The organism is Stenotrophomonas maltophilia, from assembly GCF_013464915.1.
GTDB lineage: Bacteria > Pseudomonadota > Gammaproteobacteria > Xanthomonadales > Xanthomonadaceae > Stenotrophomonas > Stenotrophomonas maltophilia_AT.
The window spans coordinates 1-88113 of record NZ_RAVT01000029.1; the positions used below are offsets into that span (position 1 = coordinate 1).

At 67.7% G+C, this 88113-nt stretch carries 73 protein-coding genes and 1 pseudogene; 41 read left to right on the plus strand and 33 right to left on the minus strand.

Features of this window, described 5'->3' with window-relative positions:
* Positions 1-190: 190 nt before the first annotated feature.
* Positions 191-1909: a gamma-glutamyltransferase gene (gene ggt / locus D7T59_RS10815; protein ID WP_180852361.1), complete on the minus strand. Its 1719-nt coding sequence runs from the start codon at positions 1907-1909 to the stop codon at positions 191-193.
* A 670-nt stretch (positions 1910-2579) separates the two neighbouring features.
* On the opposite strand from ggt, the gene ilvC reads away from it, so the two are divergent.
* The 9 genes and pseudogenes from ilvC to leuB all read left to right on the plus strand — a co-directional run bounded on the left by ilvC (position 2580) and on the right by leuB (position 12232).
* Positions 2580-3554 carry a ketol-acid reductoisomerase gene (gene ilvC, locus D7T59_RS10820; RefSeq protein ID WP_164137859.1) on the plus strand — a complete coding sequence of 325 codons (975 nt, stop codon included), beginning with the start codon at positions 2580-2582 and terminating at the stop codon, positions 3552-3554.
* A 37-nt stretch (positions 3555-3591) separates the two neighbouring features.
* Complete coding sequence (ilvG, locus tag D7T59_RS10825; RefSeq protein WP_180852362.1) at positions 3592-5328, plus strand: acetolactate synthase 2 catalytic subunit; 1737 nt, start codon at positions 3592-3594, stop codon at positions 5326-5328.
* Complete coding sequence (locus D7T59_RS10830) at positions 5312-5563, plus strand: ACT domain-containing protein (protein WP_049428486.1); 252 nt, start codon at positions 5312-5314, stop codon at positions 5561-5563. The genes ilvG and D7T59_RS10830 overlap by 17 nt, the downstream gene beginning before the upstream one ends.
* Before the next feature lie 96 nt (positions 5564-5659).
* On the plus strand, positions 5660-6751 hold the full coding sequence (locus D7T59_RS10835; RefSeq protein WP_164137857.1) for a threonine dehydratase: 1092 nt from the start codon (positions 5660-5662) through the stop codon (positions 6749-6751).
* A pseudogene (locus D7T59_RS10840) lies at positions 6748-8292 on the plus strand (2-isopropylmalate synthase); the annotation flags it as partial. The gene D7T59_RS10835 and the pseudogene D7T59_RS10840, both read left to right, overlap by 4 nt.
* 52 nt (positions 8293-8344) lie before the next feature.
* A complete protein-coding gene (locus D7T59_RS10845) occupies positions 8345-9124 on the plus strand; it encodes a class I SAM-dependent methyltransferase (RefSeq protein WP_180882684.1) in 780 nt (259 codons plus the stop codon).
* Between the two features lie 60 nt (positions 9125-9184).
* Complete coding sequence (leuC, locus tag D7T59_RS10850; RefSeq protein ID WP_180852365.1) at positions 9185-10603, plus strand: 3-isopropylmalate dehydratase large subunit; 1419 nt, start codon at positions 9185-9187, stop codon at positions 10601-10603.
* A complete protein-coding gene (gene leuD / locus D7T59_RS10855; protein WP_046985269.1) occupies positions 10603-11181 on the plus strand; it encodes a 3-isopropylmalate dehydratase small subunit in 579 nt (192 codons plus the stop codon). The genes leuC and leuD overlap by 1 nt, the downstream gene beginning before the upstream one ends.
* Positions 11171-12232: a 3-isopropylmalate dehydrogenase gene (leuB, locus tag D7T59_RS10860; RefSeq protein ID WP_180852366.1), complete on the plus strand. Its 1062-nt coding sequence runs from the start codon at positions 11171-11173 to the stop codon at positions 12230-12232. The genes leuD and leuB overlap by 11 nt, the downstream gene beginning before the upstream one ends.
* Positions 12233-12437: 205 nt before the next feature.
* Here leuB and D7T59_RS10865 read toward each other — a convergent pair whose 3' ends face one another.
* Positions 12438-13211, minus strand: a complete 774-nt coding sequence (locus D7T59_RS10865) for an SDR family oxidoreductase (protein WP_180852367.1) — start codon at positions 13209-13211, stop codon at positions 12438-12440.
* Positions 13212-13328: 117 nt separating this feature from the next.
* Between D7T59_RS10865 and D7T59_RS10870 the strand changes: the two genes are divergently transcribed.
* Complete coding sequence (locus D7T59_RS10870; RefSeq protein ID WP_164137851.1) at positions 13329-14234, plus strand: LysR family transcriptional regulator; 906 nt, start codon at positions 13329-13331, stop codon at positions 14232-14234.
* A 164-nt stretch (positions 14235-14398) separates the two neighbouring features.
* On the opposite strand, the gene D7T59_RS10875 is transcribed toward D7T59_RS10870, so the two are convergent.
* Together D7T59_RS10875 and D7T59_RS10880 are read right to left on the minus strand one after the other, a co-directional pair.
* The gene (locus D7T59_RS10875) at positions 14399-17560 is read right to left on the minus strand and encodes an efflux RND transporter permease subunit (RefSeq protein WP_180852368.1); all 3162 of its coding nucleotides are present in this window, start codon (positions 17558-17560) and stop codon (positions 14399-14401) included.
* Positions 17561-17563: 3 nt separating this feature from the next.
* Positions 17564-18691 (minus strand): efflux RND transporter periplasmic adaptor subunit, encoded by a 1128-nt coding sequence (locus D7T59_RS10880; protein WP_164137849.1) that lies wholly within the window; start codon positions 18689-18691, stop codon positions 17564-17566.
* Between the two features lie 123 nt (positions 18692-18814).
* Between D7T59_RS10880 and D7T59_RS10885 the strand changes: the two genes are divergently transcribed.
* The 3 genes from D7T59_RS10885 to D7T59_RS10895 all read left to right on the plus strand — a co-directional run bounded on the left by D7T59_RS10885 (position 18815) and on the right by D7T59_RS10895 (position 21654).
* Entirely contained in the window at positions 18815-19495 is a 681-nt protein-coding gene (locus D7T59_RS10885; RefSeq protein WP_164137848.1) for a TetR/AcrR family transcriptional regulator, read from the plus strand.
* 136 nt (positions 19496-19631) lie between these two features.
* A complete protein-coding gene (locus tag D7T59_RS10890; RefSeq protein WP_049398378.1) occupies positions 19632-20279 on the plus strand; it encodes a protein-L-isoaspartate O-methyltransferase family protein in 648 nt (215 codons plus the stop codon).
* Positions 20280-20295: 16 nt separating this feature from the next.
* Positions 20296-21654, plus strand: coding sequence for a TolC family outer membrane protein (locus tag D7T59_RS10895; protein WP_164137847.1), 1359 nt, complete (start codon positions 20296-20298; stop codon positions 21652-21654).
* 68 nt (positions 21655-21722) lie between these two features.
* On the opposite strand, the gene D7T59_RS10900 is transcribed toward D7T59_RS10895, so the two are convergent.
* Together D7T59_RS10900 and waaA are read right to left on the minus strand one after the other, a co-directional pair.
* Positions 21723-22928: an amino acid transporter gene (locus tag D7T59_RS10900; protein ID WP_180852369.1), complete on the minus strand. Its 1206-nt coding sequence runs from the start codon at positions 22926-22928 to the stop codon at positions 21723-21725.
* 215 nt (positions 22929-23143) lie between these two features.
* A complete protein-coding gene (gene waaA, locus D7T59_RS10905) occupies positions 23144-24442 on the minus strand; it encodes a lipid IV(A) 3-deoxy-D-manno-octulosonic acid transferase (protein ID WP_180852370.1) in 1299 nt (432 codons plus the stop codon).
* 60 nt (positions 24443-24502) lie between these two features.
* Between waaA and D7T59_RS10910 the strand changes: the two genes are divergently transcribed.
* On the plus strand, positions 24503-25420 hold the full coding sequence (locus tag D7T59_RS10910; RefSeq protein WP_049429074.1) for an LpxL/LpxP family Kdo(2)-lipid IV(A) lauroyl/palmitoleoyl acyltransferase: 918 nt from the start codon (positions 24503-24505) through the stop codon (positions 25418-25420).
* A gap of 145 nt (positions 25421-25565) precedes the next feature.
* On the opposite strand, the gene D7T59_RS10915 is transcribed toward D7T59_RS10910, so the two are convergent.
* From D7T59_RS10915 to D7T59_RS10930, 4 genes are all read right to left on the minus strand, one after another.
* A complete protein-coding gene (locus D7T59_RS10915; protein ID WP_180852371.1) occupies positions 25566-26015 on the minus strand; it encodes an REP-associated tyrosine transposase in 450 nt (149 codons plus the stop codon).
* Positions 26016-26156: 141 nt separating this feature from the next.
* Complete coding sequence (locus D7T59_RS10920; protein ID WP_180852372.1) at positions 26157-27488, minus strand: O-antigen ligase family protein; 1332 nt, start codon at positions 27486-27488, stop codon at positions 26157-26159.
* Positions 27469-28584 carry a glycosyltransferase gene (locus D7T59_RS10925; RefSeq protein WP_164137842.1) on the minus strand — a complete coding sequence of 372 codons (1116 nt, stop codon included), beginning with the start codon at positions 28582-28584 and terminating at the stop codon, positions 27469-27471. Before D7T59_RS10925 ends, D7T59_RS10920 begins: the two co-directional genes overlap by 20 nt.
* A gap of 15 nt (positions 28585-28599) precedes the next feature.
* Positions 28600-28797: a zinc-finger domain-containing protein gene (locus D7T59_RS10930; RefSeq protein WP_005410967.1), complete on the minus strand. Its 198-nt coding sequence runs from the start codon at positions 28795-28797 to the stop codon at positions 28600-28602.
* A gap of 419 nt (positions 28798-29216) precedes the next feature.
* On the opposite strand from D7T59_RS10930, the gene D7T59_RS10935 reads away from it, so the two are divergent.
* Together D7T59_RS10935 and D7T59_RS10940 are read left to right on the plus strand one after the other, a co-directional pair.
* Positions 29217-32561: a GH92 family glycosyl hydrolase gene (locus D7T59_RS10935; protein WP_180852373.1), complete on the plus strand. Its 3345-nt coding sequence runs from the start codon at positions 29217-29219 to the stop codon at positions 32559-32561.
* A complete protein-coding gene (locus D7T59_RS10940) occupies positions 32558-33301 on the plus strand; it encodes a basic secretory protein-like protein (RefSeq protein ID WP_180852374.1) in 744 nt (247 codons plus the stop codon). Before D7T59_RS10935 ends, D7T59_RS10940 begins: the two co-directional genes overlap by 4 nt.
* 593 nt (positions 33302-33894) lie before the next feature.
* Here D7T59_RS10940 and D7T59_RS10945 read toward each other — a convergent pair.
* Positions 33895-36186, minus strand: coding sequence for an NADP-dependent malic enzyme (locus tag D7T59_RS10945; RefSeq protein ID WP_180852375.1), 2292 nt, complete (start codon positions 36184-36186; stop codon positions 33895-33897).
* Positions 36187-36416: 230 nt separating this feature from the next.
* Positions 36417-37760, minus strand: a complete 1344-nt coding sequence (locus D7T59_RS10950; protein WP_111204121.1) for a dicarboxylate/amino acid:cation symporter — start codon at positions 37758-37760, stop codon at positions 36417-36419.
* Positions 37761-38092: 332 nt separating this feature from the next.
* On the opposite strand from D7T59_RS10950, the gene D7T59_RS10955 reads away from it, so the two are divergent.
* Positions 38093-39259: an OprO/OprP family phosphate-selective porin gene (locus D7T59_RS10955; protein WP_164137837.1), complete on the plus strand. Its 1167-nt coding sequence runs from the start codon at positions 38093-38095 to the stop codon at positions 39257-39259.
* 66 nt (positions 39260-39325) lie between these two features.
* Positions 39326-41968 (plus strand): hybrid sensor histidine kinase/response regulator, encoded by a 2643-nt coding sequence (locus D7T59_RS10960; protein WP_180852376.1) that lies wholly within the window; start codon positions 39326-39328, stop codon positions 41966-41968.
* A gap of 434 nt (positions 41969-42402) precedes the next feature.
* Here the strand turns inward: D7T59_RS10960 and D7T59_RS10965 are convergent, their stop codons facing one another.
* The 4 genes from D7T59_RS10965 to D7T59_RS10980 are packed head-to-tail and all read right to left on the minus strand — an operon-like array spanning position 42403 to position 46207.
* A complete protein-coding gene (locus D7T59_RS10965) occupies positions 42403-43053 on the minus strand; it encodes a response regulator (protein ID WP_180852377.1) in 651 nt (216 codons plus the stop codon).
* 28 nt (positions 43054-43081) lie between these two features.
* The gene (locus D7T59_RS10970; RefSeq protein WP_180852378.1) at positions 43082-44137 is read right to left on the minus strand and encodes an ABC transporter substrate-binding protein; all 1056 of its coding nucleotides are present in this window, start codon (positions 44135-44137) and stop codon (positions 43082-43084) included.
* The gene (locus tag D7T59_RS10975; RefSeq protein WP_164137803.1) at positions 44134-45525 is read right to left on the minus strand and encodes a sensor histidine kinase; all 1392 of its coding nucleotides are present in this window, start codon (positions 45523-45525) and stop codon (positions 44134-44136) included. The genes D7T59_RS10970 and D7T59_RS10975 overlap by 4 nt, the downstream gene beginning before the upstream one ends.
* Complete coding sequence (locus tag D7T59_RS10980; RefSeq protein ID WP_164137800.1) at positions 45518-46207, minus strand: response regulator transcription factor; 690 nt, start codon at positions 46205-46207, stop codon at positions 45518-45520. The genes D7T59_RS10975 and D7T59_RS10980 overlap by 8 nt, the downstream gene beginning before the upstream one ends.
* A gap of 275 nt (positions 46208-46482) precedes the next feature.
* Here D7T59_RS10980 and D7T59_RS10985 point away from each other — a divergent pair, with 275 nt between their 5' ends.
* From D7T59_RS10985 to D7T59_RS11000, 4 genes are all read left to right on the plus strand, one after another.
* Positions 46483-47622 (plus strand): OprO/OprP family phosphate-selective porin, encoded by a 1140-nt coding sequence (locus D7T59_RS10985; protein WP_180852379.1) that lies wholly within the window; start codon positions 46483-46485, stop codon positions 47620-47622.
* Between the two features lie 75 nt (positions 47623-47697).
* Entirely contained in the window at positions 47698-49026 is a 1329-nt protein-coding gene (locus D7T59_RS10990) for a CitMHS family transporter (RefSeq protein WP_164137802.1), read from the plus strand.
* A 24-nt stretch (positions 49027-49050) separates the two neighbouring features.
* Positions 49051-49791, plus strand: coding sequence for an acetoacetyl-CoA reductase (gene phbB / locus D7T59_RS10995; RefSeq protein WP_005414435.1), 741 nt, complete (start codon positions 49051-49053; stop codon positions 49789-49791).
* 227 nt (positions 49792-50018) lie between these two features.
* Positions 50019-52322 carry a TonB-dependent receptor gene (locus tag D7T59_RS11000; protein WP_164137798.1) on the plus strand — a complete coding sequence of 768 codons (2304 nt, stop codon included), beginning with the start codon at positions 50019-50021 and terminating at the stop codon, positions 52320-52322.
* Between the two features lie 437 nt (positions 52323-52759).
* On the opposite strand, the gene D7T59_RS11005 is transcribed toward D7T59_RS11000, so the two are convergent.
* Positions 52760-54013, minus strand: a complete 1254-nt coding sequence (locus tag D7T59_RS11005) for a flavohemoglobin expression-modulating QEGLA motif protein (protein ID WP_164137797.1) — start codon at positions 54011-54013, stop codon at positions 52760-52762.
* 126 nt (positions 54014-54139) lie between these two features.
* Positions 54140-55249: a ribosome small subunit-dependent GTPase A gene (gene rsgA / locus D7T59_RS11010; RefSeq protein WP_032129866.1), complete on the minus strand. Its 1110-nt coding sequence runs from the start codon at positions 55247-55249 to the stop codon at positions 54140-54142.
* 114 nt (positions 55250-55363) lie between these two features.
* On the opposite strand from rsgA, the gene D7T59_RS11015 reads away from it, so the two are divergent.
* From D7T59_RS11015 to D7T59_RS11025, 3 genes are read left to right on the plus strand one after another with little or no spacing between them, the layout of a single operon-like run.
* The gene (locus D7T59_RS11015; protein ID WP_180852380.1) at positions 55364-56638 is read left to right on the plus strand and encodes a pyridoxal phosphate-dependent aminotransferase; all 1275 of its coding nucleotides are present in this window, start codon (positions 55364-55366) and stop codon (positions 56636-56638) included.
* 3 nt (positions 56639-56641) lie between these two features.
* Positions 56642-57259: an SGNH/GDSL hydrolase family protein gene (locus tag D7T59_RS11020; RefSeq protein WP_164137795.1), complete on the plus strand. Its 618-nt coding sequence runs from the start codon at positions 56642-56644 to the stop codon at positions 57257-57259.
* 4 nt (positions 57260-57263) lie between these two features.
* Entirely contained in the window at positions 57264-57983 is a 720-nt protein-coding gene (locus D7T59_RS11025; RefSeq protein ID WP_180852381.1) for a class I SAM-dependent methyltransferase, read from the plus strand.
* Between the two features lie 44 nt (positions 57984-58027).
* Here the strand turns inward: D7T59_RS11025 and D7T59_RS11030 are convergent, their stop codons facing one another.
* The gene (locus D7T59_RS11030; RefSeq protein ID WP_180852382.1) at positions 58028-58807 is read right to left on the minus strand and encodes a polysaccharide deacetylase family protein; all 780 of its coding nucleotides are present in this window, start codon (positions 58805-58807) and stop codon (positions 58028-58030) included.
* A 59-nt stretch (positions 58808-58866) separates the two neighbouring features.
* On the opposite strand from D7T59_RS11030, the gene grxD reads away from it, so the two are divergent.
* Positions 58867-59793, plus strand: coding sequence for a Grx4 family monothiol glutaredoxin (grxD, locus tag D7T59_RS11035; protein WP_164137792.1), 927 nt, complete (start codon positions 58867-58869; stop codon positions 59791-59793).
* A 107-nt stretch (positions 59794-59900) separates the two neighbouring features.
* Here the strand turns inward: grxD and D7T59_RS11040 are convergent, their stop codons facing one another.
* Both D7T59_RS11040 and D7T59_RS11045 read right to left on the minus strand, forming a co-directional pair.
* Entirely contained in the window at positions 59901-60440 is a 540-nt protein-coding gene (locus D7T59_RS11040) for a DUF924 family protein (RefSeq protein ID WP_024956045.1), read from the minus strand.
* 43 nt (positions 60441-60483) lie between these two features.
* Positions 60484-61260: an AMP nucleosidase gene (locus D7T59_RS11045; RefSeq protein WP_005414446.1), complete on the minus strand. Its 777-nt coding sequence runs from the start codon at positions 61258-61260 to the stop codon at positions 60484-60486.
* Between the two features lie 152 nt (positions 61261-61412).
* Here D7T59_RS11045 and D7T59_RS11050 point away from each other — a divergent pair, with 152 nt between their 5' ends.
* The 5 genes from D7T59_RS11050 (at position 61413) to D7T59_RS11070 (ending at position 66190) form a co-directional block, all read left to right on the plus strand.
* Positions 61413-62822 carry an amidohydrolase gene (locus D7T59_RS11050; RefSeq protein ID WP_180852383.1) on the plus strand — a complete coding sequence of 470 codons (1410 nt, stop codon included), beginning with the start codon at positions 61413-61415 and terminating at the stop codon, positions 62820-62822.
* On the plus strand, positions 62822-64084 hold the full coding sequence (locus D7T59_RS11055; protein WP_180852384.1) for an amidohydrolase family protein: 1263 nt from the start codon (positions 62822-62824) through the stop codon (positions 64082-64084). The genes D7T59_RS11050 and D7T59_RS11055 overlap by 1 nt, the downstream gene beginning before the upstream one ends.
* Positions 64085-64104: 20 nt before the next feature.
* Positions 64105-64737, plus strand: a complete 633-nt coding sequence (locus D7T59_RS11060; RefSeq protein WP_180852385.1) for a 2-hydroxychromene-2-carboxylate isomerase — start codon at positions 64105-64107, stop codon at positions 64735-64737.
* Between the two features lie 95 nt (positions 64738-64832).
* Positions 64833-65774, plus strand: a complete 942-nt coding sequence (locus D7T59_RS11065; protein ID WP_180852386.1) for a DegV family protein — start codon at positions 64833-64835, stop codon at positions 65772-65774.
* A 77-nt stretch (positions 65775-65851) separates the two neighbouring features.
* Complete coding sequence (locus D7T59_RS11070) at positions 65852-66190, plus strand: hypothetical protein (protein WP_106550751.1); 339 nt, start codon at positions 65852-65854, stop codon at positions 66188-66190.
* Between the two features lie 216 nt (positions 66191-66406).
* On the opposite strand, the gene D7T59_RS11075 is transcribed toward D7T59_RS11070, so the two are convergent.
* The 4 genes from D7T59_RS11075 to D7T59_RS11090 form a co-directional block, all read right to left on the minus strand.
* Positions 66407-67819: an efflux transporter outer membrane subunit gene (locus tag D7T59_RS11075; RefSeq protein ID WP_180852387.1), complete on the minus strand. Its 1413-nt coding sequence runs from the start codon at positions 67817-67819 to the stop codon at positions 66407-66409.
* Entirely contained in the window at positions 67816-68898 is a 1083-nt protein-coding gene (locus tag D7T59_RS11080) for an HlyD family secretion protein (protein ID WP_164137784.1), read from the minus strand. The genes D7T59_RS11075 and D7T59_RS11080 overlap by 4 nt, the downstream gene beginning before the upstream one ends.
* A gap of 20 nt (positions 68899-68918) precedes the next feature.
* Positions 68919-70448 carry an MFS transporter gene (locus tag D7T59_RS11085; protein ID WP_180852388.1) on the minus strand — a complete coding sequence of 510 codons (1530 nt, stop codon included), beginning with the start codon at positions 70446-70448 and terminating at the stop codon, positions 68919-68921.
* A gap of 154 nt (positions 70449-70602) precedes the next feature.
* Positions 70603-71520 (minus strand): LysR family transcriptional regulator, encoded by a 918-nt coding sequence (locus D7T59_RS11090; protein WP_180852389.1) that lies wholly within the window; start codon positions 71518-71520, stop codon positions 70603-70605.
* A 141-nt stretch (positions 71521-71661) separates the two neighbouring features.
* Here D7T59_RS11090 and D7T59_RS11095 point away from each other — a divergent pair, with 141 nt between their 5' ends.
* Together D7T59_RS11095 and D7T59_RS11100 are read left to right on the plus strand one after the other, a co-directional pair.
* Positions 71662-72108 (plus strand): universal stress protein, encoded by a 447-nt coding sequence (locus D7T59_RS11095; protein ID WP_043400104.1) that lies wholly within the window; start codon positions 71662-71664, stop codon positions 72106-72108.
* Positions 72109-72113: 5 nt separating this feature from the next.
* A complete protein-coding gene (locus D7T59_RS11100; RefSeq protein WP_180852390.1) occupies positions 72114-72584 on the plus strand; it encodes a hypothetical protein in 471 nt (156 codons plus the stop codon).
* Positions 72585-72638: 54 nt separating this feature from the next.
* On the opposite strand, the gene D7T59_RS11105 is transcribed toward D7T59_RS11100, so the two are convergent.
* The 4 genes from D7T59_RS11105 to frmR form a co-directional block, all read right to left on the minus strand.
* Positions 72639-74084, minus strand: coding sequence for a GGDEF domain-containing protein (locus D7T59_RS11105; protein WP_180852391.1), 1446 nt, complete (start codon positions 74082-74084; stop codon positions 72639-72641).
* 160 nt (positions 74085-74244) lie between these two features.
* A complete protein-coding gene (fghA, locus tag D7T59_RS11110) occupies positions 74245-75075 on the minus strand; it encodes an S-formylglutathione hydrolase (RefSeq protein ID WP_180852392.1) in 831 nt (276 codons plus the stop codon).
* 49 nt (positions 75076-75124) lie between these two features.
* On the minus strand, positions 75125-76234 hold the full coding sequence (locus D7T59_RS11115; protein WP_164137777.1) for an S-(hydroxymethyl)glutathione dehydrogenase/class III alcohol dehydrogenase: 1110 nt from the start codon (positions 76232-76234) through the stop codon (positions 75125-75127).
* Between the two features lie 59 nt (positions 76235-76293).
* Positions 76294-76569: a formaldehyde-responsive transcriptional repressor FrmR gene (frmR, locus tag D7T59_RS11120; protein ID WP_005411009.1), complete on the minus strand. Its 276-nt coding sequence runs from the start codon at positions 76567-76569 to the stop codon at positions 76294-76296.
* 187 nt (positions 76570-76756) lie between these two features.
* Here frmR and D7T59_RS11125 point away from each other — a divergent pair, with 187 nt between their 5' ends.
* Positions 76757-77176, plus strand: a complete 420-nt coding sequence (locus D7T59_RS11125) for an Imm70 family immunity protein (protein WP_180852393.1) — start codon at positions 76757-76759, stop codon at positions 77174-77176.
* Between the two features lie 10 nt (positions 77177-77186).
* Here D7T59_RS11125 and D7T59_RS11130 read toward each other — a convergent pair whose 3' ends face one another.
* Entirely contained in the window at positions 77187-78092 is a 906-nt protein-coding gene (locus D7T59_RS11130; protein WP_180852394.1) for a LysR family transcriptional regulator, read from the minus strand.
* A gap of 128 nt (positions 78093-78220) precedes the next feature.
* Between D7T59_RS11130 and D7T59_RS11135 the strand changes: the two genes are divergently transcribed.
* On the plus strand, positions 78221-79324 hold the full coding sequence (locus D7T59_RS11135; protein WP_164137775.1) for an alkene reductase: 1104 nt from the start codon (positions 78221-78223) through the stop codon (positions 79322-79324).
* 59 nt (positions 79325-79383) lie between these two features.
* On the plus strand, positions 79384-79800 hold the full coding sequence (locus D7T59_RS11140) for a VOC family protein (RefSeq protein ID WP_164137774.1): 417 nt from the start codon (positions 79384-79386) through the stop codon (positions 79798-79800).
* A gap of 12 nt (positions 79801-79812) precedes the next feature.
* Here the strand turns inward: D7T59_RS11140 and D7T59_RS11145 are convergent, their stop codons facing one another.
* Positions 79813-80508: a DAPG hydrolase family protein gene (locus D7T59_RS11145; RefSeq protein ID WP_180852395.1), complete on the minus strand. Its 696-nt coding sequence runs from the start codon at positions 80506-80508 to the stop codon at positions 79813-79815.
* A gap of 77 nt (positions 80509-80585) precedes the next feature.
* Here D7T59_RS11145 and D7T59_RS11150 point away from each other — a divergent pair, with 77 nt between their 5' ends.
* Positions 80586-81248 carry a TetR/AcrR family transcriptional regulator gene (locus D7T59_RS11150; protein WP_180852396.1) on the plus strand — a complete coding sequence of 221 codons (663 nt, stop codon included), beginning with the start codon at positions 80586-80588 and terminating at the stop codon, positions 81246-81248.
* Between the two features lie 120 nt (positions 81249-81368).
* Here the strand turns inward: D7T59_RS11150 and D7T59_RS11155 are convergent, their stop codons facing one another.
* A complete protein-coding gene (locus tag D7T59_RS11155; RefSeq protein WP_180852397.1) occupies positions 81369-82253 on the minus strand; it encodes a LysR family transcriptional regulator in 885 nt (294 codons plus the stop codon).
* A 107-nt stretch (positions 82254-82360) separates the two neighbouring features.
* Here D7T59_RS11155 and D7T59_RS11160 point away from each other — a divergent pair, with 107 nt between their 5' ends.
* Both D7T59_RS11160 and D7T59_RS11165 read left to right on the plus strand, forming a co-directional pair.
* Positions 82361-83419 carry an NAD(P)-dependent alcohol dehydrogenase gene (locus D7T59_RS11160; protein WP_005419275.1) on the plus strand — a complete coding sequence of 353 codons (1059 nt, stop codon included), beginning with the start codon at positions 82361-82363 and terminating at the stop codon, positions 83417-83419.
* Between the two features lie 66 nt (positions 83420-83485).
* Positions 83486-84742 carry an NnrS family protein gene (locus D7T59_RS11165; RefSeq protein ID WP_180852398.1) on the plus strand — a complete coding sequence of 419 codons (1257 nt, stop codon included), beginning with the start codon at positions 83486-83488 and terminating at the stop codon, positions 84740-84742.
* A gap of 77 nt (positions 84743-84819) precedes the next feature.
* Here the strand turns inward: D7T59_RS11165 and D7T59_RS11170 are convergent, their stop codons facing one another.
* Positions 84820-86184 carry a glutamate--cysteine ligase gene (locus D7T59_RS11170; protein WP_106550748.1) on the minus strand — a complete coding sequence of 455 codons (1365 nt, stop codon included), beginning with the start codon at positions 86182-86184 and terminating at the stop codon, positions 84820-84822.
* 152 nt (positions 86185-86336) lie between these two features.
* Here D7T59_RS11170 and D7T59_RS11175 point away from each other — a divergent pair, with 152 nt between their 5' ends.
* Positions 86337-87041, plus strand: coding sequence for a VIT1/CCC1 transporter family protein (locus D7T59_RS11175; protein ID WP_180852399.1), 705 nt, complete (start codon positions 86337-86339; stop codon positions 87039-87041).
* Positions 87038-87862 carry a helix-turn-helix transcriptional regulator gene (locus D7T59_RS11180; RefSeq protein ID WP_180852400.1) on the plus strand — a complete coding sequence of 275 codons (825 nt, stop codon included), beginning with the start codon at positions 87038-87040 and terminating at the stop codon, positions 87860-87862. The genes D7T59_RS11175 and D7T59_RS11180 overlap by 4 nt, the downstream gene beginning before the upstream one ends.
* Positions 87863-88113 lie beyond the last annotated feature (251 nt).

An 88113-nucleotide genomic window follows, 5' to 3' on the forward strand; every position in this document is an offset into this window, starting at 1 on the left:
CSCCCCCMCGCCCCACCCCCCCCCCCCCCCCCCCCCCCCCCCCCCCCCCCCCCCCCCCCCCCCCCCCCCCCCCCCCCGCCCGCCCCCCCCCCCCCCCCCCCCCCCCCCCCCCCCCCCCCCCGGCCCAATCACGCAATCCAGCTTCTGAACCGACACCGCAGAGGGGGCTCAGCCCGGTGGCCGGGAAACCTCAATACCCCGCCGCCTGCCCATCCTTGCGACTCTCCGAAGCACCGTAATAAACCCCGGTCTCAGGATCACGCATGATTGCCTGGTAGCCGCCATACGGGCCGTCGGCAAACACAATGCGATGCCCCTTGCGCATCAGCGCACGCACCGTCTCGTACGGAAAGCCGGTTTCCAGATTCACTTCGCCGCCATCGGTCATCGCCGTCGCCTGCCCGGTCGGCTCGGTGGAACCTTCATGCTGGATGCGCGGCGCATCGCCGGCTTCCTGCAGATTCATGCCGAAGTCCACCAGGTTCATCACGATCTGCGCATGGCCCTGCGGCTGCATCGCGCCGCCCATCACGCCGAAGCTGGCGTAGGGTTTGCCACCCTTGGTGATGAACGCCGGGATGATGGTCTGGAACGGGCGCTTGCCCGGCGCATAGCCATTGGGGTGGTTCTTCTGCAGCACGAACATCTCGCCACGGTCCTGCAGGATGAAGCCCAGCCCCGGCGGCGCCATGCCACTGCCCATGCCACGGTAGTTGGACTGGATCAGCGAGACCATCATGCCGTCGGCGTCGGCCACGGTCATGTAGATCGTGTCGCCCTCCTCCAGCTGCTTCGGCGTGCCCGGCTGCACTTCCTTCAACGCCTTGTCCATCGAGATCAGCGCGCGACGCTGCGCCGCGTACTCCTTGGAGATCAGCTTCTGCACCGGCGCCGGCTGGAACGCCATGTCGGCGTAGAAGCGCGCCCGGTCGGCGAAGGCCAGCTTCTTCGCTTCAACGAACAGATGCAAATGTTCCGGGGAGCCGAACGGGATCTTCGAGAAATCGTAGCCTTCCAGCACGTTGAGGATCTGCAGCGCGGCGATGCCCTGGCTGTTCGGTGGCAGCTCCCAGACGTCGTAGCCACGATAGTTGCTGCTGACCGGCTCGACCCATTCACCGTGGTGGTCGGCCATGTCCTGATAGCTCAGGTAGCCGCCGTTGGCCTTGAAGTAGTCGCCGATGGTGTGAGCGATCTCACCCTTGTAGAAGGCATCACGGCCGCCGTCGGCGATCTTCTGCAGGGTGCTGGCCAGGTTCGGGTTCTTCCACATCTCGCCCTTGCGCGGGGCGTGGCCGTTGATCGTGAACTGTTCCTTGAAGCCCGGGTACTGCGACAGCTTCGGCACCGAGCGGTCCCAGTAGTAGGCGATCACTTCTGCCACCGGGTGGCCTTCGCGGGCGTAACGGATGGCGGGGGCCAGGTTGTCGGCCATCGGCTTGCGGCCAAAGCGGTCGTGCAGGGCGAACCAGCCATCGACCGCGCCGGGTACCGACACCGGCAGCGGTCCGGTGGCCGGGATGTCCTTCAGGCCACGGCGCTGGAACTCGGCCAGGGTCAGCGATTTCGGCGAGCGGCCCGAGCCGTTGTAGCCATGGAGCTTCTGCGTCTTCGGGTCCCAGACGATGGCGAACAGGTCGCCGCCGATGCCGTTGCCGGTCGGTTCCATCAGGCCGAGCGCGGCGTTGGCGGCGATCGCCGCGTCCACTGCCGAACCGCCGCCCTTCATCACGTCCAGCGCGATCTGGGTGGCCAGCGGCTGCGAGGTCGCGGCCATCGCGTGCGGGGCGATCACCTCCGAGCGGGTGGCGAAGGTCTGGCCGGTGATGCGGTCGGCGGCGAAGGACAGTGCAGGCACGGCGGCGAGCACGGCGGCGGCAAGCAGGGAACGGGCAAGGCGTCGGGACACGGTCGGGTTCCGATGGAAGGGTGGTTCCCCGATCTTCGCCGCTGTGGCCTTCACGCGGTATCGGGCAGAGGTCATGGGCGCCTTGAGATCCCGGCGGGAGCGGACACAACAGCCCCTCATTCCCGCGCAAAAAACCCGCCGAAAAGAGTGAATTCGGGTTCACCGAAACACTTTCAGCGGCAACCATCCTTGTGCCGCAAGCGATTGCGCCGGATGCGCCGGAAACCAAAAAAATATCCGCCACCAGGGTTGACACTGCCGAATCACCCATGTTTCTCTCGATCACATGTTGCACCACACCACGCCACCGCGAACCCACATCGAAGCCGCCGACACCGGCGCCGCCTCGCTGCGTTCGATTCTTGTGCTCGTACTTATTACCCAACCAACAGGTGCGGGACGAGCCAGCGTGTAAGCAACAAATACACCGGAACTCATCAAAACCCGCACCCGCCCCGGTGCGGGTTTTTTCATTTCAGGACCTGGTTTCAGACGCAACCACCATGCACACCGCCAACTTCAAAACCCGGACCCACACCACCACGACGTCTCGTGGCGGGTGTTCGCGTGCGATGCATGGCGCCTCCCCCATCGCTTTCCCCTGACCGGCCGGCACGTCACATCGACGACCGGCCGTTCTTTTTTCTTCCCACCGCAAGGAACCTCCCCCATGAGCACCAACGACCTGCCCCAGACCAAGATCGCCGTCATCGGCTACGGCAGCCAGGGCCGCGCCCACGCACTGAACCTGCGCGAATCCGGCTTCGACGTGGTGGTAGGCCTGCGGCCGGGCGGCCCGACCGAGGTCAAGGCGCAGGCCGATGGCTTCACCGTCAAGGCCCCGGCCGATGCAGTGAAGGACGCCGACCTGGTCGCCGTGCTGACCCCGGACATGGTGCAGAAGAAGCTGTACGACGACGTGCTGGCGCCGAACATGAAGCAGGGTGCGGTGCTGTTGTTCGCGCACGGCCTGAACGTGCACTTCGACATGATCAAGCCGCGCGAAGACCTCGACGTGGTGCTGGTCGCACCGAAGGGCCCGGGCGCGCTGGTGCGCCGCGAGTATGAAATCGGCCGCGGCGTGCCATGCATCTGGGCGGTCTACCAGGACAAGAGCGGCAAGGCGGCCGACTACGCCCTGGCCTATGCCGGTGGCCTCGGCGGTGCCCGCGCCAACCTGATCCAGACCACCTTCAAGGAAGAAACCGAGACCGATCTGTTCGGCGAGCAGGCGGTGCTGTGCGGCGGTGCCTCGGCGCTGGTGCAGGCCGGCTTCGAGACCCTGGTCGAAGCCGGCTACCAGCCGGAGATCGCCTACTACGAAGTACTGCACGAACTGAAGCTGATCGTGGACCTGTTCTACGAAGGCGGCATCTCGCGCATGCTGGAATTCATCTCCGAGACCGCGCAGTACGGCGACTACGTCAGCGGACCACGCGTGATCGATGCCGGCACCAAGGCGCGCATGAAGGAAGTGCTGAAGGACATCCAGGACGGCACTTTCACCAAAAACTGGGTGGCCGAGTACGAAGCAGGCCTGCCGAACTACAACAGGTTCAAGCAGGCCGACCTGGAACACCCGATCGAGAAGGTAGGCAAGGAACTGCGCGCCAAGATGGTCTGGTTGCAAGGTCAAGCCGCGTAACAACGCGGCACCCCCACCCGCTCTGCAAGGTTCCCCCATGAACTCTCCCACACACCGCAGCACGCCGCCCAACGGTGCGCGCTGGCTGACCCAGGCGCTGGAGGCCGAGGGTGTCCGCACGCTGTTCGGCTATCCCGGCGGCACCATCATGCCGTTCTACGACGCGCTGGTGGATTCGTCGCTGAAGCACATCCTGGTACGCCATGAGCAGGGTGCAGCGCTGGCGGCCAATGGCTTCGCCCGCGCCAGCGGCCAGGTCGGCGTCTGCGTGGCCACCTCCGGCCCGGGCGCGTCGAACCTCGTCACCGGCATCGCCGACGCGATGCTGGATTCGGTGCCGATGGTCTGCATCACCGGCCAGGTCGGCACGCCGCTGCTGGGCACCGATGCCTTCCAGGAGCTGGATGTGTTCGGCCTGACGATGCCGATCGTCAAGCACAGCTGGCTGGTGCGCAGCGTCGATGACCTGCCACGCGTGGTGGCCGATGCGTTCCGGATCGCCCGCGAGGGCCGCCCAGGCCCGGTGCTGATCGACCTGCCCAAGGACGTGCAGCTGGCCGATGCCAGCCATCTGCCGGTGCATGTGCCGAGCAGCATCGAACCGCCGCCGGCGCCGGCCGACGCGGCCATCGCCGAGGCCATTGCCGCGCTGGCGGCAGCCGAGAAGCCGGTGGTCTACGCGGGTGGCGGCATCGCGCTGGGTGACGCCGTGCAGGACCTGCGCGACTTCGTCGAAGCCAGCGCCATCCCCACCGTGATGACCCTGCGTGGACTGGGTGCACTGCCGGCCAACCACCCACAGTCGCTGGGCATGCTGGGCATGCATGGCACCCGCGCGGCCAACATGGCGGTGCAGGAAAGTGACCTGCTGCTGGTGCTGGGTGCGCGTTTCGATGACCGTGCCACCGGCAAGCTGGCCGAGTTCGCACCGTTCGCCCGCGTCGTCCACATCGATGCGGACGCGTACGAGATCTCCAAGCTGCGCAGTGCCGATGTCGCCGTGCCCGGCAATGTCGGTCACGCCATCCGCGCCCTGCGTGCGGCCTTCCCCTCCCCCAAGGCCCACCAGGACGCATGGCGCAAGCGCTGTGCGCAGCACCGCGATCGCTTCGCCGCCCGCTACGACGCACCAGGCCAGCACATCTACGCACCGGCGCTGCTGAAGCGCCTGAGCGAGCTGGCCCCGGCCGATGCGGTGATCGCCTGCGATGTCGGCCAGCACCAGATGTGGGTGGCCCAGCACTGCCGCTTCAACCACCCGCGCAACCACCTGACCAGTGGCGCGCTGGGCACCATGGGCTTCGGCCTGCCGGCGGCGATGGGCGCGCAGTTCGCCTGCCCCGACCGCACCGTGGTGCTGGTGTCCGGCGACGGCAGCTTCATGATGAACGTGCAGGAGCTGGCCACCATCGCGCGCTGCCGCCTGCCGGTGAAGATCGTGCTGCTGGACAACAGTTCGCTGGGCATGGTGCGGCAATGGCAGGAGCTGTTCTTCGCCGAGCGTTACAGCGAGATCGACCTGTCCGACAACCCGGACTTCGTGGCATTGGCGCAGGTGTTCGGCATCGCCGCCACCCGCATCGACGCGCGCGACGACGTGGAGGGCGGCCTGGCCGCGCTGCTGGCCGAGCCGGGCCCGGCGCTGCTGCACGTGGCCATCGACGCACGCGCCAACGTGTGGCCGCTGGTGCCGCCGAACACCGCCAACAGCACGATGCTGGAAAGCAACCCCGCCCATGCCCGCCAGGAGACCCCCAATGCACTACCGGCTTGACCTGGTGCTGCACCCGGCCGAAGGCGCGCTGCTGCGCGTGATCGGCATGGCCGAACGCCGTGGCTTCGCGCCGCGCGCGATCAGCGGTGCGCCGGTGGCCGCCGACGACGGCCGCTGGCACCTGCAGCTGGTCGTCGATGGCCAGCGCCCGGCGGAAACGCTGTGCCGGCAGATCGAGAAAATCTACGACTGCGTGTCCGTGCAGGTCACCGCCGTGGAAGGAGTATCGCCATGAACACCCGTACCGTAGCGACCACGGTGCCGGTACGGAGGCGTCTTCTTCGTCGCCCGTGCCCGCATGCGGCGGTCGACCGCAGCCCGCTGGTGGCCCATGCCGGCCGCTGATGCCAGCCAGGAAAGCGATGTCGGCGACGTAAGCGTCGCCGACGTGCTGGCCGCGCAGGCCCGCCTGCGCCGCTTCCTGCCGCCCACCCCGCTGCACCATGCCGAGCGCTTCGGCACCTGGCTGAAGCTGGAGAACCTGCAGCGCACCGGTTCCTACAAGGTGCGCGGCGCACTGAATGCACTGCTGGCCGGCCGCGAACGCGGCGACACCCGGCCGGTGATCTGCGCCTCGGCCGGCAACCACGCCCAGGGCGTGGCCTGGGCCGCCTACCGTCTGGACGTACCGGCCATCACGGTGATGCCGCATGGCGCGCCCGCCACCAAGATCGCCGGCGTCGCCCATTGGGGCGCGACCGTGCGCCAGCACGGCAACAGCTACGACGAGGCCTACGCCTTCGCGGTCGAACTGGCGCAGCGCCACGGCTACCGCTTCCTGTCCGCGTTCGATGATGCCGACGTGATCGCCGGCCAGGGCACGGTCGGCATCGAGCTGGCCGCACACGCACCGGACGTGGTGATCGTGCCGATCGGTGGTGGTGGACTGGCCTCTGGCGTTGCCCTGGCTCTGAAGTCGCAGGGCGTGCGCGTGGTTGGTGCCCAGGTGGAAGGCGTTGACTCGATGGCGCGCGCGATCCGCGGTGATGTCCGCGAGATCGCACCTGTCGCCTCGCTGGCCGATGGCGTGCGGGTGAAGATCCCCGGCTTCCTGACCCGCCGCCTGTGCACGTCGCTGCTGGACGATGTGGTGATCGTGCGCGAAGCCGAACTGCGCGAAACCCTGGTCCGGCTGGCACTGGAAGAACACATCATCGCCGAGGGCGCCGGCGCGCTGGCGCTGGCCGCCGGCCGCCGCGTCGCGGGCCGCCGCAAGTGCGCGGTGGTCTCCGGCGGAAACATCGATGCCGGCGTGCTGGCCGGCCTGCTGACCGACATCCGACCGCGCCCGCCGCGCAAGCCACGGCGAAGGCGCAGCGAAACACCCCGCTCGCCCGCCAAGGCCAGCGCGCCGCCCTCCCCCACCTCTTCCCCTTCCCACCTGCAAGCCGCAACGCCCGCTGTCGAGGAGATTTCCCTGTGACCACCATCGAACGAATTACCACCCCGCGCATCCGCATCTTCGACACCACCCTGCGTGACGGCGAGCAGTCCCCCGGCTGCAGCATGAGCCCGCCGCAGAAACTGGTGATGGCGCGTGCGCTGGACGAACTGGGCGTGGACATCATCGAGACCGGCTTCCCGGCCAGCTCGCAGTCCGATCGCGAGGCGATGGCACTGATCGGCCGCGAACTGCGCCGCCCGAGCCTGAGCCTGGCGGTGCTGTCACGCTGCCTGCAGGCCGACATCGAAACTTCCGCACGGGCCCTGGAAGCAGCTGCCAATCCGCGCCTGCACGTGTTCCTGTCGACCAGCCCGCTGCACCGTGAGCACAAGCTGCGCATGACCCGCGAGCAGGTACTGGAGTCGGTACGCAAGCACGTAGCGCTGGCGCGTTCCTACATCGACGATGTCGAATTCTCGGCCGAGGATGCCACCCGTACCGAGCTGGATTACCTGATCGAGGTCGCGCGCGTGGCGATCGCCGCCGGTGCCACCACCATCAACCTGCCCGACACCGTCGGCTTCACCACGCCGGAAGAAATCCGCGCGATGTTCCAGCAGGTCATCGCCGGCGTCGCCGACGTGCCCAATGCCGCCAACGTGATCTTCAGCGCGCACTGCCACAACGACCTGGGCCTGGCCGTGGCCAACTCGCTGGCCGCCATCGAAGGTGGCGCGCGCCAGGTCGAGTGCACCATCAACGGCATCGGTGAGCGCGCCGGCAACTGCTCGCTGGAAGAAATCGCGATGGTGCTGAAGGTGCGCCAGGCCTTCTACGAGCAGGACACCGCGATCAACACTCCTCGCATCGTCGGCACCTCTCAGCTGCTGCAGCGCCTGGTCGGCATGCCGGTACAGCGCAACAAGGCGATCGTCGGCGCCAATGCCTTCGCCCATGAATCGGGCATCCACCAGCACGGCATGCTGCGCCATCGCGGCACCTACGAAATCATGCGTCCGGAAGACGTGGGCTGGGAAGACTCGCAGATGGTGCTGGGCCGCCACAGTGGCCGCGCCGCTGTTGAAGCGCGCCTGCGTGCGCTGGGCTTCTGGCTGGACGAAGACGAACTGAAGCTGGTGTTCGAGCAGTTCAAGGGCCTGTGCGAACAGCAGCGCGTGGTCACCGACGCCGACCTGCAGACGCTGATGCAGGGCGGTTCCAACGCACAGGGCTACCGCCTGGCCTCGATGACCATCAGCGATGTCGGCAGCCGTGCCAACGCGCTGGTCGAACTGTCCGACCCGGATGGCAACCGCGTGGCCGAAACCGCACAGGGTGACGGCCCGGTCGATGCCCTGTTCGGCGCGCTGTCGGCCGCCACCGGCGTGCAGCTGATGCTGGACAGCTACCACGTGCACAGCGTCGGCATCGGCGCCGATGCGCGCGGCGAAGCCAACCTGAGCGTGCGCCACGAGGGCGTGGAGTACGACGGCACCGGTACCAGCAAGGACATCATCGAAGCGTCCGCGCTGGCCTGGCTGGATGTCGCCAACCGCCTGCTGCGCCAGCGCCAGGCCGCCGCCCACAGCAGCACCGACGTTCCCACCCCCGCCACCGCCWGAGGAACCCGAGATGAGCGCCWTCGACACCCCCACCCCGACCAGCGCCGCTGGCCAGCAGTGGAACGCCCAGGACTATGCGATCGACGCCGGCTTCGTGCCGCTGCTCGGCGGCGCGGTAGCGCGCCTGCTCGACCCGCGCGCCGGTGAACGCATCCTCGACCTGGGGTGTGGCGATGGCGTACTCAGCACCGAGCTGGCGCTGAGCGGCGCACGCATCCACGGCGTGGATGCGTCGCCGGAACTGGTGATCGCCGCCCGCGCGCGCGGTGTCGACGCGCAGGTGATGGACGGCCACGCGCTGTCGTTCGACAGCGAATTCGATGCGGTATTCAGCAATGCCGCACTGCATTGGATGGGCAACCCCGACCAGGTGCTGGAAGGCGTGCGCCGCGCCCTGCGCCCCGGTGGCCGTTTCGTCGCCGAGTTCGGCGGCCATGGCAACGTGGCCACGATCATCGCTGCGGTGCAGGCCACACGCGCGGCCCATGGCCACGGCGCCAGCACGTTCCAGTGGTACTTCCCGACCGCGGATGCCTACGCCGACCGCCTGCGCCAGCATGGTTTCCAGGTGCAGCTGATCGAATGCACGCCGCGCCCGACCGCGCTGCCGACCGGCGTGGCCGGCTGGCTGCGTGTATTCGCTGCGCCGCTGCTGGATGACCTGCCCAGCGAGGCCCGCGCCACCGTGCGCGATGCCGCCGCTGCACTGCTGGACGATCTGCCGCGCAACGCCGCCGGCCAGCCGCTGGCCGACTACGTGCGGCTGCGGGTACTTGCCCGTCGCCGCTGACTTGACCGTTCCGTTTTCTTTACTGATGTTCGCTATTTCGTACTTCTGCCAGGCATACGCATGACTTCCGCACCCCGCACCCTGTACGACAAACTGTGGGACGCCCACGTGGTGGTTCCCGAATCCGACAGCGCGCCCGCCGTGCTGTACATCGACCTGCACCTGATCCACGAGGTCACCTCGCCGCAGGCGTTCACCGAGCTGCGCGAACGCGGCCTGTCGCCACGTCGCCCGGACCGCACCAAGGCGACGATGGACCACTCCACGCCGACCCTGCCGGCCGCAGCCGATGGCACGCTGCCCTACGCCAGTGCCGCCTCCGAGGCACAGGTCGCCACGCTGGCACGCAACTGCGCCGAGCACGGCATCGAGCTGTTCGACATGGCTTCGGACAACCGCGGCATCGTCCACGTGATCGCGCCGGAACAGGGCTTCACCCAGCCGGGCATGACCATCGTCTGCGGCGACAGCCATACCTCCACCCACGGTGCCTTCGGTTCGCTGGCGTTCGGCATCGGCACCAGCGAAGTCGGCCACGTGCTGGCCACGCAGTGCCTGCTGCAGCGCAAGGCGAAGACCTTTGCGATCACCGTCGAAGGCCCGCTGGCGCCGGGCGTCGGCGCCAAGGACGTGGTCCTGCACATCATCGGCGTGATCGGCGTCAACGGTGGCACCGGCCACGTCATCGAGTTCCGTGGCAGCACCATCGAAGCGATGGACATGGAACAGCGCATGACCCTGTGCAACATGTCGATCGAGGCCGGCGCACGCGCTGGCATGGTGGCGCCGGACCAGGTCACCTTCGACTTCGTGGCCAGCACCCCGCGTGGCCCCAAGGGCGCCGACTTCGATGCCGCCGTCGCACGTTGGCAGCAGCTGCGCAGCGATGAAGGCGCGCGCTTCGACAGCGAAGTGCGCATCGACGCCGCCGACATCCGCCCGACCCTGACCTGGGGCACGCATCCGGGTACCGCCATCGCGGTGGATGCGCCGATTCCCGCAGCCAACGATGCGGCCGCACAGAAGGGCCTGGACTACATGCATTTCCAGGCCGGCAAGGCGCTGGCCGGCACCCCGGTGGACGTGGTGTTCGTCGGTTCGTGCACCAACGGTCGCCTGAGCGACATGCGCGAAGTGGCGCAGGTGCTGCGTGGCCGTCGCGTCGCCGAACGGGTACGCATGCTGGTGGTGCCGGGCTCGGAGATCGTCAAGCGCGAGGCCGAAGCCGAGGGCATCCACGAGATCGTGCGCGCGGCCGGAGCGGAGTGGCGCGAGCCGGGCTGCTCGATGTGCATCGCCATGAACGGCGATCTGGTCGCGCCCGGCCAGCTGGCCGTGAGCACCAGCAACCGCAACTTCGAAGGCCGCCAGGGCCCCGGTTCGCGCACGCTGCTGGCCTCGCCGATGAGCGCGGCCTGGGCTGCCGTAAACGGGCACGTTGCCGATACCCGCGAACTGTTCGCACAGGAGGTGGCGTGATGGCCGGTTTCCGTACCCTGACCTCGTCCAGCGTGGTACTGGCGCAGACCAACATCGACACCGACCAGATCATCCCGGCGCGGTTCCTGTCCACCACCGAGCGCGCCGGCCTGGGCCGCAACGCGTTCAATGACTGGCGCTGGCAGGCCGATGGTTCGCCGGTGGCGGACTTTGCCTTCAACCAACCGCACAACGCCGGCCGCAGCATCCTGCTGGCCGGCCGCAACTTCGGCTGCGGCTCCTCGCGGGAACATGCGCCGTGGGCGCTGACCGACCTCGGCCTGCGCGCCATCGTCAGCAGCGAGATCGCCGACATCTTCCGCGGCAACTCGTTGAAGAACGGCTTGTTGCCGATCGTGCTGGACGAGGCCGACGTACAGGCGCTGATGCAGCGCCCGGACGATGAACTGACCATCGACGTGGCCAGCCGCGAACTGCGCACGCCGGACGGTCGCGTCTATTCCTTCCCGCTGGATGGCTTCTCGCAGACCTGCCTGCTGGAAGGCGTCGACCAGCTGGGGTATCTGTTGGGCCGTGTCCCTGAAATCGAACGTTACGAGAGTGAGCATGCACGCTGAGATCGTTGTACTCCCCGGTGATGGCATCGGCCCGGAAGTGGCCGCCGCGGCAGTGGCCGTCCTGAAGTCCGTCGCCGAACGCTTCAACCACACCTTCACTTTCAGCGAGCACGACATCGGTGGCGTCGCCATCGACCGTCACGGCGAGCCACTGCCGGCGTCGACGTTGGCGGCCDGCCMGGCCGCCAACGCGGTGCTGCTGGGCGCGGTCGGTGGCCCCAAGTGGTCCGACCCGAACGCCAAGGTGCGTCCGGAACAGGGCCTGCTGGCGATCCGCAAGGCGCTGGGCCTGTACGCCAACCTGCGCCCGGTGCGTACCCATGAAGCCGCCCTGCACGCCTCGCCGATCAAGGCCGAGCTGCTGCAGGGCGTGGACTTCGTGGTGGTGCGCGAGCTGACCGGCGGCATTTACTTCGGCGACAAGACCCGCGACGCCGACAGTGCCAGCGACCTGTGCCGCTACACCGTAGCCGAGATCGAGCGCGTGCTGCGCAGTGCTTTCCGCCTGGCCCGGCAGCGCCGCGGCAAGGTCACCTCGGTGGACAAGGCCAACGTGCTGGAAACCTCGCGCCTGTGGCGTGACGTGGCCGCGCGCATCGGCCGCGAAGAGTTCCCGGATGTGGCGCTGGAGCACCAGCTGGTTGATTCGATGGCGATGCACCTGTTGGCCAAGCCGCGCGAATACGATGTGATCGTGACCGAGAACATGTTCGGCGACATCCTCACCGACGAGGCCTCGATGCTGGCCGGTTCGCTGGGCCTGCTGCCGTCGGCGTCGCTGGGGGAGCCCGGCGCGGTGGGCATCTACGAACCCATCCATGGTTCGGCCCCGGACATCGCCGGCAAGGGCATCGCCAACCCGTACGCGACGATCTTCAGCGCCGCGATGCTGCTGCGCCATTCGCTGGGGTTGGAAGCCGAAGCAGCCGCGGTGGAAGCCGCCGTGCATGCGGTGCTGGATGACGGGGTGTTCACCGCCGACCTGGCGGCCAAGGGCCAGGCCGTCAGCACCGCTGCCGCCACCGACGCGGTGCTGGCCAGACTCAACTGATCCGATAGCGCCATGCCATGCGTGGCGTCTCTCCCTTTGGACATTGTGCGCAGCCACCCATGGGGTGGCTCTACTGTAGATCCACGCCATGCGTGGATGGTTCGAACCCCGTGCAGTAGATCCACGCCATGCGTGGATGCAGCCATCCGTACCAGCCAAGGTCGGCACCCACCACCGCAGTAAGGCCACGCCATGCGTGGCGGCTTTACTTGGTGGTGTACCCACCATTGACCAGGATCGTCTGCCCGGTCATCCACCAGCCATCGGTCACCAGGAAGCGGATCCACGGCACGATGTCGGCGATGTCGGTCAGGCCAGTGCGGGTGAACGCCGACAGCGCCGCGGCGGTCTTGTGGTACGCCTGCGCATCGGCGCTCTCGGCCGGGTAGAAGAACGGCGTGTCCATCGGACCCGGCCCGATCGCGGTCACCGAGATGCCACGCTCACCGAACTCCTTCGACGCCGCACGGGTGAAGTGCTCGACCGGCGCCTTGGTGCCGGCGTAGCTGGAATAGAACGGCGTGTAGGCACCCAGCAGCGAGGTCACCAAGGTGCAGATGCGACCACCGTCGTTGACGTGACGTCCAGCCTCCTTGAGAAAGAAGAACGCGGCCTTGGCGTTGACCGCGCTCATCTCGTCGTACTCTGCTTCGCTGATGTCCAGCAGCGGCTTCTTCAACACCTTGCCGACCGTGTTGATGGCGATGTCGGGACGACCAACTGCGGCCACGGCGTCTGCGAACAAGCGCTCCATCGCTGCGGCCGACGTCAGGTCACCCTGCAGGGCCACCGCCTTGCTGCCGGCGGCCTGCACCGCGGCGACGGTCGCCTCTGCGTCGGCCTGGGTGGCGGCGCTGTTGTAGTGGATGACGATGGCTTTGGCGCCCTGGCCGGCGAAGTCGCGGGCGATCAGACCGCCCAGGTTCTTGGCGCCACCGGCGATCAGCACGGTCTTGCTCTTGAGGGAATGGTCGGTCATGGCTTCGGTCTCGGAAGGGGGCTGCCCGGGGTGGCAACCCTGCCCTGACGACGATATCGTGCAGGAAATGCGGATAAAGCCCGCCACATTGACTTAACTTTCCAGAGCCAGCGAACAATGGACCGGATCGATCGCTTCCGCATCTTCACCCGGGTGGTGGAGTGCGCCAGCTTCACCCGCGCCGCCGACCAGCTCGGCCTGCCCCGCTCCACCGTCTCGGCGGCCATTGCGGAGCTGGAGCAGCGGCTCGGCACCCGCCTGCTTCAGCGCTCCACCCGTCGCGTTTCCACCACCCACGATGGCGACGTGTTCCATGCGCGCTGCCTGCGCCTGATCGCCGAAGTCGAAGACGCCGAAAGTCTGTTCCGCCAGGACGACGCGCAGCCGATGGGCCTGCTGAAGATCGATGTGCCCAGCCGCATCGGCCGCCGCATCATCGCCCCTGCTCTTCCGGATTTCTTCGCGCGCCATCCGCAGGTGGAAGTGGACCTGGGCATGACCGACCGCGCGGTGAACCTGATCGAGGACGGTTGCGATGCCGTGCTGCGGGTCGGCCAGCTGGGCGATTCCAGCCTCGTGGCGCGCACGCTGGGCCAGCTCGACTTCGTCAACGTCGCCGCGCCGGCGTACCTGCGTGAACACGGCATTCCGCAGCAGCCTGCCGACCTGCAGCAGCACCGCGCAGTGAACTACGCGTCGCCGACCACGGCGCGGGTGGAACCGTGGGAGTGGCGGGAGGGCGCGCAGCTGCGCACGCTGCCGATGTCCGGCTGGGTGCGGGTGAACAGTGCCGAGGCCTCGATCGCGTGCTGCGTGGCCGGGCTGGGGTTGCTGCAGATTCCGCGTTACGACGTGCAGGCGGAACTGCACTCCGGCGAACTGGTGGAAGTGATGCCGCAGTACGTGGCGCAGCCGTTGCCGGTGACCCTGTTGCAGCCGCATCGGCAACATCGCGCGCAGCGTGTGCAGGTATTTCTGGAGTGGCTGCTGCCAGTGCTGCGAACCGGCCTGCAGCTGCAGTAGATCCACGCCATGCGTGGATGCATGCATCAGTGCCAACCAAGGTTGGCACCCACCAGGCCCACCGCGGTAGATCCACGCCATGCGTGGATGTGCACAACCTGGGTGGGGTCAGAGCCCTTTCCCGGAGGGAAAGGGATCCGACCCCGGCCGTAGAACCCGGGGCGCTACGCCCCGGATTCGTCCGGCTTGACCCGGAACCACGCCGCGTACAGCGCCGGCAGGAACACCAGGGTCAGCACCGTGCCGACGATCAGCCCACCCATGATCGAGATCGCCATCGAGCCATAGAACGCACTGCGCGACAGCGGAATCATCGCCAGCACGGCCGCCAGCGCGGTCAGCACGATCGGGCGGAAACGGCGCACCGTCGCGTCGATGATCGAATGCCAGCGGTCATGCCCGGCATCGATATCCTGCTGGATCTGGTCGATCAGGATCACCGAGTTGCGCATGATCATGCCGGCCAGTGCGATCGTGCCCAGCAGCGCAACGAATCCGAACGGGGCGCGGAACAGCAGCAGGAACAACGTGGCGCCAATGATGCCCAGCGGTGCGGTCACCAGCACCATCGCCGCGCGCGAGAAACTGCGCAGCTGCAGCATCAGCAGCGTGGCCACCACGATCAGGAACAACGGCATGCCCGCCTTGATCGAGTTCTGCCCACGTGCCGAATCCTCCACCGAGCCACCGGTTTCCAGCAGGTAGCCACTGGGTAGTCCGGCACGGATGCCGTCCAGCGTCGGCACGATCTGCTGCACCACGTCCAGCGCCTGCATACCGTCGCTGATGTCGGCACGCACGGTCACCGTCGGCAGGCGGTTGCGGTGCCAGATGATGCCGTCCTCGAACGCGTATTCCAGCCGCGCGACCTGCGACAGCGTCACCGCCGTGCCACTGCTGGTGGGCATTGCCAGGCTGCCGATCAGGTCCAGCTGCGCGCGCTCGTTGTCCGGCCCACGCAGCAGCATCTCGATCTGGCGGTTGCCTTCGCGGTAGGTGCTGACGCTCATGCCCGACAGCGAACTGCTGAGGAACTGGCTGACCTGCGCGCTGCTGACGCCCAGCGCGCGCGCACGGTCCTGGTCGATCACCAGCCGCACCACTTTGCTCGGCTCGCTCCAGTCCAGATTGACGTTCATCACGTGCGGGTTCTCCCGCACCTTGGCCTCGACCTGGCGCGCGATCGCCTGCACCTGCGCGATGTGCTCGCCGGAGACGCGCATCTGCACCGGATAGCCGACCGGCGGGCCATTCTCAAGCCGGGTCACGCGCATCTGTACGTCCGGGAACTGCTTGATCACGTCCTTCAGCATCCAGTCGCGGGTCGCTTCGCGGGCCTTGGCGTCTTCGGTGAGCACCACGAACTGGGCGAAGTTGGTCGCCGGCAGCTGCTGGTCCAGCGGCAGGTAGAAGCGCGGCGAACCGGTGCCGACGTAGGCCACGTAGTTGCTGATGCCCTCGCGCTGCTTCAGCAGCTTTTCCAGCTTGCTGGCCTGCGCCTGGGTTGCGGCCAGCGATGCGCCTTCGGCCAGTTCGATGTCCACCATCAGCTCGGGCCGGGTGGAATCGGGGAAGAACTGCTGCGGCACGAAGCGGAACAGCATCAGCGAGCCGATGAACAGCGCGATGGTCGCACCGATCACCCACCAGCGATGGCGGAGGCAGGTATCCAGGAAGCCCCTGAAACGGGTGTAGAACGGCCGCTGGTACGGATCATGGTCGTGCGCATGTTCCTTCGGCGCGATCCAGCGCGCGAGCGCCGGATGGCGGTCGGCCCACTGCAGGCGCCTGGCGCGCCAGCGACCGGCCAGGCTGTCCGGCTTGGGCAGCTGCGGATTGAACAGGTCCGGCAGCATCTTGTCGCCCAGGTACGGGATGAACAGCACCGCGGCGATCCAGGACACCACCAGTGCGATGGTCACCACCTGGAACAGCGAACGGGTGTACTCGCCGGTGCTCGAGGCCGCCGTTGCAATGGGCAGGAAGCCGGCCGCGGTGATCAGCGTACCGGTCAGCATCGGGAACGCGGTCGATTCCCAGGCGAAGCTGGCCGCACGCAGGCGGTCGTAGCCCTGCTCCATCTTGGTGGCCATCATTTCCACCGCGATGATCGCATCGTCCACCAGCAGGCCCAGCGCCAGCACCAGCGCGCCCAGCGAAATCTTGTGCAGGCCGATGTCGAAGTAGTGCATGACGAAGAAGGTCATCGCCAGCACCAGCGGAATGGTCACGCCCACCACCAGGCCGGTGCGCAGGCCCAATGAGAAGAAGCTGACCAGCAGCACGATCACCACCGCTTCGGTCAGCACCTGCACGAACTCGCCCACCGACTCTTCCACCGCATGCGGCTGGTCGGACACCTTGCGCAGCTGCATGCCGGCCGGCAGGGTCTTCTGCAGGCGCTCGAACTCGGCATCCAGGGTGGCACCCAGTTTCAGGATGTCGCCGCCATCTTTCATCGCTACCGCCAGGCCGATCGCATCCTGGCCCATGAAGCGCATCTTCGGCGACGCCGGATCGGCAAAGCCACGCTTCACCTCGGCGATGTCACCCAGGTGCAGGGTCCGCTCGCCGGCCTGGATCGGGAATTTGCGGATGTCCTCGATCGAATCGAACTGGCCGGTCACGCGCAGCTGCACGCGGTCGGTCGGGGTTTCGAAGAAGCTCGTGGCAGTCACCGCGTTCTGGTCGGCCAACGCCTGCTGCACCTGCTGCAGCGACACGCCCAGCGTGGCCAGCTTGGTGTTGGACAGTTCGATCCAGACCTTCTCATCCTGCAGGCCGACCAGGTCGATCTTGCCGACGTCGGGCACGCGCTGCAGTTCCAGCTGGATGCGGTCGGCGTAATCGCGCATCACCGCGTAGTCGAAGCCTTCGCCGGTCAGCGCATAGATGTTGCCGAAGGTATCGCCGAACTCATCGTTGTAGAACGGCCCGACGATCTCGCGCGGCAGCGTCGCCTTGATGTCACCCACGCGCTTTCGCACCTGGTACCAGAGGTCGGGAATCTGCTTGGAACGCAGGCTGTCGCGGGCCATGAAGATCACCTGCGATTCGCCCGGGCGGGAGTACGAGCGGATGAACTCGTACTCGCCGGTGTTCATCAGCGCCTTCTCGATCGGCTCGGTCACCTGCCGCGAGACCTGCTCGGCGGTGGCGCCAGGCCACATCGTGCGCACCACCATTGCCTTGAAGGTGAACGGCGGATCTTCGGACTGGCCCAGGTGCTTGTAGGACCAGGCGCCGATGACGGCGAAGGCCAGCATCGCAAACAGCACCAGCGGGCGATTGCCCAGCGCCCATTCGGAGAGATTGAAGCGGCGCACGGGTCAGTGCCCCTTGCCTGCGGCCGGCGCAGCCGCCGGTGCCAGCACCGGACGATTCTGGCGGTCGACCGGCGTCACCACCTGGCCTTCGCGCAGCAGATGGCCGCCGGCAGCCACCACCCAGTCACCCGCGGCCACGCCGGACAGCACCGGCACCGCCTGCGCACCATAGGCACCGACCGTTACCGCGGTTGCCTTCAACGCACCATTGGACGGATTGACCACCCAAACGCTGGCCTTGCCATCGCTACCGCGCAGCACCGAGCCGAGCGGCAGCTGCAGGGTGCCACTGCGGCCAGCGGCGGCGAACACCCGCGCGCTCTGGCCCAGCTCCACTTCGCTCAAGGCTTCCGGCGCCAGGCTGACCCGCGTGGCATAGGTGCGCGCCTGCGCATCGGCGGCCGGCGCGATCTCACGCAGGGTGCCCGGCAGCAACTGGCCCGGGCGGTTCCACAGTTCCACCTGCACCGGCTGCCCGACCTTGTAATCACGGATGCTGCTTTCCGGCAGTGCGATCAGCACTTCACGGCCACCATCTGCGGCCAGGGTGAACACCGTCTGCCCGGCACTGACCACCTGCCCGGCTTCGGCCTGGCGGCTGGCGATCACGCCGTCGGCCGGGGCGCGCAGCTGCGCGTACTCGGCCTGGTTGCGGGCCACCGCCAGGTTGGCGCGGGCGGCATTGGCCTGGCCCTGCGCGGCCTTGAACGCGGCGGTCTGCTGGTCCAGCGCCGAGCGGCTGACCAGTTGGTCCTCGGCCAGCTTGGCGTAGCGCTTCTGGTCATCGCGGGCGCGCACCAGGTCGGCTTCCGCCGCCGCCAGCTGCGCCTGCGAGGCGGCTGCCTGCGAGGCGTAGTCGGCCACGTCCAGCTCGGCCAGCAGCTGGCCCTTCTTCACGCGTTGCCCGGCGTCGACATGACGCTTGATCAGGTTGCCGCCGACCCGGAACGACAGCGGGCTCTCCTGGCGGGCGCGTACCTCACCAGGGTAGGCCGCCGGCGCCTGTCCGTCCTGCGTGGTGGGATGCACCACCAGCACCGGAATGGCCGCCACCGGTTCGGCGGCCTGCCTGCCACAGGCTGCCACCACCATCGCCAGCACGCCAACACCCAACCAACGCATGTTCTTCATGAGGTACAAGACCTGAAAAGGGGATCCGGGGGAACGCGTCGGCAACATACTGTTGCGACACGGACATTAGTGAACCAGTCGGTATAGTATAAATATCGAACCGCTTGGTCTAGTATTGTTGCGATGAGTTCTCCCACTTCCCGCAAGCCGTCGGCCAAGCCTGCTGCCAAGGCCGCCGGACCCGGGCGCCCCAAGGATCTGGGCAAGCGCGCGGCGATCCTTGAAGCAGCCAAGGTACTGTTCATCGAACAGGGCTATACCGGCGTGAGCATGGACGCCATTGCCGCCCAGGCCGGCGTCTCGAAGCTGACCGTGTACAGCCACTTCGGCGACAAGGAAACCCTGTTTTCCCAGGCCGTGCAGTCCAAGTGCATTGAAATGCTGCCCGATGCCCTGTTCGTGGCCGACGCGGACGGCCCGCTGCGCGACCAGCTGATCGGCATCGGCCTGGCCTTCTTCGAGCTGATCACCTCCGATGCGGCGATCTCGATCCAGCGCATGATGATGGCGCCGGAGACCGATGAACGCCTGCGCGAGCTGTTCTGGCAGGCCGGTCCGGAACGCACCTGCGAGGCCCTGGCCGACTTCCTGCGCGCCCGCGGCGAACGCGGTGAGCTGGCGATCCCCGACTACTACCTGGCCGGGCAGCAGTTCCTGACCCTGGTGAAGGGCGAAGTGCACATGCATATGATGTGCGGCATGCCACTGTCACCGGTGGAGTGCGACCCTCTTGCCCATGTGACCGCCAGCATCGACTTCTTCCTGCGCGCCTATGCGCCGCGAGGGGCCGGGACGGCTGAATAACCAAAACTGAACGAACCGGAGGTCGCGATGACTTCCGGCACTGCGACCCCGGCCACCCGGCAGCTGATGCTCTGGGCGCGCCGCCGGCCTCCGGCACCGGTAAAATGGCCGGCCCACTGCGCTGGATTTGAACCTCATGACGATTGATTACGCCCACGCCCGCGAACTGATGGTGGAACAGCAGATCCGTCCCTGGGACGTGCTGGACATCAAGGTGCTCGACGTCCTCGCCCGCCTGCCGCGCGAGGCCTTTGTCGCCGACGCACACCGGGCGCTGGCCTATGCCGACGTTGAACTGCCGATCGGCCATGGCCAGAAGATGATGAAGCCGGTCATCGAGGGCCGTACCCTGCAGGCACTGGATCTGCAGCCGGGTGACGAAGTGCTGGAAATCGGCACCGGCAGCGGCTTCCTGGCAGCCTGCATCGGCGCGCTGGCGCGCGACGTGCTGAGCCTGGAGATCGACCCGGAGCTGGCCGCCGCCGCGCGTGCCCGCCTGGACGCTTCCGGCCTGGGCACCAACGTCCGCGTGGAAGTGGCTGACGCCCTGTCCTGGCAGACCGAACGCCGCTTTGACGTGATCTGTGTCACTGGTGCGGTCGACGTGGTGCCGTCACAGTTCGCCTCGTGGCTGCGTCCGGGTGGCCGCCTGTTCGTGATCCACGGCCGCTCGCCGGCGATGGAGGCCCTGCTGGTCAAGGCCGACGGCAGCACCGAGTCCCTGTTCGAGACCGATATCGATTACCTGCGCGGTGCCGCCCCGGCACCCCAGTTCCACCTCTGAGTCCAAGGAAGCCGCAATGATCCGCCGATCCCTCGCTGTTGCGCTGGCCACTGCCCTGCTGCCGTTGTCCGCCCATGCCGCCGACCTGCTGCAGGTCTACGAAATGGCGCGCAACGGCGATCCGCAGCTGTCCGCCGCCGAATCGACCCGGCTGGTCGACAAGGAAGGTGCCGTGCAGGCGCGCGCCGCCCTGCTGCCGCAGATCAACGGCCAGGCCACGCTGAACCGTACGCGCAGCGAGCCCAACGCCGATGCCAATTCGGGCTCGTTCAGCAGCAAGCGCCGCACCTACACGATCGATGGCAGCCAGACGCTGTTCAACTGGACCCAGATCAACAACCTGCGCTCGCAGCGTGAGCTGAGCAAGGCGGCGGATTTCACCCTCGATTCGGCCAACGACAGCCTGATCGTGCGCACCTCGGCGGCCTACTTCAACGTGCTGGTGGCGATCGAATCGCTGAACGCCGCACAGACCAACGAAGCGGCCGCGAAGAAGCAGTTCGACTTCGCCGACAAGCGCCTGGAAGTGGGCCTGGCGCCGATCACCGACGTGCACGAAGCCCGCGCCCAGTACGACCAGGCGCGTGCCAACACCATCGTTGCGCAGAACACCCTGGCCGATAACTACCAGGCCCTGACCGAACTGACCGGCCAGCCGGTGGTGAACCTGCGTGGCCTGCCGGCCGACTTCCGTCCGGAAGTGCCGGCCAACCGCGGCAACATCGATGAGCTGGTGCACCAGGCCACCAACCAGAATCCGGCGCTGAAGGCGCAGGAACTCAAGGTCAGTGCCGCCGAAGCCGGCGTGCAGGCCGCCCGTGGTGGTCACTACCCCACCCTGTCGCTGGGCGGCAGCTGGGGCAAGAGCGCGACCTGGGGTGACAGCACCGGCGCCGGTTCGCTGTCGCCGGATGCACGCACCAACAGCATCGGGCTGACCCTGAGCGTGCCGATCTTCGCCGGTGGCGCCACCCAGTCCGGCGTGCGCCAGGCGCTGGCCCAGCGTGACATCGCCCAGGACGGCTACGAGCAGCAGAAGCGCGCCCTGGACCGCAACACCCGCAATGCCTACCAGACCCTGGTGCAGGGCATCAGCGAAGTGGAGGCCCGTCGCCTGGCGGTGGTTTCGGCACAGAGCGCCTACGACGCGTCGCAGGTTGGCCTGGAAGTCGGTACCCGTACCGTGCTGGACGTGATCCAGAACCAGCGCATCCTGTTCTCGGCGCAGCTGGATTACGCCAACGCTCGCTACACCTTCCTGCAGAACCGCCTGCTGCTGAGCCAGTCGCTGGGTGCGCTGGATGTGGCCGAGCTGCAGGACGTGAACCGCCTGCTGACCCAGGACGCGGGCAACCCGGCAACGACCACGCACTGAGTCGTCAGCCTGCCGGCCACGAAGAAGCCACCCGCGAGGGTGGCTTTTTTGTGGGCGTTGCACGCCGATCAGCCGGGCCAGGCGCGCATCCGCTCCACTGCGGCCAACACGCACAGTACCGCAGCCACGGGCACAAGCACCGGCAAGAAGCGTGAGGGTGACGCCTGCACGCGAAGCACAGCCAGGCACAAGGCCGCCATCACCAGCAGGGTTGCCGGACCAGGCAGCACCGGCAGCGCGCCGACGGGCAGCACCAGCGCCAGCATCGCCGCCGACAACACCACCGCGCCCCACGCCCGTAGCGCCGCCGCATGGCTGGCCGCAGGCCACAGTTGCGTCGCCATGCGTGCGGCCACCCTCATCAGTACCAGCAGCAGGGCCGCCAACCCTGCCGCGCCGGCCAGTGGCAGCAACGGCATCATCCAATGCAGCTGCGGGTGCTGCTGCAGCGCCACCGACAACGGTCGCGTACTGGCCAATGCCGGGAACTCCACCAGGCCAGCCTGCAACGCGGCCAGTACGATCAGCAGCAGCATGGCCAGCAGCAGCATCCCCGCCAGCAGCTGCGGCTGTCGTTCCCTCTTCTGCCGGCCCATGCCGGGAAATCCCAGTGCAAGGCCAACACTGGCGAACACACCGAGCAGCGGTACGCTCGCCGCCAGCACCCCACCCAGCCCGAAACGATAGGGCGCCGTGGCTTCCGGCAACCATGGGATCCAATGTGCGTAGTGCACGTAACGCGCCGCCAGGGCCAGCAGGAGCAGACCGATGCCGATCTTCACCGTCAGCAGCGCACAGCCAACCAATGCCACGCGACGTGGCGGCAGCAACCCGACCACGCCAAGCAGAAGCAGGCCGAGGACCGCCACCAGCCGATCCGGCATCGCGTTGCCTGCATCGATGCCGCAGCGGAGCAGGAACACGCGCAGGTGACTGGCCATGGATTGCGCCGCGCCGGCACTGGTCGCCACCAGCTCCAGCAGCAACATGCCCCCCAGCAGGGCGGCGGATACCCTGCCCCATCCCGCGCGCAGCAGACCCTGCAGGTCTTCGGCAGGCAGTTGCTGGTTCAGGACGTGCAGACAGCACAGCAGGGGCACGGTGCCCAGCGCGGCCAACAGCAGGCTCAGCACGATGGCTGGTCCCGCCTGCGCGGCGGTGTGCTGACCGACCAGAGCGATCACGCTGCCACCCAGCAGCAGCGTCAGTGCCACCGTCGCAACGTGATCCCTGCCGAGGCAGGCATCCCGGTCGCGGCTGTTGTCGCTGTCCATCGCAAGTCCCCTTGATATCCGCCCAGATGCGGTCGGCAGCAGGCTGGCAGCCTGCGCCAAGGGGCGGTATCAGAATCTGTCCCGGGGGCTCCGCGATGTGATCGCACACACGATGGAAGGCCCGTAACCGGTCCTGCTGCGACAGCATTCCGGTCGCTAAGCAGAATTGACGCAGTCGATCGCGTCAGTCGACCGGCCTGCTGCCGGTCTCCGTCTCAGCTCCGCGGTGGCGGCAGGTGAGGTCCGACCAGCGCCAGCGTACGCTGCAGGGCACCGCGTCCATTGCTGATCAGCGTGCAGCCTGCCCGCGCCATGTCCTCGCGTGCCTGCGGATCTTCGAGCAGAAGCTGCAGCAGTTCGCCGACCGCCTGCACGTCTTCGCCGATCAACAGCGCGCCGGCCTCGCGCATGCGCCGGGAAATTTCCGAGAAGTTGTGCAGGTGCGGGCCTGTCACCGCAGCAGTGCCCATCGCCGCCGGTTCCAGCAGGTTGTGGCCACCGATCGGCTGCAGGCTGCCACCGACAAAGGCCACCTGCGCGCAGGCATAGAACGGCATCAGCTCGCCCAGGGTATCGATGACGAACACATCGGTTTCAACCTCCGGCCACTGCTTCGCGCGCCGGGTTGCCACGTTCCAGCCCTGCTCCCGCGCCAGTGCCTCCACCTTCGGGAAGCGCTCGGGATGCCGCGGTGCCCACAGCAGCAGCAGGTCGGGGTGCTGCTGGCGCAGGCGCCGGTGCAGATCGATCACCGCCTGTTCTTCACCATCATGGGTACTGGCGGCGATCCACACCGGCCGCCGGGCCGGCACGCGGGCATGGAACTGCTCGACGAAGCCCTGCACGTCCGGCGTGGTGATGTCGAACTTCAGGTTGCCCAGCGCCTGCACCTGCTCCGGCGCAGCGCCCAGCTGCACGAAACGGTCGGCATCGTCCTGCGACTGCGCGGCCACGCAGGTGACCGTGCGCAGCGCGCGGCGGATCAACGCCGCCAGCAGCCGGTAGCCCCGCAGCGAACGTGCCGACAGGCGCGCGTTGAGGATGTAGACAGGAATGCCACGGTCACGGCAGCCGAACAGCATGTTCGGCCACAGTTCGGTTTCCAGGATCAGCGCCAGGCTGGGCTGGAAGTGACCAAGGAAGCGGTTGACGCTGCCGGGCACGTCGTACGGCAGGTAGACATGGTCCAGTGCATCGCCCCACAGCGCACGCACGCGCTCTGAGCCGGTCGGGGTGATGGTGGTGATGACCCAGCGGATGTCCGGGCGCTCCTTGCGCAGCGCGTTCACCAGCGGCGCAGCGGCATTGACTTCGCCCACCGAGACCGCGTGCAGCCAGACCCGCGGTTGGCCGGTGGGCTGCGGATAGGAGGCATAGCGCTCGTCCCAGCGCCGGAAGTATTCACGGACCCGGAAGCCGCGCCAGACCAGGTGGTACACGGTGATCGGCAGCAGGATGTAGAGCACGACCGAGTACAGGCCGCGCAGGATCCATTCGACAGGGTCTTTACGCATGCGGCAAGGATACGGGAGCCCCCCGGGAAAGACACGCGGCCGCCTTGGTAGAATGGGCCAATGTCCGATGCCACCACCGCCGTCCGCCCGTCGCTGCGCGATCCCCGCAACTGGCCGATGTTCGCCGCCATGCTGGGCGCCTTCGCCATCGCCCGCCTGCCGTGGATGCTGCAGCGTGCGCTGGGCCGCGGCGTCGGCTGGATCACCTGGCGCCTGCTGGGCAGCCGTCGCCGCGCCGCCGAGGTCAACCTGCAGCTGTGCTTCCCCGAGAAGGACGAGGCCTGGCGCCAGCGACTGGTGCGCGACAGCTTCGATGCCCTGGGCGTGGGTGTGTTCGAGTGCATCCGCGCCTGGTGGGGCAGCATCGACAGCATCCGCCCGCAGGTGCAGATCGAAGGACTGGAACATCTGCGGCAGATGCAGGCCGAAGGTCGTGGCGTGCTGCTGGTGTCCGGCCACTTCATGACCCTGGAAATGTGCGGGCGCCTGCTGTGCGACTACGTTGATCTTTCAGGCATGTACCGCAAGCACAAGAACCCGGTGTACGAGTGGGCGGTGAAGTTCGGCCGCCTGCGCTATGCCAAGGCAATGTTCGCCAATGAGGACATCCGCGCTACCGTGCGCCACCTGAAAAAGGGGGGCTTCCTCTGGTATGCGCCGGACCAGGACATGCGCGGCAAGGACACCGTGTTCGTACCGTTCTTCGGCCATACCGCCTCGACCATCACCGCTACCCACCAGCTGGCGCGGATGACCGGCTGCGCGGTGATCCCGTATTTCCATCGCCGCGAAGGCGGGAAGTACTTCCTGAAGATCGGCGCGCCGCTGGAGAATTTCCCCAGCGAGGATGTGGAAGCCGATACCACGCGGGTCAACCAGGCCATCGAAGAGATGGTGCGCGAGGCGCCCGACCAGTACCTGTGGATCCACCGCCGCTTCAAGCGCCAGCCCGGTGGTCGGAGCGATTTCTACAAGTAAGGATGGGACGGCAGAGCTCCATCCACGCATGGCGTGGATCTACTGATTCGTGCTGGCGGCTCCATCCACGCATGGCGTGGTTCTACTGGACATCCTGAAGTAGATCCACGCCATGCGTGGATGCTTTTCGATCCCGCGCCGGAAATCACAACGGCCAGCGGCACCAGGCATACGGGTACTCCCCCACCACGCACGCCAATCCCGCGCGGACCGGATTGGCCAGGATGTACATCGCCTTCTCGTGAAGGGATTCATCGCTGCGTACGGCGTGATCGTGGTAACCGTGCTGCCACAGCGCGCCTTGCCGCTCCAACTTCCGGTTCAGCAGCCTGCTGCTGCGTGACTTCAGAAGGGACATGCACTCGGCCAGGGTTCCACCGCGCAGTTCCATCAGCCAATGCAGATGGTCGGGCATCACCACCCACGCCAGGCTGTGGCTGATGCCCCTGCGCTCGACGAAGCGCAGGGTGTCGACCAGGATCGCAACGTTCGCTGCATCAGCGAACAACGGTTCGCGGCCGAGAGTTGCCGTGGTCAACGAGTACACGGTGCCGGATCGGGAACATCGACCGTAGCGGAGTCTGGGACTGGCCATGCCTGCAGCGTGCGATACCCATGGAAACACCGGTAGTGGTGTTCTACCTGTGTTTGCGTGGGGAAAGCTCCATCCACGCGTGGATGTCGTGCCCACAAACACCGCAATGCCGGTAGATCCACGCCATGCGTGGATGGACGATCACACCACGGACGGCGTGTCGTCTGCGTCCCGCGCCAGCAGGCTGCCGGCGAACAACGCGGCCAACAGCACGGTCAGGCCACCCCAGAAGGCCGAATAGAACGCCAGATGGGTGTTCAGCGGGAACACGGTCACCGCCAGCGCCAGCATCGCCGGACGCGCGCGTTCGCGGGCGGTCGCCGGCGCGTAGCGCCATGCACGCCAGGCCTGGGCCACCGCCGCCAGCCACAGCAACAGACCAATCACTCCGGTCTCTGCAAGGATTTCCAGCACGATCTGGTGGGCATGCAGCGCCGGGGCATTGCCCCACACCGCCGGTCCTCCCCCCGCCACGCAAGCGGGATAGGCATCGCGGAAACCACGTGCACCCACGCCATTGATCGGGTGTTCTTCAATCATGCAGGCAGCGGCTTCCCAGATCCGCGCGCGCCCTGACAGGGCCTCGTCGACGCCACGCTCGCCCCCATCCAGGGCCATGGCCGTACGCGCGAAGCGCTCGCGCAGCTGCGGCACGCTGGCGGTCAGCGCGCCCGCGCCGAGCAGCGCCACGAGCGCCAGCGCGGCCAGCCGTTTCCAGCCGAACTGGCGCACGCCGCTATAGGCCAGCACCAGCGCGAAGGTGATCCACGAGGCGCGCGAACCGGCCAGCAGCAGCACGCTGCCCAGGGCTGCCGCAGCCAGCAGCCAGCCCGCATTGCCAAAGCGACGGGCGACGGGCAGCAGCAGGAACGGCGACAGGCTGGCCAGCACCTGGCCGAACTTCAGGTTGCACGGTCCCAGTGCGCCGCTGAGGCGATCGGCCAGCGCGGCCTCATCGGCCGGGCACAGTGCGTGGCCACTGACCGCAAGCTTCAGGTGTTCCAGTGACCAGAACCAAGGGCTGGTGCCGGCCACGGCCTGCACCAGCGCATCCAGCGTCCATGCGCCGGTGATCAGCGCCAGACCCGCGAAGGTCAGCCGCCGCCGCTCCGGCGTGGCCACCGCGATCGCCACCAGCCACATGAAGGGCAGATAGCGCAGGCCCGCAGCAGCTTTGGTCCACGAGGCCGCCGGATCGATCGCATCGAATGCGGAAAACGCCTGCGGCAGCCAGTAGCCGAGGAACAGGATCGACGTCAGTGCCCAGGCCGCCGTGCTCAACAGATGCGGGCGGCGTTGCAGGCGGCGCATCACCATGCGCGCGGCGGCGTACAGGGCGCCCAGGCCCAACACGGTTTCGGCGATGCCCGGCAACGGCCACATCGCCACGTACGCCAGCACCCACCAGGGCGCCCAGCGGCCGGCGCGGTCGTCGCGCACGATGACGGCAGGGTCAGCCGGCGAGGTCGGCATAGAGGCGGAGGGTATCGCGCTGCATGGCCTGCAGGGTAAACGGGATGCGGGTCGGCAAGGACGGCGGCTGCGCCAACAGGGCCAGCGCACGTTCACCCAATGCGTGCGCATCGCCGAGCGGCACGGCACCTGCGGGCTGCAGCTGCCGAAGCAGCTCACCGACGCCACCATGGTCCCAGCCCAGCACCGGGCGGCCCACCGACAGCGCCTCGACCACGGTGCGGCCGAATGCTTCGGGCTTGTCCGACAGCTGCAGCACCAGGTCGCTGGCCGCGTAGGCCTGGGCGATGCGCGCGGTCGGCGTACTGATCTGCACTGCGCTGGCCACACCCAATGCCGCCGCCTGCCGGCGCAGGTCGGCCACGTAGGCTTCACGGCCGGGTTCATCGGTGCCCAGCATCCACAGCTGTGCGGGCACGCCAGCGGCGCGCACATCGGCAAGCAGCTGCAATGCGTGGGCATGGCCCTTCAGGCGGGTGCCCCGCCCCGGCAACAGCAGCAATGGGCCTTCAACCTGGGCCAGCCATGGGTAATCTGCCGCAAGCGCCATCCGCGGACGGCGATCGGCACGCGCCACGCGCGGGAACTGGGCCACATCGACGCCTCGCGGAATCACCTGCAGCGACTGTTCGGGCACGGTCGGGTAGTGCCGCTGCACGTAATCGCGCACGGTGTTGGACACGCAGATCACGCGTTCGCCGCTGGTCATCACTGCGCTGTAGCGGCTGGGCGAATTCAGCCCGTGCACGGTGGTCACCCAGTGCGGACGCTGCGCGGCGGGCATGGCGCGGATCGCGTACAGGCCCAGCCAGGCCGGCAGGCGCGAGCGGGCATGCACGATGTCCGCGCCAACCTCGGCGAACAGGCGGCGCAGGGTCGGCAGATGGCGCAGGGTCAGCAGCGACTTGCGGCCGATGTCCAGGGTGAGGTGTTCGGCACCGCTATCGAGCAGCGGCTGCACCAGGCGGCCACCGGCGGAAACCACCAGCGCGCGATGGCCGGCGGCGACCAGGGCCGCAGCGATTTCCAGGGTCGAGCGCTCGACACCACCGGAGTGCAGCGCCGGCAGCAACTGCACCACGGTCAATCGGCGCATCGAGGGGGCAGCCGCTTAGTCGGCCAGCACGAACACGGAACCGCAGTACGGGCACTGCGCTTCGCCGTTGGGCTCGTCTTCGATCGGCAGGTACACGCGCGGATGCGAGTTCCACAGCGCCATTTCCGGGGTCGGGCAGCTCAGCGGAAGATCGCTGCGGTGCACGGTGTAGCGCTTCTCGGCGTTGGCGGGCGCGGTGGCGGTATGGCTCATGGCGGATGTCGATGAACGGATTGCGAGGCCTGTGATTCTAGCATCCGGGCCGCCCCGACATGGCGCCGCAACGGGTCTTTGGGCGCCGCGGGCCGATTCCGCGTGGCGTTGCACGGCACCCGGGGCGGCCTGCCTGCGTGGAATCCCCGGTCTCCCGTGCGGGTTTGTGCTGAATCCTGCCGGCCACGATTTTTCCCGCATTTGGATCGAACTAAATGGCACTTGTCAGGTCGCGGCGGCTGTTGCAGGATCGGGCCCGGGTCGTGAATCGACCCGCCCAATCGACCCGATCGCATGGCCCGCCCCCACCGGACCGGCATCGCCTCTTCCACTGCCATCCCGGCGGGCGGAGCGATGCTGCCCGTGGTGTCCGCCGATGCGGGTTCTGCCCGCCGCCTGCCCTTCCGGGAGACTCCTGCATGACCCTGTCCGATCCACGCCGCGCCCTGCTTCCGCTTGCCCTGGCCCTGGCCTGTGCGACCACTGCGATGCCGGTGCTGGCACAGGGACTGCAGACCTCGTTCGAACCCGGCGAACCCACACCGGCGCAGGCCGCTGGCGCACTGCAGGCAACGATCGGCAACGGCCCTGCCGCGCCCTACACCGCCAAGCGCAGCGCTGGCTACAGCGGGCTGCATGCCCTCCGTTACAGCAGCGCAGGGGGCAACGCGCGGCGCGAACTGTTCAAGACCGACCTGCCGATCGAGGCCGATACCACCCTGTCGTGGCTGGTGCTGCCGGAAATCGTCGGCAAGGACAGCGTGGCCTCGACCTATGTCTCGCTGGATCTGCGGCTGGACGATGGCAGCCGCGTTTCGACCGGTACGGCACGCGACCAGCACGGCGTAGCCCTTGGCGCACACGCACAGGGCGAGTCGAAGACGCTGTATCCGCAGCAGTGGGCACGCAAGGCGGTGCGACTGGGCGACGTGCCCGCGCTGAAGGGCCGCCGCGTGGTCGCGATCGAACTGGAGGTGGCCAGTGCCGACGGTGCGCCGGTGTCCGGCTGGATCGACGACGTTCGCCTGGATGTTCAGCCGCGACAACAGCCGCAGCGCGTCTCCGACTGGGTGCTGACCACCCGTGGCACCCAGGCCAACGGCACCTTCTCGCGCGGCAACAATTTCCCGGCCACGGCGGTGCCGCACGGCTTCAATTTCTGGACCCCGGTGACCGATGCCGGCGCGCTGAACTGGCTGTACCGCTGGAACGAGCAGAACGACGCACAGAACCGCCCGCAGCTGCAGGCGCTTGCGTTGAGCCACCAGCCCAGCCCATGGATGGGCGACCGCCAGACCTTCCAGGTGATGCCCTCGGCCAGCCGTGGCGTGCCGGAGGCTGATCGACGCAAACGTGCCTTGTCGTTCGACCGCAGCCACGAGAGCGCCCGCCCTTACCGCTACGACGTGCGCTTCGACAACGGCGTCGCGGCATCGATCGCGCCGACCGACCATGCCGCGCTGTTCCGCTTCGACTTCCCGGAGGGCGGCGACGCCAACCTGCTGTTCGACAACGTCGATGCACGTGGCGGCCTGAGCCTGGATGCCGCCACGCAGACGCTGTCCGGCTACACCGACACGCGCAGCGGCCTGTCCAACGGTGCCAGCCGCATGTACGTGGTCGCCAGCTTTGACAAACCCTGGCGCAGCAGTGGTCGCCTCGACACCGGCCGCCCGACCGGCTACATCAAGTTCGATGCCGGCAGCGAGCGACGGGTGACCATGCGCATCGCCACTTCGCTGATCTCGGTGGAGCAGGCACGACACAACCTGGCGCTGGAAATCGCCGCCACCGACACGCTGGAGAGCGTGGCCGGCCGCGCGCAGGATGCGTGGGATGCACGCCTGGCCCGCTTCGACATCGGCGCGGCCAGCGACGACCAGAAGACCACGCTGTACTCCAGCCTGTACCGGCTGTACCTCTACCCCAACTCCGGCCACGAAAACGTGGGCAGCGCGGCCGCACCCGACTGGCGCTACGCCAACCAGGCCAGCGCCAGCGATGACAACACCGATGGCAGCGCGACCCGCAGTTTTGCCGCCGTGCGCGACGGCAAGGTGTTCGTCAACAATGGCTTCTGGGACACCTTCCGCACCACCTGGCCGGCCTATGCGCTGTTCACGCCCGACGATGCCGGGCAGATGGTGCAGGGCTTCATCGAGCAGTACCGCGCTGGCGGCTGGATCGCGCGCTGGTCGTCGCCGGGCTACGCCGACCTGATGGTCGGCACCAGCTCCGACGTGGCCTTCGCCGACGCGTGGCTGAAGGGCATCGGCGGCTTCGATCCGGCCGAGGCCTATGCCGCCGCGTTGAAGAACGCGACCGTGGTGCCGCCGGACCGCCATGTCGGCCGCAAGGGCATGGACCGCTCGACCTTCCGTGGCTACGCCAGCGCCGACGTGCATGAGGGCATGTCGTGGACGATGGAAGGTGCGCTCAATGACTTCGGCATCGCCAACATGGCCGACGCCCTGGCCAAGCGTGCGACCACACCGGCCGCACGTGAACGCTACAGCACCGAGGCCGACTACTTCCGCCACCGCGCCGCCAGCTACGCGACGATGTTCGATCCGGCCGCCGGCTTCTTCCAGGGCCGCACGGCCGATGGCCGTTGGCGCGTGGACGCCAAGGACTACGACCCGCGCGTATGGGGCCACGACTACACCGAATCCAATGGCTGGACCTTCGCCTTCACCGCCGCCCACGACGGCGAAGGCCTGGCCGCACTGTACGGCGGCCGCGACAAGCTGGCCGCCAAGCTGGATACCTTCTTCGCCACGCCGGAAACCGCCGACGCGGCGTTCGCCGGCTCCTACGGCGGCACCATCCATGAAATGACCGAAGCACGCGATGTGCGCATGGGCATGTACGCGCACAGCAACCAGCCGGCGCACCACATCCCGTGGATGTACCTGTACGCCGGGCAGCCGTGGAAGACCCAGCAGCACGTGCGCGAGATCCTGTCGCGGCTGTATGTGGGCAGCGAGATCGGCCAGGGCTACCCGGGCGATGAGGACAACGGCGAGACCTCGGCTTGGTACGTGCTGGCCTCGCTGGGCCTGTACCCGCTGCGCATGGGCGCGCCGGAGTACGTGATTGGCTCGCCGGCCTTCGAGCATGCGCGGGTGGAACTGCAGGGCGGCGCCGTGCTGACCGTGAACGCGGCCAACAACTCGCGCGAGAACGTCTATGTGCAGTCGCTGAAGATCAACGGCGCACCGTGGACGAAGACCTGGGTGCCGCACGAGCTGATCGCCAAGGGCGCGACCCTGGACTTCGTGATGGGCCCGCAGCCGTCGCGCTGGGGCAGTGGTGTGGACGACGTGCCGCGCTCGTTGACCGCGCGTGGCCAGCGCCCGCAGCTGCTGCACGACCTGCTGGGCAGCGGCGCGAGAGCAGCGCTGGCCGATGGCCGAGCCCTGCCCGCGCTGGTCGATGACGATGCCGGCACGACGGTGGGCCTGGGCGGCGGCGCAACCATCGCGCTGACCGGCCTGGCTGACGGCACCGCGACGATGTACACGCTGACCAGTGGTGACGGCCGCATCCATGGCGGCGAATGGACGCTGGAGGCGCGCAATGGCAGCGGCAGCTGGACCGTGCTCGACCAGCGCCGTGGCGAAGACTTCGAATCTGCCCGCCAGACCCGTCCGTTCCGCATCGCAAAACCCGGCCGCTACAGCGAGTACCGCCTGCGCCTGGCGGCACCGGGGCGATTGCCACTGGCGGAGATCGAACTGCTGGCGGCCGGCACCGTACAATGAGCCGCATGCGCTACCGTCTTCTGCCCCTGGCCCTTGTTGCCCTGTCCTTCTCCAGCTTCGGCCAGACCCAGGCGTTCGATACGCAGCTGACCCGCGACGGCGTGACGCTGAACTACCAGGACGCCCGTGGCGCCCTGGCGGCGCCGCAGCGCAAGCGGGTGATCGATACGTTCTTCTTCGCCTATCTGCGCGAGCGGGCTGATTTCCACCCCGCCGCGCCGTCGAGGGTGCGCATCGTGATCGATCCGGCCTACACCGGCATCGCCTTCGTCGGCGACAAGGATCAGGCGGCGACCATCACCATCAATCCCGGCTGGCTGGCGCAACACCCTAACGACATCGACCTGGTTACCCATGAGGCGATGCACATCGTGCAGGGCTATCCCGGCTACGGCGATGCACGGGTGCCGGGCTGGCTGGTGGAAGGCATCGCCGACTACGCGCGCGACCGCTACGGCATGGACAACACCGCCGCTGGCTGGGCGTTGCCGGTCAAGGTCGAGAAGGGCCAGAACGTCGACAGCGGCTACCGGGTGACCGGTGCGTTCCTGAAGTGGGCCGAGGCCGAGCATCCCGGCCTGGTGTTGGCCCTGGACAAGGCCCTGCGCGAGGGCCGCTATACGCCGGCGCTGTGGCAGAAGCACACCGGCAAGGCACTGCCGGCGCTGTGGACGCAGTACGCCAAGCCACGTTCGGATGCACCGCCGCCGGCCCCTGCGCGGCGCGGCAAGCGGCACTGACTGGGTGGTCGACTGGATATCGGGGCGACTGGGTAGAGTCGACTGCGTATCGGGGCGACTGCGTATCGGGGCGACTGGGTAGAGTCGACTGTTAGTCGACTGCCCTTGATTCAGCCACCGAAAACCCCGCGCTTCGCGCGATAGTCGACCAACGGTCGACTCTACTTCGCTGCCTTCTACGCCTCAGCGCGACCGCACGAAACCGGCGTACAGCGCGAACAGTTGCTGGAAGTAACGCCGCGTCACTCGATTGCGCATGACACCCTCGCCGATGAAAAGTTGGTCGGGCCCAGGGTGGGAAGGCCGGTCCGGTCCCTTCCCACGGCCGGGCCGCGTGGGCGTATTGGGCCGTAGCGGCGTTGCAGGGTAATGACCGCGTTGCGTAGCGCGTGTGGCAGCGATGGGACCGGCATCGGGACCAGGACCAGGACCGGTAGAGTCGACCGTTGGTCGACTATCGCGCGATAGCGCGGGGTTTTCAGCGTCCGAATCAAGGGCAGTCGACCAACAGTCGACTCTACCCGTTTCCGCTGCGCGGAAACGGAAACGCGCCCCGGAGGGCGCGTTTCTGCAGCTGTCGCGGGAACGAAGGCTTACGCCTTCTTTTCCGCTTCCAGCTGCTTGCGGATCTGCGCATCCACCGCGGCGATCGCGGTCATGTTCAGGATCCGGCGCGAGGTCGCGCTGGTGGTCAGGATGTGCACCGGCTTGTTCACGCCCATCAGGATCGGGCCGATCGCCACGCCGTCGGTGAACACACGCACCAGGTTGTAGGCGATGTTGGCCGCTTCCAGGTTCGGCAGCACGAACAGGTTGGCGCGGCCCTGCAGGGTCGAGCCCGGCAGCAGCTTCTGGCGCAGCGCTTCGTCCCACGCGGTGTCGCCCTGCATTTCACCGTCCACGTTCAGGCGCGGGTTGCGCTTGAGCAGCAGCTCGCGCACCTGGCGCATCTTCAGCGCATCCTTCGAGTCGTGGCTACCGAAGTTGGAGTGCGACAGCAGCGCCACCTTCGGCTCGATGCCGAACAGCTTCATGCGGTAGGCGGCCTGCAGGGTCGCTTCGCACAGCTGCTCGGCGGTCGGGTCTTCCTGCACGTGGGTGTCCACGAAGAAGAACACACCCTGCTGGTTGATCACGCCGGTCATCGCCGAGGTCGAGGTGACCTTCGGCTCCAGCGGCAACACGCTGCGCACGTAGCCCAGCTTCTTGTGGAAGCGGCCGACGATGCCGGTCAGCATCGCATCGGCTTCGCCACGGGCGACCATCACCGCCGCGATCAGGGTCGGGCGCGAACGCATCAGGTTCTTCGCCGCGGCCACGGTCACGCCACGGCGGCCGGTCAGGCCGTGGTAGTACTGCCAGTATTCGTTGAAGCGCGGGTCGTCGTTGATGTTGGTGACTTCAACGTTCTCGCCGATCTTCAGGCGCAGGCCCAGGCGCTCGATGCGCGACTCGATCACTTCCGGGCGGCCGATCAGGATCGGGTGCGCCAGGCCGTCATCGACCACGTTCTGCACCGCCTGCAGCACCACTTCCTCTTCGCCTTCGGCGTACACCACGCGCTGCTTGTCGCTGCGCGCACGGTCGTAGACCGGCTTCATCATCAGGCTGGTGCGGTAGACGAACTGGGCCAGCTTGTCGCGGTAGGCGCCCATGTCCTCGATCGGGCGCGACGCCACGCCCGAGTCCATCGCGGCCTGGGCCACGGCGGCCGACAGCTCCACCAGCAGGCGGCGGTCGAACGGGCGCGGGATCAGGTATTCACGGCCGAAGCTCGGGGTCTCACCGCCGTAGGCCGAGCCCATGTCGGTGGCGGCACGGCGCGCCAGCGCGGCGATGGCGCGCACGCAGGCGATCTTCATTTCTTCGTTGATCGCGGTCGCGCCCACGTCCAGCGCACCGCGGAACAGGTACGGGAAGCACAGCACGTTGTTGACCTGGTTCGGGTAGTCCGAACGGCCGGTGCCGATGATCGCGTCCGGACGCGCGGCGCGCGCCACCTCCGGCATGATTTCCGGGGTCGGGTTGGCCAGCGCGAAGATCACCGGATCCGGCGCCATGGTCTTGACCATCTCGGCGGTCAGGATGCCCGGCGCCGACAGGCCCAGGAAGATGTCCGCGCCGTCGACGATCTCGGCCAGGGTGCGCTTGTCGGTATCGCGCGCATAGCGCTGCTTTTCCGGATCCAGGTCGGTACGACCGGTATGGATCACGCCCTCGCGGTCGAAGGCCAGGATGTTTTCCGGCTTCAGGCCCAGCTGCACCAGCATGTTCACGCAGGAAATACCGGCCGCGCCCATGCCCGTGGTCGCCAGCTTCACCTCTTCGATCTTCTTGCCGGTGATCGCCATGGCGTTGAGCACCGCTGCGCCGACGATGATCGCCGTGCCGTGCTGGTCGTCATGGAACACCGGGATCTTCATGCGCTCGCGCAGCTTGCGCTCGACCACGAAGCATTCCGGGGCCTTGATGTCTTCCAGGTTGATGCCGCCGAAGGTCGGCTCCAGCGAGGCGATGATGTCGACCAGCTTGTCCGGGTCGGTCTCGTCCACTTCGATGTCGAACACATCGATGCCGGCGAACTTCTGGAACAGAACGCCCTTGCCTTCCATCACCGGCTTGCCGGCCAGCGCGCCGATGTTGCCCAGGCCCAGCACCGCGGTGCCGTTGGAGATCACCGCCACCAGGTTGCCGCGCGCGGTCAGCTCGCTGGCCTGCTGCGGGTCGGCCTTGATCGCTTCACAGGCGTACGCCACGCCCGGCGAATACGCCAGCGACAGGTCGCGCTGGGTCAGCATGGGCTTGGTAGCGGAAACCTTGATCTTGCCGGGCGGAGACATCCGGTGGTAATCGAGGGCGGCCTGTTTGAAATCTTCGTTGGACATCGATGTGGGTTACATGAATGGGCAGAAGGGACAGGGGATGATACCCCCGTTGGAGCGTCTGGACCTGTCGCTATCCTGTCGCAGGCATGCTGCGACCGCACAATTCCGTGCCGTATGCGACGGTACCGGGAGACCAGCATCGGCGCCCCCGATGACAGCCATGGGACGCCCTGAAACGCCGCGGGGCCGTACCACTGTCGTGATCGGCCCCGCGGTACCACACACCTGGATCAGCCCTTGGCCGGCAGCGCCTCGGGCAGCGCGTCCACCGGCGGCGGCAGCTCGCTTTCGCGGCCGTCCAGCGCCAGCTGCAGGCGGTTGCGATCCAGCGCGCCTTCCCAGCGCGAGACCACAACGGTGGCCACGGCATTGCCGATGAAGTTGGTCAACGAGCGGCATTCGCTCATGAAGCGGTCCACGCCCAGGATCAGCGCCATGCCGGCCACCGGCACTTCCGGCACCACGGCCAGGGTGGCGGCCAGGGTGATGAAGCCGGCGCCGGTGACGCCGGCCGCGCCCTTGGAGCTGAGCATGGCGACCAGCAGCAGAGCGATCTGGTGGCCCAGGGTCAGTTCGGTGTTGGTGGCCTGGGCAATGAAAAGTGCTGCCAGGGTCATGTAGATGTTGGTGCCGTCCAGGTTGAACGAGTAGCCGGTCGGGACCACCAGGCCCACCACCGACTTGCTGCAGCCGGCGCGTTCCATCTTCTCCATCAGCGACGGCAGCGCCGACTCCGACGAGGACGTGCCCAGCACCAGCAGCAGCTCGGCCTTCAGGTAGCGCGCCAGCTTGAACACCGAGAAGCCACACAGTCGGCAGACCAGGCCCAGGATCACCGCCACGAACAGGAACGCGGTGAGGTAGAACGAACCCACCAGCCACGCCAGGTTGACCAGCGAACCGACGCCATACTTGCCGATGGTGAAGGCGATCGCGCCGAAGGCACCGATCGGGGCGGCCTTCATCAGGATGTGCACCAGCTTGAACACCGGGGCGACCAGCGCCTCCAGGAAGTTCAGGATCGGCTTGCCCTTCTCGCCCACCGATGCCAGCGCGATGCCGAACAGCACCGCGATGAACAGCACCTGCAGGATGTTGCCGTCGACGAAGGCGCTCACCAGCGTCTTCGGAATGATGTCCATCAGGAAGCCGACCAGGGTCAGGTCATGCGACTTCTCGACGTAGCTGTGCACCGCGGTCTGGTCCAGCTCGGCCGGGTTGATGTTCATGCCGGCGCCGGGCTGCACCACGTGCGCCACGATCATGCCGACGATCAGCGCCAGCGTGGAGAAGAACAGGAAGTACGCCATCGCCTTGGCAAACACGCGGCCCACCGTGCGCAGATGGGTCATGCTGGCGATGCCGGTGACGATGGTGAGGAAGATCACCGGCGCGATGATCATCTTCACCAGGTTGATGAAGGCATCGCCGAGCGGCTTCATCTTCTCGCCGATCAGCGGTTCGTAGTGGCCGAGGATGGCGCCCAGGACGATCGCCACGATCACCTGGAAATACAGCTGGCGATAGATCGGCAACGGCTTTGCAGGCGCCGGGGCTGCGGTCGGGATGTGCATGGCGGACTCCGGAAGGGGCGTTTTCAGGCACGTACGGCCCCGGGACAGCGCGGGAACCGTTACCGTGGAAACTGCTCGCAGGCCCTGTGCTGCACGCGCAGGGGGTGCGACCAATGGACGCCTTTGTACGCGCCGGGCACGCCGGCGCAGATAACCTATTGGTACTAGCCCCCCGGTTCAGGTGGCCGTGGTGCCTACACTGGCGCCGCACCGCCCGATCACGGGGAGGCCGGTGGCCCGGGCTGAACGGCTGGGCGCGTCATTGCGAAAGTTTCGGCCCCTGCGGCCGTTGTTGTCCTGTCCACACGCAATCTGAGAGAGCCGCACCCAACATGCGCCCGATTCCCACCTTGCTGGCCCTGTCACTGGCCGCCCTTCCCGCCTTCGCCTCGGCTGCCGATTTCGACAACTGGCCGACCAAGTACGCCTTCGGCGACGGCACCGAGTTGGCCGCGACCGCCAACATCGCCTACGACTACAACGACTTTTCCTCGGGCAGCGGCCTTGAGGACGATGACGCCGTGCGCCGCAAGGAGTTCGGCGCGACGCTGAAGAAGAAGGGCGTCTACGACGCGATGGTCTACTACGACTTCCAGTCCGATACCTGGCTGGACGTGTTCGTGCGCTTGGAAAGCAAGGCCTTCTTCGGCCGCGACATCGGCCGCTTCCGCTTCGGCTACATGAAGACCCCGGTCGGCCTGGACGCGAACACGTCTTCGCGCGCCGGCAGCTTCCTGGAAACCGCACTGCCCGTGCAGGCCTTCTACGCGGGCCGCCGCACGGGCGTGGAATGGGTGCTGGAGCGCCCGCAGTACCTGCTGCAGGCGGGCGCCTATGGCGGCAAGGACCTGCAGGGCGACAACCCCGGCACCACCCAGGCAGTCCGTGCCGTCTGGACCCCGGTGAAGGCACCGGGTGACGTGATCCACCTGGGCCTGGCCTACTCGCAGGAGAATCCGCGCGGTTACAGCGATGGCCGCGACGTGCACCACGAGGCCAGCGCGCGCCTGCGCGCACGCCCGGAAGCCGGCCTGACCGACATCCGCTATGTCGATTCCGGCGCCCTGGTCACCGCCGACCAGATCCGCCGCACCGGCCTGGAAGGCATCTGGATCCGCGGCCCGTTCTCGCTGCAGGCCGAAGCCCTGCAGGCCACCGTCACCCGCAAGGGCCTGCCGGACTACACCGGCAGCGGCCAGTACGCGATGGCCAGCTGGGTGCTGACCGGCGAATCGCGGCCGTACAACGCCGGTGCGGTGGCCAACATCAAGCCCGCGCACGACTACGGCGCGGTGGAACTGGTGGCCCGTTACAGCCGCATGGACCTGGACGATGGCAGCATCCTGGGGGGCCGCCAGCACGACCTGACCCTGGGCGCGAACTGGTACCTGACCAGCCACTTCAAGTTCCAGGCCAACTACGTGAAGGTCGACGCCAGCCGTCGTGGCGTGCACAGCACGCCGGAGATCTTCGAACTGCGCGCGCAGATGCACTTCTGACCCCTTCCACGTCAGACCCCGGCGGGCGTGCATGCCACGCCCGCCGGCCCTGCGTAGACTGCCGCCATGTACTGGCTCAGCCGCCACCGGATGCTGTTGCTGACCATCGCGGTGATGGTCGGTGGCACCGTGCTGTGCGCGGTTGCCGCCGGCCACTATGCCTGGCGGCGCGCCCTGGGCGAGGAAAGCAGCCAGGTGCAACGCCAGCTGCAGTTGTACGGCCAGGGCCTGCAGCAGCGCATCGACCGCTTCGGCACGTTGCCGCAGGTGCTGGCATTGGATCCGGACCTGCTGCACGCGCTGCGCGTGCCGCCCTCGCCCACCGAACGGCAGCGGCTGAACCTCAAGCTGCAACGCGCCAATGAAGTCACCCGCGCCTCGACCCTGACCCTGGTCGGCCACGACGGTGTGGCGGTCGCGGCCAGCAACTGGGACCAGCCGACCACCAATGTCGGCGAGAACTACAGCTACCGTCCCTATTACCGGCAGGCACTGGCCAAGGGCCGGGGCCGCTTCTACGGCATCGGCATGACCACCGGCGTGCCCGGCTATTACCTCTCGCAGGCCATCGAGGAAGGTGGCCAGCGGCTGGGCGTGGTGGTGATCAAGGTCGAGCTGTCCGCACTGGAACAGGAATGGTTGAGCAGCCCTGACGTGGTGCTGGCCAGTGACGACCACGACGTGGTGTTCCTGGCCAACCGTGACAGCTGGCGCTACCGCCTGCTGCGCCCGTTGGGCGCCGACGAGCGCCGCGAGATGCTCGATGCCCGCCAGTACGCCGACCGCGCGCTGCAGCCACTGCGTGCGCGCACCGAGGACGTGCTGTCCGACGGCGGCCGCATGGTGCGCCTGCTGGACCCGGCATTGCCGCAGCCGATGCTGTGGCAGAGCCTGGCGCTGCCTGCCGAAGACTGGAACCTGCATCTGTTGCACGATGCCAGTGCGGCCACTTCTGCGGGTCGCGCTGCCGCACTCACCGGCGGTGCTGCGTGGCTTGCACTGGGCTTCCTGGTGCTGTTCGTACAGCAGCGCCGGCGCCTGGCCAAGCATCGCCTGCGCAGCCGCCGCGAGCTGGAAACCCTGCTCAAGCAGCATGCACAGGAACTGCGCACCGCACAGGATGGCCTGCTGCAGGCCGCCACCGATGCCGACAGCGGCCTCAGCCGCAGCCTCGAACACCTGCCGCAGGGCGTGGTGGTCATCGACCGCGAACTGCGGCTGGTGGCGTGGAATTCGCGTTACCTGGAACTGTTCCGCTTCCCGGTGGACCTGGTGCGCGTGGGCCGGCCGATCGAGGAACTGTTCCGCTTCAACGCACGCCGTGGCCTGCTCGGTCCCGGCCCGGTGGACGAGGCCATCGAGCGTCGCCTGAACCACCTGCGCAGCGGCCGCCCGCACATGCGCGAGAGCGAGAAGGACGACGGCACGGTGCTGGAGATCCGTGGCAATCCCCTGCCCGACGGCGGCTTTGTCACCAGCTACGCCGACATCACCAGCTACAAGAATGCCGCGCGCGAACTGCGCTCGCTGGCCGATGCACTGGAGCATCGCATTGCCGAACGCACCCGCGACCTGGACGAAGCGCGCCGCGAGGCCGAGCAGGCCAACCGCTACAAGACCCGTTTCGTCGCCTCGGCCGTGCACGACCTGCTGCAGCCCCTCAATGCGGCGCGCATGTTCGTCTCGGTGCTGCGCGGCAAGCTGAGCGACCCGGCGCAGCAGCAGACCAGCGACCACATCGACGCAGCACTGGCCGCGCAGGACGCGATCCTCAACAGCCTGCTGGATATCGCGCGCCTGGAGTCGGGCAGCCTGCCGACCCGAGTGCAGGCGTTCCGGCTGGGCCCGCTGCTGCAGACGCTGGCGCGCGAGTTCGGCATCGCCGCACAGTCACGCGGGCTGGTGGTCGACTGGGTCGATACCGCTGCGGTGGTGGTCAGCGATGAAGCCCTGCTGCGCCGCATCCTGCAGAACTTCCTGTCCAACGCACTGCGCTACAGCGAACGCGGCCGCGTGCTGCTCGGCTGCCGCCGCCGCGAGGGCCTGCTGTGGATCGAAGTGCACGACCAGGGCCCCGGCATTCCCGATGCGCTGCAGGGCGAAATCTTCGAGGAATTCCGCCGCCTGCACGACGGCCAGCAGCGCGGCGCCGGCCTTGGCCTGGCGATCGTCGACCGCATCGGCCGCCTGCTCGGCCACCCGATCCGCCTGCGCTCGCATCTGGGCCAGGGCAGCGTGTTCGCGGTGGGTGTACCGTTCGGCGAAGCCAGCGCGATTCCCGCTACTGCTCCTGTGCCGGTGCTGGTGCAGGAACCGGCGGCGGACAACCCGCTGCGCGGGCGCCGGGTGTGGGTGATCGACGACGATCCGCACGTCTGCGCGGCCAGCCGCGCGCTGCTGGAACGCTGGGGCTGCGAGGTGATGCTGGCCGATGGCCCGCAGGCCGCACTGCAGCTGGCAAGTATCGCAACCGTGCCAGAGCTGGTGCTGCTGGATGTGCGCATGGGCGATCACCACGGCCCGGTGCTGTACGAGACGTTGGCGCAGCTGTGGCAGGCACGTCCGCCGGTGGTGCTGGTCACCGCCGAGCGCGATGCGGGATTGCGCGAGATGGCCGCCGAACGCGGCTGGGGAATGATGGCCAAGCCGGTGAGACCGCCGGCGCTGCGGGCGTTGATGAGTCAGTTGCTGATCCGGCATCGCGGGTGATTCCCAGCCAACGGCGCAGCCCCTCTACCCGGCCACGGACACGTTCCGTGCGCGTCCACCCACGGAAAAGAAAATGAAGATCAAAAGCGGGTCGCGGCGCTGCGCTTGCTCGTGTAGAGCCGAGCCCATGCTCGGCTTGCGGACTGATCGGAAAGCAGCCGAGCGTGGGCTCGGCTCTACAAAAGGCGGCCTGCCAGGCTGCCTTTGCTTTTGATCTTCTTTTTCTTCTCCGTGGGTGGCAGGCCACCGAAATCTGTCAGAGGCCGATCGGGTTGGGTGCGCGGGGGTGTCAGCCGCATGGATGCGGCTGCCAAGCCTCCAGGGACGGATTCACGGCGTCCCCCGCGCACCCAACCCGACCGGCCCACTCACGGCTTCTGCTTTCAGCGACCAACCCAAACCCACCCACGAGGGGCTGCGCCGTTGGCTGGAAACTACAACCCGATGCCGGCGTCGCCTTCCGGCTCCAGCGCCTTCACCAGCACCGCCGCCTGCGTTCGGCTATGGCATTCGAGCTTTTTCAGGATCGCGGTGACATGCACCTTCACCGTGTTCTCGGCCAACCCCAGCGTGTAGGCGTTCTGCTTGTTGAGCAGGCCATCGGCCAGGCACAGCAGCACGCGGAACTGCTGCGGGGTCAGCTGGGCCAGGCGGCTGGCCAGCAGTGCGTCGGCCTCGGAGCGTTCGGCGGCCATCGCCGGGAACCACAGGCCACCATCCAGAACCGCCTGCACCGCCTCGCCGATGGTCTCGGCCGGGGCAGACTTCGGGATGAAGCCGGCGGCGCCGAACTGCTGGGCGCGGCGGATCACCCGCGGATGGTCGTTGGAGGAGAGAATCACCACCGGGATATCCGGATGCGAGCCGCGCACGTGCAGCAGCGCGGAGAAACCGTGCGCGCCAGGCATGGTCAGGTCGAGCAGCACCAGGTCCACATCCGGATGCGCGTCGAGCGCGGCGGCAAGCGCATCGGCGCTGGCGACCTCGCGCACCTGCGCCAGCGGCAGGCTCTGCCGCAAGGACTGCACCACCGCCGAACGCAGCAGCGGATGGTCGTCGGCGATCAGGATGGTGTATTCGCTCATGCGGCCATTGTACGTGCAGGCCGGAGGCTCAGCGCCCCGCCGGCTCCACGCTGCTGCGCCAGGCATCCAGGAACTGGCGGCGCTTGAGCGCATCGAGGTAGACCAGCAGGCCCGGGCCCAGCTGGATCGGACGACGGCTGCGACCCGGTGCGTCTTCGCCCCGTGCGTTGCCGGTCACGATCGGCATCAGCCGCGCCTCGCGCGACAGCACCTGCTGGCCGCGCGGCGACAGCAGGTAGTCGAGGAAACGCCGGGCTTCTTCCGGGTGCGGGCCGGTGCGCGGAATCACCGCGGTGCGCAGCACCACCAGCGTGTAATCCTCGGGCTCGACAATGGCCAGCGGCGCGCCGGCATCGACACGGGCCTGCGCGTAGGAGCCGAGCACGTTGTAGACCAGCGACAGCTGGCCACTGGCCACCTGGTCCAGCAGCACGCCGGTGCGTTCCTCGCGCACCACGTCGTTGTCACCGAGCGCACCCAGCAACGCACCGGCGATGCTGCCACGCTGTGCGTCCTGGGTGGCAAGCAGATAGCCGACGCTGCTGCGTTCGATGTCATAGGTGCCGACCCTGCCGCGCAGCGGCGCGCCTTCGGCACGCAAGCGATCGAGCAGCTGGCGGCGCGTGTGCGGCACCTTCGCTGCGGTCATCGCGCGGGTGTTGTAGACCATCACCACCGGCTCGTAGCTGATGCCGAAGGCCTCGTTGCGCCACTGCGCCCAGGCCGGCAGCGCGGAGGTCTGGGCCGAACGATGCGGCAGCGCGTGGCCATCGTTGACCAGCTTGGTCTGCAGGTCCATGCCACTGGAGATCAGCAGGTCCGGCGACGCCGGCCCGGCGCGGTCGTGCAGGTAACGCGCGTACAGATCCTGGGTGATGATGTCCTCGTACACCACTTCGGTGCCGGCATGCAGGCGCTGGTAATCGGCGATCACCACCGCGAACACCTCAATGTCGGTGGTGCCATGGATGCGCAGCTGCGCGGTGGGCTTTCCCTGTGCCGGGAAACGGCGCACATCGCCGGGTGCAGCCAGCACCGGCAGCGCCAGCAGCAGGGCAACGGCAGCGGCGAACAGGCGGATCATGGCGTACTCCGGGGCAGGCGGATGGTGGCGATCAACCCGCCCTGCGGGCGGTTGCTGAGATCGATACGGCCGCCGTGGCTGTCGACCACGCGCTTGACGATGGCCAGCCCCAGCCCGGCGCCTCCAGACGGTGCTCCGTCGCCACGTGCAAAGCGCTCGAAGACGCGCTCGGCATCGGCCGCCGCGATGCCCGCACCGTGGTCGGCGATGGTCAGCACCGCCTGCCCGCCGTCGACCGTCAACGCGATCTGCAACGGACCGTCGCCGCCGTACTTCAGTGCGTTGTCGACCAGGTTCTTGATCGCCTCGCGCAGCAGCAGCGCGTCGCCGTGCACCTGCACCGGCTCGGCGGTCATCGCAAGTTGCACGCGCGGTGCCGGTCCGGCCTGCGGCAGGGCTTCATGCAGGGCCTGGTGCACGGTTTCGGCCAGGTCCACCGCCGCAAAACGCTGCAGGTGCGAACGGTGGATCACGCTGGCATCACTGAGCAGCTGGTTGAGCAGGCGGCTCATATGGGTGGCATTGCGCTCGATCGCCTGCAGACTGCGCCGCATGTCCTCCGGGTCGTCGTCGTCCAGCGCCAGCTGTGCCTGCGCACGCAACGCCGCCAGCGGCGTGCGCATCTGGTGCGCGGCCTCAGCCATGAACGCGCGCAGCGTCTCGTTGCTGCTGGACAGGCGTTCCATGAAACGGTTCAGCGCCGCCACCATCTGGTCCATCTCGCGCGGCACGCGCGCGTCCAGCGGCTTCAGGTCGGACGGTTCGCGGCGCGAAAGCTCGCGCTCCACCCGCACCAGCGGCCGGAACGCACGGTGCACCCCGAAGGCCACCAGCGCCAGCAGCAGACCGGACAGCACGCCGATCGCCAACAGTGCGCGATTGACCATGTCCTGCGCGACGGCTTCCCGTGCACGCCGGGTCTGGCCGACCTGCACCTGCACCTCGCCCTGCGCCGAGGCTGCGGCGAAGCTGCGGCCGACCACCACGAAGCGCACGGTCTCGCCGCTGTACGCCGCATCAAACAGCTGCGGCTGCGTGCTGGGCCGACGCGGCGGCGACGGCAGATCGCCATAACCGGTGATCAGCTTGCCGCGGCTGTCGGCCACCCGGTAGAACACGCGGTCTTCCGGGGCCATCGCCAGAAGGTCCAGCGCGGCATAGGGCAGATCAACCTGCCACTGGCCATCGACCAGGGCCACCGAATCGGCGATGGACAGCGCCGAAGACACCAGCAGGTGATCGTAGGAACGGTTCGCCGCACGCTGGCCATAATCGCGCGCGGCAAACAGCAGCGCCACCGCGAACACCGCCAGCAACGCACCGAGGTAGAGCAGCAGCGTGCGCCGCAGCGAGCCCGGCGCAGCATTCGCAGCGCGCGCGTCAGCCATCGGTGTCGGCGCTGCCATCGCTGGCTTCCAGCAGGTAGCCGACGCCGCGTACCGTGGTGATGCGTAGCGGTGCGCCGGCCAGCTTCTTCCGCAGGCGACCAATGTACAGCTCGATGGCATTCGGGCCGGCTTCGTCGTCGAAGCCGAACAGGCCATTGCCGATCTCGTCCTTGCCCACCACCTGGCCCATACGGCCGACCAGGATCTCCAGCAGACGGTATTCACGGTTGGGCAGTTCGATCGGCTCGCCGTCGAGGCTGACCCGGTGCGCGGCGTTGTCGAACTGGAAGCCGCCGATCTGCACCACTTCGCTGGCCTGGCCTCGTGCACGCCGCAGCAGCACGCGGCAGCGCGCTTCGAACTCGCGGAAATCGAACGGCTTGCCCAGGTAGTCGTCGGCGCCCACGTCCAGCGCCTGCACGCGATCTTCGATGCCATCACGCGCGGTCAGCATCAGCACCGGCGTGCTGTCGCCGCGTTCGCGCATGCCGGCCAGCACGCGCAGGCCATCGAGCTTGGGCAGGCCGATATCCAGCACTACCAGATCGAAGCTCTGGTAGCGCAGCACGCTGGCGGCCGCCAGGCCATCGGCCTGCCAGTCCACGGCGTGCCCGCTGCGGCGCATGCGGCGGATGATCGCATCGGCCAGATCCGGGTTGTCTTCGACCAGCAACAGGCGCATGGGCACGACGGTGGGAAGGGAAGCGAATGCTACCGCATGGCGCAGCGTCCGCCCGCCGGGCGTGGCCCTGCGCTACCAGGCAGCGCGCWGGGGTAGCGCWGGGCCATGCCCGACGACCATTTACGCTGCACCGCACAAATCGCTGACAGGACGATGACAGCTACGGCAACCCAGACTGCGGCCGCGCACCGTCCGGTGCCCACGATTGCCGCGCGCCTGGCGCGCACCTGGGAGGGTTTGTGGAATTCACGTTTGCCTGGCGGCGTCCTGCCGCCATGATGGCTCTGGCTGCCCTGTCGGCGCCGGCCTTCGCCGCCGAAGACGACCGTCCGGTCACCGCCACCCTCGGTGGCCGCCTGCACCTGGACTTCGCCACCTTCGACAACGACAACCGCGGCACGCCGAACAAGGACGACACCGAGATCCGCCGTGCCTGGGTCGACGTGTCCGGCAAGTTCTTCGTGGTCGACTACAAGCTGGAAGCCGATTTCTCCGGCGACCGCGTCGAGGCCAAGGATGTGTACCTGGCACGCAGCTTCGGCAAGGCCGGCAAGCTCACCGTCGGCCAGTTCAAGCAGTACTTCTCACTGGATGACCGCACCAGCTCCAACTACGGCAGCTTCCTGGAGCGCGGCAACGCCGGCACCACGCTGGCGCCGCTGTACCGCCTGGGTGCGTCATGGCAGGCCAACCCGGGGGACTTCACCTGGGCTGCCAGTGTCTACAGCCTGGAAAGCATCGACGCCTGGCAGGTGAAGGGCCGCGCCGCCGGTGGCCGCGTCACCTGGGCACCCTCGCCCAGCGATGGCGACGTGCTGCACCTGGGCCTGTCGCTGGCCCGCGAGGCCTATGACAACCCGGGCGCCAATGGCGTCCCCGGCCTGAAGATCCGTCCGCGCCCGGCCGGCCACCTGTCCGACGAGAGCCGCCTGACCCTGGTCGACTTCTCGGCCGGCCGCGATACCGACGTCAACAAGTGGTCGCTGGAATACGCGCAGGTGCGCGGCCCGCTGTCGTGGCAGGGCGAGTTCAGTGGCGCCACCTTCGATGACGGTGCGCAGCGCGGCGATGTGATGGCCGCCTACGGCATGCTCAGCTGGTTCGTCACCGGCGAAAGCCGCGCGTACGACCGCAAGACTGGCCGCTTCGCGCGGGTGAAGGACATCCGCCACAAGGCCGGTGCCTTCGAAGTGGCGCTGCGCTATGACCAGATGTGGGGCGCACAGCACCTCGACGGTGCACCCGACCTGCGCCGCGGCAGCACCGAAGCATGGACGCTGGGTGGCAACTGGTACCTGCGCGACAACCTGCGCTTCATGCTCAACGTGATCGAAAGCCGCAACCGCGACCGCCTGGCCGGGGTCACGGTGGACCGCACGCGCGCGGTCACCGGCCGCCTGCAGTACGACTTCTAAGCCCGGCATCCCGGGCACGCCGCCCGGGCCCCTTCCACTCCCCCACGTCCTGTTCTCGCAAGGAGTCCGCAGATGATGCTGAGCATCCTCGGCTTTGGCATGGTCATTACGTTCATGTACTTGATCATGAGCAAACGCCTGTCGCCGCTCGTCGCCCTGATCACCATCCCCATCCTGTTCGCGCTGATCGGCGGCTTCGGCGCCGGTATCGACGAGATGATGCTGGAGGGCATCAAGAAGATCGCGCCGACCGGCGTGATGCTGATGTTCGCCATCCTCTACTTCGGCGTGATGATCGACGCCGGCCTGTTCGATCCGCTGGTGCGGGTGATCCTGCGCTTCGTCAAGGGCGATCCGATGAAGATCGTGCTCGGCACCGCGGTGCTGGCGATGCTGATCTCGCTGGACGGCGATGGCTCGACCACCTACATGATCACCGTCTCGGCGATGCTGCCGCTGTACCAGCGCCTCGGCATGAACGCGTTGAACATGACCTGCGTGACCATCCTGGCGGGCGGCGTGATGAACCTGACCCCGTGGGGCGGCCCGACCGCACGCGCGGCCACCGCGCTGCACGTGGACCCGGCCGATGTGTTCGTGCCGCTGATCCCGTCGATGGTGATCGCCTGTGCCGGCGTGCTGCTGCTGGCCTGGTACCTGGGCCTCAAGGAGCGCCGCCGCCTCGGCGTGGTGACCCTGCCCAAGGGCGGCAGCTGGATGGACAACAGTGTGTCCGACGACAGCAACGCGCTGCCGACCGTGGAAGACGCCGAAGACATCAAGCGCCCGAAGCTGCTGTGGGTGAACCTGGCCCTGACCGTGGCGCTGATGACCGCGCTGATCATCGGCGTGCTTCCGATGCCGGTGCTGTTCATGGTCGGCTTCGCCATCGCCCTGGTGATCAACTACCCGAACCTGGCCGAGCAGCGCCGCCGCGTGGTCAACCACGCCGGCAACGTGCTGTCGGTGGTGTCGCTGATCTTCGCCGCAGGCATCTTCACCGGCATCCTCAACAACACCGGCATGGTCGAAGCGATGTCGCACAGCTTCCTGGCCGTCATTCCGGAATCGTGGGGCCCGTACCTGGCGGTGATCACCGCCGTGGCATCGATGCCGTTCACCTTCTTCATGTCCAACGACGCCTTCTACTTCGGCGTGCTGCCGATCCTGTCCGAGGCGGCCAGCAACTACGGCATCACGCCGGTGGAAATGGCGCGCGCCTCGCTGGCCGGGCAGCCGGTGCACCTGCTCAGCCCGCTGGTGCCGTCCACCTACCTGCTGGTGGGCCTGGCCAAGGTCGAATTCGCCGACCACCAGAAGTTCACCCTGAAGTGGGCCATCGCCATCTCGATGCTGCTGATGGTCGGCAGCCTGCTGTTCGGCCTGTACCCGCTCGCTGCCTGACCCTCTACCAAGGAGCCTTCTGCAATGACGCTTCGAATCGCTTACGTCACCAGCGGCATGGGCAGTGTCGGTACTGCCATCTGCCAGAGCCTGGCCCGCAGCGGCCACACCGTGGTTGCCGGCTGCGCGCCGAACTCGCCGCGCAAGGCCAACTGGCTGCGCGAGCAGCGCGAACAGGGCTTCGACTTCATCGCCTCCGAAGGCAACGCGACCGACTGGGCCTCGACCAGCGCCGCGTTTGCCAAGGTGCGCGCCGAAGTCGGTGAAGTGGACGTGCTGGTCAACAACTCCGGTGGCAGCCGCGACCTGCTGTTCCGGCAGATGACGGTGGAGGACTGGAACGCGGTGATCGCCTCCAACCTCAATGCGCTGTTCAACCTGACCAAGCAGGTGGTCGACGGCATGGCCACGCGGGGCTGGGGCCGCATCATCAACATCGGTTCGGTCAGCGCCCACAAGGGCCAGATCGGCCAGGTGAACTACGCCACCGCCAAGGCCGCGATGCATGGCTTCAGCCGTGCGCTGGCCGCGGAAGTGGCCTCGCGCGGGGTCACCGTCAACACGCTGTCGCCGGGCTACATCGCCAGCCAGGCGATCAGCAGCTTCCCGCCGGACGTGCTGGACCGGCTGGCCGCCTCGGTACCGGTGCGCCGCCTGGGTCGTCCCGAGGAAGTGGCCGGCCTGTGCGCATGGCTGGCGTCGGATGAAGCCTCGTATGTGACCGGTGCCGACTACGCCGTCAACGGTGGCCTGTACATGGGTTGAGCCCGTCTCCACGCAACGCGTGGACCGCCTCCCCCACGGAGTGCGCGGGGCCGGTGAACCTTCGCTCGCGAGGGTGATCCGGCCCCTTTTTCATCTGGCTGCAGGACACGCGCGGCCGCCCTGCATCGTTCGTTGGTTTTTCGTAAAGAAGGTTTCATGTTCCGTTCGCATAGTGGCCATGCACCGCGCACGCGTGCCGGTGACCACCCCCAATGCAACGGACCACCATGCAGACCCGACACCTGACGATCGCCGTGGCGATCGCGCTCTCCGCCGCCGCCAGCGCACATGCCGCCACCGCCGCCGATACCGGCGCCACCGCCAGCACCGATGCCGCGCTGAGCGCGCAGACGCTGGATACCGTCTCCGTGATCGGCCAGGGCGAGACCCGCCAGGTGCAGCGCATCACCGCCGTCGACAAGCAGGTGCTGCCGCCGGGCACCAGCGGCCAGAAGATCCTCGACCGCCTGCCGGGCGTGTCGGTGCAGTCCAACGACGCCTTCGGTGCCAACGAGGAATCGCAGACCATCAGCCTGCGCGGCTTCGACAAGAGCCGCCTCGGCTATACGCTGGACGGCATCCCGCTGGGCGACAACAGCTACGGCAACTACAACGGCCTGAGCATCGCCCGCGCGATCATCGCCGAGAACCTGGCCGGTGCCGAGCTGTCGCAGGGCATCGGTTCGCTGGGCGTGGCCTCGACCAGCAACCTGGGCGGCACCATCCAGTACTTCTCGATGGACCCGTCCACCGAATTCGGTGGCCGCGCCAGCGTCACCGTTGGCGACGACAGCCAGCGCCGTGGCTACCTGCGCGTGGATACCGGCGACATCAATGGCTTCTCGGCCTATGTGTCCGGCGTGCACCAGGACCAGGACATGTGGGCCGCGCCGTACCAGAACCAGACCACCCGCCAGTTCAACGCCAAGGCGGTGTGGAACGTCGGCGACCACCGCTTCGGTGCGTTCGTGGCCACCTCGCGTGCCAGCCAGGCCAACTACGCCTACCTGTCCAAGGACATGCTGGCACGTGGCCTGGGCTACGACTGGAACATCTATGCGCCGGACTGGGATCGTGCCGTCGCTGCCGCGTACTGCGCACCGGGCACCTACAACAAGGCACGCTGCACGTTCAGCGGCGGCGTCAACAGCATCGACGATGCCTACTACCAGAGCCGCGCACTGCGTGACGACAACCTGTACTCGGTCGATGCCGACCTGCGCCTCGGTGAGCAGGGCCGCCTGAAGTTGCTGGCCTACCATCATGACAACCGTGGCCAGGGCCACTGGTGGGCGCCGGGCCAGCCGTCCTACCCGGGCACCGACAGGATGCTGCCGATCTCGATCCGCAGCACCAACTACACGATCAACCGCGATGGCCTGACCGCCGCACTGTCGTGGACGGTCGGTATCCACGAGCTGGAAGCCGGCCTGTGGTACGAGCAGAACGACCACAACGTGTCGCGCAACTTCTACTACATCAGCGGCCCGTTCCTGGACGACCTGTATCTGAAGAACCCGGACCGCCTGCTGTTCAACCAGGACTTCGACATCCGCACGCGCCAGTTCTACGTGCAGGACCGCATGCGCTTCCTGGACCAGCGCCTGACCGTGGACGTGGGCATCAAGAGCCCCAACACCCGCATGCGCGCCACCGCCCAGCCGGGCGTGGAAACCAGCATTGCCTCGGGCACGCTGACCGCCAAGAAGTCGGTGCTGCCGCAGGTGGGCCTGGGCTTCAAGCTCAACGCCAACAACGAGTTGTTCGCCTCGTACGCCGAGAACATCGCCGCCTTCGTCGGCGGTGGCAGCGGTGGCCCGCTGCAGGTGTCGCCGGAATCGTTCGCGGCCAGCGCCGGCCTGGAGCCGGAGAAGTCCAAGAGCCTGGAGGCCGGCTTCCGTACCTTCGGCGAGAAGTACCAGGCCTCGATCGCGGCCTACAACGTGAAGTTCGACAACCGCCTGCTGTCGCTGAACCCATGTTCCAGCATCGAAGTCGGCACGCGTCCGGAGTGCGTGACGCGCTTCATCAACGTCGGTTCGGTGAAGAGCCACGGTGCGGAGCTGACCTTCATCCTCAAGCCGATCGACGGCCTGCAGTGGTACAACGCGCTGTCCTGGAACAAGACCACCTACGAGGATGACTACACCTCGGGCGGCGCCATCGTTCCGGTGGCCGGCAAGATCACGGTGGATACGCCGCAGCGCATGGCCTCCAGCGAGATCAGCTGGAACCGCGACGGCTTCTTCGCCAGCCTGCGTGCTAAGTACACCGGCAAGCGCTACTACACCTACACCAACGACCAGTCGGTGCCGGGCGTGACCACCTTCGATGCCGGTGCGGGCTACGACTTCGGCCCGGGCCTGGGCCTGCGCAACGTGCGGGTGTCGTTGAATGCAACCAACCTGACCAACAAGCGCTATGCGGGCCAGCTGAGCTCGTTCGCACCGACCGATCCGAAGGGCACGCGGTATGCGATCCATGCGAGCGCGCCGCGGCAGCTGTTCATGACGGTGGCGGCGGAGTTCTAAGTCAGAAGCGTTGCCCCGCGGCGTCTTGATTGTCGTCGGGGGGCAGGGCCGGATGGGCCGGCGCAGGACACGCCGTGAACCCATCCATGGGGGCTCGATGGCGCCATCCATGGCGCCAACGGTCCTGCGCCGGCCCATCCAACCCTGCTCGACGGTTTCCCGCGCCACGGTGCGGAGGGCAAAGAAGAGCAAAAGCAAAGAGCCGGGCAATGCCCGGCTCTTTGCTTTTCAAGCTTTTCAAACGCAATCCCTCTGGTGGATTGCTGGCCGTCTCGCAGGAAATTGTCTGGAGCGGGGGGCTTGCGCTGGCCAGGACCGTCCACGGCATGGATGCCGTGGCCGAGCCTACAGGGACGTACTTGCGGCGTGTCCTGGCCAGCGCAAGCCCCCCCGCTCTCTCCGATATCAATCAAGACGCCACAAGCCGCCAACGCATTTCATTCCGGCGCCAGCTGGTCCATCCGTATCCGGTTGGCGAACAGCGAGAACGCCAGCATGCCGGCCAGGCCGTTCGCCCGGCTCACCCAGTGCGGCAGCCAACGCGGCGGCTTCAATACACCGGCCTCGAACAACGGCGCGAACGCGATCGCATCGGTCAGGCTCATCTTGCCGGCGAACAACCAGCGGCAGACCTGAAGCCGATCCTCGGCCAGCATGTGGCGGAAGAAGGTGTGCACCGACACCAGGCCGCGCAGGTACACCGTGTCCTTGGTGAAGGCCAGGCCGCCACTCGGCGGAACCCCACGGAACACGCGCTGCGCCGAAGCGAAGCTCTCTTCGGCGTTCTGCCCGGCATCGCAGAAGTAGCGGAACACCTCGATGAAATCGGCGCCTTCGCGGGCCATCGCGATCGCTTCGGTGCGCAGGCTGATGCGCTTCAGGCGCTCGATGTCGATGCTGCCGGTGATCTGCTCGGCAAACGTCGCCAACCCTTCCTGGGTAGCGGTCACACGCGGCGACGACAATGCCAGGCTGGGCAGCACCGGCTGTTCGCGGCCATTCAATGCGGTCAGCGAATGCACCAGTGCTTCATGGTGGAACAGCTGCGCGCGGTCGTAGGCGCTGAAGCGCGCACTGGTGCGCAGGCGGATGCGGGTCGGGCCGGCAGCGGCCTTGGACACCAGCTCCGGATCAAGCTGCACCTGGATGATGCGCGATTCGAAGAACGCATCGAGGTCATTCTGCAGCTGCAGCTGCAGGGCAATGGCCGAGACCGGCACCTGCTCTTCCGGCGCCAGCAGTTCGTGATCGAGTTCGGCAGCAATCTGGATGAAGTGACGCGCCGCTTCGCGCGTGCTTGGGCCATTGCCCGGCAGCGGCTGCTCGGGGGCGCCGAACAGCTGCACCGAACAGGTATCGACCGCAGCCGTGCCCAACCCTTCCAGCAGCTGTGCGGCCAGGTCCCAGCTCTGCGCCGACTGCCGCACGTAGTGGCCCAGCGGATGAGTGTCATCGCAGTCGGCGGCGATCGCGGCCAGTGCGCGGCGCTCTTCGCTGAAATCCAGCCTCGGGTAATCCACCTTGGGCAACACCGGCTGCCCACGTGCCACGCTGTCCAGGAACGGTGCCTGCAGCGTTGCCGGCCAGCTGGTCAGGCCCAGCAGGCGGATGCCTCCCACGGCCTCGACCAGGCGCGCGTCGAGCGCTGCATGGTGGGCCACGTCACGGTCCAGCGTCGCGGTCGGTTCCATGGGCGGACTATAGCGCCCTGCCCGCGCGTTGGTAGGTGCCGACCATGGTTGGCATCTACCAGGAGCGGGCAGAAGCGGGCTCGGGATGCATCCATTGTAGAGCCGAGCCCATGCTCGGCTGCCTTGTTACCGCCGGCGCGGCTTTCCGGCCGGGCGGAACTGCTGGCCCTTGCCCTTCTTGCCACCACGCTCCTGCGCGGTCTCGGCCTGGCGGACCGCCAGCTTGGCAGCGGCGGCGGCCACTTCTTCCTTCAGCTTGAAGTAGTTCAGCAGCCGGCTCTCCTCGATCTCGCCGGCCTCGATCGCGGCACGCACGGCACAGCCCGGTTCCTGCTGGTGCTTGCAGTCGTTGAAGCGGCACTGTGCGGCCAGCGCTTCGATATCGGCGAAGCCACCTTCGGACAGCGTCTCTTCACCGGTCGGCTTCAGCTCGCGCATGCCGGGGGTGTCGATCAGGCAGGCGCCGGTCGGCAGCGGCATCAGCGCGCGATGGGTGGTGGTGTGTCGTCCGCGCGAATCGTTGGCACGCACCGCGTTGGTCTTCATCCGCTGCTCGCCGAGCAGCGTGTTGGTCAACGTGGACTTGCCGGCACCGGAGGAACCGACCAGCACCACGGTGCGGCCCGGGCCCAGCCACGGCTGCAGCACGGCAACGCTGTCGGCATCCAGGCCGTTGATCGCATGCAGGGCGATGCCCTGCATCTCCAGCTCTTCCAGCACCGCCAGTGCGTCTTCGCTGTACTCGGTCTGGTCGGCCTTGGTCAGCACCACGACCGGCTCGGCACCGCCACCGCCGACCAGCAGCAGGTAGCGCTCGATGCGGCGCGGGTTGAAGTCGGCATCCAGGCCACAGACGATGAACACCGTATCGATGTTGGCCGCGATCACCTGCTGGTGGTAATGCTCGCCTGCCGCACCGCGCTTGATCGCGGTACGCCGCGGCAGCAGGGCGACGATGCGGATGCCGTCGAGCAGCACCCAGTCGCCCACCGCCGGCCGTTCATGGCTGGGGAAGCGCGGGCGCTGCCATTCCGGCAGCGACTCGGCCTTGATCGAGGCGTCCGGGCCATCGGCCACCACGTAGTGGGTGCGGTGCTGTTCGATCACCCGTGCCGGACGGGCCTGCGGGTGCGCGGCCATCGCGGCCTGCCAGTCGGCCTGCTGCGCCGGGCCCGGCCAGGGCCAGCCGATGGTCTGCAGGGCGATGAAATCGGGGGTCTGGGTCATCGCCGCCATTCTACCTGTGACGGCGCCCTGCCCGCCCAGCAGTGACGGGCCCGGAGCCCTTGCCATGCATTGCAGCAATTCCGGTAGGATGGAAGCCCCATGCCTTTTGACGGCCCAGCTCCCATGTCCACCCACTCGCCCAAGCCCCTGGCCATCCGCGAGCGCCTTTCCGAAGTGCGCTACGAAATCCGCGGAGAACTGGCGCGGCGAGCCCGGGAGCTGGAGGCGCAGGGCCGCAAGCTGATCAAGCTCAACATCGGCAATCCGGGCGCTTTCGGTTTCCGCGCGCCCGAGCACCTGCAGCGCGCGATCGCCGACGACATGGGCCGCACCGACCCGTACACCCACCAGCAGGGCCTGCCGGTGGCGCGCGAAGCCATCGCCAGCTACTACGCCCGCCGTGGCGCGCCCGATGCACATCCGGACCGCGTCTTCCTCGGCAACGGCGTCAGCGAGCTGATCGACCTGTCGCTGCGTGCGCTGCTCAACCCGGGCGATGAAGTGCTGGTGCCCTCGCCCGACTACCCGCTGTGGTCGGCTTCGACCATCCTCAACGATGGCCGCCCGGTGTACTACCGCTGCGCGCCGGAGAACGGCTTCCAGCCGGACCCGAGCGAGATCGAGACGCTGGTCTCTTCGCGCACCCGCGCCATCGTGCTGATCAATCCGAACAATCCCAGCGGCGCCAGCTACCCGCGCGAACTGCTGGAGCACGTGGTAGAGATCGCGCGCCGCCACAACCTGCTGCTGCTGGTCGATGAGATCTACGACCAGATCCTGTACGACGACGCAGTGTTCCAGCCGGTCGCGCCGCTGGCCGGAGACCATCCGTGCCTGACCTTCAGCGGCCTGAGCAAGGTGCACCGCGCCTGCGGCTGGCGCGTGGGCTGGGCCCACCTCAGCGGCGACGATGCCCGCCTGGGTGACTTCCGCGCCGCGCTGGACCTGTTGGGCGCGCTGCGCCTGTGCGCCAACGTGCCGGGCCAGTACGCCATCGAGGCGGCGGTGAACGGCCCGGACACCATCTCCGAGCTGTGCACGCCGGGCGGTCGCCTGTATGAAACCCGCCGCGCGGTGATCGAGGCCTGCGAAGCCAGCGAGCACCTGTCGCTGGTCGCGCCGGCCGGCGCGCTGTACGCGTTCCCGGCCGTGGTCGGCGCCGCTGCCAAGGGCTTCGACGACCACAATTTCGCGCTGGACCTGATGAACAACGAAGGCGTGCTGGTGGTGCCGGGCTCGAGCTTCAACGTGCCCTACCGCCATCATTTCCGCGTGACCCTGATGCCGGAAGCCTCGGTGATGCGCGACGTGTTCGCCCGCATCGACCGCGTGCTGGCGCGGCGGGCCGAGGATGCGACCAAGGTCGTGCCGCTGAAGCCGCGCCGCTCGGTGGCCTGACCTGTGGCGCTGTCCTACCTGGCGCTGGGCGATTCGTACACCATCGGTGAAGCGGTTGCCGTCGAAGGCCGCTGGCCGCACCAGCTGGCCGCCGCACTGCGTGCGCAGGGCATCGACCTGTCCGACCCGCAGACCATTGCGACCACCGGCTGGACTACCGACGAGCTCGATGCGGGTATCGACGTAGCTGTACCGCAGGGTCCGTTCGATTTCGTCAGCCTGCTGATCGGCGTCAACAACCAGTACCGCGGGCGTCCGCTGGACGAGTACCGCAGCCAGTTCCAGACGCTGCTGCAGCGGGCGATCGGCTTCGCCGGCGGCAATGCCGGCCGCGTGCTGGTGCTGTCCTTCCCCGATTGGGGCGCCACCCCATTCGGGGCCGGCAGTGGCCGCGACCTGGCCGCGATCGAGATCGAGACCGACGAGTTCAATGCCGCCGCCGAGGTGATCAGTACCCGGCACGGTGTGGCCTTCGTCGACATCACCGACATCAGCCGCGCGCAGGGCGAAGACCCGACGATGATCGCCGAGGACGGCCTGCATCCTTCAGCGCGGATGTACGCGCTGTGGAGCGCGCGCGCGCTGCCGGTTGCCACGCATCTGCTTGGCGGCACGGACTGAGACGATGGACGGCACGCCACGGAACGGCCCGCCCCTGCCCTGTGCTCCCCTGACGACCCCGCAGGCCCGCTTGATCGCCGAAGCGTTCCGCCCGGCGCAGGCCTGGGGCAGCCGCCGCGACTACTACTACACCCGCGGCAAGCTCGGCAGCGATCCGCTGTACGACGGCGTGCTGCAGCATCTGCCTGACGACGGGCAGCCGGTGCTGGACCTCGGCTGCGGGCTGGGCCTGTTCGCCCATGTACTGCGCCAGCGCGGCGGCACCCAGCGCTACCTGGGCGTGGACGTGGATGCGGGCAAGATCGCCCGCGCGCAACGTGCCGCCGTTGAGCTGCATGACGTGCGCTTCGACTGCGTGGACGTGCAGGCGCCACTGCCGGCGCAGGCCGGGCACGTCCTGCTGCTGGACGTGCTGCAGTACCTGGACGCGGGCCCACAGCAGGCACTGCTGCGCGCGGCCAGTGCGCGGGTGGCCCCCGGCGGCTGCCTGCTGCTGCGCACGCCGCTGGCCACCGGCGATGGCCGCGACCGCACCACGCGGGTGGCGGACCGGCTGGCCTGGCTGGTCGGCTGGATGGGCACGCGGCCGCGCCACTACCCCGATCCACTGGTACTGCAGACGACGCTTGCCGAAGCGGGATTGCAGGTGACCGCCCCCCGGCCGCTGCATGGGCGTACGCCGTTCAACAGCTGGCTGCTGGTGGCCAAACGCCCAGAAGCGTAGCGCCGAGCCCACGCTCGGCTGCTCCCAGCGACCAGAACCCTGGGTTACAGGGCCGGCAACTCGGCCTTCAAGCCGCGCTCGTCCAGTGCCTGCAGCACGCGCTCGATGATCACCAGGTTGTGCCCGTGGGCGGCACCCTCGTGCAGCAGCACGATGGCGCCCGGGCGCAGGTCCGGCAACAGCCGCGCCAGCACGCCCTCCGGCGTGCAGCCGACGCCGTCGTAACCGCGGGCACTCCAGCCCACGCGCACCAGGCCCAGCGCCTTCAACACCGGCGCCACGAACGGATTGGTCATGCCCACCACCGAGCGGTACCAGCGCACCGGATGCCCGCTCAGGGCCTGCAGCGCATGCTGGCAGCCCTCGATCTCGGCGCGCATCGTCGCCGGGCCCAGGCGCCAGAAGCGGGCCTGCGGGTGGCTGAGACTGTGATTGCCCAGGTCGTGGCCACGGCGCAGGATTTCGGCCACCAGTTCCGGCTGCGCCAGCGCACGGTCCCCCACCAGGAAGAAGGTCGCACGCGCGTGGTAGCGGTCCAGCAGGTCGAGCACGGCGCGGGTTTCCGGGCCGGGGCCGTCATCGATGGTCAGCCAGACACTGTTGCCGGCCCCCGGCATCCGGCTCAACACCGGCGCGTAGAAGCGGCTGTTGGGCAGGAACACCGGCACCATGAACAGTGCGTGGCTGGCCACCATCAACGGCAGCCCCCAGTGCCAGCCGGCCAGGGCCCAGACCAGGATCACGGCCAGCTGCGACGCCACCAGCCAGGGCAGCCAGCGCCACGGCCGGGTCGGGATGCGATGCAATGTTCCTGCGTTGCTCATCCCCCATGATGCCATGGGGGTTAGAATCGATGATTCGAATTCCCGGAACCCCGACGTCCATGTCCCTCGATCCCGCCCTGCGTTCGCGCATCGAATCCATCCTCAACGCCAACCGCGTCGTGCTGTTCATGAAGGGCCAGCCGTCGATGCCGCAGTGTGGTTTCTCGGCCAAGGCCGTGGGCGCGCTGCAGGACCTCGGCGTCGAGTTCGCCCACGTCAACGTGCTGGCCGACCAGGAAATCCGTGAAGGCATCAAGGCCTATGGCGACTGGCCGACCATCCCGCAGCTGTACATCGACGGCGAACTGGTCGGCGGCAGCGACATCGTGCTGCAGATGGCTGCCAGCGGCGAGCTGAGCAGCGTGCTGGGCCTGGCCGCACCGGACCGCACCCCGCCGAGCATCACCGTCACCCCGGCGGCCGTGGAAATGCTCAAGGGCGCGCTGGCCGACGCTCCGGGCGCTGCCCTGCAGCTGAGCATCGACGCCGGCTTCCAGCCGAACTTCCAGCTGGCCCCGCATGACGAAGGCGCGATCGCTGCCGAATCCAATGGCCTGCGCGTGCAGTTCGACCTGTCCAGCGCCCGTCGCGCCAACGGCATCACCATCGACTGGGTGGACGACATCCGCGGCAAGGGCCTGGCCATCGACAACCCGAACGCGCCGAAGCCGGTACAGGAAATCAGCGTGCGCGATGCCGACGACCTGGTGCGTGCCGGCAACATCACCCTGGTGGACGTGCGCCCGGCCGACGAGCGCGCCATCGCAGCCGTCGGCGTGCCGTTCAAGAGCTTCGACGGCAACGGCCGTGCGGAGCTGGAAGCCCTGCCGAAGGACACCGCACTGGCCTTCATGTGCCACCACGGCGGCCGCAGCGCACAGGCTGCCGAGCAGTTCCGTGCACTGGGCTTCACCAAGGTGTTCAACGTCACCGGCGGCATCAATGCCTGGTCCGAAGACGTCGACAACGGCGTGCCGAAGTACTGATCGGCCAGCCCACGGAGTCAGAGCCCTTTCCTGCGGAAAGGGATCTGACCCAGCACGAAAAACGCCGACGAACGCCGGCGTTTTCTGCATCCACGCACGGCGTGGATCTAGCCCGCGAACCCGCCTTCGGCCAGGTAATCCAGCTCTTCGGCCGTGGGGAGGCGACCGAGCACGGCATTGCGATGCGGGAAACGACCGAAGCGGCGGATGATGTCGCGGTGCAGTTCGGCGTACTGCAGGTACTCCTTGTCACCCAGCACGTCGAACATCGCCACCGAACGGTCCTGGTCCATCGGATCCTCGGAGTGCTCGAACGGCAGGTAGATGAAGGCGCGCAGCTTCGGTACCAGCTGCAGGTCCAGGCCTTCCTCGATGGCGCGCATGGCGTAGTGCCGGGCCAGGCCATCGGTGGCGTAGGAATGGGCGGTCCCACGGAAGCAGTTGCGCGGGAACTGGTCCAGCAGCAGCATCAGCGCCAGCGCCCCTTCGGCGCTGCCCAGCCAATGCTCGCGCGCGCGCGAAGCCGCGGCGAAATGCTCGTCCAGGAACAACTGGCGGAACTGCGCGTCGAACGCATCGTCGCGGGCGAACCACTTCGCAGGGCCCGCTTCTTTCCAGAATTCCACCACTTGCGCGGCAACGTCCATCACCTACTCCCCAGGGCCGGCGCGCCGCGCCAGGCCATCATCATCATTCGTCGAAGCGCAGGTGGCGGACCGACTTGCCGTTGCGCCGGATAAGCTTAAGCGCCTCGATACCGATCTGGATATGGTTTTCCACGAACTGGGAGCTGACCTTGGCATCGGAGGCCTCGGTCTTGACCCCATCGGGGATCATCGGCTGGTCCGAGACCAGCAGCAGCGCGCCACTGGGGATGTGGTTGGCGAAGCCGGCGGCGAACACCGTGGCCGTTTCCATGTCGATGGCCATGCAGCGCATCGCCCGCAGCCGCTCCTTGAAGGCCTCGTCGTGTTCCCATACCCGGCGGTTGGTGGTGTAGACGGTGCCGGTCCAGTAGTCGTGGCCGAGGTCACGGATCATGGTCGAGACCGCACGCTGCAGCGCGAATGCCGGCAACGCCGGTACTTCCGGCGGCAGGTAATCGCCCGAGGTACCCTCGCCCCGGATCGCAGCGATCGGCAGCACCAGGTCGCCCAGCTGGTTCTTGCGCTTGAGGCCACCGCACTTGCCCAGGAACAGCACCGCCTTGGGCATCACCGCCGACAGCAGATCCATGATGATCGCGGCATTGGGGCTTCCCATGCCGAAGTTGATCATGGTGATGCCGTCGATCGTGGCGCTGGCCATCGGCCGGTCCAGGCCGATGACGGGCGCACCGGTCAGCTCGGAAAAGGTGTGCAGGTAGCCGCCGAAGTTGGTCAGCAGGATGTGCTGGCCGAACTGGTCCAGGGGCACGCCGGTATACCGGGGCAGCCAGTTGTCGACGATTTCCTGCTTGCTCTTCATGGGCGGTCCGGTACGGCGGGGGACCGGGTATTTTCAGCCACCCGGCCGGTGCAGTCGAGCCGCCGTCGAGCGCCCTGTGAAGAAGGTCACTTGGCAAGCCCGCCGCCACCGGGCTAGCGTCGGCGGTTGGACCAGGCTGCAAGGGGAACTGCATGGCATCGACGTTGTTGCGCGCCGGGGTGGCCCTGGCACTGCTTTCATCAAGTACGGCTCCGGCGGTGGGTGCCTCGCGCTTCGTCGCCGACCCCTACCCCAGCACCTACCAGGCCCATCCCGATGCGCCGGTGCTGATCCAGAACGCCACGGTGCTGACCGGTACCGGCCAGCGCCTGGACAACGCCGACGTGCTGCTGCGCGACGGCCGCATCGTCGCCGTTGGCCGCCAGCTGCAGGCCGATGCGGGCGTCACCCGCATTGATGCACAGGGCAAGTGGGTCACCCCCGGCCTGATCGACGTGCATTCGCATCTGGGTGTCTACCCCAGCCCGGGCGTGGGCGCGCACAGCGACGGCAACGAGGTCACCGCACCGGTCACCGCCAACGTCTGGGCCGAGCACTCGGTGTGGCCACAGGACCCGGGCTTCGCAACGGCGCTGGCCGGCGGCGTGACCAGCATGCAGGTGCTGCCCGGCTCGGCCAACCTGGTCGGCGGCCGCGGCGTGACCCTGAAGAACGTCCCGGCCATCACCTACCAGGCGATGAAGTTCCCCGGCGCACCGTGGGGCCTGAAGATGGCCTGCGGCGAGAACCCCAAGCGGGTCTACGGCGAAGGCAAGGGCGTGGCCCCGGCCACGCGCATGGGCAACGTGGCCGGCTACCGTGCCGCCTTCATCGATGCCGCCGACTACATCGCCAAGAACAAACCCAAGCCGGCCAAGCGCAAGGGCTGGTTCGGCAGCGACAAGGGCGACAGCGCCGGGGATGCCGGCGGCAAGCGCGATCTCAAGCTGGACACGCTGGCCGGCGCCATCGAGGGCGACATCCGCGTGCACATCCACTGCTACCGCGCCGACGAAATGGCCACCATGCTCGACCTGGCCAAGGAGTTCGGCTTCAAGGTGGCCGCCTTCCACCACGGCGTGGAGGCCTACAAGCTGGCCGACCGGCTGGCCGCCGACGGTGTCTGCGGTGCGCTGTGGGCCGACTGGTGGGGCTTCAAGATGGAAGCTTTCGACGGCATCCAGGAGAACATCGCGCTGGTTGACCGGCCGAAGAACAGCTGTGCCATCGTCCATTCCGATTCGCCCGAGGGCATCCAGCGCCTCAACCAGGAAGCGGCCAAGGTCATGGCCTCCGCGCGACGTGCACGCATGCCGGAGATCACGCCCGAACATGCCATCACCTGGATGACCGCCAACGCCGCCAAGGCGCTGGGCATCGAGGGCCAGACAGGCACCCTGGAGGCCGGCAAGATGGCCGACGTAGTGGTGTGGAACGGCAACCCCTTCAGTTCCTACGCGCTGGCCGAGCAGGTCTTCATTGATGGCCGCAGGCTGTACGACCGTGGCGCGCCGGCGAGCACGCCGCGTTCCGATTTCCAGCTTGGCCAGGAGGTGCGCTGATGGGCGTGTTGAACGAGCGTCGCCGGGCATGGCCCGGCGCTACCGTGGTGGCGTTGCTGTTGCTGGCAACCACGGCATCGGCGCAGGACCTGCTGGTGCGCAACGCGACGGTGCACACCGCCAGTGCGCGCGGCAGCCTGCAGAGCGCCGATGTGCTGGTCCAGGGGGGCATCATCCGCGCGGTCGGCCCCGGCCTGTCCGCACCGGCCGGAGCGACCGTGGTCGAAGCCAACGGCCGGCCGCTGACCCCGGCCCTGTTCGGTGGCATCACCGAGACCGGCATCGAAGAGGTCTCGGGTGAATCGAGCACGGTGGACAGTTCGCTGAAGCTCGGCGAGCAGCCTTTGCGCCCGGAGTTCGACGTCACCCTGGCCTACAACCCGGCCTCGGTGCTGATCCCGGTGACGCGGCTGGAGGGCTTCGGCTTCACCGCACTTGGGGCCGCCACCGGTGGTGGCTTCGTGGCTGGCCAGGGCGGCGTGATGCGGCTGGACGGCAGCGTCGACCCGATCGGCCCGCGCGCGCTGTTCCTGCGCCTGGGCTCGGCGGCATCGGAGCTGACCGGGCATTCGCGCGCCGCGCAATGGATGCTGCTGCAGCAGATGGTCGACGAGGCACGCGGCCAGGTGGCTGCGGATTCACCGCACGCGCTGTTGACCCCGGCCGGGCGCCGCACGCTCAGCCGCTACCTGGCCGGCCAGGGCCGCATCGTGGTGGAGGTCGATCGTGCCTCGGACATCCGCCAGCTGCTGCGCTGGGCCGCGCGCGAGAAGGTGAAGATCGCGATTGCCGGTGCCGGCGAAGCCTGGCAGGTCGCGCCGGAGCTGGCCGCCGCCCAGGTGCCGGTGTTCGTTGACGTGCTGGCCAACCTGCCGGCCAGCTTCGACCAGATCGGCGCCACCCTGGAAAACGCCGCACGCCTGCAGCGCGCCGGCGTGCCGGTGTCGTTCGTGCAGCGCGGCGACGCCACCCACAACGCGCGCAAGATGCGCCAGCTGGCCGGCAATGCCGTGGCCAACGGCCTGCCCTGGGCCGACGGCCTGGCTGGGCTGACCCGGGTGCCGGCACAGGCGTTCGGCGTGGCCGACCAGATCGGCAGCATCGAGCCGGGCAAGCGCGCCGACCTGGTGCTGTGGGAAGGCGACCCGCTGGACGTGGCGCACTATGCCGAACAGGTCTGGCTGGGCGGCCGCACGATGCCGATGCGCTCGCGCCAGACCGACCTGCGTGACCGCTACCTGCAGCGCAACGCGCAGCCCTGACCACTCACGAGGACACACCGATGGCGACACTGCGCTGGTACTTCGACTTCGTCTCGCCCTACTCCTACCTGCACTGGCAGAAGCTGAAGCAGTTGCCGCAGTTCGCGCAGATCCAGACCGTGCCGATCGCCTTCGGTGCGGTGCTGCATCACCTGGGCAACCTGGGCCCGGCGGAGATCCCCGCCAAGCGCCGCTTCGCCTACCGCCACCTGCAATGGACCGCGCAGGCCGAGGGCACCCCGATGCGCTTCCCGCCCGGCCATCCGTTCAATCCGCTGTCTGCGCTGCGCCTGTGCCTGGCCGCCGGGGCCAGCGCACAGGCGGTGGACGTGCTGTTCGACTGGATCTGGCGCGATGGCCACGCCGGTGACAGCGCCGAGGCCCTGCGCGAACCGGGCGCACAGCTGGGCATCGAGGATGTCGCCGCTGCCATAGCCGATCCGGCGGTGAAGGAACAACTGCGGCGCAACACAGAAGCCGCAATTGGCGCGGGCGTGTTCGGGGTCCCGACCCTGGCCATCGACCAGGAACTGTTCTGGGGCAACGACGCCCACCCGCTGATGGCGGCCGTGCTGGCCGATCCCGCCCTGCTGCAGCAGCCCGAATGGCAACGCCTGGACAGCCTGCCGGTGGCGGTGCAGCGCAATCGCTGAACAGGGCGTGGCGCGTTTCCCTCGCGCGCCCGGCCGGGTTTTGAGATAGTTTTCACATTTCCGAACCTACAACCGCCCTGGAGGGGGAGCCGCGGATGCGCATCGGAATCGTCGTCGACTCGGCCTGCGACCTGCCGCAGGACTTCATTGCCGAGCACAACATCGTGCTGCTGCCGATCACCGTCCGCATCGGCGAAGCCGTGCTGGCCGATCACCGCGATGAGCAGGCCACGCTGAGCTTCCTGCACGCGCACGTGGCCGAGCATGGTGCTGAAGCGGAAACCATCCCGTTCAGCGTCAACCAGATCCGCGACCTGTTCCTGCAGCAGCTGGTGATCGATTACGACCACGTGTTCTGCATGACCATCACCAAGACCCGCAGCCCGATCCATGACAACGCGCTGCAGGCCAGCTTCGCCATCCTCAACGACTACAAGCCGGTGCGGCAGTCGGCAGGCTACAACTCACCGTTCGCGCTGCGCGTGCTCGATACACAGAACCTGTTCGCAGCCCAGGCGGTGACGGCGGTGGAAGCGGTGCGCCTGCGCGAGAGCAACGCCAGCGTGCAGCAGATCCGCGAACGGCTGGAGGAACTGGCCGGCAACGTGCACGGCTACATGGTCACCCGCGACCTGTACTACATGCGTGCGCGCGCACGGCACAAGGGCGACCGCAGCGTTGGCCTGCTCAGCGCGGCGCTGGGCAGCGCACTGGACATCAAGCCGGTACTGCACGGCTACCGCGGCGAGACCGGGCCGGTCGCCAAGATCAAGGGCTTCGACAACGCCGTGCAGAAGCTGTTTGGGGTGGTCGGCCAGCGCGTGCGTGCCGGGCTGATGACGCCGACGGTGTGCGTCAGCTACGGCGGTGAACTGGACGAGCTGCGCACCCTGCCCGGCTATGCGGCATTGAAGCAGGTCTGCGCCGAGCACGGCGTCAGCGTGTATGAGTCGGTGATGAGCCTGACCGGCATGGTCAACGTCGGCAAGGGCGCGGTTACCGTGGGCTTTGCCGATGGGCCGCATCGGTTTGAATGAAGGCCAACCGCGGCGGGAATCTGCACATCGATTCCACCGCGACTGTGCCAGCCTTGCCGCACTTCAAGGAGAACACCATGCCTGCGCAGTACCACATCAGCCTGCCCGACCCGTCCAAGGCCCGCGGCAACGACCCTGACCTGTCCTTCCATTCGCAGGGCGCGGCCGGCTTCGCCGAAGAACTGCAGGACGCCCTGCGCAGCGGCACGCTGTTCGAGCGCTGGAAGGCCAAGCAACCCGATCCCGACGCAGTGGAAGTGCAGTGGGGCGCAACCGATCCGGATGCCACCGTGACCGGCGAGCAGAAGGATCTGCGCATCAACCTGGTGGCCACTACCCGCATCGACAGCGATGTGTTCAAGCAGCGCCTGCGCCTGCTGGCCGGCCACCACTGGGAACTGCGCGACGTGCGTTGAGGCCGCGCCCTGGTAGTGCCGGCCGCTGGCCGGCACCTCCATGGATGTTGTGGCTGCCGGCCAGCGGCCGGCACTACCCCGACGATTTCCTGGCAGCCGCCGCCCAAGGCCGTGCGCTGGTAGACGCCAACCTTGGTTGGCGCTTCCGGGAAAGTCGCCAATCAAGGTTGGCAACTACCGACGAACCGCCGGGCATGGCCCGGCGTTTCCATATCATTACCAGCCACCGCCCAGCGCGCGGTACAGCTCCACCCGTGCGATCGCGGCCGTGGCCTGGCTGTTGGCCAGCGCAGCCTGGTTGTCCAGCGCGACGCGCTGGGTAGTCAGCACATCCAGCATGTCGACCACGCCAGCCTGGTACTGCCGACGCGCCGCGCCCAGTGCGCTCTCGCTCTCGTCCACCGCCACATGCAGCTGCACCGTGCGCTGCTGCTCGGCGGCATAGCCATCGATGGCGTCGTCCACTTCATGCCAGGCCTGCAGCACGGTACGGCGGAACTGCAGCGCCGACTGTTGCTGCTGCAGCCTGCTCAGCGCGAGATTGGCCTTCAGCCGCCCGCCCTGGAAGATCGGTACGCTGATGGACGGGCCGATGCTGAAGCGGTGCGCGTTCCAGCCATCCAGATCATCCAGCTGCTTGGCCTGGAACCCAGCGTCGCCATTCAAGGTGATGCGCGGCAGGAAACTGGCCTTGGCCACGCCGATGCCGGCCGTTGCCGCATGCAGTGCCGCTTCGGCACGACGGATGTCCGGGCGACGCTCGGCCAGTTCGCTGGGCAACCCCACCGCTACGGCCGGCAACGCCGGCCAGTCACGGCGTGCATCCTGCAGCTGCGCGTCCAGCGCCTGCGGCGGCTGCGCCAGCAGGAACGCCAGCGCATTGCGCAGCTGCGATTCACGATGCCGCAGCGGCGCGATGCGGGCCTGCAGCGATGCCACCTGCGCGGACGCGCTGGACACCTGCAGCGTGCTGGCCACGCCCTGTTGCTGGCGTGCCTCGGTCAGGCGCTTCATGTCGAGGGCGATGCCGAGGTTGTCCTCGGTGATCGCCAGCAGCTGCCGCGTCGCGCGCAGCTGCAGGTAATCACGCGCGGTTTCCGCCAGCAGCGCGATGCGCACCGCGTGTGCATCCTCCTCGGCGATCTGCACGCGTGCGTCGGCCGCTTCCACCTGGCGGCGCACACGCCCCCACAGGTCCAGTTCCCAGCTCAGGCCGATGCCGGCCTGGAACAGCCCGTAGTCATCACGGCCGCCGTTGCCGGACGGATCATTCAGGCCCACCTCGCTGTTGCGTGCACGCACGCCGCTGGCGCTCGCGCTGACGCTGGGCAGGCGATCGGCGGCGCTGATGCCACGCGCGGCGCGGCTCTGCTGCACGCGGTTGGCCGCCAGCTGCAGATCCAGGTTGGCCTCCAGCACCTGGCTGGCAAGCTGGCCCTGCAGCGGGTCGTCGAAGCCGGCCCACCAGGCCGCGTCCTGGTCGATGGCGTTGCCGGCGACCGCCTCACCCTGCCAGTGGCTGGGCAGTTCCGCCTGCGGGCGTACGAAGTCCGGACCCATCGTGCAGGCAGCCAGGGCCGTGCACAGGCTGGCCGCAACGAAGGTGCGGAACACGGTGACTGCGCTCATGCACCCTCCCCGCTCTTGTGGCCGGGACTGTGCTGCACGCTCTGCGCGCGGGCGCGGCTGCCCAGGTCAACACTGGCTTCCACCGACATGCCGGCACGCAGCTGGTCCAGCAGTGGCTGGCCAGGTTCCAGCACGATCTTGACGGGGATGCGCTGCACCACCTTGGTGAAGTTGCCGGTGGCGTTTTCCGGTGCGACGGCGGCGAAGGTGACGCCGGTGGCCGGTGCGATGCTGTCGATGTGCCCGCGCAGCGGCTTGCCCGGGAACACGTCCACCTTCAGCTCGACCTGTTGGCCGGCCTGCATGCGGGTCATCTGCGTTTCCTGGAAGTTGGCGACCACGAAGGCGCGCTTCAGCGGTACCACCGCAGCCACCGGCGTACCCGGGGTCAGGTAGGCGCCCACGCGTACCGCACGACGGCCGACCATGCCGTCGATCGGCGCGCGCAGCACGGTGTGCGACAGGTCCAGTTCGGCACGCGCCTGCGCCGCTTCTGCACGCTGTACCGCCGCCTGTGCGGCCTGCACGCCAGCGCTGAGGATGTCGGTGCGCTGGCGTGCGGTCGACAGCGCCGCCTGGCCCTGCTGCAGGTGCGCACTGGCCACGGCCTGCTTCGACTGCGCCTGCTGCGCGTTCTGCACCGTACCGGCGCCATCACGGGCCAGTTCGCGGTAACGCTGCTGGTCGGCGCTGGCCAGGGTCAGTTCGGAACGGCTGACATCGACACTGGCCCTGGCCTGTTCGATCAGCGAATCCTGCTGGGCCAGTGCGGCCTGCGCGTTGGCCAGCTGTGCGCGGGCATTGGCAAGGTCGGCACGGGCCGCCTGCAGGGCCACCTGGTAGTCGCGGTCGTCGATGCGGGCAAGCACGTCGCCCGCCTTCACCGACTGGTTGTCCTCTACTTCCACGGCACTGACGAAGCCGGGAATTTTCGGGGCCACCAGGGTGTAGTCAGCCACGACGTACGCATTGTTGGTGGTCTGGTGGCCGCCATCGCGCAGCAGCAGCCAGGCGCCGATGGCCAGGGCCAGTACGCCCAGGCCCAGGCCGGTGTGGAGAGTGGTTCGATTGATCGTCATGAGGGATTCCTGCGAGAGGTTCAGGCCACGGCACGTGGCGGATGGATGCGGGTGGGCATCCAGGCAATGAGGGGAATGAAGGCCAGCGCCACCAGCGCCACCACCCAGTACAGGTCAGCCGATGTCAGCGCCTGCACCTGTGCATGCAGGCGCGCGCCGAGCTGCGGGCCATCGGCCAGCCACGGTTGCTCGCCCAGGCGGTCGACCAGCACGGTGGAATGGAAATGACGGCGTCCCTGGGCGACGGCATCCAGTACGCCGCTGGCGAGCACCGCAGCGAAACCCTTGACCGTGTTGAACCACGCCGAGGCGAACGGGCCGTCCTGCGGCGCCAAGCCGCCGGTGGCCAGCATCAGCAGCGGCAGCACCGCCATCGGTTGTGCGAACACCTGCAGCAGCTGCACCCACAGGAAGTTGTCACGGATCCAGGCCACATCCAGGTGCGAGCCCAGCCAGCAGGCCAGGGCCAGCATCGCCAGGCCGGTGGCCTGCACCCAGCGGCAATCCACCGCGCGGATGTTCAACAGTGCCGCCACCAGCGGCAGCGCGATCACCTGTGGCAGTGCCACCCACAGCAGCATCGGTGCCGTCTGCAGCGGCCGGTAGCCCTGCACGCTGGCCAGGAAGCCGGACGGGATCGAGATCACCGCCAGCAGCACGAACAGCACGCCGCCCAGCGTCACCAGCGAGTAGCTGAGATTGCGGTTGGCCAGCAGCTGCAGCTTGAAGAACGGCAAGGGGTGGAACCATTCATTGATCATGAACAGCACCATCAGGCCGGCACCGCCACCGATCATCAAGGTGATCATCGGCGAGTCGAACCAGTTCAGGCGTGGGCCCTGCACCAGGCCCAGCACCAGCAGCACCAGCGCTGGCAGGCCGAGCAGCAGGCCAACCGTATCGAACTGGGCGAAGCGTTCGAGCCGCAGCGGGTCCTGCGGCAGGCCCCAGCCGACCATCGCCATTGCAGCCAGGCAATACGGCACGATCTGCCAGAACGCCCAGTGCCAGCCCACCTGCTCGACCCAGAATGCAGCCAGCGGCGTGCCCATGCTCGGGCCGAAGGTGGCGGTCAACGCGTAGCCCGCCAGGCCATACAGCTTGATGCCGGGCGGCAGGAAGCGCAGGGCCACGCTCATCAGCAGCGGCGGCAGTGCACCACCGCACAGGCCCTGCAATGCACGCAGCAGCAGGAACACGTGCAGGTTCGGTGCAAGCGGGCACAGCAAGCCCAGCACCATGAAGCCACCGATCATCGCCAGCGCGAAGCGGCGCAGCGAGAAGGTGGCGGCACACCATGGCGCGAAGGCCATCGCGCTGACCGACATCGCGCTGTAGAGGGCGACGATCCAGCTGCCGTCATCGACGCTGAAACCCATCGCGCCACGGATGTCGGCCAATGCAACCTTGGTGATGTTCTCGTTGAAGCCCGACACCAGCACCGCCAGCAGCACGCCACACAGGCCGACCAGGACGCGGCGGTCGAGCCCGGGGGCGGCGGCAGGACGGGGGGCTGCGGCGACCGGGACAGCGGCAGCCGGCGTACTCATCGCCGGGCACCGATCCGTGCAGTGCACGGCATGTTGAGGGTCATTGGAATGCGCTCAGTGAAACTCCGGGGAGCGCAGTCTAGGGAGCCGGTACCGTGCAGAAAATGGCGTTACCGGCATCGCAGGCGTGCGTTGGACGCACGCCTTTCGCCAATCAGTGGCGAGCCGCTTCGACCGAATCGCACATGCTCTTGATTGCCCGTCGCAGCCACTGGTGGGCCGGATCGTTGTCCATCCGCGGGTGCCAGGCCTGCACCAGCGCCACGGTACGCACCGGCACCGGCAACGGGAACATGCGCAGCGGCAGGCCCATGTGGGCGATGCGATCGAGCATCACGCTCGGCATCTGCGGCAGCACCAGGTCCGAATCGGCGGCAGCGAAGATCGCGCCATGGAAGGTGGGAATCACCACCGCCACCCGCCGCTGCAGGCCCAGCGCCGCCAGTTCCTCGTCGATCGGGCCATGCGCCAGTCCGCGCCGGGACACCGCGATGTGGTCGCAGGCAGCGAAACGTTCGGCGCTGATATCGCCATCGAACAAGGGATGGTCGGCGCGCGCCGCACCCAGCAGCGAGGTGGTGAACAGGTGCTGCACCTTGGTTTCCGGGCTGTGCTTGCCGGCGGTGCTGATGTACAGGTCGATCCGCCCCTGCACCATCGCATCGTCATCGGTATCGCCCTCGGGTACGAAGCGCAGCATGCAGCCCGGTGCCTGTTGGCGGAAGACTTCGCGCAGCCGCCCTCCATAGCTGCCGATGAAGACATCGTTGGCGCGCACGCTGAAGGTCCGCTCCAGGGTGCGCAGGTCGATCTCGCGACCGGCGTTGAACACACGGTGGGCCTGCTCGATCACGTCGCGGACCTGCTCACGCAGCTGCAGGGCGCGCGGCGTGGGCGCCAGCCCGCGGCCGGCACGCACCAGCACCGGGTCGCCCAGGGCGGTGCGTATCCGGCCCAGGGTACGGCTCATCGCCGGCGCGCTCAGGTTCATCCGCCGCGCGGCGGCGGCCACGCTGCATTCGTCGATCAGCACGTCCAGTGCCAGCAACAGGTTCAGGTCCGGCAGGGGCATGGCAGTCTCCAGCAAATCGGATGACTCTACGGCACTTCTGGCGTCCGTTGATTGCGCCTGACGCATTCATTGACTGCCGCGCACGGCATGGGTGCGCGCGATGACATCGGCGACCATCCCCGGCCTGCAAAGGAGACATCCATGTTCAATACCCTGCTGGTCGCCCTGGACGGTGGCCCCCAGCACGCGCGCGTGCTGGACCTGGCCGCGGCCATTGCCGGCCCACGCAGCCGCCTGCACCTGCTGTGCGTGCTCGACCCCGAATTCGCGCTGGCCGCCGATGCCAGCGAAGCCGACCGCATCGAGTATCCGGAAGCCGCCCGCCAGCGCTCCCGCGCCGAGGCGGTGCTGGCCGAAGCCCTGGCCGAACTGCGCGAGCGCGGCGTCGATGCCATCGCGCAGATCCCCTCAGGCGACCCCGGCGAAGTCATCAGCGACCAGGCCCGGCGCCTGAAGTGCGACCTGATCGTGATCGGCCACCGCCACCTGTCCCGGTTGGAGCGCCTGTTCGAACCCTCGATCGGGCAATGGACCATCGACCACGCTCCCTGCCCCGTGCTGGTGGAAACCCGCGACCCACAACCCTAGCTGCCATGGCCTCCCGTTCCCCCTTGTTTCCAACCCGGGTCAGCTACCGCGCCTTCGGCCGCCAGTTCGGCCGTGGCGAGCAGGCGCTGCTGGCGGCGATACGCCAGCTGCGTGACCCCGATCTCGCAGCCGATGGACTCGCGCAGCTGAGCGGCCTCGGCCTCGATCCTGAAGGCTGCGACGCGTTCATCAACCTGCTGCCGCTGCTGGCCGCGCCCGCGGCGCCGATCGACCTGCTGCCCGCCGGCTCTCCCTTCATTGCCACCAGCGAACTGGACCTGCTGGTCTGCCTGCTGCGCATCGCCCAGTGGCGGCATGCACGGCCACGCGAAGACGACACGCTGGCACCGCTGCGGCAGCAGCTGGCACGCTGTGCTGTCGCCGTGCAGGCAGCGAAGCTGCCGTTGCGGCAGCGATCATTGTCACCCGTCGGGTTGAGGCTGCTCGATCCCAGCGGCTGGCTGCGGCAACGATGACCGCTCGGCACCGCAGGTGCGCGGACCTGCATCAGGGCTGATCACGCGTCGCCCTCAGCAGTCCATCGTGCCATGTGCGTTGCCTTCGTCGTCGAGCACATGCGCGTGCAGGATCACCTGGTTGCGGCCGGCACGCTTGGCCGCATACAGGCCCGCATCGGCGTCTGCCAGCAGCTGGTCTGCGCTGGCCAGGGCCGGCGGATGCAGGTAGCCCACACCGACGCTGATGCTGACCGAACCTTCAGGCAACGGCAGCGCTTCCACTGCCTCGCGCAGACGTTCGGCCAGCGCCAGTACGCCCGACAGTGGGCTTCCCGGCACGATCACTGCGAATTCCTCGCCCCCATAGCGCGCAACGCTGTCGCCTGCGCGGCCGGCGCTGACCTTCAGGATCGCCGCCACGGCCTGCAGGCAGCGATCCCCGGCAGGATGACCGTGCCGGTCGTTGAAGACCTTGAAATGGTCGATATCCAGCAGCAACAGGCCCAGTTCGCTGCCGCTGCGCCGCGCACGGTTCCATTCGGCCAACAGCAATGCGTCGAACTCGCGCCGGTTGGCCACGCCAGTCAGACCATCCTGCCGTGCCAGCTGGTCCAGCGATGCCTGCCGCTCCATCAGGTCCACCTGCAGCAGGATGCTGCGCAGGCCGAAGCCCAGCGTTGCGACCACGAACCCTGTGACCGCCAGTGGTCGCGCGTGGTCGACCACCAGCGTCCCGACCACCAGCAGCAGCAGCGGCAGGATCATCGGGCCGGCCGCCTGTACCGTGCGTGCCAGCCGTGGATGCAGCACGAAGCTCGGTGCTGGCGCCCGGCTCAGCGCCAGCAGTGCCAGCAGCAGGAACGGCAGGTCGATCAGCAGGTCGTTGTAGGCACCGAACGACTGCTCCTCGGTGTAATGGTTGATGTAGTACGCCACCAGCAGGTAGACGACGGCGTACATCGCCAGCGCGCGGAAGAAGTTGCGCCGCTCCGGAACGTCGCCGACCAGCCAGCGCACCACAGCGAACACCGCGATGCACAGGTTCTGGATATCGAACATGCGCTGCATGTTGGCCATCGCATGGCCATCAACATCGATGCGGGCAGCAAACGATTGCGCGTGCACGAAGAACAGCACACCCAGCAGCGCGGCCATGGCTGCGTCGATCAGGCTGATGCTGAGCCGTTCGCGGCGCGCCCGGGCCAGGATGAACACCAGCGGCACGCCGTAAAGCACATACAGGAACAGACTGACCTGCGGCGTTACATCGGCACGGCCGGCGCCCAGCGCATCGACCATGTTGAAGGCCATGCCGCCGCCCCACAGCAGCAGGGCCAGCGCGGTGGCGCGCCACCCCAGCGCGGCGCCATCGCGGCGGGCCCGCCACAGGCAGGCGGCAGCGGCCAGCAGCGGGGCGCCGGTCAGGAACACGAAGGAACCCGCACCAACGGGCCCCGGCCATATGGCAAGGACCAGGCCATGGCACAGCACATACAGCAGCGCCAGCACTACCGGCATGCATCCCCCGATCGGCAAGGCCGTATGGGCGCACGATAGCCCGGGGCGGCGCAACGATGGTGTGATCCATCGCCGAAAAAAGGGGACGGAGGGGATTAAGTCGTTTGCGGCACAGTGGCAAATGCGACTTAATCCCCTCCGTCCCCTTTTCGCAGACGGGTCAGTCCTTCAGCGCGCGGGCGTGGTGGGCGATGTGCTCGCCGATGAAACTGGCGATGAAGTAGTAGCTGTGGTCGTAGCCGGGCTGCAGGCGCAGGGTCAGCGGGTGGCCGGCGGCATCGCACGCCTGCTGCAGGCGCTCGGGTTGCAGCTGGGTCTGCAGGAACTCATCGGCATCACCCTGGTCGACCAGCAGCGGCAGGCGCTCGCTGGCGGTCGCCAGCAGCGCGCAGGCATCCCACTGCGCCCAGTCGACCGGGTTGTCCCCCAGATAGGCGTGGAACGCTTTCTGCCCCCACGGTACATGGCTGGGCGCGACGATCGGCGAGAACGCCGACACGCTGCGGTAGCGCCCGGGGTTGCGCAGCGCGATCACCAGCGCACCGTGGCCGCCCATCGAATGGCCACTGATGCTGCGCGCTGCGGTGGCCGGGAAGTTCGCTTCGATCAGCGCCGGCAGTTCCTGCACCACATAGTCGTGCATGCGGTAGTGCTTGGCCCACGGCGCGCGGGTGGCATCGAGATAGAACCCTGCCCCCTTGCCCAGATCGTAGCCCTCGGCGTCAGCCACATCCTCGCCGCGAGGACTGGTATCGGGCGCCACCAGGATCACCCCATGCTCGGCCGCATAGCGCTGTGCGCCGGCCTTGGTGATGAAATTCTGCTCGGTGCAGGTCAGGCCGCTCAGCCAGTACAGCACCGGCAGCTTCCGAGTGGCCGCCTGCGGCGGCAGGTACACGGCGAACTGCATGTCACAGCCCAGCGTCGCCGAGTGATGGCGGTAGACGTCCTGCCAGCCGCCGGAACAGGCGCGGTGTTCGATGCGTTCCATGGGTTTCTCCCAGGGGCGGCAGGCCCTCAAGCCTGCCACCCGGCGTGGCTCAGTAGTGGACAACCGAACGGATCGACTTGCCTTCATGCATCAGGTCGAAGGCTTCGTTGATCTTGTCCAGGTCCATGGTATGGGTGACGAACGGGGCCAGTTCGATGTCGCCCTTCATCGCGTCCTCGACCATGCCCGGCAGCTGGCTGCGGCCCTTCACGCCACCGAAGGCGGTGCCCATCCACTTGCGGCCGGTCACCAGCTGGAACGGACGGGTGGAGATCTCCTGGCCCGAACCGGCCACGCCGATCACCACGCTCTGGCCCCAGCCACGGTGCGCGCATTCCAGCGCCGCACGCATCACGTTGACGTTGCCGATGCACTCGAAGCTGTGGTCCACGCCCCAGGTGGTCATCTCGACGATGACCTGCTGGATCGGCTTGTCGAAATCCTTCGGGTTGATGCAGTCAGTGGCGCCGAACTCACGCGCCAGCTCGAACTTGGACGGGTTGGTGTCAACGGCGATGATGCGGCCGGCCTTGGCCTGGCGCGCGCCCTGGATCACCGCCAGGCCGATGCCGCCGAGGCCGAATACCGCCACGCTGTCGCCTTCCTGCACCTTGGCAGTGTTGTGCACCGCGCCGATGCCGGTGGTCACACCGCAGCCAAGCAGGCAGACGTGTTCCGGGTTCGCTTCCGGATTGATCTTCGCCAGCGACACCTCGGCCACCACGGTGTACTCGCTGAAGGTCGAGCAGCCCATGTAGTGGTACAGCGGCTCGCCGTTGTAGCTGAAGCGGCTGGTGCCGTCGGGCATCACGCCCTTGCCCTGGGTAGCGCGCACGGCAACGCAAAGGTTGGTCTTGCCGCTCTTGCAGAACAGGCACTCGCCGCACTCGGCGGTGTACAGCGGAATCACGTGGTCGCCCGGCTTGACGCTGGTCACGCCCTCGCCCACTTCCACCACGATGCCGGCGCCTTCATGGCCCAGCACCACCGGGAACAGGCCTTCCGGATCATCGCCGGACAGGGTGAACGCATCGGTGTGGCAGACACCGGTGTGGGTGATCTTCACCAGCACCTCGCCCTTCTTCGGCGGGGCGACGTCGATCTCGACGATCTGCAGCGGCTGGCCGGGACCAAAGGCGACGGCGGCACGGGACTTCATGGTGGATTCTCCAGGAAAGCAAGGGAAACAGGATGCGCGGCGCGACGTTGCGCCAACGTTTACTTCAGGTACGAGCGGATCAATGCGCTCATGTCGCGCACGCGTTCGGCGCGTTGTTCATCGGAAGCCGCAGGCTGGCCGAACTCCTCGCGCAGATGCGCCTCCATCACCTCGGACATCAGGCCGTTGACCGCGCCACGGATGGCGGCGATCTGCTGCAGCACCGGCCCGCAGTCGGCACCGGCTTCCAGCGCGCGGTCCAGCGCATCGCACTGGCCACGGATGCGGCGCACACGGGCCAGAACCTTCTTCTTCTCTTCGGGGGAGTGCGGCATGGCGGGGCCACCTCGGAACTATACTGGGGGATAGTATACATAGAAGCCTTTGACTTGACGCAAATGGCTTTCTCGGACTCCGAGACGGCAGCCTTTAATCCCGAAGAATCAATTACTTGCGACGATCCAGCAGCCACCAACACTGTGTCAGGCATGCTTTGGGGTCGGCAACAGCTGGAATCAAATAATGGGTATTGGCATCCAACTCGGGCGCATCACCGATGAAATCGGCAGCAGCGATTTTCTGTATGCGTTCTTCTCGACAATCACCGGCAATCTGGAACCGGATGGATGGGGAAGCCGCTTCCCGATCATCATGAAGCAGCTCTATGCCGGCTGCGTGCAGAAATCAGATGCGGCCACCGCGCTGTCCGAGATGTACGTCATCCGCACTGAGCTGGCCGAAATGCCACCGACCCATGCCATCTGGTCGTTCGATGATCGAGCGCAGCGTCCGCCGTGGGGAGACGATATCGCTCCCGATATCGACAGCTTGGCGGCCTATTTCGCCACTGCACATGGGCGTGATCTGATTGCGCTTCTGATTGATGTGCTTGAAGCGCTCCAGGAAGGCGAAGACACGTCCGCCCGGATCGTCAGCTACTGACGCCTTAGATTCAGTCAAACAGGCCCTCGCCCGCCAACCGCGTCAGTTCATCCACCACGTAGCGCACCTTCGGCCGCAGATGACGCGTCGGCGGCCACAGCGCGTGGATGTCGATGTGCCGTTGCATGTGCGCATCCAGCACCGATTGCAGCGCACCGGATTGCAGATGACGACGTACCAGCGACTCCGGCATCTGGCAGATACCGAGACCGGCAATGGCCGCTTCAATCACCGCGTCGCCGTCATTGAGCTGATACGGCGCATTCGGGATGAATGTCCCTTCGTCATCCTCGCTGCCGATCCGCCACCAGACCGGCTGGCCATGACGGAAACCGACGATGCTGCGGTGCTGCGGCAGTTCCTCGACGGTAGCCGGCACACCGTGCGCCTGCAGGTACGCCGGCGATGCGCAGGTGACCAGGCGCTGGCGACCCAGCCGCCGCGCAACCAGATGCTCTGCCTGGTGCAGCCCACCGAAACGGATCAACAGGTCGATGCCTTCCTCGACGGGATCGACGAAGTGATCGGTGAAGGTCATCGTCAGCTGCAGGTCCGGGTACTGCCGGCACAGGCGCAACAGCACCGGCAGCACCACCAGCCGCCCGAACGAGGACGGCATGTCGATGCGCAGCCGCCCGCTGGGCAGGCCGGCCGACCCCAGGCAGGCCTCGGCCGCGGAGATTTCTTCCAGTGCCGCCGCACACGACGCGTAGTACGCCTCGCCATCGGTGGTCAGCGCGATGCGCCGCGTGGTGCGGTGGAACAGGCGCACGCCCAGCCGCGTTTCCAGCCGGGCGATGGCCTTGCCCACCGCCGAGCGCGAGATGCCCAGCGCGTCGGCAGCCTCGGTGAAGCTGCCCGAGCGGGCCGTGGTGACGAAGGTCACCAGGCCATTCAACGATTCCAGCGGCAGCATCTATCGCACTCCATTGGGGACAAATAGTCCCGCACCAAGGGAGATCGAAGCGCTTTATGCGCCCGCATGTCAACTCCATCCTGTGTGCATCGCGCCGCTGGCGCCTCCCCCGCACCGAGATGACCAACATGACCGCCGCCCTGTTCCGTCCGTTCGACCTGACAGGCATCGCCCTGCGCAACCGCATCGCGATGGCCCCGATGACCCGTGCCCGCAACCCCGGTTCGGTCGCCAATGAGCTCACCGCGCAGTACTACCGGCAGCGTGCCAGTGCCGGCCTGATCATCAGCGAAGGCACCCCGGTCTCGCCGCAGGGCCAGGGCTACATCGACGTGCCGGGCATCTGGTCGGCCGCGCAGGTGGCCGGGTGGAAGCTCGTCACCGAGGCGGTGCATGCCGCGCAGGGCACGATCTTCGCCCAGCTCTGGCACGTTGGCCGCATGTCGCATTCCTCGCTGCAGCCTGAGGGTGGGCAACCGGTCAGCGCCGGTACCCGCCCGGTCGCCAGCGCACCGAAGAACACCTCGTTCGTCTATCTGGAAGACGGCAGCCGCGGCCACGCCGATCCCACCCCGGCGCGTGCGCTGGCCACCGACGAAATCCCCGGCATCATTGCCGACTTCGCGCGCGGCGCAGACAACGCGATCGCCGCCGGCTTCGACGGCATCGAGCTGCATGCCGCCAACGGCTACCTGTTCGAACAGTTCCTCAACCCGCTCATCAACCAGCGCGACGACCGCTACGGCGGCTCACTGCCGAACCGTGCGCGGCTGATCCTGGAGACAGTCGATGCGATGGCCGAACGCATCGGTGCGCATCGCATCGGCGTGCGCCTGGCACCGAACAACCTCACCTTCGACATGCCGTTCTACCCCGACAACGAAGCCACCTACCTGTACCTGGCCAAGGAACTGGGAACGCGCGGGCTGGCCTACGTGCATCTCAACGACAACCTGCAGCAGGGTGAATCGGTGCTGGGCAGCGCGTTCCTGAAGCAGTTCAAGCAGGCCTACGGTGGCACCGTGATCCTGGCAGGTGGCATGACCCGCGAACGCGCCCTGCTGCTGGTCGAAGCGGGCACCATCGACCTGGCTGCGTTCGGCCAGCCGTTCATCGCCAACCCGGATCTGGTCGAACGCCTTCAGCACGACGTCGCGCTGGCCACGCCCGACCGCAGTACCTATTACGGTGGCGGCGAAGCAGGCTACCTCGATTACCCACGCGCACAGTAAGTCCACGCCATGCGTGGATGCGGGCGTACACTGCCCACCCGCATCCACCGGATCTGCCCATGGATACGCCCACCGCATCGTTCATCGTCAACCTCGACGTCCCCGATCTCGCCGCGGCTGAAGACTTCTACATGCGAGCCTTCGGCCTGCACATCGGCCGCCGCCTCGGCCCGGGTGCAGTGGAACTGCTCGGTGGACCCGCGCCACTGTATCTGCTGCAGAACGAGGCCGGCAGCGCCGCCACCGAGGACGGCGACGTGCGCGACTACGAGCGCCATTGGACGCCGCTGCACCTGGACTGGGTGGTGGACGACATCGAGGCCGCACTGGCCCGTGCGGTTGCGGCCGGGGCGACGCTCGAGCAACCCGTGCGCGAACGTCGCTGGGGCAGCATTGCCGTGCTGGCCGATCCATTCGGCCACGGCTTCTGCCTGATCCAGTTCAGTGCTGAAGGCTACGACGCGCTGGTTGAATGACCGGCGCGCCGTTCACCACGGCAACGGCACTGTTTCGCCGTTGGCACGCTCGCCGTAGTACAGCGACGGCAGCAGCCGCGACAGGAAACTGAACTCCGTGTAGCAGTGCCTGAGCAGGCCCAGGCCGACGGCATCGCCGGCATCGCGCTGCGGCTCGGCGCCGTCCAGGCCGAGCACGAAGCGGCTGCGCAGCACGCAGCCAAACGGCGTATCGCGCGCCACGTGCAGCATCTGCCCATCGCAGGGATCGCCCTGTGCATCCAGGCGTACGTGGTCGCCGAAGCCGATGCGCGCGGCGATCACCGCCGATACATCGCCTGCATCCTGTGCCGCCTGCAGGCGCTCGGGCACCAGCACCGTGCGCGGGTCATGGAACTTCAGGCGCGCCGCCACCGGCGGAATGTCGGCGAGCGATTCCACCGCATGGATGCTGGCACCGTGGTAGCTGCGCCCGCGCTGCCAGGCCGCGTCCCAGCCGCGATGCTCGACATGGTCGACCGGATGCCACCAGCGGATGTGCTGGGTGGTCTCGAAGAAGGTGAACCACCAGTCCAGCATGCGGCCCTTGCAGCCGTGCAGATCGGTGCGCACCGCCACCAGCAGCGTGCCGTCTTCGCGGCGCTGGATGCCGGTTTCCAGAGGCATCGGCGCCGGGTCCAGCAGATCGTGGTGGTCCAGCCAGGCGCGGGCGTTCACAGCGGTATCCATCGGGGGTCTCCTGCGGGGTTGGGAGGCTCGACAATACGGAAACGCCATACGTTTCGCAATTAACCGAATGCGGTAAGATGGGCGCAATGAACAGCACCACCCTGCCCGAGCCCACAACGCCGACCCGCCGCCGCGGCCGCCCTGCGCGACCGGAAGCCGAAGTCCGCCACGCGGTGCTGCAGGCCACGCTGGAGCTGCTGCTGGCACAGGGTTATGAGGCGACCACCATCGAAGCGGTGGCGGCGCACGCCGGGGTGGCGAAGAAGACCGTGTACCGCCATGCCAGCAACCGCGAGGAACTGGTCGGGTTGGCGGTGCGCGAGTGGACCGACGGCTTCGCGCCACAGCTGCAGCGTGATGCCCGCAACGCCGACGAGGTGCTGCCGTTGCTGCGGGACATCCTGCAGGCGGTGTGCGCGCAGGCGCTGTCAGCGCAGGCGGTGCAGGTGTTCCGGCTGCTGGCCACCGACTTTCCCGGCAAGGACGCGCTGCTGCAGGCCTATCTGGACAATGGCATCGAACGCGGCCGCGCGCTGCTGGCCGACTGGCTGGCGCGCCAGCAACAGCGAGGGCTGCTGCGCGAGGGAGATCCCGCGTGCATGACGCGGCTGATCCTGGCGATGGCCGTGGCCGAGCCACTGCGCGAACGTGTGATCGGGGTGGTGGCCGAGGATGCGCCGGTGGAGGTGCACCTGCGTGAGTGCCTGGCGTTGTTGGCGCCGGCGTTGCAGGAGGCATAGGGTTGCTCCATCCACGCATGGCGTGGATCTACCATGGCATCCACGCATCGCGGGGGTCGACATGTGCATGCAGCGATGGTCAGTAGATCCACGCCATGCGTGGATGCGATCCACCACGACTCACTCCCGCAGCATATCCACGAACGCACGCAGCGCACCGGGCATCTGCCGCTGTTTCGGGTAATACAACGCGAATCCCGCGAACGGCTCGCTCCAGTCTTCCAGCACCGCCACCATCTGGCCGGATTCGATGTACGGCCGCGCGGTGTCTTCCAGCACATAGGCCAGGCCGATGCCATCGAGCACCGCGCCGACCACGGTGCCCTGCTCGCCCAGCGTCAGCCGCCCCGGCACGTCGATTTCCAGCGCCTGCCCACCGCGCTCGAACTGCCACTTGTACAGATGCCCGCTGGCGAAGCGGAAGCGGATGCATTCGTGTGCAGCCAAATCGCGCGGGTGCTGCGGAGCCGGCCGGCGCCGCAGGTACTCGGGCGAACCGACGATCAATCCGCGCAGCGGTGGCCCCATCGGTACCGCCACCATGTCCTCGGGCACGAACTCATGCAGGCGCACGCCGGCGTCGTAGCCCTCGGCGACGATGTCGACCAGGCCATCGTTCTCGGTCAGCTCCACCCGCACGTCCGGGTGGGCGTGCAGGAAGCGCGCCAGCCGTGGTCCCAGCTGGGTCGCCACCGCCGCGCGGGTGGCGTTGATGCGCAGCAGGCCTGCCGGGACGGCGCGGAACTGGTTCATCTCCTCCAGCGCGTCGTGCACCTGGCCCAGCGCGGGCTGCAGGCGTTCCAGCAGGCGCTGCCCGGCCTCGGTCAGGGCCACGCTGCGGGTGGTGCGATGAAACAGGCCTACACCCAACCGCTCTTCCAGCGCGCGGATCGCGTAGCTCACCGCCGACGTCGACAGGGCCAGCTCAGCACCGGCGCGGCGGAAACTGCGATGACGGGCGACCGCGGCGAACGCGGCCAGGTGGGTCAGGTTGTCAGTGGCCATGATTGTGCAGTTCCACTTGATGAATCATGCCGATATCCGCGCTTCTTGCCGCTGGGAACGGCGCGTATTGTAAAACGCCTTTCGACAAACCCTGCCAAGGATTCCCCATGTCCCTCGCCCGTGGTTACGCCGCCCATTCACATACCGACCCGCTGATCCCGTACGAGTTCGAACGCCGCGCGGTCGGCCCGGACGATGTGCGCATCGAGATCCTCTACAGCGGCATCTGCCATTCCGACCTGCACCAGGCCCGCGACGACTGGGGTGGCTCGATCTACCCGATGGTGCCGGGCCACGAGATCATCGGCCGCGTGACCGAGGTCGGCAGCAACGTCACCCGCTTCAAGGTGGGCGACCATGCCGGCGTCGGCTGCATGGTCGACTCCTGCCGCCACTGCGATGCCTGCGAGCACGACCTGGAGCAGTACTGCGCCGAAGGTGCGACCTGGACCTACAACGGCCGTGAACGCGAAAGCGGCGCACCGACCTACGGCGGCTACTCCGACCACGTGGTGGTCGAGCAGCGCTTCGTGGTGAAGGTATCCGACACCCTCGACCTGAAGGCGGCCGCGCCTCTGCTGTGTGCCGGCATCACCACCTGGTCGCCGCTGCGCCACTGGAAGGTCGGCCCGGGCCAGAAGGTCGGCGTGATCGGTCTCGGTGGCCTCGGCCACATGGGCGTGAAGTTCGCCAAGGCGCTCGGCGCGCACGTGGTGATGATCACCACCACCCCGGAAAAGGGCGCCGATGCCAAGCGCCTGGGCGCCGATGAGGTGCTGGTCTCGCGCGACGCCGCGCAGATGAAGGCGCACGCTGGCAGCTTCGACTTCCTGCTCAACACCATTCCGGTCGGCCATGACACCAACCCGTACATGGGCCTGCTCAAGCGCGAGGCCACCATGTGCCTGGTCGGCGTGCTGACCGAACTGGACCCGCCGCTGACCGGCGGCAGCGTGATCTTCGGCCGCAAGCACCTGACCGGCTCGGCGATCGGCGGCATGGCCGAAACCCAGGAAATGATGGACTTCTGTGCCGAGCACGGCATCGTCAGCGACGTCGAGATGATCGACATCAAGAACGTGAACGAAGCCTGGGAACGCATGGCGAAGAACGATGTGCGCTACCGCTTCGTGATCGACATGGCGACGATGAAGAACGCGGCCTGATCGATCGGCGACGGTGAACGAAGAACCCCGGCACTGCCGGGGTTTCTTTTTGGTCGTGCGCTGGGCATGACGAAGGTCAAGGAAGTGGCCAGCGTGGGGGCGCAGACTCGCTGCATGGCCCGCCTGCCCTCCCCTTCGATGCTGATGCGTGCGCCGCACCGGCTGCTGTTCTTCATCGGTGCCAGCAACCTGCTGCTGGCGATGTTGTGGTGGGCCTTGTGGCTGGGCGCATTGCGCGGGTTGTGGACACCGCAGCCACCGCCGCTGCCACCGGCCTGGCTGCACGCGCTGCTGATGCAGTATCTGGTGCTGCCCAGTTTCATCTTCGGCTTCCTGCTCACTGTGTTCCCGCGCTGGATGGGGCAACCCGAGCTGCCACGCAGCCGTTATGCGCCGGTCGGTATCGGGCTGTTTGGCGGGCAGGCGCTGCTGATTGCCGCCGCCTGCGGGTGGACAGCCGGGCTGTGGCCTGGCCTGCTGCTGGCAATGGCCGGCTGGAGCGCCGGGTTGATCGTGCTGGGACGCGTGCTCCAGGCTGCCGGCCCCAACCGTAACTGGCATGCGCGCGCCTGCTATGCGGCACTGCTGCTGGGCTGGCTGGGGCTGCTGCTGTTCATGGCGGTGGTGCGCCGCCACGCCACACTGATGCCGGTCACTGTGGCACTCGGCACCTTCGGCCTGCTGCTGCCGGTCTACCTCACCGTCGCGCATCGGATGATCCCGTTCTTCGCCAACAACGTGGTGAACGGCTATGTGGCGTGGCGGCCGCTGCGCTGGCTGGCCGCGATGTGGGCCCTGCTGATGTTGCGCCTGCTGTTGAGCGCGTTGCAGATCGATAACGCGCTGTGGCTTGCCGATGCACCGCTGCTGGTGCTTTCGTTGCAGGCGCTATGGCACTGGTGGCCGCGCGGGCCGATGCCTGGCCTGCTTGCCACCCTGTTCCTGGCGCTGGCGTGGCTGCCGATCAGCTTCGCGCTGTATCTGCTGCAGGACATCGGTCATCTGCTCGGCCATCCGCAGCTGCTCGGCCGCGCGCCGCTGCATGCCCTCGCCGTGGGCCTGTTCGGCAGCCTGCTGGTGGCGATGGTGACCCGGGTCACCCAGGGCCATTCCGGGCGGCCGCTGGTGATGCCGGCAGTGGCCTGGTTCGCGTTCGTCGCGCTGCAGGCGGTGGCGATCATGCGCATCCTCGCCGAGCTGATGCCCGATGCCTATGCATGGCATTTCGCCGCCGCCATCGGTTGGCTGCTGGCACTGGCCCCATGGGTGGCGCGGCTGGGCTGGATCTACCTGAGCCCTCGGCGCGACGGCAAGCCGGGCTGACATCAACGCCGGGCATGACCCGGCACGCAGCCCCCATCGGTAACGCCGGGCCATGCCCGGCGTCCAGAACAATCCACTCAGTACGCGAACTCGCGGAACACCGGATCCACATCGCCGTGCCAGCGGCCATGGAACAGCGCCAGCTTGCGCTCGGCCGGGGTCAGGCCGGATTCGACGATCTCCTGCAGCACGTCCAGGAACTTGCTCTCGTCCTGGCCATCGGCATTGCGCGCCGCGCGGCGCTTGAGGCCTTCCACCGAAATCTTCACCGCCTCGCGGGCCAGGTCGCGCACCGTGCCGTTGCGGAACGGCAGGTTCATCGCATGCTTCGGCACGCCGTCACGCAGCGCATGGCGCTCGGCCAGGGTGAAGTCACGCACCAGGTCCCACGCCGCATCCAGGGCGGTGTCGTCGTACAGCAGGCCCACCCAGAACGCCGGCAGCGCACACAGGCGGCTCCACGGGCCACCGTCGGCACCACGCATTTCCAGGTACTTCTTCAGGCGCACTTCCGGGAACGCGGTGGTCATGTGGTCCGACCAGTCGCGCAGGGTCGGCAGCGCACCCGGCAGCACCGGCAGCCTGGCCTGCATGAAATCGCGGAAGCTCTGCCCGCTGGCGTCGTGGTAGATGCCATCGCGGTAGGAGAAATACATCGGCACATCGAGCAGGTAGTCGACATAGCGCTCGTAACCGAAGCCATCCTCGAACACGAAGTCGAGCATGCCGGTGCGGTCGGCGTCGGTGTCGGTCCAGATGTGCGAGCGGTAGCTCAGGTAGCCGTTGGGCTTGCCTTCGGTGAACGGCGAATCGGCGAACAGCGCGGTGGCGATCGGCTGCAGCGCCAACGACACGCGGAACTTCTTCACCATGTCCGCCTCGGTGGCGTAATCCAGGTTCACCTGCACCGTGCAGGTGCGGGTCATCATGTCCAGGCCCAGCGAGCCGACCTTGGGCATGTACGAACGCATGATCTTGTAGCGGCCCTTGGGCATCCACGGCATCTCGTCGCGCTTCCACTTGGGCTGGAAGCCCATGCCCAGGAAGCCCAGCTGCAGTTCACCGGCCACCTGCGCTACTTCATTGAGGTGGGTACCGGTCTCCACGCAGGTCTGGTGGATGGTCTCCAGCGCCGCGCCGGACAGTTCCAGCTGGCCGGCCGGTTCCAGCGTCACCGAAGCACCATCGCGCAGCAGGGCGATGGTGTTGCCGTTTTCCTGCACCGGCTCCCAGCCGAAGCGGACCAGGCCGTTGAGCAGCGCTTCGATGCCACGTTCGCCCTCGAAGGTCGGCGGCCGCAGGTCATCCAGGCGGAATCCGAACTTCTCGTGCTCGGTGCCGATGCGCCACTGCGCACGGGGTTTCTCGCCGGAGGCGATCACCTCCACCAGCTGCGAGCGGTCGGTAATGGGGGTATCGGCGACGTGGCTGGGGCTCGACAAGGGGAAGGCTCGCTGGACAGTGGCAGGGGATGTGGGGCCCGGGGCCTTCCATCGCAAGGGCGCACTATAGCGTGGCACCCCGTTGCGTCATGCGACGGTGACGGGTTTCAGCATCCTACCGACGCCCTCTTGACCCTCGTACACTCAAGGTCATGAGCCGCCATTCACGACACCCCGAACTGCACCGCTCCGAGCGCGTCGGCTGGCTGCGTGCTGCCGTGCTGGGGGCCAACGACGGCATCGTCTCAGTGGCAGGCCTGGTGGTGGGCGTGGCTGCCAGCGGGGCATCGGCCAGCACGATCCTGGCCACCGGCGTGGCCGGCACCGTGGCCGGCGCGATGTCGATGGCCGCCGGCGAATACGTCTCGGTGCAGACCCAGGCCGACACTGAAGACGCCGACCTGGCGATGGAAAAGCGCGAGCTGCACGAAGACCCGCACAGCGAGCTGGAAGAGCTGGCTGCGATCTACCGCCACCGTGGCCTGGAGCCGGCGCTGGCACGGCAGGTGGCGGAGCAGCTCACCGCACACGATGCACTGGGAGCCCATGCCCGCGACGAACTGGGCATCACCGATACCCTGCGCGCGCGCCCGCTGCAGGCGGCGTTGGCTTCGGCTGGAGCCTTCACCTGCGGCGCCGCACTGCCGGTGCTGACCTCCCTGCTCGCCCCGATGGACAGGGTTGCGATCATCACCACCGGCAGCACCCTGCTGGGCCTGTGCCTGACCGGTGCGATGGCGGCCCGCGCCGGCGGCGCACCCCCTGTCCGCGGGGCGATCCGGGTGATGTTCTGGGGCGCGCTGGCAATGGCCGCCGCTGCGGGTGTCGGGCGTCTGTTCGGTGCCCACGTGGCATGACCGGCATACTGCCGCCTGTGACCGCACTGCTTGCCGAGATGGCCAGCCTGGCCGGATGCGAACGCGCCGAAGGCTACGCCTGCATCACCGCCCGTCGCGAACACGGCGCCAGTTCGGTGGAGATTCCACAACCCCAGTTCGCGATCCTGCTGGAGGGCCGCAAGCAGGTGCGTACGGCACACCAGTCACTGGCATTCCTGCCCGGCGACATCCTGCTGCTCACACAGCGTTGCCGCATCGATGTGGTCAACACTCCCGACCCGCGCAGCGGCCGCTACCTCAGCGCGATCGTGCCGCTGTGTGCTGAAGTGCTGGCGGCGGCGCGCACGCTGTGGAGCGAGGAACTTCCCGCGCCGGGCCAGACGGTGGCGCGACTGCCGTTGATCGACCATGGCCCGGTGCTGCGCCAATGGCGCCAGTCGCTGCAGCACGGCCGTTACAGCGATGCACGGCTGGCGCTGGCCTCGCTGGTGCTGACGCTGTGCCGGCAGGGCCACGGCAACCTGCTGTTGCCGCAGGCACCGAGCCTGGGCGAACAGATCCGCGACCGCATCGCCGCCGAACCCGCACGCGACTGGCAATCACGCGATGTGGAGGCACTGTTCGCGCTGAGCGGGGCAACCCTGCGCCGCCGTCTTGCCGCCGAGGACACCAGCCTGCGCCAGCTGCTCATCGAAGCGCGGCTGGCGCATGGCATGCAGCTGCTCTACACCACCGATCTGCCGCTGAAGACCGTGGCAGCGCGCGCGGGCTACCGGTCTGCGGCGAGTTTCAGCAGGCGCTTCGCCGAGCAGTACGGGCTGGCTCCCACAGACATTTGAGGGGGTTCGGCAGGGCTGCGCCCTGCACCCGCCGAAGCGTTGAAGCCATAGCAACGTCAACATCAAGAACTGGCATTCCGTTGGAAGGCGGGGCGGTGTCGGAGTGCGGGGACGCCGCAAGTACGTCCATGTAGCAACTGTGTTGCCGGAGGGGCTCAGGTTCCTCCGGCAGACAGGCACGGTAGTGCCGGCCGCTGGCCGGCAGCCTCTTGGAGCGCGCGCAGGCTGGCTTCAGGCGGGGATCGATCCGC

What these genes read in the sequence shown, in the direction of transcription:
- D7T59_RS11180 (WP_180852400.1), top strand. Translation starts at nt 87,038, where the DNA reads ATGACCGGCATACTGCCGCCTGTGACCGCACTGCTTGCCGAGATGGCC.
- D7T59_RS11100 (WP_180852390.1), top strand. Translation starts at nt 72,114, where the DNA reads ATGGCCTCCCGTTCCCCCTTGTTTCCAACCCGGGTCAGCTACCGCGCC.
- D7T59_RS11145 (WP_180852395.1), bottom strand. Translation starts at nt 80,508, where the DNA reads ATGGATACCGCTGTGAACGCCCGCGCCTGGCTGGACCACCACGATCTG.
- D7T59_RS11030 (WP_180852382.1), bottom strand. Translation starts at nt 58,807, where the DNA reads ATGAGCAACGCAGGAACATTGCATCGCATCCCGACCCGGCCGTGGCGC.
- ilvC (WP_164137859.1), top strand. Translation starts at nt 2,580, where the DNA reads ATGAGCACCAACGACCTGCCCCAGACCAAGATCGCCGTCATCGGCTAC.
- D7T59_RS11080 (WP_164137784.1), bottom strand. Translation starts at nt 68,898, where the DNA reads ATGACGATCAATCGAACCACTCTCCACACCGGCCTGGGCCTGGGCGTA.
- D7T59_RS11050 (WP_180852383.1), top strand. Translation starts at nt 61,413, where the DNA reads ATGGCATCGACGTTGTTGCGCGCCGGGGTGGCCCTGGCACTGCTTTCA.
- D7T59_RS10930 (WP_005410967.1), bottom strand. Translation starts at nt 28,797, where the DNA reads ATGAGCCATACCGCCACCGCGCCCGCCAACGCCGAGAAGCGCTACACC.
- D7T59_RS10980 (WP_164137800.1), bottom strand. Translation starts at nt 46,207, where the DNA reads ATGCGCCTGTTGCTGGTCGAAGACAACCCGGATCTGGCCGATGCGATC.
- D7T59_RS11045 (WP_005414446.1), bottom strand. Translation starts at nt 61,260, where the DNA reads ATGAAGAGCAAGCAGGAAATCGTCGACAACTGGCTGCCCCGGTATACC.
- D7T59_RS11155 (WP_180852397.1), bottom strand. Translation starts at nt 82,253, where the DNA reads ATGGCCACTGACAACCTGACCCACCTGGCCGCGTTCGCCGCGGTCGCC.
- D7T59_RS10965 (WP_180852377.1), bottom strand. Translation starts at nt 43,053, where the DNA reads ATGAGCGAATACACCATCCTGATCGCCGACGACCATCCGCTGCTGCGT.
- D7T59_RS11065 (WP_180852386.1), top strand. Translation starts at nt 64,833, where the DNA reads ATGCGCATCGGAATCGTCGTCGACTCGGCCTGCGACCTGCCGCAGGAC.
- D7T59_RS11090 (WP_180852389.1), bottom strand. Translation starts at nt 71,520, where the DNA reads ATGCCCCTGCCGGACCTGAACCTGTTGCTGGCACTGGACGTGCTGATC.
- D7T59_RS10920 (WP_180852372.1), bottom strand. Translation starts at nt 27,488, where the DNA reads ATGCCGACCTCGCCGGCTGACCCTGCCGTCATCGTGCGCGACGACCGC.
- D7T59_RS10865 (WP_180852367.1), bottom strand. Translation starts at nt 13,211, where the DNA reads ATGACCGACCATTCCCTCAAGAGCAAGACCGTGCTGATCGCCGGTGGC.
- D7T59_RS11005 (WP_164137797.1), bottom strand. Translation starts at nt 54,013, where the DNA reads ATGGAACCGACCGCGACGCTGGACCGTGACGTGGCCCACCATGCAGCG.
- D7T59_RS10960 (WP_180852376.1), top strand. Translation starts at nt 39,326, where the DNA reads ATGTACTGGCTCAGCCGCCACCGGATGCTGTTGCTGACCATCGCGGTG.
- D7T59_RS11160 (WP_005419275.1), top strand. Translation starts at nt 82,361, where the DNA reads ATGTCCCTCGCCCGTGGTTACGCCGCCCATTCACATACCGACCCGCTG.
- D7T59_RS10915 (WP_180852371.1), bottom strand. Translation starts at nt 26,015, where the DNA reads ATGGCCAGTCCCAGACTCCGCTACGGTCGATGTTCCCGATCCGGCACC.
- D7T59_RS11095 (WP_043400104.1), top strand. Translation starts at nt 71,662, where the DNA reads ATGTTCAATACCCTGCTGGTCGCCCTGGACGGTGGCCCCCAGCACGCG.
- D7T59_RS10990 (WP_164137802.1), top strand. Translation starts at nt 47,698, where the DNA reads ATGCTGAGCATCCTCGGCTTTGGCATGGTCATTACGTTCATGTACTTG.
- D7T59_RS10970 (WP_180852378.1), bottom strand. Translation starts at nt 44,137, where the DNA reads ATGATCCGCCTGTTCGCCGCTGCCGTTGCCCTGCTGCTGGCGCTGCCG.
- waaA (WP_180852370.1), bottom strand. Translation starts at nt 24,442, where the DNA reads ATGCGTAAAGACCCTGTCGAATGGATCCTGCGCGGCCTGTACTCGGTC.
- D7T59_RS10890 (WP_049398378.1), top strand. Translation starts at nt 19,632, where the DNA reads ATGACGATTGATTACGCCCACGCCCGCGAACTGATGGTGGAACAGCAG.
- frmR (WP_005411009.1), bottom strand. Translation starts at nt 76,569, where the DNA reads ATGCCGCACTCCCCCGAAGAGAAGAAGAAGGTTCTGGCCCGTGTGCGC.
- D7T59_RS11015 (WP_180852380.1), top strand. Translation starts at nt 55,364, where the DNA reads ATGTCCACCCACTCGCCCAAGCCCCTGGCCATCCGCGAGCGCCTTTCC.
- ilvG (WP_180852362.1), top strand. Translation starts at nt 3,592, where the DNA reads ATGAACTCTCCCACACACCGCAGCACGCCGCCCAACGGTGCGCGCTGG.
- D7T59_RS11000 (WP_164137798.1), top strand. Translation starts at nt 50,019, where the DNA reads ATGCAGACCCGACACCTGACGATCGCCGTGGCGATCGCGCTCTCCGCC.
- D7T59_RS11140 (WP_164137774.1), top strand. Translation starts at nt 79,384, where the DNA reads ATGGATACGCCCACCGCATCGTTCATCGTCAACCTCGACGTCCCCGAT.
- D7T59_RS10935 (WP_180852373.1), top strand. Translation starts at nt 29,217, where the DNA reads ATGACCCTGTCCGATCCACGCCGCGCCCTGCTTCCGCTTGCCCTGGCC.
- D7T59_RS11060 (WP_180852385.1), top strand. Translation starts at nt 64,105, where the DNA reads ATGGCGACACTGCGCTGGTACTTCGACTTCGTCTCGCCCTACTCCTAC.
- D7T59_RS11115 (WP_164137777.1), bottom strand. Translation starts at nt 76,234, where the DNA reads ATGAAGTCCCGTGCCGCCGTCGCCTTTGGTCCCGGCCAGCCGCTGCAG.
- D7T59_RS10955 (WP_164137837.1), top strand. Translation starts at nt 38,093, where the DNA reads ATGCGCCCGATTCCCACCTTGCTGGCCCTGTCACTGGCCGCCCTTCCC.
- D7T59_RS11175 (WP_180852399.1), top strand. Translation starts at nt 86,337, where the DNA reads ATGAGCCGCCATTCACGACACCCCGAACTGCACCGCTCCGAGCGCGTC.
- fghA (WP_180852392.1), bottom strand. Translation starts at nt 75,075, where the DNA reads ATGGAACGCATCGAACACCGCGCCTGTTCCGGCGGCTGGCAGGACGTC.
- D7T59_RS11165 (WP_180852398.1), top strand. Translation starts at nt 83,486, where the DNA reads ATGACGAAGGTCAAGGAAGTGGCCAGCGTGGGGGCGCAGACTCGCTGC.
- D7T59_RS11055 (WP_180852384.1), top strand. Translation starts at nt 62,822, where the DNA reads ATGGGCGTGTTGAACGAGCGTCGCCGGGCATGGCCCGGCGCTACCGTG.
- rsgA (WP_032129866.1), bottom strand. Translation starts at nt 55,249, where the DNA reads ATGGCGGCGATGACCCAGACCCCCGATTTCATCGCCCTGCAGACCATC.
- D7T59_RS11085 (WP_180852388.1), bottom strand. Translation starts at nt 70,448, where the DNA reads ATGAGTACGCCGGCTGCCGCTGTCCCGGTCGCCGCAGCCCCCCGTCCT.
- grxD (WP_164137792.1), top strand. Translation starts at nt 58,867, where the DNA reads ATGTCCCTCGATCCCGCCCTGCGTTCGCGCATCGAATCCATCCTCAAC.
- D7T59_RS10945 (WP_180852375.1), bottom strand. Translation starts at nt 36,186, where the DNA reads ATGTCCAACGAAGATTTCAAACAGGCCGCCCTCGATTACCACCGGATG.
- D7T59_RS10910 (WP_049429074.1), top strand. Translation starts at nt 24,503, where the DNA reads ATGTCCGATGCCACCACCGCCGTCCGCCCGTCGCTGCGCGATCCCCGC.
- D7T59_RS11025 (WP_180852381.1), top strand. Translation starts at nt 57,264, where the DNA reads ATGGACGGCACGCCACGGAACGGCCCGCCCCTGCCCTGTGCTCCCCTG.
- D7T59_RS10975 (WP_164137803.1), bottom strand. Translation starts at nt 45,525, where the DNA reads ATGGCTGACGCGCGCGCTGCGAATGCTGCGCCGGGCTCGCTGCGGCGC.
- D7T59_RS11125 (WP_180852393.1), top strand. Translation starts at nt 76,757, where the DNA reads ATGGGTATTGGCATCCAACTCGGGCGCATCACCGATGAAATCGGCAGC.
- D7T59_RS11150 (WP_180852396.1), top strand. Translation starts at nt 80,586, where the DNA reads ATGGGCGCAATGAACAGCACCACCCTGCCCGAGCCCACAACGCCGACC.
- D7T59_RS11075 (WP_180852387.1), bottom strand. Translation starts at nt 67,819, where the DNA reads ATGAGCGCAGTCACCGTGTTCCGCACCTTCGTTGCGGCCAGCCTGTGC.
- leuD (WP_046985269.1), top strand. Translation starts at nt 10,603, where the DNA reads ATGGCCGGTTTCCGTACCCTGACCTCGTCCAGCGTGGTACTGGCGCAG.
- D7T59_RS10880 (WP_164137849.1), bottom strand. Translation starts at nt 18,691, where the DNA reads ATGAAGAACATGCGTTGGTTGGGTGTTGGCGTGCTGGCGATGGTGGTG.
- D7T59_RS10830 (WP_049428486.1), top strand. Translation starts at nt 5,312, where the DNA reads ATGCACTACCGGCTTGACCTGGTGCTGCACCCGGCCGAAGGCGCGCTG.
- D7T59_RS10835 (WP_164137857.1), top strand. Translation starts at nt 5,660, where the DNA reads ATGCCGGCCGCTGATGCCAGCCAGGAAAGCGATGTCGGCGACGTAAGC.
- leuC (WP_180852365.1), top strand. Translation starts at nt 9,185, where the DNA reads ATGACTTCCGCACCCCGCACCCTGTACGACAAACTGTGGGACGCCCAC.
- D7T59_RS10925 (WP_164137842.1), bottom strand. Translation starts at nt 28,584, where the DNA reads ATGCGCCGATTGACCGTGGTGCAGTTGCTGCCGGCGCTGCACTCCGGT.
- D7T59_RS10950 (WP_111204121.1), bottom strand. Translation starts at nt 37,760, where the DNA reads ATGCACATCCCGACCGCAGCCCCGGCGCCTGCAAAGCCGTTGCCGATC.
- D7T59_RS11130 (WP_180852394.1), bottom strand. Translation starts at nt 78,092, where the DNA reads ATGCTGCCGCTGGAATCGTTGAATGGCCTGGTGACCTTCGTCACCACG.
- D7T59_RS10985 (WP_180852379.1), top strand. Translation starts at nt 46,483, where the DNA reads ATGATGGCTCTGGCTGCCCTGTCGGCGCCGGCCTTCGCCGCCGAAGAC.
- phbB (WP_005414435.1), top strand. Translation starts at nt 49,051, where the DNA reads ATGACGCTTCGAATCGCTTACGTCACCAGCGGCATGGGCAGTGTCGGT.
- D7T59_RS10885 (WP_164137848.1), top strand. Translation starts at nt 18,815, where the DNA reads ATGAGTTCTCCCACTTCCCGCAAGCCGTCGGCCAAGCCTGCTGCCAAG.
- D7T59_RS11040 (WP_024956045.1), bottom strand. Translation starts at nt 60,440, where the DNA reads ATGGACGTTGCCGCGCAAGTGGTGGAATTCTGGAAAGAAGCGGGCCCT.
- D7T59_RS10895 (WP_164137847.1), top strand. Translation starts at nt 20,296, where the DNA reads ATGATCCGCCGATCCCTCGCTGTTGCGCTGGCCACTGCCCTGCTGCCG.
- D7T59_RS10940 (WP_180852374.1), top strand. Translation starts at nt 32,558, where the DNA reads ATGAGCCGCATGCGCTACCGTCTTCTGCCCCTGGCCCTTGTTGCCCTG.
- D7T59_RS11070 (WP_106550751.1), top strand. Translation starts at nt 65,852, where the DNA reads ATGCCTGCGCAGTACCACATCAGCCTGCCCGACCCGTCCAAGGCCCGC.
- D7T59_RS10900 (WP_180852369.1), bottom strand. Translation starts at nt 22,928, where the DNA reads ATGGACAGCGACAACAGCCGCGACCGGGATGCCTGCCTCGGCAGGGAT.
- D7T59_RS11105 (WP_180852391.1), bottom strand. Translation starts at nt 74,084, where the DNA reads ATGCCGGTAGTGCTGGCGCTGCTGTATGTGCTGTGCCATGGCCTGGTC.
- D7T59_RS10870 (WP_164137851.1), top strand. Translation starts at nt 13,329, where the DNA reads ATGGACCGGATCGATCGCTTCCGCATCTTCACCCGGGTGGTGGAGTGC.
- D7T59_RS11135 (WP_164137775.1), top strand. Translation starts at nt 78,221, where the DNA reads ATGACCGCCGCCCTGTTCCGTCCGTTCGACCTGACAGGCATCGCCCTG.